Origin of the sequence: Aeromonas finlandensis, assembly GCF_000764645.1 — a bacterium.
Taxonomy (GTDB): Bacteria; Pseudomonadota; Gammaproteobacteria; order Enterobacterales; family Aeromonadaceae; genus Aeromonas; species Aeromonas finlandensis.
This window is the reverse complement of record NZ_JRGK01000026.1, coordinates 1-111,222: the sequence shown is the minus strand read 5'-3', so window position 1 is coordinate 111,222 and position 111,222 is coordinate 1. Positions and strand designations below refer to the sequence as shown.

Here is a 111,222-nt window from a genome sequence, read left to right as displayed (position 1 = left end):
TACCGATCTGCTCGACTATTCGGGCCCGCTACAGGCCGGGTTGCGCGCTCTCTTTGGCTGGAACAGTCCGGCCGATTACTGGTTTCCGGCCATTCGCTCCCTTGGCGGCGCCGCCTGGGTGCTGGCGCTGGTGCTGTTCCCCTATGTCTATCTGCTGACCCGCGCCTCTTTTCTGGAGCAGTCGGTCAGCCTCATTCACTCCAGCCGCCTGCTCGGCTGTACCCCTTGGCAGAGCTTTCGCCGCCTCAGTTTGCCGCTGGCGCGCCCCGCTATCATGGTGGCGGTATCGCTGGTGGCGATGGAGACGTTGGCTGATTTCGCCACCGTCCACTTCTTTGCCATCAACACCCTGACCACGGCGGTTTACGACACCTGGCTCGGTTACGGCAGTCTGGCTACCGCCGCCAAACTCTCCTGCCTGATGCTGTTGGCAGTGGTGCTGCTGATCGCGCTGGAGCGCCGTTCGCGCAGTCGGCAGCAGGTGTTCCAGAAGTCGATGGGCCATGAGCAGCCGCTGCGCTATCCGCTCAGGGGGATTAGCCGCTGGCTGGCCGGTCTCTGGTGCTGGGGGCTGGTGCTGGCCGGTTTCGCTCTGCCGTTCATCATCCTGCTCGATTACGGGGTGCGCTACTTCGAGTTGTCGTGGACGCCGGAGTTTGTCCGCTTCGCTGGCAACAGCTTAGCTATCTCGGCGCTGACCGCCCTGCTGGCGATGGGCATCGCCCTGCTGCTCGGCTTCTTCCGCCGCCTCGATGGCGGGATCAAGAGCCTGCTGCCCCTGCGCATCGCCGCCATGGGTTATGCCATGCCGGGCACCGTGCTGGCCATCGGGGTGCTGGTGCCGCTCACCGCTCTCGATTTTGCCATCAACGATCTGGCCGAGTGGCTGGGGCGTCAGGGGCCGGGCTTGCTGCTGACCGGCACCATTACCGCCATCGTGTTCGGTTATCTGGTGCGCTTTGTGGCCATCGCCATCGGCTCGGTGGAGAGCAGCATGGGCAAGATCTCCCCCAGTCTCGACATGGCGGCCCGCTCCCTGGGGCAGGGGGATGGCGCCATGCTGCGTCGGGTCCATCTGCCGCTGGTGCGCCGCGGTCTGTTTGCCGGCGCCATGCTGGTATTCATCGAATCCATGAAGGAGCTGCCCGCCGCCCTGCTGCTGCGGCCGTTCAACTTCGATACCCTGGCGACCCACGTCTACCAGTTCGTCTCGGACGAGATGCTGGAGCGCGGCGCGCTGGGGGCTATCGTCATCGTGCTGGTGGGGCTGTTGCCGCTGATCTGGGTCAACCGTAGTCTGGACAGCCCGAGCCACTGAGTCGCCCCGTCGGCCAATGAAATTGCATGCGGTGTGCTGATCGAAAGGCAGCGCACCGCCAGAAACTAGAGGAAGTCAGCCTTGTCTTGCTTGCAGGTTGAAAATGTCAGTTGCCGTTACAACGGCCGCAATGTGCTGGAACAGCTCTCCCTGACGGTGGCAGACAACGAGATTGTCTGCCTGCTGGGGGCCAGTGGCTGCGGCAAAACCACGCTGCTCAAGGCTATCGCCGGGCTGCTGCCGTTGGCAGAGGGCACGATTCGCCTTGGCGATACCCTGCTCGATGGGCCGAGTGCCAGCGTGCCGCCCGAGGCGCGCAATATCGGGATGATCTTTCAGGATTACGCCCTCTTCCCCCACCTGACGGTGGCCGACAACGTCGGTTTTGGTCTGACCAAACTCGATCGCCGGGCTCGTCAGCAACAGGTTGAAGAGGCGCTGGCGCTGGTCAATCTGCAGGGGCTGGGGGATCGTTACCCGCATCAGCTCTCCGGTGGTCAGCAGCAGCGGGTGGCCATCGCCCGGGCGCTGGTGTGCAAGCCGCGGCTGATGCTGCTGGATGAGCCCTTCTCCAACATCGACACCCAGGTGCGGATGAAGCTGATCCTCGAGATCCGTGCCCTGCTCAAGCAGCAGGGGATCGGCGCCATCTTCGTCAGTCACAGCAAGGAGGAGGCGTTCGCCTTCGCCGATCGGCTGGCCCTGTTTCGCGCCGGTCACATCGAGCAGGTGGGTCAGCCGGAGCAGCTCTATCGCCGCCCGCAAAACCGCTTCGTGGCGGAGTTTCTCGGCGGGGTCAACTATCTGGCCGCCGAGGTGGTGGACAGCCACTGCGTGCAGACGGCGCTCGGGGTTATCTGTGGCAGCGAGCCCCATGGTCGCGCAGTAGGCGAGCAGTTGCAGCTGATGCTCAGACCCCAGCAACTGTTGCTGGAGAGCGCCGCTGAGGGCGAGCTCAAGGTGGTGGAGCAGCAGTTCCTCGGCCATCACTGCCGGGTGCTGTTCGAGTGTGGTGAGCTGCGGCTGGAGGCGAGCATTGGCGAGCCCCTTGAAGGGATGCGAGCGCAGATCAAGGTTGCCCCCCATACGCTGGTGTTGTTTGACCCGTTACCCTGAACGCGTGATATCGTCGTGAAATCAAAGAACTGGAGCTGCTCTGGTTTATAATCGCGCAACGCTAATAGCCCATAACGCTAACGCCTACTCAGGGGAGAGATATATGAAAGCCCAAGCCGGGATCTGCGCAGAGTCGAATCTGCACGCCCTCTATCTGATGTTCAATCGTACCGGCGATGCCGCCGAACTGGTCGGCCGTCTGGCCAAACTGCCCGCCCTGTGGCAGGCGGTCGCTGCCGATTTTCCCGATGCCGGTTTCAGCGGTCTGGTTGCCGTTGGTGCCGACGCCTGGGATGGTCTCTATCCTGCCGCCCGTCCGCCCCAGTTCCGCAGCTTTATGGCGCAATCCGCCAACGGTCAGGAAGCGCCCAACACCCCGTTTGATCTCTTCGTGCAGTTGCGCGCCGATCGGGTGGATGTGCTGCACCACGCTGGTCACCGCGTGATGGCGCTGCTGGCTGGACTGGTCGAGCTGGCCGAAGAGGTGCGTGGCTTCCGCAATCTGGATTGCCGCGACCTGACCGGTTTCGTCGACGGTACCGAGAACCCGCAGGATGAGCACCGTGCCGAAGTGGCGCTGTTGGCCGATGGCGAGTTTGCCGGTGGCTCCTACATCCACGTCCAGCGCTGGGTCCACGCCATGAGCGACTGGGAGAAGCTGGCACAGAAAGAGCAGGAAGACATTATCGGTCGCACCAAGCCCGACAACATCGAGTATGAGTCTGCCGCCAAGCCGCTGACCGCCCACATCAAGCGGGTCAACCTCAAAACCCCGAAAGGGGAGTCCATGGAGATCCTGCGCCAGAGCATGCCCTGGGGCACCATGACCGAGCAGGGGCTCTACTTCATCTCCTGCTGCCGCACTCCGCAGCACTTCAACGCCATGCTGGCCAGCATGTACAAGGGGGAGGGCAGCCACTTCGACCACCTGCTGCGCTTCACCAAGGCAGTGACCGGCGCCGCCTTCTTCGCCCCATCGGAAGGTTTTTTGATGGCGCAGGGCAAGTAATAGCGGGCGTGACAGAGCCACCTTCCCCCTCGTGCCGCCAAGTGCGCAGAGAGCGCCCGGTTACCAACGAGATCGGGCGGTGGGTGTGGCCTGTTATGGTCTGAGTGCTTCTGACATTGCTGGCTAGATTGTTTCGCTGGTGCAACGAAAATCAATTTTTGCCCGTGATAAGTGCAACAATCTCGATCAACATCGCGAGGATGGGCGCAGAGAGAGGAGGCAGAACAGACTCCCGATCTTGTGGCTCACCAAACAAAAATCCCGGCCTTGGCCGGGATTTTTCGTTCTGGCGTGGCCGCTATGATGCGGCGGCGGCCATTACGGCGTCTGTTCGAACAGCTCGAGGGCGGAGAGGTAGAGCTCTTCGATATCGGTGTCGCTGGTCGGAGTGATGAAGATGGTGTCATCACCGGCGATGGTACCGAGGATCCCCTCTGCCTTGCCGAGAGAGTCGAGCAGGCGGGCGATCAGCTGGGCTGCGCCCGGGCTGGTGTGGATCACCACCAGTGCGCCGTTGTGGTCGACGTCCAGCACCAGATTCTTGAGCGGGCTGGAGGTGGTGGGCACGCCCAGTTCCACCGGCAGGCAGTAGACCATCTCCATCTTGGCGTTGCGAGTGCGAACGGCGCCGAAGCGGCTCAGCATGCGCGATACCTTGGACTGGTTGATGTTCTCGAAGCCCAGCTCTTGCAGGGCGGTGACGATTTCTGCCTGGGAGCCAAAGCGCTCTTCTTTCAGCAAGGCTTTAAAGGCCTTGGCCAGTTTTTCTTGCTTGTCGTTGTGTTTCATCTTGGTCTCACGAATGAGGAGGTGTGGCGGCCTGTGTGACACAGGCGGCAGATACGAACAGCGAGGCCATTTTGCATTCATATGCCGTTTTTTGCAAGGAAGCGGCGCTTGTTCTGCATATTGATTCAAAAATGGCTTGCATCAACCTCTATTAGGGATAGAATCGGGATGAAATTTTGAAAACTTATTCAATTGGGCTGTATGGGTATTGAATTAATAGGTATCGAGAAGTCCTGGCACAAGGTGCCGGTTCTGCAACAGGTCAGCTTTCGGACATCCCCCGGTGAAACCTTGGTGTTGCTGGGCCCGAGCGGTGCTGGCAAGAGTTCCCTGCTACGGATGATGAACCTGCTGGATACCCCGGATGCGGGTGTTCTGCGGATTGGCGAAAGTGAATTTTCTTTCCCGAGCGCCCTCTCTGCTGCCGAATTCAACCGCCAGTCCCAACTGCTGCGTCGCAAGGTGGGGATGGTGTTCCAGCAGTACAATCTCTGGCCACATCTCACTGTGATGGAGAATCTCATCGAAGCGCCGGTCAAGGTGCTGGGCATGAGCAAGGAGGCCGCCATCGAGAAGGGGGCCTACCTGCTGGCCCAGCTGCAACTGGCCGACAAACGCGATGCCTGGCCTGCCCGTCTTTCCGGCGGCCAGCAGCAGCGGGTGGCCATTGCCCGTACCCTGATGATGGACCCGGAAGTGCTGCTGTTTGACGAGCCGACCGCCGCCCTCGATCCCGAGATCACCAAGGAGGTGGCCGAGATCATCCGCAACCTGAGCCAGACCGGTATTACCCAGGTGGTGGTGACCCACGAGGTAGATTTTGCCCGCAAGGTGGCCAGTCAGGTGATTTATCTGGAGAAGGGGCGGATCATCGAATCCGGCACCGCTGCCATTTTCCAATCTCCGCAAACCAGCCGGTTTGCCGAATTCTTGATGCATTGATATTGAATCGATAAGGAAGCTGTCATGAAAAAGAGTCTGTTGTTGGTTGCTGCCATGGGGCTGTTGAGTACCTCCGTCATGGCCAAAGAGATCAAGTTCGCCACCGAGGCCACCTACGCGCCGTTCGAATACTTGGATGACAAGAACGAGTTTCAGGGTTTTGACATCGATCTGGCCCGTGCCATCTGCGAGCAGGCCAAGCTGGAGTGCAGCTTCCACAACCAGGCCTTTGACAGCCTGATCCCCAGTCTGAAATTCCGTCGCTATGATGCCGCCATCGCCGCCATGGACGTGACCCCGGAGCGCTCCGCTCAGGTCGATTTCTCCGACATCTACTACGAGAACTCGGCGGTATTTGTGGCCAAGAAAGATGCCTTCAAAGGGCCGGAAGAGCTGGTGGACAAGACCGTCGGCGTGCAGAACGGCACCTCCCACCAGTCCTATCTGGTGGATAACTGGGTGAGCAAGGGTCTGCTGACCGTGCCGTACGCCAGCTACCAGAGCGCCTTCCTCGACATGATGAATGGCCGTACCGACGGTGTGTTTGCCGATACCGCGGTCGCTGCCGACTGGCTGAAGCAGCACAAGGAGTATGCGGTGGTGGGTACGCCGGTGACCGATGCCAAGTACTTCGGTACCGGCTTTGGCATCGCGGTCGCCAAGGGCAATCAGGAGCTGCTGACCCAGCTGAACAAGGGGCTGGCCGAGATCAAGGCCAACGGCACCTATCAGAAAATTTTCGACAAATACTTCGCGCAGTAAGCCATGTTGAGCCTGTTGTTGGATGCAGCCTGGATGACCCTCGGGCTGGCCTTGGCATCACTGGTCGGGGGCATGGTATTGGCACTGGCGTTCAGTGCCGCCGAGCTCAGCAAGCAGCGTGCGCTGGTGTGGCCGGTGGCCACACTGACCACGCTGATCCGTGGCCTGCCCGAGTTGCTGGTGGTGCTGTTCATCTACTTCGGCTCGACCCAGGTGTTGTTCCTCATCACCGGCGAGTATGTGGAGTTCAGCCCGTTCGCCTGTAGCGTGCTGGCGCTCTCCCTGCTGTTTGCCAGCTATGCGACCCAGACCCTGCGGGCGGCGCTCAATGCGGTGCCTTCAGGTCAACGGCTGGCGGCGCTGGCGTTGGGGTTGAGCAAGAGCCACATCTTCTTTCGCATCGTGTTGCCGCAGGCGTGGCGTCACGCCCTGCCGGGCCTTGGCAACCAGTGGCTGGTATTGCTGAAAGATACCGCGCTGGTGTCGCTTATCGGGGTCAACGAGATGATGCGTCAGGCGCAGATGGCCTCGGCCAGTACCTATGAGCCCTTTACCTGGTATGCCGCCGCCGCCCTCATCTATCTGGCTATCAGTCTGGTGAGTGAATATGGCCTGGGCCTGGCTGCCCGCTACACCCGCCGCTACGGAGGCTAACTGATGCAAGAGTATCTCGTTACGTTGCTGGGCGGTCTGGTCACCACGCTGGAGCTGACTCTGTTCAGTCTGCTGCTGGGGATAGCTCTGGCGGCCCTGATGACCTGGGTGCTGGAGTTGCGCCTGCCGGTGGCGACCCAGCTGGTGCAGCTGTGGGTGCTGATCTTTACCGGTACGCCGCTGCTCATTCAGATCTTCCTGATTTACTACGGGCCGGGTCAGTTCGAGTGGCTGAAAGCCAGCCCGTTCTGGCCGCTGCTCAAGCAGCCCTGGTTCTGCGCCGTGCTGGCGCTCGGTCTCAACACGGCGGCCTACTCCACCCGGTTGTTCAAGGGGGCGCTCGATGCTATCCCGGCCGGTGAGATAGAGGCCTGTCGGGCGCTGGGCTTCTCTGCTGGCCAGACCCTCTGGATGAAGGTGCGTCACGCCGCTCGCCATCTGGTGCCTGCCTACTCCAACGAAGTGATCCTGGTGCTCAAGGGGAGTTCCCTCGCCAGTACCATCACCATCATGGACATCATGGGGCTGGCGCAGGGGTTGAACGCCCAGACCTACGATACCCTGGCGGTGTTCGGGGTGGCTGGCGGGCTTTATCTGGCGATGAACGGATTGTTAACAATTGGTTTTCGCTGGTGTGAAAAACGGGCGTTGGCATTTCAATCCTGAATCCTGTTTATATACCTCTTTATGGGTGGGTGAGGCGCAGAAAAACTGTGCTTCCCCTCCAACTTTTTATATTTCCCTCCAATTTTCGTTCCCGCTTGTCTCTTGGCTCACAGAACCCGTGACTGCAACTGTTATCAGATTGTTTTTTATAGGGGGATCCATTAAGGTTGGGCGCACAACAACAAATAACCTTAAACCTACGCTTAAACATGGAGTTGATCATGAAAGTTGCCGTTCTGGGTGCCGCTGGTGGCATCGGTCAAGCCCTCGCTCTGCTGTTGAAAAATCGTCTGCCGGCCGGTTCCGAACTGAGCCTGTATGACATCGCCCCGGTCACCCCGGGTGTGGCCGTTGACCTCAGTCATATTCCTACCGACGTCGCCATCAAGGGCTTCTGCGGTGAAGATCCGACCCCTGCGCTGGTTGGCGCCGATGTGGTGCTGATCTCTGCCGGTGTGGCACGCAAGCCGGGTATGGATCGTTCCGACCTGTTCAACATCAACGCCGGTATCGTCAAGAATCTGGTGGAGAAGTGCGCGGCCACTTGCCCGAAAGCACTGATCGGCATCATCACCAACCCGGTCAACACCACTGTGGCCATCGCCGCCGAAGTGCTGAAGAAAGCCGGTGTCTATGACAAGCGCCGCCTGTTCGGTGTCACTACCCTGGACGTGATCCGCGCCGAGACCTTCGTGGCTGCCGCCAAAGGGCTGAACGTCGACAAGGTACGCGTCAACGTGATCGGTGGTCACAGTGGCGTCACCATCCTGCCGCTGCTCTCCCAGATTGAAGGTGCCTCCTTCACTGCTGAAGAAGTGGCTGCCATGACCAAGCGCATCCAGAATGCCGGTACCGAAGTGGTGGAAGCCAAAGCCGGTGGCGGTTCTGCCACTCTCTCCATGGGTCAGGCTGCTTGCCGTTTCGGTCTGTCGCTCATCAAGGGTCTGCAGGGCGAAGCCAACGTTGTTGAGTGCGCCTACGTGGAAGGCAACGGCGAGCACGCCACCTTCTTCGCGCAGCCGGTGCGGCTGGGCAAGAACGGCGTTGAAACCGTCCTGGATTACGGCAAGCTGAGCGCCTTCGAGCAAGAGGCGATGGAAGGCATGCTGGCGACCCTGAAAGCCGATATCCAGCTGGGTGTCGATTTCGTCAAGTAAGCGGGTCAACCGTACCAACAAGGGAGCTTCGGCTCCCTTTTGTATTGATGAGATCCGCTCGGCAGGCTAAGGGGATGGGGGTTGGTGCCGATAACAGAGTGCAGCAGGAGATCCTTATGATGAAACCCCTTACCCTTCTCGTTCTTGTCGGTGCATTCACCGCGCCCCTCTATGGGGCCGAGGCAGTATCAGCTGCCGTATCGAGCGATGCGCCAGCGGTAAGTGCATCGATGCCGACCGAAAGCAGTGCTGCGGTGGCAACCGCGCCTGTCTCTGCGGCTGCAGCTGCAGCTACACCCCCTGAGGCAGCCCCCGTCTTGCTCCCGGCAGATCCGGTCACGCCGGTCGCCAGCAGTGGCGAGGGGGCGGCGCCGCTGCCACAACCGGCGGAGCCTGCCGCAGCGGTGGCTCCTCCAGCCCCTCTGGCTGTTGGAGAGCTACAGGCTGTGCCGCTCTATCGTCAGGACGAACTGCTCAACTGGATTGAGCAGGGGCGCCATCTCACCCAGGTGAAGCAGGATCGCTGCCAGTTGACTCAGGATATCGAAGCGCGCGCCTCGGTGATGAAGATCCCGGCCTATCAATTCCTCTGGGGGGATATGCTGGCGTGGGGCGTTTGTACCAAACCCGATGCCGAGCTCGGGGTGCAATACATGTGGGAGGCCGCCAATCAGGGGTTGGCGCCTGCGCTGGAGCAGTTGGGGCGCTACTACTGGAAGGGGACCATGGTGCAGAAGGATCTGGTGCGTGCCGAGACCCTGATGCGCGAAGCGGCCAGCCTCGGTTTTCTGCGGGCCCGCATCGAGTGGGTCGAGATGCTGCTGCAGGGGATGGGTAGTCCGCTCGATTATGAGGATGCCTACCGCTGGCTCCATGGCTCTGTCATCGGTGACAAGGCGCTGCACCAGAAGGCAGCGAGTCTGCTCAGCCGTCTTGGCAACCGGATGCCGGCCAACGTGGTGGCCCGCGCCAAGGCGATGCACTGATCCAAAAAAAGTGACCCACAGATCTGCATCTGTGGGTCCGGTTCCAGCCGCCGTGCCATGACAGGCCGCAACCTCCCTCTGTTATATGGTCGCCTGCGTTTTAGAGATCTTGATGGGGGCCAAAAACTTCGTAATGAAGCTGGCTTGCGGGGATCCCGGCCTCAATCAGCTGTCGTTTCACCTCCTGCATGAAGCCGAGCGGGCCACAGAAGTAGTAGTGGGCCTCTGGCGTGATGCGCTCCTTCACTGCGGTCAGATCCATGGTGCCGGTGAAGTCGTAATCCTCTCCCTGCTTGTCACTCTCTGCGGGCTCCCGATACCAGACCCGACTGACCAGATTGGTGTGCTGGCTGCGCTTGTTCCGGATATCTTCCCGGAAAGCGTGGACACGACCATGTTCGCAGGCGTGCAGCCAGGTGAGGTCGGCCTGATGGCCACTCGCCAGCAGCTGGTTGAGCATGCTCATCATGGGAGTGAGGCCGACCCCGGCGGAGAGCAGCACGACCGGGGTATGGCTGTCGGCTTTCAGGTAGAAATCGCCGGTGGGGGGCATCACTTCGATCTTGTCACCCGCCTGCAGGTGATCGTGCAGCAGGTTGGAGACCTGACCCTTTGGCTCGCGTTTGACGCTGATGCGGTAATCCTGTCCATTGGGTGCATCGGAGAGGGAGTACTGGCGGATTTCGTGATGTTCGAGCTCGGGGTGCACCAGCTTGATGCTGAGGTATTGGCCCGGTTTGAAGGTCAGTACCGGCTTGCCATCTTCCGGCGCCAGCAGGAAGGAGGTGATGAGGGCGCTCTCGGCCCGTTTCTCCTTGATGATGAAGGTGCGGGTACCTTGCCAGCCGCCATCCTGATTGGCCTTTTCCTGATAGATCTCCCGCTCGCGGCCGATGAAGATGTCGGCCAGCACGCCATACGCCTTGCCCCATGCTTCCAGCACTTCGTCGGTGACCGCACTTCCGCCCAATTCTTTGAGCGTGGCCAAGAGATGACTACCTACAATGTGATATTGTTCCGGCTGGATCAGGAATCCGGTATGTTTGTGCGCAATCCGCTCGACTGCACCAGCGAGTGCCCCCAGATTGTCGATATTCTTGGCATAAGCTGCGACCGCATTGAACAGGGCCAGCGGCTGGCCGCCACTGCGTTGATGGGCCAGGTTGAAGATATCTTTCAGCTCCGGGTTATGGCTGAACATCCGTTGATAGAAGTGCTGGGTGAGGGCAGGGCCTGCCGATTCGAGCAGCGGAATGGTGCTTTTGATGACGGCAACTGTGGTTTGATCTAGCATAGGGGCCTCGTTCTAATTGAACATATAAAATGTCATTTAATAAGTGGCATCCTATATGTTTATTTGATTTGAATCAATACTCCACTTTTCGCATCGCGCTAATCAGGTTTTATGAGACTAACCAGTTATACAGATTTCGGATTGAGAGCCCTGCTCTATCTTGCCACCCTGCCGGAAGGGGAGTTGTCGAGCGTTGCCAAGGTATCGGCCCTGTATGGCGTTTCTCGCAACCACATGGTGAAGGTAGTCAATCAGCTGGTGAAGCTGGGCTATCTGCAATCCCAGCGGGGCAAGAATGGCGGTATTCGCATGGCTTGCGATCCCGCCACCATCAATATCGGGCAGGTTATCCGGGCGCTGGAAGGGAATCTGGACGGGATCGACTGCGGCTCACCCGCTTGCCACATCGTCTCTGTCTGTCTGCTCAAGAGTGCGCTGAAAGAGGCGATGGATGCGTTTCTGGCGGTGATGGACAGCTATACGCTGCAAGACCTGCTGGCCAACCGTGACGAGCTACAGAGGGTGTTTGGCGAGTTGATCCCGACGCTGGTGCTGGAGCCGGATGATGAAGATGAACAGTGACGATGAGCAATAGAAAAGGGCTGCCACTGGCAGCCCTTTTTCAATCTTGCGGATCCGACTCCGCCCGGTAAGATGCCGGCATGATCCGCGCCATCTTGACCATGTTGTTCTCCACATCGAGGATTTCGATAGGATAGCCGGCGAGCCGGATCCCGATGTTGGGCTGGGGGATCTCCTCCAGATATTCGAGGATCAGACCGTTGAGGGTGCGCGGGCCGTCGATAGGCAGGTGCCAGTTCATCTCCTTGTTCAGCTCGCGCACGCTGGCCGAGCCTTCCACCAGAAACGTGCCGTCCGGCTGGGGATGGATCTCGTCGCTCGGTGCTGGCGTCATGGAGGTGGTGAAGTCGCCCACGATCTCTTCCAGAATGTCGTCCAGCGTGATCAGCCCCTGAATATCGCCATACTCATCGACAATCAGGCCGATCCGCTCCTTGTTGCGCTGGAATTTGGCCAGCTGCACGTTGAGTGGGGTCCCTTCCGGAATAAAGTAGATCTCGTCTACCTCCCGCAACAGACTCGATTTGTTGAACTGATCCCTGGCCATCAGCCGTAGGGCATCTCGTGCATGCAAAAAGCCGACAACGTCGTCGATATTGTCGCGATAGAGCAGGATCTTGGTGTGGGCGCAGTGGGCCAGCTGGCGCAAAATGGTTTTCCAGTCATCGTTGATGTCGATGGCGTAGATATCGCTGCGCGGCACCATGATGTCTTCGACCAGCATCTTGTCGAGATCCAGAATGCTCAGCAGCATCTCCTGATGACGCTGGGGGATCAGATTACCCGCCTCGTTGACGATGGTGCGCAGCTCCTCGGTGTTGAGGGAGTCATCCTTGTTGGGGTTGATCTTCAGCATCTTGAGCAGGCCGCTGGTGATGCCGTTGATCAGCCAGACCAGTGGCGAGAGCGGTACCATCAGCCCCTTGAGGATCCAGGAGGCGGGATAGGCAATCTTCTCCGGGAACATGGCGGCCAAGGTCTTGGGGGTCACTTCGCCGAACACCAGCACGACCAGCGTCAGGCCGAAAGTGGCGACGGCAACCCCGAGATCACCAAACAGCCGGATACAGACGATGGTGGCGATAGCGGAGGCGAGGATATTGACCAGGTTGTTGCCGATCAGGATCAGCCCCAGCAGTCGATCCGGGCGGGACAGCAGCTTCTCTACCCGACGGGCCGCCTTGTGTTTGGTCTGTGCCAGATGCCGCAGCTTGTAGCGGTTGATGGACATCAGACCGGTTTCTGAACTGGAGAAGAAGGCGGAAAGAAGGATCAAGATAACGAGAACAATCAGTAATGTGCTCGTTGAGATGCTGTCCAAAAAGGGCTCCTGTTGGATGGTATGGCTAAAAGAGTATAAGTGTCAGCTCAACAGCACTTCTTTGACGAAGCGGCTGCCAAAGTAGGCAAGGGTCAGGATGAAGCTGCCGATCAGACTCAGTGTGATGACTTTGCGACCGCGCCAGCCATAGGTGTGATGGCCCCACAGCAGCAGCACGTAGATGCACCATGCCAGGATGGAGAGCACTGCCTTGTGGGATTTGCCCTGGGCGAACATGTCTTCGAGGAAGAAGAGGCCGGAGGCGATGGAGAGGGTCAACAGCAGCACCCCGGCAGAGATGAGCTGGAACAGCCGTTTCTCCACCGTCATCAGTGGCGGCATGGCTGGCAGGCTGCTGATTTTTCTCGATTTAAGTTGCTTGTCCAGACAGGCGAGCTGCAGCGCAAACAGACAGGCGATCATCAATACCGAGTAGGCCATCAGGGCGAGGCCGATGTGCAGCAACAGCTGGGGATGGGCCTCCAGATGGGTGATATAGCGACCCGGGATCAAGGCGCTGGCAGCCAGCAGCAGGGCCGAGAAGCTGTAGACCACCGGCAGCAGGATCCAGCCGTTGAAACGGCGGGTGACGCAGGTCATGAAGCAACTGATGATCAGACTCACCAGCGAGGCGACGTTAAGCATGCTCAGATTCTGGCCGACACTCTGCACTACCTCTGAACCAAGGGCGCTGGCATGGCTGATCAGGGCCAATCCGATACAGGCAAACAGGGAGCGCTGTCCCACCGGCTTGGCGCTCAGTAACAGATGCAGGGAGGCGATGATGGCCAGCAGATAAAACGCCAGGGCCAGAACAGAGATTACGATCATAACCAGGTCGTTGTTGCACAAGCTTTTGAGGGTAAGAGGGGCAGTATACCTTGCACGAGAAGTGCTCGCCAGTTGTGCAACGGCCGATCTGCCCATATATAGGGGTGAGGTCCCTATTGCTGCCGTGCGGTGAATAATCGTCCTCGCGCTCGCTCTGGGTTATAATGCCCCCAATTTATTACGCCAAGAACCGGAATCCGTCATGTTTGAGAATTTGACTGAACGACTCTCGCGCACCTTGCGCAATGTCAGTGGCCGTGGTCGCCTGACCGAAGAGAACATCAAGGAAACCCTGCGCGAAGTCCGCATGGCGCTGCTCGAGGCGGATGTCGCCCTGCCGGTAGTGCGTGATTTCGTGGCGCGCGTCAAAGAGCGTGCAGTCGGGCAGGAAGTGGCCAAATCCCTGAGCCCGGGCCAGGCATTCATCAAGATTGTGCACGGTGAACTGGTCACCGTGATGGGGGAGGCCAACGAGCAGCTCAATCTGGCTGCCCAGCCGCCCGCCATCATCCTGATGGCCGGTCTGCAGGGTGCCGGTAAGACCACCACGGTTGGCAAACTGGCCAAGCTGCTCAAAGAGCGCAGCAAGAAAAAAGTGCTGGTCGTCAGTGCCGACGTCTATCGCCCTGCGGCAATCAAGCAACTGGAGACGCTGGCCAGCGACATCGGCGTCGACTTTTTCCCGAGCGATGCCAGCCAGAAGCCGGTCGATATCGCCACCGCCGCCATCGATCAGGCGCGCAAGAAGTTCTATGACGTAGTGATCGTCGATACCGCCGGTCGTCTGCACGTCGACAGCGAGATGATGGCCGAGATCCAGCATCTGCACGCTACCATCAAGCCGGTCGAAACCCTGTTCGTGGTCGATGCCATGACCGGTCAGGATGCCGCCAACACTGCCAAGGCGTTCAACGAAGCGCTGCCGCTCACCGGTGTGATCCTCACCAAGGCGGACGGTGATGCCCGTGGTGGTGCCGCGCTGTCGGTACGCCACATCACCGGTAAGCCGGTCAAGTTTATCGGTATGGGCGAAAAGACCGATGCGCTGGAGCCGTTCCACCCGGATCGTCTTGCCTCCCGTATCCTCGGTATGGGCGATGTGCTGTCGCTGATCGAGGAAGTGGAGCGCAACGTCGATAAAGAGAAAGCGGCCAAGCTGGCCAGCAAGGTCAAGAGCGGCAAAGGCTTCGATCTGGAAGATTTCCGCGAGCAGCTGGCCCAGATGCGCAACATGGGCGGCATGATGGGGATGCTCGACAAGCTGCCCGGCATGTCGGGTCTGCCGGATAACGTGAAAGATCAGATGGATGACAAGCTCACCGTGCGGATGGAGGCGATCATCAGCTCCATGACGCCGAAAGAGCGCGCTCATCCCGATCTCATCAAGGGTTCCCGCAAGCGCCGTATCGCCGCAGGCTCCGGCATGCAGGTGCAGGACGTGAACAAGCTGCTCAAGCAGTTCACCGAGATGCAGCGCATGATGAAGAAGATGTCCGGCAAGGGCGGCATGCGCAAGATGATGAGCCAGATGAAGAACATGATGCCCCCCGGTTTCGGCGGTGGTCGCGGCCCGTTCTGATCCGGACTGCGTGTTGATGGGGGTCTGCAGCGGCAGGCCCCTTTTCATTGCAGCTCTGCGCAAAAAATGGCTGGCTTGGTTGCAATTATTACGAATCCAAGTAGAATTACGCGGCTTATTTTAAGCTAGGGTCCGCGTGTTTGCGGGCCTTGTTCATTAGATGTTAATGAGGACGATATGGTAACCATTCGTTTACAACGTGGTGGCGCGAAAAAGCGTCCGTTCTACCAGGTAGTAGTTTCTGACAGCCGTTGCGCCCGTGACGGTCGCTTCATCGAGCGCGTTGGTTTCTTCAACCCGGTTGCTGCTGGTAACGCTGAAAAGCTGAACCTGGACCTGGCTCGTATCGAGCATTGGGTTGCTACTGGTGCCGCTGTTTCTGACCGCGTAGCCAAGCTGATCAAAGACGCTAAAAAAGCTGCTTAATCAGCCAAACGGTAAGGAGTTAAGGTGGAAAAACCTGTAGTTCTGGGCACCCTGGGTACCGTTTATGGCATCAAGGGCTGGCTTAAAGTGAACTCCTTCACCGATGTTGCCGAAGCGATTTTCGATTACAACCCCTGGCTGATCAATCAGAACGGGGTGTGGCGTGAACTCAAGGTCTCGGCCTGGAAGCGTCACAACAAGGGTCTGATCTGCAAACTCGATGGTATCGATGTGCGCGAAGATGCCCTGGCATTGACCAATGTCGAGATTGGCGTACCCGCCGATCTGTTGCCTGCGTTGCCTGAAGGTGAGTTCTACTGGCGTGACCTGATTGGTTGTTCCGTGATGACCACCAAGGGATACGACCTGGGCAAGGTGACCGAATTGATGGAAACCGGCTCCAACGATGTGTTGGTGGTTGAGGCCAATGTAAAAGATGCCTTTGGTGCAAAGGAGCGGTTGATTCCGTTCCTGGAAGAGCAGGTGATCAAGCATATTGATCTGACTGCTCGAACAATCGAAGTTGATTGGGATCCTGGTTTCTAGTTTCCCGCGCTAACACGGGTGCCGGAGGTTTCTTATGTGGATTGGGGTCATTAGCCTCTTCCCTGAAATGTTCCGAGCCATTACCGAGCACGGGGTAACGGGTCGGGCCGTCAAGAGTGGCCTGCTGCAGATTGAGTGCTGGAACCCCCGGGAGTTTACCCACGATAAACACCGTACGGTCGATGATCGTCCTTATGGTGGTGGGCCCGGCATGTTAATGATGGTTCAGCCGCTGCGTGACGCGATTCATGCAGCCAAGCAAGCGGCGGGAGACGGGGCGAAAGTCATCTATCTCTCTCCTCAGGGACGCAAGCTGACTCAAGCGGGCGTAACCGAGTTGGCGACGAATCAGAAACTGATTCTGGTAGCCGGTCGATACGAAGGTATCGATGAACGCGTGATACAAACCGAAGTCGACGAAGAGTGGTCTATCGGGGATTACGTGTTAAGTGGTGGCGAGTTGCCTGCCATGACCCTGATCGATGCGGTTTCGCGTCTGGTCCCGGGGGTTTTGGGCGATCAGGCCAGTGCCGAGCAGGACTCCTTTACGGATGGCTTGCTGGATCATCCCCACTATACTCGGCCGGAGGTGTTGGATGGATTGGCGGTGCCCGAGGCGCTGACAAGCGGCAATCACGAAGTGATTCGACGCTGGCGTCTCAAACAGTCGCTCGGACGAACCTGGCAAAGAAGGCCGGAACTTATTAACAACCTAGCTCTGACTGACGAGCAAGAATTACTTCTTGCCGAGTATGTCCGCGAAGTGCGTGACAGCGTTAAGTAGAGTTTTCAGTTTATCCTAGGTAAGGAAAGACAATGAGCAAGATTATTCAGCAGCTTGAACAAGAGCAACTGCGTACCGACATCCCGGCTTTTGCCCAGGGCGACACTGTACGTGTTCAAGTTCGTGTTAAAGAAGGTGGTAAAGAGCGTCTGCAGGCTTTCGAAGGCATCGTTATTGCCAAGCGTAACCGCGGTCTGCACTCTGCTTTCACCGTTCGCAAGATCTCCAACGGCGAAGGTGTTGAGCGTGTATTCCAGACTCACTCTCCGCTGATCCACAGTGTAGAACTGAAGCGTCGTGGTGATGTTCGCCGCGCCAAACTGTACTACCTGCGCAACCTGTCCGGTAAAGCTGCTCGTATCAAAGAGAAGCTCAACTAATTCGATTCGAATTGGTGTCGATATGTCGGCGAAAAGCTCGACAGGTAGTGAAAAGGCTCGCCAATGGCGAGCCTTTTTTGTATCCGTTCTTTAGGTTGAGTTGCTATTGGATGACGCGTACCACCGAGTTGTCGCGCCCGAAGGGGCCTGGCACATAGTCGTCCGCTTCCCAGTCATTCTCGTAGAGGGTTTCCCCTGCCGGTGTGATGAGCTGGTAGCAATATTCGAAGTAACCCGGGCCGTCGGTCGGCAGATTGAGGGTGGCTTTGAACTCGCCGCTCTTCATGCGTTTCAGCTCGACCGGTTGCCACTGAGTGAACTCGCCGATCAGCATCACCTGCTCCGCTCCTGCGGCGGCCTCTTTCTCTACGGCAAAGGTCACCTTGACCTCGGGTTTGGACTTCAGAAACTGCTTGATCAGTGGCATGACGCCTCCTTGTCTGTGAGTTAAAAATGGCTCCTGCCTATTTTTATATCATCATATGACAAAGATGTTGATAAGGCAGATCAAGTCGGCAAGGCAAAATAGCGCTGCAGCAGACTGTGGGTGAAGTCGATCTTGAGATAGAAGCCGCGTGGCAGGGTCATGATGGGTTGACCATCGCGGCCGATGGCGCGAGTCAGCGCCTTGTTGTTGGCAGCCTTGGGCCGCAGTTGCATCACCTGGCCGTGGCGCGCGCTGATCTGCTCCACTTCTCCCAGCACTATCATGTCCATCAGCTCCTCCCAGTCCTGACGCAGTAGCCGATCTTCCTCTTCATTCGGGCTCCACATCAGTGGCATGCCGACCCGCCGCTCGCCAACCGGGATCTCGCGGCTGCCTTCCACCGGGATCCAGAGCACTCGTGACAGCTTGTTGCGCACGTTGGAGTCCTCCCAGCGCTGACCGCTGACGCCGATCAGCGGGGCGACGCAGACGAAGGTGGTTTCCAGCGGTTTGCCTTGAGGATCCACAGGGATCGTCTTGAGTTCGATCCCCAGCTCCGGGAAGTCCTGTTCCGGCTTGCTCCCTGCGCTGGCCCCCAGTTGCAGCTCGATCAACTGACCGACCCACCCCTTGTCACGGCGCAGATCTTTGGGCACCGCGACGCCTGCCTCGGCGGCCAGCTGCGCCAGCGTGAAGCCGGCCATGGCATAGGCGCGGCTCAATAACTCCTGCTCGGATTGGGGATTGCTTGGCATAGTTGGCTCCATCTTGCTCGCCATATTCTAACAGGGGAGGATCCCGAGAAGGATCGCTGTTTTTATAACCGATCCTGAGTGGATAAGGTCAAATGCAGAGAATTTGGGGGCTATCAGCTCATCATGATGATTTTAAAGGGTTTTGTCTGTTTTATCGAGCAGTGTTCCAGGTCTGGTTTGACCTCGAAATAGTTGTCCAAGGGTTTGTGCATGATGTTACACACAGTTATCCACAGAAATCTTGGATAAGTGGATGAAAGTGGGTGGAGTCGCTGATATGTTACAAAAAATTGTGAATGCCACCCCATTTTTACAGGGTAAACGGGGTAGATATTGTGCCACTCCTGTGGATAATTTCGCCGCGGTGGATCTTTGAGCAGTTGAACTTGTTCACAATCAGGATCATGGATCTGGCTCTTTGATTGACATGGATCTAGATCCAGTTGTTTTGATTCAACCATATGTATAATAATGTTTTTTTTGATTTACCATTGTATGGTGGCGCGTAGAGGTGCTTTTCGCGTACAGTTAAAAAGTACTGTATATACCCGTTTGCTAACAGCTTTATGCACAGCCTGGGTGGGCAACTTGGGGGCGCGGATCCTTGGATTTGTTTATAAGTATGTTTGAAATTGAAAGTTATTCATGAAACAGGGGATTCACTCCTTGTTTGCTGCCACGGAGTGAATGTGGAACAATCTCCTTATAGATTCAGCCTTTATAAGGTGATCACGTGATTGATGGCGACGGATTTCGTCCCAATGTCGGTATCGTGATCTGTAACCGTGAAGGACAAGTGTTGTGGGCTAAACGCTATGGGCAGCACTCCTGGCAGTTTCCGCAGGGGGGGGTTGATGATGGTGAAACGCCAGAGCAGGCCATGTATCGAGAGCTGTATGAGGAGATTGGCCTCAAGCCCGAAGATGTGACCATCATGGCCACCAGTCGTAACTGGCTAAAGTACCGTTTACCCAAACGTCTTGTCCGCTGGGACAGTTCACCGGTCTGTATTGGCCAAAAGCAAAAATGGTTCCTGTTACAACTTGGTCCGGGCAGGGAGTCGCGGATCCAGTTCGGCTGTCATGGCCATCCCGAATTTGACGACTGGCGTTGGGTCAGCTTCTGGTACCCGGTGCGTCAGGTCGTCTCGTTCAAGCGGGAGGTTTACCGCCGGGTCATGAAAGAGTTTGCCCCGCTGGCGATGCCGGTGCCGGCAGTGCAGGTCAACAAGAAGGATGGGCGGCGCAATCGCGCTCGTTAAGGAGCACAGATTAGTTGTTAACGGAACTGAGACGTATCGTCGAGAGCATGGCCGAGGCCAATACCCTCGAGCAGGCCTTGCAGGCATTGGTGAGCCAGACCCGGCACGCCATGGCAGTGGACTGCTGCTCTGTCTATGTCTCGGAACCCGAGGTGCGCCGCTATCGCCTGGCGGCTACAGACGGCTTGGCCCCTTCCGCGGTCGGCAAGGTGACCCTGCCCTATGAGCAGGGTATCGTCGGTCTGGTGGGTCAGCGGGAAGAGCTGATCAACCTGGCTGATGCCCCCGCCCACCCCAGTTTCAAATTCCTGCCCGATGTCGCCGAAGAGGCGTTCCGCTCCTTCCTCGGCGCCCCCATCATGCACCAGCGTCAGGTGGTCGGCATTCTGGTGGTGCAACAGAAGGAGAGCCGCCGCTTCGATGAGGGGGAGGAGTCCTTCATGGTCACCCTGGCGGCCCAGCTGGCGGCGCGTATCGCCCAGGCGCAGGCCAAGGGGTGGTTACAGAAGACCGACTGGAGCAAGCCGCTGCGCGGTATTGCCGGTGCCAGCGGCATCGCCATGGCCAAGGCTTGGGTGTGGCGGCCTCGCAAGGCGCTCTCATCCATTACCCCGCGCAAGGATGAAGACCATGCCAGCCAGCTGGAGCGGCTGGAGCTGGCCGTGGAGGAGGTGCGCCACGATTTGGAGAGTCTGGCGCTGCGTTTTCGCGAGAGCTACAGCCAGGATTCGGTGGCGATCTTCGACATCTATCTCCATCTGCTGAACGATCCCGGCTACATCAAGCCCATTCGCAACAAGGTGAGCAAAGAGCACTGGACTGCGGTCTCGGCGGTCAAGCTCATCAGCGATCGCTTGATCGAGCAGTTCAAGGGGATGAAGGATCCCTACCTGCAGGAGCGCTCCACCGACGTGAAGGATATTGCCCAGCGGCTTATCAGCCGACTGGTGCAGAATGAACCGGAACATATCTCCATCGGCGAGCCGGTGGTGCTGGTTGCCGACGAGGTGACCGCCACTATTCTGGCGGAAGTACCTCGCGAGTATTTGACCGGGGTGGTCTCGCTAAAGGGGGGGACCAACTCCCACGCGGCCATTCTGGCCCGTGCCATGGGGGTGGCCGCCATCATGGGGGTCGATCTGCCCCTTGGCGACATCGGCGGTCGCATGCTGGTCGTCGATGGCTACAGCGGCGACCTCTTCATCGAGCCCAATCAGGTGATCCTGACCGAGTATCGTCAGCTGCTGAGCGAAGAGCGGGCGCTCGATACCCTGGTGCGCAGTGTCGATAACCTGCCATCCGAGACGGCAGATGGCACCAAGGTCTCCCTGCTGCTCAACGCCGGGCTGAGTGCCGATACAGAAATATCTCTTAACCAGCTGGCGGACGGGGTCGGGCTCTATCGCACCGAGATCCCCTTCATGTTGCAGGAGAGCTTCCCCTCCGAGTGGGAGCAAACTGCCCGCTATCGCGGCATTCTGGAGACTTACCGCAACCGGCCGGTCTGCATGCGGACGCTGGATGTTGGCGGCGACAAGCCGTTACCCTATTTCCCCATCGTCGAGGAAAACCCCTTCCTTGGCTGGCGGGGGATCCGGATCACCCTGGATCACCCCGAACTGTTTCTGGTGCAGCTCAAGGCGATGCTGCGGGCCAGCGAAGGGCTGGACAATCTGGCCATCATGCTGCCGATGATCAGCAGCGTCAGCGAAATCAAAGCCTCCCGTCGTCTGCTGGATCAGGCGTGGCGAGAAGTGTCGGAAGAGGCGGCGAGCCGCGATGCGGTGATCCGCTACCCCAGCCTCGGGGTGATGATCGAGGTGCCCTCCGCCCTCTTTATCTTGCCGGAGATGGCGCCGCTCATCGACTTCTGGTCGGTGGGCAGCAATGACCTGACCCAATACCTGCTGGCGGTGGATCGCAACAACTCCCGGGTTGCCAACATCTACGACGCCTTCCATCCTGCGGTGATCCGCGCCCTGCAACAGCTGGTTGATGCCTCCCACCGCTACCAGAAGCCGGTGTCGGTCTGTGGCGAGCTGGCCGGTGATCCGGTCGGTGTACTGCTGCTGCTGGCCATGGGCTATCGCCGCTTCAGTATGAACACCCACAACATCGCCCGGATCAAGTACGTGCTGCGTCAATCCACCCTGAGCGAGTTGACCGAACTGATGGCCGATGGCCTCAAACATGACAATCCCCACGTGCTGCGCGGCCTGTTTGCCCGCTATCTGGAGGAGCATGGTTTGGGCGGTTTGCTGCGAGCCGGTCATAAATCGAAACAGAGTGATTGATAATCATGCCTTGTCCCTGCTGACGAATGATCGGAAAATGCGGCTTTTCTTATGACTGGGGCCGCTTATGCAGCACGATGGATATTGGGTTTTCTCGCAGATTGATCCCGTAGCATTCAGTTTGGGACCACTATCGGTACGCTGGTATGGTCTCATGTACCTGTTTGGTTTCGCTTTTGCCATGTGGCTTGCCGGCCGTCGCGCCGATGCACCGAACAGCGGCTGGAGCCGCAACGAGGTGTCGGATCTGCTGTTCTACGGTTTCCTCGGGGTGATCCTCGGCGGCCGTGTCGGTTACGTGCTGTTCTACAACTTCGATCTCTTCCTCGCGGATCCCACCTACCTGTTCAAGATCTGGACCGGCGGTATGTCGTTCCATGGTGGTCTGATCGGGGTGATCACCGCGATGATCTGGTTTGCTCACAAGACCAAGCGCCACTTCTTCACCGTGGCCGACTTTGTGGCACCGCTCATTCCGTTTGGTCTCGGCGTTGGCCGGATCGGCAACTTCCTCAACGGCGAGTTGTGGGGCCGGGTCACCGATGTGCCCTGGGCGATCATCTTCCCGGAGGCCGGCCCCGAGCCGCGTCATCCCTCCCAGCTCTACCAGTTCGCACTGGAGGGGGTGGTGCTGTTCATCATCCTCAACCTGTTCTGGCGCAAGAACCCGCCGCGCGGCGCCATCTCCGGCATGTTCCTGCTGTTCTACGGCCTGTTCCGCTTCCTGGTGGAGTTTGTGCGCCAGCCGGACAGCCAGCTTGGTCTCTACTTCCAGGAGATCAGCATGGGCCAAATCCTCTCCACCCCGATGATTATCGCCGGTGCCCTGATGATTTGGGTTGCCTACAAGCGACCGCAGTTGTTTGGTAATGCCGTCAAGGAGGCGAAATAATGCGAGCTTATCTCGACCTGATGCAGAAGATCCTCGATGAGGGCACTGTCAAGTCAGACCGTACCGGCACCGGTACCGTCTCCCTGTTCGGCCATCAGATGCGATTCAATCTGGCGGAAGGTTTCCCGCTGGTGACCACCAAGAAGTGCCACCTGCGCTCGATCATTCACGAGCTGCTCTGGTTCCTCAATGGCGATACCAATACCGCCTATCTGAAGGAAAACGGCGTCAGTATCTGGGATGAGTGGGCAGACGAGAATGGCGATCTGGGGCCGGTTTACGGCGCTCAGTGGCGCTCCTGGCCTGCGGCCGACGGGTCTGTCATCGACCAGATCCAGAAAGCGGTGGATGACATCAAGCACAACCCGGATTCGCGTCGCATCATCGTCTCCGCCTGGAACGTGGGCGAGCTGGACAAGATGGCGCTGGCCCCCTGCCACGCCTTCTTCCAGTTCTATGTGGCGGACGGCAAGCTCTCCTGCCAGCTCTACCAGCGCAGCTGTGATGTGTTCCTCGGCTTGCCGTTCAACATCGCCAGCTACGCCCTGCTGACCCACATGATGGCCCAGCAGTGCAACCTGGAAGTGGGTGACTTCGTCTGGACCGGCGGTGATGTGCACCTCTACTCCAACCACATGGAGCAGACTGCCCTGCAGCTCTCCCGTGAACCGCGTCCGCTGCCGCAACTGGTGATCAAGCGCAAGCCGGACTCCATCTTCGACTACAAGTTCGAGGATTTCGAGATCGAGGGTTACGACCCCCATCCCGGGATCAAGGCGCCCGTCGCCATCTGATAGCAAGGCGCCTCAGGGCGCCTTTTTTATGCAGCTAAATAATTGAAAATTCACTTTATTGATTAATTAGAGGGTAGCCAGAGACGAGGCGAAAACCTGCTTATAGCAGGTATGTTCTGTTTTGCCTTCGGTTTTTTCGTTGTGTTGAGCAGCAAGAAACGATTTTCCATTGGTTGTTGCAGGATATAGACTCAAATCAAAGCAATACGGTGGAAAATTTAACCATGAGTGACGTAATCAAAAAGTTCCTGAAGCTGGAGGCTGCCTCCGGAATTATTCTGATCATGGCGGCCATGCTGGCAATGATTTTAGCCAATACAGCGCTGGCTGGCGGGTATCAGGCGTTTCTCGACACGCCGGTGCAGGTGCGCATCGCGGCTCTCGACATCAACAAGCCGCTGCTGCTCTGGATCAACGATGGCTTCATGGCGATCTTCTTCCTGCTGGTTGGTCTGGAAGTGAAGCGTGAAATGCTGGAAGGGGCGCTATCCACCCGGGTTCAGGCGACCTTCCCGGCTATTGCGGCGGTGGGCGGCATGCTGGCTCCGGCGTTGATCTATGCCTTTTTCAACTATTCGGATGAAGTAGCGCGCGCTGGCTGGGCCATTCCGGCTGCGACCGATATCGCCTTTGCCCTCGGGGTGATGGCGCTGCTCGGCAAGCGGGTGCCGGTGAGCCTCAAGGTATTCCTGCTGGCGCTGGCCATCATGGATGACCTGGGCGTCATCATCATCATCGCGCTCTTCTATACCCAGCAGTTGTCGCTGGAGGCGCTGGCCATCGGTATTCTGGCAACCCTCACCCTGCTTTGGATGAATCGCCGTGGTGAGGACAGGATCAGCCTCTACATGCTGGTCGGTCTGGTGCTCTGGGTGGCGGTGCTGAAGTCTGGCGTTCATGCGACTCTGGCGGGTGTGGTGGTGGGCTTTATGGTTCCGCTTAACGGCAAGCGTTACGCTTCGCCGCTCAAGTATCTGGAGCATCAGCTGCACCCCTGGAGTGCCTATCTGATCCTGCCGCTGTTTGCCTTTGCCAACGCAGGGGTATCGCTGGAGGGGATTGGTCTCTCCTCCCTGCTGAGTCCGGTACCGATGGGGATCATGCTGGGGCTGTTTATCGGCAAGCCGCTCGGGGTGTTCACCATCAGCTGGCTGTCGGTCAAGCTGGGTATCGCCCAGTTGCCGCCCGGGGTCAACTTCAAGCAGATTTTTGCGGTCAGCATCCTCTGTGGCATCGGGTTTACCATGTCGATGTTTATCGCGTCGCTCGCCTTCGAGCACGGTGGGCTGGATTACGGCAGCTACTCGCGCCTCGGGATTCTGGTGGGGTCCACCATGGCGGCGGTAGTCGGCTATCTGGCCTTGCGCATGGCCCTTCCCAAGGGTGAAGGGGAACAGAGTACGGAGGGACTATGAAGCTACATACAGGGTTGTTGATGCTGTTGCTGAGCCCCGCGGCCTGGGCCGGCGGGCTGGAGGATTGCAAGCAGGACGCCACCTCGGCGAACTGCTCTGCCTATCTGAACGGGGTGGTAGACAGCGCCCTGCTGCTGGGGGACAAGCAGGCCAAGGCGCGATTTGGCGAGACCTTCTCCGAGCGGGCGCTGAGTAGTCGGGCTGGCGAGATGGTCAAGCACTCCAACAAGCGTTATTGCGCTGATCGGATGCCGGACAAGGCACGCCTCAAGGCCAGCCTGATGGAGCAGTTTGGCGCGAACAAGGTTGACTCGGTCAGCGACATGTATGACATTCTGGCGGTTGAACTCAGCTGCTACCGGAGTCCGCGCACAGCGGGAACCCCATCGGATGTCACACCTTAACTACAACCATCTCTACTATTTTTGGATGACTCAGAAGAAGGGCTCCGTTACCCAGGCAGCGGAAGCCCTTTTTTTGACCCCGCAAACGGTCACCGGTCAGATCAAGCTGCTGGAACAGCGCCTCGGTGGCAAGCTGCTCAAACGCAAGGGGCGCTCCCTTGAGGCGACCGAGCTGGGCCAGCTGGTGTTTCGCTATGCCGACAAGATGTTCAGCCTCTCCTACGAGATGCTCGATATTGTCAACTATCGCAAGGAGAGCCAGATCCTGTTCGACGTCGGCATCGCCGATGCCCTCTCCAAGCGCCTTGCCAGCCGCGTGCTGCTCTCCGTCATCCCCAATGATGGCTCCATCCACCTGCGTTGCTTCGAATCGACCCACGAGCTGCTGCTGGAGCAGCTGAGCGAACATAAGCTCGATATGATCCTCTCCGACTGTCCGGTGGACTCCAGCCAGCACGCAGGGCTGCTCTCCAAGCGGCTGGGCGGCTGTGGTGTCAGCTTCTTCTGCAAGGCGCCGCTGCCCGAAAAGCCTTTCCCTGCCTGTCTGGAGGAGCGCAAGCTGCTGATCCCCGGTCGCCGTACCGCCATGGGGCGTCAGCTGACCCAGTGGTTCGAGCAGCAGGGGGTCTCCCCCAGCATTCTTGGCGAGTTTGATGATGCCGCTTTGATGAAGGCGTTTGGCTTCTTCAATCAGGGGATCTTCATGGCTCCCACCATCTATCGGGAGGAGATCCTCGAGGGGGAGGGGGTGATGCTGATCGGGGAGACCCAGGATCTGATGGAGGAGTATTACGTCATCTTCGCCGAGCGGATGATCCAGCATCCGGCGGTGAAGCGGGTCTGCGAGAGCGATTTTACCTTTCTCTTTTCCGGGCAGGAGAACTTCTCCGCCATCCAGCCTGCCACCCTGTCGTTTTAAAACGACCCGTCACCACGTATCATCAACGATGAGTGGCAGAGGAGAGATGTGATGCAACTTGAAGAGATGGAAGCCAATGCGAGTAAAGCGGTGGCCTTGCTCAAGGCGCTGGCCAACGAACGGCGACTGTTTATTCTGTGCCAGTTGCTGGAGCGGGAGCTGTCGGTGGGGGAGCTCAACGAGCGATTGGGATTGAGTCAGTCGGCCTTGTCACAGCATCTGGCGCTGCTGCGGCGGGATGAGCTGGTGACGACGCGCAAAGAGGCCCAGACGGTCTACTATTCGCTGCGCAGCCATGAGGTGCGTGAAATGATCAGTTTGCTGCATCGACTTTATTGCAGCGCAAATAAATAAAAAACCGGCACTAAGGCCGGTTTTTTCAGCTTTTATCAGCAGACGCTGATTAAGCCATAGCTTTGATCTGGGCAGACAGGCGGCTCTTGTGACGAGCAGCTTTGTTCTTGTGGATCAGGCCTTTGGTCGCCATACGATCCATGATCGGCTGAGCAACAGCGAAAGCGGCAGTCGCGGCAGCTTTGTCGCCAGAGGCGATAGCAGCGATGACTTTCTTCAGGTAAGTACGGGTCATGGAACGACGGCTGGCGTTGTGCTGACGGCGTTTTTCTGACTGAAGAGCGCGCTTCTTAGCAGATTTGATGTTAGCCAAGGTAAAACTCCTAAAACTGTCTTAGCGAGTGTATTGAAAAGGCCCGGAAATATGCCCTTCCAACCACATATTGTCAAATGATTTGTGCAAATAAACACCGCCTCCCGGTGGTGTGTCGGTAGGGAGACGGTTAAACTGTCGGCCGATTCTAGCAGCATTCTTTTCATTCTGACAGTTCCAGAGGCCTCGTCTTGAGTAAGAAATTGATCAAATCCGGCATGATAGTGTCCGGAATGACGCTGGCATCCCGCGTAATGGGCTTGGTTCGCGATGTGGTCATCGCCAATCTGCTCGGTGCCGGGGTGGCCGCCGACGTCTTCTTTTTTGCCAATCGCATTCCCAACTTTCTGCGTCGCCTGTTCGCCGAAGGGGCCTTCAACCAGGCCTTTGTTCCCGTGATGACGGAGTACAAGAAAAATGGCGACGAGGGGGACGTGCGTGAATTGCTGGCTGCTGTGGCGGGTACGCTGGGGGGGATAGTGACTGTTGTCACCCTGCTCGGGGTGCTGGGGTCGGGTGTGCTGACCGCGCTGTTTGGCTGGGGTTGGTTCTGGGACTGGCTGCATGGTGGGCCGGCGGCCGAAAAGTTCGAGATGGCGAGCCTGATGCTCAAAATCACCTTCCCTTACCTCTGGTTCATTACCTTTACCGCCATGGCGGGGGCCATTCTCAACACCTTTGGCCGTTTCGGGGTCTCCTCCTTTACGCCGATCTTCCTCAATATCACCATGATCGCCGCCGCCTGGTGGATCTCGCCCTGGCTGGACGATCCCGAACTGGCGCTGGCCATCGGTGTATTCCTTGGTGGTCTGGTACAGTTCCTGTTCCAGTTCCCGTTCCTGCGTCAGATCAACATGCTGGTGTGGCCCAAGTGGGGTTGGCACCATCCGGGGGTGGTGAAGATCCGCACCCTGATGATCCCGGCGCTGTTCGGGGTATCGGTTAGCCAGATCAACCTGTTGGTCAACACCATGCTGGCCTCGTTTCTGGCGACTGGCGCCATCAGCTATCTCTACTACTCGGATCGCCTGCTGGAGTTCCCGCTAGGCATGTTCGGCGTCGCCATCAGTACCGTCATTCTGCCGGCATTGGCCAAGAAGCACGTGGATGCCGATCCGGTCGACTTCTCCCGCACCATGGACTGGGGCGTTCGGATGGTGATGCTGCTCGGCCTGCCCGCCATGGTGGGGATCGCCGTACTGCGTGAGCCCATCCTGCGGGTGCTGTTTATGCGCGGCGAGTTCGGTATGCATGAGGTGACCATGTCAAGCGCCAGCTTGCTGGCATCCACTACCGGTCTGCTGTCGCTGATGCTGATCAAGGTGCTGGCGCCCGGTTACTATGCCCGTCAGGACACCAAGACGCCGGTGCGGATAGGGATGATCTCTATGGCCGCCAACATGGTCTGCAACCTCCTCTTCATCTACCCGCTCGGTTACGTGGGGTTGGCGCTCTCGACCGCCTGTTCGGGCACGCTGAACGCAGCACTGCTGTTCAAGGGACTCCATGAGCAGAGCGTTTATCGGCCTTCCCGCCATACCGGGGTATTTTGCCTCAAGTTGCTGACAGCGAGTCTGCTGATGGGGGGCGTACTCCTCTACCTATCGCCAGATCTGACCCAATGGGGCGCATGGAGCATGGGTAAGGCGAGCATGCAGCTGACCATGTTGCTGGTGCTGGGGGGGGCCATTTATGCCGGTGTTCTGCTGGCACTTGGGATCCGGCCAAGAGATCTGAGAGCTGGCCGTGAAGATTGATCTCTGTTGAGGAGACGAGCTCTGCAGCCCCAATCCGAATGGCATTTCGGCCCTGAGAACTGAAATCGGGGCCGCAACAGGGCTGACCCTGCCTGCTGCCTGTTATATAATCCGCCGATTTCCATGGCAGCAACGCACAAGGCACTGATGGAGCTTATTCGCGGCATTCACAATCTCAAGCCCCGTCACCGGGGATGTGTATTGACCATTGGCAACTTTGATGGGGTTCATCAGGGTCACCATGCGGTATTGGCACGTCTCAAGGAGAAAGCGGCCCAGCTGGGATTGCCCGCCTGCGTCATGCTGTTTGAACCTCAGCCGCTGGAGTTGTTTGCCGGCACGGCGGCGCCCGCCCGGCTGAGCCGGTTGCGGGAGAAGTACGAAGCGCTGCAGGGGCTGCATATCGATCGCATGCTCTGCGTGCGCTTCAGCCACCGCTTTGCCGAGCAAGCGGCCTCGACCTTCATCGAGCAACTGCTGGTGGAGAAGCTCGGGGTGCGCTATCTGGTGGTCGGCGACGATTTTCGCTTCGGCAAGGGGCGGGAAGGGGACTTCCACCTGCTGGAGGAGGCGGGCCATCGCTTCGGTTTCGAGGTGATCAGTACCCAGAGCTTCCAGCTCGAACGGCAGCGGGTCAGCAGCACCCTGGTGCGTGAAGCTCTCAAGGCGGGCCGGATGGCGGAGGTGGAGCTGATGCTTGGTCGCCCCTATACCATCAGCGGTCGGGTGGCCCACGGCGACAAGCTGGGGCGCACCATAGGTTTTCCCACCGCCAATCTGGCCCTCAAGCGCCAGGTGATCCCGGTCGGTGGCGTGTTTGCGGTGGAAGTGATATGTTCCGGCAAGACCTTCCCCGGTGTAGCCAATGTGGGTGTACGGCCGACCTTGAGCGGGACACAAGCCAGATTGGAAGTACATCTGTTTGATTTTTCTGGTGATCTATATGGTCAGCAGGTCAAGGTGCTGCTTCGCCACAAGCTGCGCGAAGAGCAGAAGTTTGCCTCTTTCACTGCCTTGAAAGAGCAGATCGAACGAGATGCCCTGGCGGCCCGAGCCTGGTTCGGGCTGCCACAATTCAATTTACCCAGCACTCTTTTAGAAAAGAAGGGAACCCAGGACTGATGAGCGACTATAAACACACCCTGAATCTTCCGGAAACCGAGTTTCCGATGCGTGGCGATCTGGCCAAGCGCGAACCCAACATGCTGAAACGTTGGTACGATCAGGATCTCTACGGCGCTATTCGCCGCGCCAAAGCGGGCAAGCCTTCTTTCATTCTGCATGATGGCCCCCCCTATGCGAACGGCAACATTCACATCGGTCACTCGGTCAACAAGATCCTCAAAGACATCATCATCAAGTCCAAGGGCCTCTCTGGTTTCGATTCCCCCTATGTGCCGGGTTGGGATTGCCACGGTCTGCCTATCGAGCTGAAAGTGGAAGGCATGGTCGGCAAGCCGGGCGAGAAGGTCTCCGCTGCCGAATTCCGCGCCGAGTGCCGCAAATACGCCAAAACCCAGATCGAAGCACAGAAGACCGACTTCATCCGTCTGGGTGTGCTGGGTGACTGGGAACACCCCTACCTGACCATGGATTTTGGCACCGAAGCCAACATCATCCGCTCCATGGCCAAGATCGTTGAAAACGGCCACCTGCACAAAGGTTCCAAGCCTGTGCACTGGTGTACCGATTGTGGCTCCGCGCTGGCTGAAGCCGAAGTGGAGTACTACGACAAGAACTCCCCCTCCATCGACGTGCGCTTCAAGGCCGTTGACGAGGCGACCGTTGCCGCCAAGTTTGATTGTGCCGAAGGCCACACCGGCAAGGGGCCTATCTCTGCGGTGATCTGGACCACTACCCCGTGGACCTTGCCAGCCAACCGTGGCATCGCCATGCACGCCGACCTCGACTATGCGCTGGTGCAGGTTGAAGGCGAGCACCCCGAGCGTCTGATCCTGGCCGCCGAGCTGGTCAAAGACGTGATGGATCGCGCCGGTATCGAGCAGTTCCACAACCTCGGTTACGCCAAGGGTGCGGCACTCGAGCTGCTGCGCTTCAACCACCCCTTCTACAGCTTCGACGTGCCGGTGGTACTGGGTGACCACGTCACCCTGGATGCCGGTACCGGCGCCGTACACACAGCACCTGGCCACGGTCAGGAAGACTTTGTGGTCGGTCAGAAGTACGGTCTGGAAGTGGCCAACCCGGTTGGCAGCAACGGTGTGTACCTGCCGGATACTGAACTGTTTGCCGGCCAGCATGTGTTCAAGGCCAACTCCTCTGTGGTCGAGGTGCTGACCGAGCGTGGCGCTCTGCTGCATCACAAGGTGTTCAACCACTCCTACCCGCACTGCTGGCGTCACAAGACCCCGATCATCTTCCGTGCTACCCCGCAGTGGTTCATCAGCATGGAACAGAAGGGTCTGCGCAAGCGCGCGCTGGAAGAGATCGAGCGCATCGAGCAAGACGGTATCAAACAGCACGGCCAGAGCGGCTGGGTACCGGCCTGGGGTAAAAACCGTATTCAGGCGATGGTCGAGAACCGTCCTGACTGGTGTATCTCCCGTCAGCGCACCTGGGGTGTGCCTATCTCCCTGTTCGTCCACAAAGAGACTCAGGCGCTGCACCCGGAATCCGTGCGCCTCATGCACGAAGTGGCCAAGCGGGTCGAACAGTCCGGCATCCAGGCCTGGTGGGATCTGGACAAGGCTGAGCTGCTTGGCAGCGATGCCGACATGTACGACAAGGTACCTGACACCCTGGACGTCTGGTTCGACTCAGGTTCAACCCACTCCTCTGTTGTCGATGCCCGTCCCGAGTTCAATGGCAACCCGGCCGACATGTATCTGGAAGGCTCTGACCAGCATCGTGGCTGGTTCATGTCCTCCCTGATGATCGGCGTGGCGATGAAAGACAAGGCTCCGTACAACCAGGTGCTGACTCATGGCTTCACCGTGGATGGTCAGGGCCGCAAGATGTCCAAGTCCATCGGCAACGTGGTCAGCCCGCAGGACGTGATGAACAAGCTGGGTGCTGACATCCTGCGTCTGTGGGTAGCGAGCACTGACTACACCGGCGAGATGACGGTCTCCGACGAGATCCTCAAGCGCTCTGCCGATGCTTATCGCCGTATCCGCAACACTGCCCGCTTCCTGCTGGCCAACCTGAACGGCTTCAATCCGGCGACCGATATGGTTGCGCCTGCCGACATGGTAGTGGTGGATCGCTGGGCTGTGGGTCGTGCCAAAGCGGTACAGGCCGAGATCATGACGGCGTTCGACGAGTACAACTTCCACGGTGTGACCCAGAAGCTGATGCAGTTCTGCTCCATCGAGATGGGCTCCTTCTATCTGGATGTCATCAAGGATCGCCAGTACACCGCTAAGGCTGACAGCCTGGCCCGTCGCTCCTGCCAGACTGCGCTCTATCACATCGCCGAAGCCATGGTGCGCTGGATGGCGCCGATCATGAGCTTCACCGCCGACGAGATCTGGGCACTGCTGCCGGGTGAGCGAGGTGAGTTCGTCTTCACCGAAGAGTGGTACGACGGCCTGTTCGGGCTGGAAGCGGGTGAAACCCTCAACGACGATTTCTGGGCCGAGATCCTCACCGTGCGCGGTGAAGTGAACAAGGCACTGGAAGTGGCTCGTGGCGAGAAGCGTATCGGTGGTTCCCTGCAGGCAGAACTGACCCTGTTCGCCAAGCCGGAGCTGGCCGCTCGTCTGAACGCCCTGGCCGATGAGCTGCGCTTCGTGCTGCTCACCTCCAAGGCCAAGGTGGTGGTGGCGGACACTGCTCCGGAAGGTTCTGTGGCGACCGAGCGTGATGACTTGTGGCTGAGCGTGGCTCAGTCTGCTGCCGCCAAGTGCGACCGCTGCTGGCACCACGTGGAAGACGTGGGCACCATCGCGGGTCACGAAGAGATCTGTGGCCGTTGTGTCACCAACGTCGAGGGTGACGGCGAAACGCGTCAATTTGCCTGATGAACATGACTCAACATAAAAGCGGCCTGCATTGGCTGTGGCTGGCGGTGCTGGCCTTTGTACTGGACCAGGCGAGCAAGCTCGCCGTGGTCAAGTTGCTGCCATTTGGTTACCCGGGGGTGGAGATCACCCCCTTCTTCAATCTGGTTCACGTCTACAACAAGGGCGCAGCCTTCAGCTTTCTGGCTGATCAGGGGGGCTGGCAGCGCTGGTTCTTCGCACTGCTCGCTTTTGCCATTTGTGGATTGCTGATCCACTGGCTGCGCAAGCAGTCGGTGACCCAGCGTTGGAGCGGTATCGCCTATTCGCTCATCATCGGCGGCGCCCTTGGCAACGTCTTTGATCGACTGGTGCTGGGCCATGTGGTCGATTTCCTCGACTTCTACTGGCAGCGAGCTCACTGGCCAGCGTTCAATCTGGCCGACAGCTTTATCTTTATCGGGGCCGCCATGATTGTGCTGGACGGTTTCCGTGGTGAGAAAAAGGGGCAGGCATGAGCCAGCAGATCACCGCTAACAGCAGCGTGCTGTTCCACTTCACCATCAAACTGGAAGATGGTTCGGTTGCCGATAGCACTGCGCTGCACGGCAAACCGGCCCGCCTGCGGATGGGCGATGGTAGCTTGACCCCCACCTTCGAGCAGTGCCTGCTGGGTTTGCTCGAGGGAGAGAGCAAGAGCTTCACGCTGGCGCCGGAGCAGGCGTTCGGCCTCTCCAATCCCGACAACATCTACCATCTGGACAGAGCCAAGTTTGGCGCCGATGTGGAGCCAAAAGTCGGCACCATCATCCTGTTCGATCAACCCAACGGCAGCGAGCTGCCGGGGATCATTCGGGCGGTAGCCGGGATGTCGGTGACGGTCGATTTCAACCACCCGCTGGCCGGTCATACCGTCACCTTCGAGGTGGAGATCCTGGGCGTTGATGATGAGGAGAAGGTGCACTAATGGATATTCTGCTCGCTAACCCTCGCGGTTTTTGCGCTGGAGTTGATCGCGCCATCAGCATTGTCGAGAGCGCGCTGGAGAAGTTCGGTGCTCCCATCTATGTCCGCCACGAAGTGGTGCATAACCGCTATGTGGTGAACAAGCTGAAGGATGCGGGGGCGGTGTTCGTCGAGGAGCTCGATGAGGTGCCGGATGACAGCATCGTCATCTTCTCCGCCCACGGTGTGGCCAAGACGGTGCGCGAGATGGCCAAGTCCCGCGCCCTCAAGGTATTCGATGCCACCTGCCCGCTGGTGACCAAGGTGCACATGGAGGTCCATCGCGCCAGCCGCAAGGGCTCCGAGGCTGTGCTCATCGGGCACGCCGGCCACCCCGAGGTGATCGGGACCATGGGACAGTACGAGAATCGCGAAGGCGGCATGTATCTGGTGGAGACACCGGAAGATGTGGCCAAGCTCAAGGTGAAGAATCCGGATGACCTCTGCTTCGTCACCCAGACCACCCTGAGCGTGGATGAGACTTCTGACGTGATCGATGCGCTGCGCAAACACTTTCCCAAGATCCAGGGGCCGCGCAAGGATGACATCTGCTACGCCACCCAGAACCGTCAGGATGCGGTGCGGGAGATGGCGGGGCTGGTGGACGCCATGCTGGTGGTGGGGTCACGCAACTCTTCCAACTCCAACCGTCTGCGCGAGCTGGCCGAGAAGGTGGGGGCCAGAGCCTATCTTATCGACGATGCATCGATGATCGAGGCGAGCTGGCTGGATGGGGTCAAAGCTATCGGCGTTACTGCCGGTGCCTCTGCCCCCGAGGTGCTGGTGCAATCCGTCATCACTCGCCTGCGCGAGCTGGGCGGCAAGGTGGTAGCCGAGCATCCTGGTCGTGAAGAGAACGTAGTCTTTGAGGTTCCTCCCGAACTTAGAATAATTTGAGTGCAGCCAGGAAGGCTTAAGAATAAAGTGTGTTGATAATGACGCCGGGTTTGTTCTAGAGACAGGCTCGGCGTTAAACTTATAGAGCAGTCAGTCACCAAGGATGGGATATGATTGGATACTTTCGTGGTTTTTCTCTTGTTGAGCTGATGATTGTCGTCGCCATCGTGGCGATTCTCGGCACCATCGCTTACCCCGCCTATCAGCAATATGTGCTGACCAGTCATCGTGTTGACGCAAAAAAAATGTTGCTTGATGCTGCCAATCGGCAGGAAACCTATTTTATGGATTTCAACCGGTATGCCTCTTCAGCAGCAGCACTCAATATTTCAGAGAATTCAGACTCAGGTTTTTATCATCTGGTGATCTCTGCAGCCAATACGACCTATACCTTGTCGGCTACCGCTTCCGGGGCGCAAGGCTCCGATAGAGACTGTATTGTTTTCTCTGTTGATCAAAATGGCACCAAGAGTGCAAAAAATATCAGCAATGCAACCAACAATGATTGCTGGAATTAGTCATGAAACGCTCTACATGCTCTTCCATATCGACCGGTTTCAGCCTGCTTGAGGTGATGATAGCTGCCGTGGTGCTTTCGTTTGGTTTGCTGGGATTGGTCGCCATGCAGGCACAATCAAAGTTTTCCGGCTATGAGGCCAGGCAGCGTACTATCGCGAGCTGGTTGGCAAACGACATGGTCGAACGGATCAAGGTCAATCGGGCTATTTGGGAGTTGCAGGCAAACAATACCTGGATAGTCAGTGCCGGAACATCCTCGTTGCCATCTTGTGCCAATGCAAATGGCACCATGAGTGGGTGTAACGATGCGAATATGCTGGCGCTGGATCTCTATTACTGGCGTCAATCCTTATTGGGCAGTTCGGCATCGGGAGCTGGCACCACCTTGCAGAATCCAACTGGTTGCATCATCAAGGGGGCGAGTAATGCGCTAACCGTTGCTATTTTCTGGGCGGGACGAAAGGACTCTCATGATGGCTCGAGCGCACTAACATCAACTACAACGAATTCGTGTGGTATATCTGGGGTCGATTTGACGAGGCGTCAGTACGTACTGACGACCACGCTATGAAACAACGTGGCTTCACCTTGATTGAATGGCTTATTGCCATGGTTATAGGGGTATTTCTACTCGGTGGAGTGCTGAGTATTTTTGTGGCTTCGCGTAGCACTTCTGAGGACTCGTTTGACCAGAGTGAACTGCAAGAGAATGGCCGCTTGGCAATGCGCCTGATTGCACAAGATCTCAAATGGGCCGGGTTTTGGGGCGATTACACCGGTATGCCGATGCAACTAAATGTCGGGGTGACGGCAACGACCGGGGCGGTTGTTACATCGGCCAAAGATTGTTTGGATGAGCGGGGTGAGGGGAGCCTACCCTCTACTTCGGCACCACTTCGTGGTCTATGGGCTGTTAATGTTGATAGCAATAAGTTAACTACTGGTAATGCATTCAGCTGTATTGCATCGGCAAACAGAGTTGCGAATTCAGATATTATTAGCATCAAGCGGTTGATGGGTTTCCCCTTGGCAGACAGTGCACTCTCTGCAAACCGATTTTATATGGCAACAACACCTCAGTCAGCTATTATATTTCGTGGCAATGAAACTCCTCCTACTAATACAGCGATGCCAAATAGACAGTTATGGGAGTATCAGCACTATATCTATCATATTGCTGATAATAATGGTGTGCCAGAATTACATAAGCGAATGCTGACTGCCAATGATGGTTCATGGGATATTTCTGGTGCGCTTGCACAAGGTATAGAAAAAATAACATTGCTATATGGTGTAGATACCAGCCCGGTTCAGGATGGCCGAATAGATAAATATGTGGCAATCAATTCTGTTGCAAGTAATGAATGGAATGAAGGTCGTGTAATCGCGGCCCGCCTATTTATTCTTGTTCGCTCATTACAGGCATCTAATAAATATGTAAATAACAATACCTATCAGGTCGGAAATATTCAGGTGCCAAGTAATGGTGATGGTTTTCGTCGCTTGCTCTTGGAAACGTCAATCGCGTTGAGAAACCCGGCTGCTGTTGCCGGAGGTGGAAAATGAGAAGAACTAGAGGCGTGGCGTTAATAGTGGCGTTGGTCATTCTGGTGCCACTTACCTTGATTGCTGTTGTGATGATGCAGTCCAGTGGGGTTGATCTCAAAATGGCGGGGGCTGCTGCAAGCTTGCAGCAAGCCGAACATCGAGTCGAAGGAATGATTGAGAGCGCATTATTGCAAGCAGGCCTGTCTAGCAAGATTGCGACTATGGGAGCCAGCTCTGCAATCTCTGTTAATGGTAACACGGTAAATATGGAGCGGCGTGGTGAAAGTGTCTGCAAGCGTAAAGTGGATGCCAGTAGCCAGAATGTTATCCCCTCTTGCCGTTATGTCGAGATGCAGGCTGGGGGAACATACGGCAAGAATAGCCGGGCAATGACTTGGACTGCAGGGGTGGAACAGCCCCTGTTAAAGGCGGAATAGGAGCATAGGATATGCATAAACATGGACGTGCCCTGCTGCTTTGCGGTGCAATTGCAGCCATGCCGGTGTTGGCGAATAGTAGTTATTCTGATGATACCGAGTTGTTTATTTATGACTTCTCTAAGGCTGGTGATTTTAGACCCAAGATTCTGGTGATTTTTGATAACTCAGGGAGTATGAGTGAGACAATGTATGTAGGGGAAGATTATGACCCTAAAAAAAAATATCCAGCGCTCACTAATGATCCTGGTATTGGTAATAATTATATCTATTTTTCTACGGATGGTACAGTTCCATCCATTACCAATAAAAAGAGATTTCAAGACAGTATTAATGCCTGCGCATCGTCCAAGACACCATTATCTACTGTTGGCTATTTTCAGTCTCAAGTGTGGAGCTATCGTCACTCCAGTTATTCAGGAGGCCAACCAAGGCAAGGTGTATGGGAGTCTGTTTCTGGCCGTACCGAGGCTGATTTTTCATTGATAGATTGCAAACAGGATATTCTTGCCAAGAACACCAATAATCCTTATTCGGGGCCGGAATTGATGGTGGAAAGTATGCCCAGTGGTTATCCTGTCAACAAGACATCAAATGGCAGTGGATTATGGTATTATACAACCGACATTAGAGCAGTAGCGGCAGGAAGCAATATTTCGGTGACTTTATATACTGCCAACTATATTCGCTGGTATTATGGCCCGACTAGCCCAAAACTCAAGTCTCGGCTACAAGTGGCAAAAGATGCAGTGAAGGGGCTGATATCTTCAACACCTGGTGTAGACTTTGGCTTGGCGGTATATAACTATAATGACAGTGATGGTTCGAAAAGTGGTGGGCGTATCGTCCGTCGAATTCTGAGTAACGATACCGATATGGGTAATGGTGTTACGGCGGAAAAAAATATATTGTCGACCATAGACAGCTTGGGGGCAGAAACCAATACACCATTGTGTGAAACGCTCTATGAGGCATATCGTTTTTTTGGTGGTCAAAAAGTTTATTTTGGAGATGATGACGATTCACGTACACCAACCCGAGATAAATTGGCTGAATATCCTGTCGATACATATAAAGCGCCTTATGATAAATGCTCAAATAACGGTTATGTAATTTACATTACGGATGGTGAGCCGACACAAGATACAAATGCAAACTCGCTTGTTCAGGGGTTGATCAGCACCTTGAATGCGACTGAAAAGGCTGCGTATGGTACAACCGTTGGTTATGGTACTAGGGGCAGCACCAGTTATCTGGCTGCACTTGCTGGGTATATGAAGAACAAGGATGTGAATCCTGGTTCATCCGGTGTTCAGACTGTGACCACCTTTACTGTCGGGTTCGGAGATGATGCTGTTAGTGGTGCGGGTAACCTGTTAGCCGAAACGGCTCGTCGTGGGGGGGGGGTGTATTATCCCGCGACCAGTGCTGAGGCTTTGAGTCAGGCGTTGAAATCATCTTTACTGGCAATATTACGTATTAATACATCTCTGGTCTCTCCTGCTATTGCAACTAACAATTTTGACCGTACGCGTAGTCTTAACAATATTTACTATGCAATGTTTGAACCTGACACAGGACCTAGATGGAAAGGTAATTTGAAAAAGCTGGTGCTGTCAGACAAGGGCTACGTTGTCGACACAACCAATTTACCTGCTATAAAAAGTGATGGAACCATTCTGGAAAATGCTAAAACCTTCTGGTCATCAGAAGAAGATGGTAATAAAGTGGCAAAAGGTGGTGTCCAGGATATGCTCGCCGACAAAAGCAATCGTAAAATCTATCTAATCAATGACAAGGCATCCCCTAAGCGTCTTGATGATTTCAAGCTTAGCAACGCCCAGACCATGGCGGGAAGTGCCGAGGTGTTGAGCTCTATGATGCAATTATCTGACGTATCTGAACTGGATGAAATGTTCAGCTGGATTACAGGTTCCGATGTCGATAATGAAGATAATGACAGTAGCACGTCAATACGAAAATATATTCTTGGTGATCCACTGCACTCTAGGCCTCTTGTCGTTAACTATGGTTGTACTGTGGAGTCCGGTCAGTCTAGCTGTACACCTGATCTCAGGATCATTATGGGAACTAATGCCGGTTTTCTGCATATGTTCAAGGATCTCGGCAGTTCGGTGGATGAGACTTGGGCAATGATGCCTTATCCACTGTTGGCTAATCAGAAAGTCCTTCGAGGCAATGCTGAATCATCGACTCATGTGTTTGGTGTTGACTCATCACCTGTCGCACTTATCAAGGATGCTAACCAAAATGGTGTAATAAAATCCTTGGAGGGTGATTTTGTATGGATTTTCTTCGGGCTACGTGGCGGTGGGAAAAATTACTATGCCTTGGATATAACGAATCCGGATGCTCCTGCATTAAAGTGGTCTTTGACACCTGACACTACAGGATTTTCTCGACTAGGGCAGACATGGTCGGTGCCAGAGGTGGCGTTTATCCCGGGCGTTACAGACCCTGTGGTGATTTTTGCTGGTGGATATGATCTGAATAAAAGTGCTCTTGGACTTGGTGGTTCGGATGGGAGTGGTGCTGGTATCTATATAGTCAACGCCAGTACCGGAGAGTTAATTTATAGCGTGACGCCTGCAGCTACCAGCGCTACGAATTTACAAGTTAGTACAATGCTGGATAGCATGCCAGGCTCTGTCGCAACTCTAGATAGTGATGGTGATGGCAAGGTCGACCGCATTTATGCGGGGGATACTGGTGGGAATATATGGCGCATGGATTTGCCAAAGGCCCAAAAGGACAGTTGGAGCGTATTCAAATTTGCCAGCTTAGGTTCGGATTCAGTTCTGGGTGATGACAGACGGTTTTTCACGCAGCCAGTTCTGGTCAGAACCATTAATAAAGGCTGGGAGGTTAAAAATAGTCAGTACGTTTATAGCGAGCGTCCCTTTGATGCGGTTCTTATTGGTTCTGGTGATAGAAACCGCCCATCATCTGAGTCAGCGGTCAATAATGCCTATTTCATGTTGCGAGATTATCAAGTCGTTCCAAAATCATACCGTGTGGAGCCGCCACCGGCTGCCATTACGATAGACCAGCTTTATGATGTGACTACCGATCCGTTCCTAGGTAAAAACGATGAGCAGATATTGACGATTAAGAAAAATCTGACCAGCAAGCTGGGTTGGAAATATTGGCTGGAAGAGAATGGAGAGAAGTCGATGGGGGCGGGAGTGGTGTTGCAAGGCAAGCTCTACTTCACCTCTTTCTTGCCTCAGGTGCAGTCATTTGAGGAGTGCACTATCCAGTCGATCGGCGCAATGCGCCAATATATGGTTGATATGCATTATGGTACTTCGTTCCGTTACACGGTCGATCAGGCTGGTAATCAATCTCCGGAGCGCTATGTCGAGGTTAACAATAAGGTTGCCGATGATCTGGTTGTTCATGCCGGTGATGATGCCAAAATTCGCATCATAGGTGGTGCGCCGGGTGAAGAGGTGATTCTCAAGGATGAAGGGAATGGCCAGCCCAAACGTTGTACCGGTGCGGGTGAGTGTTCAGAGGGGGCCGATGAGGCAGAAATGGATATGACACCCAAGAAGATATACCTCTATGAGGATGAACCCCAATGAAAGTGATCTTACTGTTGACAGGCCTGCTGGGCGCTATCAGCGCCCATGCGCTTGAGGATAGAAAGTGCTACGTCGAGTTGGAAAATGGCGAGCATGTTATTTTGCAGGGAACCATTACGGATAGCCAAAAGCCGGAGGTTATCTTCAAGAAGAAGGGGTTTGAAATGGATGGGCAACTCTCCATGGTCAGAAGAGTGCTGGAGTGTCAGCCGAGTGCTCAACCATTCAATCTGGTTGCCGCTCAGAAGCAGGAGAGTCAACAGCCAAGATAACTTGGCAATCAGGGACAAATAGTCGTGGTATCTGTCCTGCTGCTGCGGCCGGAGACAGCAATGACCAGATCAATCTCCGGCTCCTCGCTGACACACACTTTGATGGTCATATTGGTACCCAGACTGGTGCCGTCTGGTGCAAACAAGACACGAGTTCTTGTTGAGCTGATGATGGCATCGGATGCAAATGCCGGAGTTCGTGCGAGCTCGGTTTCGCCGATGTCTAGCCTGGAGTTACTGTTGTCATCAGTAAATACAAGAAATTGGTTGGGATTGGTTGATACGCATTGGTCGTTGCTATTTATCAAACATGCCGTCACGGTTTGTTGATCGCTGATCGCCTGATTACGAGCAAAATGCAGATGTTTCATCAGTCGCTCGCTTTCATATTTGGCGGTGTTCTCTTTGAGCAAATCGCCGAGGGAGGGAATACCAATGCCAAGCAGTATGACCCCCAAAGCTATGGCGATCATCAGCTCTAATAAGGTAAATCCGTGTTGTTTCATAGTGGCCTGAGGCTTGTCGTTCCGTGACTATTTACAGCTTATCCTTCCCGTTGCTTGCTGTCACATGCAAACACCTGTCTTGAACTGGCAGATTGCCCCCCTTTTCTTTATCATTCCCCATCATTTTTGATTTTAAGATGCATCGCCATGGCAAAAGCCCTCTCTCTGATGCTTGCCCAGTTGAATCTGACGGTAGGCGCCATCGAAGATAACACTGACAAAGTGCTCGCTGCGGCTGCTCAAGCCGAACAGCAAGGCGCTGATCTGCTGGTCTGCTCCGAGCTGGCCCTGACCGGCTATCCACCGGAAGATCTGCTGCTGCGTGCCGATTTGATGATCCGGGTCGATGCCGCGCTGGCTCGCGTTGCCGCATGGCAGGGCAACTGTGCCATTTTGGTGGGGCATCCCTGGCGTGACGGGGAGGCGCTCTACAACGCAGCGTCCCTTTATGAGCAGGGCAAGCTGATTGCCCGTTACTTCAAGCAGGACTTGCCCAACTACGGGGTATTCGACGAGAAGCGCTACTTCACTGCTGCCGCTGAGACCTGCGTGGTACCGTTCCGTGGCCACCAGTTGGGGCTGCTCATCTGTGAAGACCTGTGGCAACCTGGTCCGGCGCTGGCCGCCAAGGCAGCAGGCGCCGAGCTGCTGCTCACCATCAATGCGTCGCCTTACGATCAGGAAAAACCCTGGATCCGCCGCGAGCTGATGACAGAGCGCTGTGATCAGACCGGCCTGCCACTGGTCTACCTCAATCAGGTATGCGGTCAGGATGAGCTGATTTTCGACGGCTGCTCCAAGGTGTTCAACAGCCAGGGCGAGTTGACCCACAAACTGGCACCGTTTGCTGAAGAGCTGGCGCTGGTGCGCTTTGCCGATGGTCAACCGGTGAAAGAGCGGGAACCTGCGGCGCCGCTGGCTCCGTTGGCCGAGACCTATCAGGCGCTGGTGCTGGCGGTGCGTGACTATGTCACCAAGAACGGCTTCCACGGGGCTGTACTGGGTCTCTCCGGCGGGATCGACTCGGCACTGACGCTGGCCATCGCGGCCGATGCCATCGGGGCCGACAAGGTGCAGGCGGTGATGATGCCGTTCCGCTACACCGCCCAGATGAGTGTCGAGGATGCCAAAGAGCAGGCCGAGCGGATGGGGGTTGAGTTCAATATCGTCTCCATTGAGCCGATGTTCGAAGGGTTTATGACCCAGCTGGCGCCGCTGTTTGAAGGTACCGCGCGCGATACCACCGAAGAGAACCTGCAGGCGCGCTGCCGCGGTGTGCTGTTGATGGCGCTCTCCAACAAACGTCGTCGCATCGTGCTGACCACTGGCAACAAGAGCGAAATGGCGGTCGGTTATGCCACTCTGTACGGAGACATGGCGGGCGGTTTCGACGTGCTGAAAGATGTGCCCAAGACGCTGGTCTTCAAATTGTGCGAATATCGCAACTCGGTCGACTATGTGATCCCGCAGCGGGTTATCGACCGTCCTCCTTCAGCGGAGCTGGCGCCGGATCAGGTGGATCAGGACAGCCTGCCTCCTTACGACATCCTCGATGCGATCCTTAAGCGCTACGTGGAAGAGGATGCCTCGGTTGCCGACATGGTGGCAGAGGGCTTCGAGGAGGCTGTGGTACGCAAGGTGATCCGGCTGGTGGATCTCAACGAATACAAGCGCCGTCAGGCGGCGGTCGGGCCCCGTATTACGGCTCGCAACTTTGGTAAGGATCGCCGTTACCCCATTACATCCGGGTTCGGCAAACAGAACTGGTAAGGAGTCACCATGAAGAAGATTGAAGCCATCATCAAACCGTTCAAGCTGGACGATGTGCGCGAGGCCCTGGCCGAGATCGGCATCAACGGCATGACTGTTTCCGAAGTCAAAGGCTTCGGCCGCCAGAAGGGCCATACCGAGCTCTATCGCGGCGCCGAATATATGGTCGACTTCCTGCCAAAAGTGAAGGTAGAACTGGTGGTGCAGGACGAGGATCTCGATGCTTGTCTGGAAGCGATCCAGAATACTGCCCGCACCGGCAAGATTGGTGATGGCAAGATCTTCGTCTGCGAGGTGGAGCGTGTCATTCGTATCCGTACCGGCGAAGAGAACGAAGACGCGATCTGACCTTGGCTATCTCTTTACCTGACCAGAGGCGCGAAGCGCGACCTCATTTGATGGGGTGGATGCGCGTTCTGGTGGGTGCCAGCATGTTGGCTAGCCTGACAGCCTGCAGTACCCGCCCACCGGCTCAGCCGGAGAATCTGTGCCAGATCTTTCGTGAGAAGCCGGAGTGGCACAAGGCTGCGCTCAAGATGAACGAGAAGTGGGGGACGCCGATCCATGTGGTGATGGCCATGATGTATCAGGAGTCCTCTTACGTACATGATGCCCAGCCGCCGATGCAGTATTTCCTCTTCATCCCGACCGGGCGGGCCAGTTCAGCTTATGGTTATGCTCAGGTCAAAGATGAAACCTGGGCTGATTACCAGCGGGAAACCGGCAACAGCTGGAGTGACCGCGATGACTTTGCCGACGCCATCGATTTTATGGGTTGGTACACTAACAAAGCCCAGCGGCTCAATGGCACCTCCAAGTGGGATGCCTATGGCCAGTACCTCAACTATCACGAAGGGTGGGGTGGCTACCGGCGTGGCAGCTATCGTAGCAAGGGGTGGTTGATGAAGACCTCTCGCAAGGTGGAAGCTCGCGCCCAGCGCTACGGCGCCCAGTACCGTCAATGCCAGGCTCAGCTCTCCCGTGGGGGTTGGTTCTGGTAACCAAATCAGGAGTCAGAAATGCCGTTATTGGACAGTTTTACCGTTGACCACACCCGTATGGAAGCGCCTGCGGTGCGTGTGGCCAAGACCATGCAGACCCCGAACAAGGACACCATTACCGTGTTCGACCTGCGTTTCTGCGTACCGAACCAGGAGATCCTCTCCGAGCGCGGTATCCATACGCTGGAGCACCTGTTTGCCGGGTTTATGCGTGATCATCTGAATGGCAACGGTGTGGAGATCATCGACATCTCCCCCATGGGTTGCCGTACCGGTTTCTACATGAGCCTGATTGGTGCGCCGGATGAAGCTCGTGTCGGCGCCGCCTGGCAGGCCGCCATGAGCGACGTGCTGACCGTGCAGGAGCAGGGCAAGATCCCCGAGCTGAACGAGTATCAGTGCGGTACCTACAGTATGCATTCGCTGGAAGAGGCCCATGCCATCGCTCGCCATGTGCTGGAGCGCGGCATCGGCGTTAACCACAACGACGAGCTGGCCCTGCCGGAAGAGAAGCTGAAGAGCCTGTGAGGCCGATGAGCTGTCGCTTATCGGATAATCTCTTCAGGGAATGTTAAAAGAGCCGGTCAGCCACGCTGACCGGCTCTTTTTTATCTCGCCCGATCACAATAATGGGGACTACTTGCTCCCCTTGCCGACTCTGATTAGGATGATTTTTGACCTGAATCTGTTGGCGGAGGTGTGACGATGAAAGGGGTATTGCTACGTTGGCTGGCCCGTTACGACGCGTGGTGCGAGGAGTGGGGGCTCACTCAGGAGAACCGGCGCTGCTGCACGCCGGTTCGTTATGATGAAGATCCAGCAAAAGAGCGAGCCTGCACAGAAGAGGCCAAGCTCAATCAAAATTGCGGGTCACGGCACCGGTAACACTGTTGTACTCAAAGCCGAGGCCGTTTTCATAATCTGAATTACTAGGGAAGCGGCCCACAGATTCTTGCAGAATATAACGGCAGTTTGAGTGTTCTAAACCACTTGGTTCAGTTTGGTCATCTGCAGGAATTAGCTTTGAGATATAAACTGTGTTTTCGTCCTTCTTGTCCTCATCAGCCACAGACTGATCAGTATCAAGTATTGCGGCGAAAAGAAGAGCGCAGTCATCCCTGCTGTTAACAGAGATCTCGTTGCTACCTCCACCTGTAGATGGTTCATCTATTCCTTGACCACCTTCTTCCGTGCCTACAGGCCAGCCATAGTGGTTGATATCCAGATCTTTGTTGCCCATCCCACTGAAGTTATACAGTGCGAGATTTTGCCCTTTCACTTTCACCGCCCAGCCAGCATGAGTCAGCTGTACTGCACTGGCAAAGCTGCCTGCGGTCGCCGAGACCGTGCTTTTCAGGGCATCATCCTTGATATTGATAAAGCGGGGCAGGGCGGTGACGGCCAGGATCCCCAGCACTATGATCACCAGCACCAGTTCAATCAGGGTAAAGCCGTTGTTTCTGTTGTTCATCATGTTCAATGACCCATTAAATACCGCAAACAGGTGTGAGTGATATGCAGCTGATAGATACCCATTGCCATCTCGACTTTCCGGTTTTCGACCAGGACCGGGAGGCGCTGCTAGCCCGTTGCCGAGCATTAGGGGTGACGGAGTATATCATTCCTGCCATCGCAGAGGATAACTGGACTCGTGTGATGGCACTGGCAGATCAGCATGCTGACCTCTTTTATGGTCTGGGTATTCATCCCTGGTATGCCGGTGAGCAGCGGGAAGGGGTGATGGAGCGCCTACGGACGTTGGTGATGAGCCAACCTGCCGGGCTGGTGGCCATTGGCGAGTGTGGGCTGGATCTGCGCTCTCACGTGCCGCAGGAGGGGCAGCTTGCGCTGTTTGAGGCTCAGATCCGGCTGGCATGCGAGGCCGGGTTACCCCTGATGATCCACTCGGTGCGTGCCAATGACTCGGTGGCCAAGGTCTTGCGCCGCTTCAAGCCGCCACGTGGCGGGGTGATCCACGCCTTCAGCGGTTCGCTGCAGCAGGCGAAGGCATTCTGGCAACTGGGCTTTCGCCTCGGGGTGGGTGGGGTGATCAGTTTTGAGCGAGCGAACAAAACCCGCGAGGTATTTCGGGCCATGCCGCTCGAGGCCCTGGTGCTGGAAACCGACTCGCCCGATATGCCGTTGCAGGGCGAGCAAGGAGCCAGAAATACCCCGGAATCATTACCAAAAATCGCGGCGCTATTCATGGCGTTTCGGGAAGAATCCTCAGAGCATGTTGCTAATATGTTGTCTGATAATGCTCGGCGTCTTTTCCATCACGGCTAATGTTGTAGAAACATTTTTGCAACATTTGAGCAAGCTGTAAGGAAAAAAAATGAGCGTAAAAATCGTTTGCTGTCTAATTTTGTGGCACTTGGACATTTTGATAACGATAAAATGTGACCAGCATTCTATTTTATCGGCTTTTAATTAGTATAATGCGCTCCCTTTGATACATCGATATCGCTACATTAAATTAACAATTTGGGTGCTGCTCTAAGAGGATGTTTTTATAATGAGTATAATCATGAGTTTGGTGGGGATGGTCACACTCATCCTTATCGCAATATTGTTCTCCAGTAATCGTAAGGCCATCAACAAGCGTACTGTTGTTGGTGCTTTTATAATTCAACTGCTACTCGGTGCGTTTGTTTTGTATGTACCGATTGGCCGTGACATTCTTTATGCAGTGTCTAGTGGTGTGTCAGAAGTATTTTCGTACGGTAAATATGGTATCGACTTCCTATTTGCAGGCCTGGCCAGCGATAAGATGTTTGAACTATTTGGCGGCGGCGGTATGGTATTTGCCATTAGAATTTTGCCGACCATTGTATTTTTCTCTTCTCTGATTGCCGTACTCTATTATCTGGGGATTATGCAGGTTGTTATTAACCTGTTGGGTGGTGGTCTGCAGAAAGTATTGGGAACTTCCCGTACAGAATCCCTCTCTGCTACTGCCAATATCTTTGTCGGTCAGACCGAAGCGCCGCTGTTAGTTCGTCCTTACATTGCCAAGATGACAGATTCCGAGCTGTTTGCCGTCATGTGTGGTGGTCTGGCTTCTGTTGCGGGTGCGGTGATGGTTGGTTACGCCGGCATGGGGGTCAAGATGGAGTACCTGATTGCTGCCTCTTTCATGGCTGCTCCCGGTGGTCTGCTGTTCGCCAAGCTGCTGGTTCCTGAGACTGAAACCCCTAGCTATGATACTAACTCTAACGATGACGAGTTGGATGACAAGCCTGCCAACGTGATCGATGCTGCTGCCGCAGGTGCTGCTGCCGGTATGCAATTAGCGTTGAATGTGGGCGCCATGTTGTTGGCTTTCGTTGCCCTGATCGCCATGATTAACGGCATCTTCTCTGGTGTCGGTGGCTGGTTCGGCTATCCGCAACTCTCTCTGGAGCTGCTGCTGGGCTGGGTCTTCTCCCCGCTGGCCTTCCTGATCGGTGTGCCTTGGAGCGAAGCCGTTGTTGCCGGTTCCTTCATCGGTCAGAAAGTGGTGGTGAACGAGTTCGTTGCTTATTTGAATTTTGCTCCGTACATCAAAAATGAAATGCTGATCAATGGTGTTGCGATGTCTGAGCACACCAAGGCGATCATCTCCTTTGCTTTGTGTGGTTTTGCCAACCTCTCTTCCGTCGCTGTTCTGCTCGGTGGTCTGGGCTCCATGGCACCGAACCGCCGTGGCACCATTGCACGTTTTGGCCTGAAAGCCGTACTGGCTGGCTCTCTGTCAAACCTGATGTCTGCCACTATCGCAGGCTTCTTCCTGGCATTGTCTGCCATGTAATTTGGGTCTGATTGACAGACGTTAAACACCAACGCCACGGCATCAGTCGTGGCGTTGGCATATGGAGCAGTGACAACCGTTTTCCTATCTAAACTAATAATTTAAATAGGACAATTCGGGGGTCGTATGAGTGAAGCACTACTGGCAATGGTTGCTGGTTTTATTGTCGGTTTGTTGTTTTCTTTCCTCAAATTGCCGATCCCGGCACCTCCCGTTCTGTCCGGGGTGATGGGGATCGTCGGGGTCTATCTGGGGGGGCTGGCCTACTCCTGGATCCTGACTCGCTTCTTTTCGTAAGGTTTTTTTGACAGGGATTTGCCAGATGTGAGGTACCTCTGAAATTGGCAAATCCGGCTTGCAAACAGGGGGTATCTCGGCTGAAATAGGCGTTGCCAGCAGGGTGCTGGCAATGACTAATACTCGATGAAATCGGGTGTTGGCGGTCAAATGGAATTGATTGGGAAGTCGGGTCAGATGTTGTCGGCCTTTCTCAAGTCTTCATGGAACCAAGTCCGCACTTTTGTAAGAAAGTGACAGGGCTCTTGCCTTATTTACAGTCGTCATGCCTCCGCATTCGCACTGTAATTCCATTCCCGTATAGCTGGGGATCTACACCTATCCATTCATTTGCTGGATGTTGTGGTGGTGCCCGGTTATCTGGATTAAATCGAGACTTTGGAGAATAGAATGACCGATCTGAAAGTGGCCGCCCAGCGCGCCCTGAACCTGATGGACCTGACCACCCTGAACGATGATGACACCGATCAGAAGGTGATCGACCTGTGCCGCAAGGCCAAGTCACCGGCAGGCCTGACTGCCGCCGTCTGCATCTATCCCCGTTTTATCCCTATCGCTCGCAAGACTCTGCGTGAGATCGGTGCTGCCGATGTGCGCATCGCGACCGTGACCAACTTCCCGCACGGTAACGACGACATCGAGATCGCCGTGGCCGAAACCCGTGCTGCCGTTGCCTATGGTGCCGACGAAGTGGACGTGGTGTTCCCGTACCGCGCCTTCATGGCGGGCAATGAACAGATCGGTTTTGATCTGGTCAAAGCTTGTAAAGAAGCCTGTGGCGCCAACGTGCTGCTGAAAGTGATCATCGAAACCGGTGAATTGAAAGAAGAGGCGCTGATCCGTCGTGCTTCTGAAATCTGTATCGATGCCGGTGCCGATTTCATCAAGACCTCTACCGGCAAGGTACCGGTCAATGCGACTCCGGAAGCGGCGCGCATCATGATGGAAGTGATCAAGGCCAAGAATCCGAAAGTCGGCTTCAAGCCTGCTGGTGGCGTGAAAGACGCAGCCGTTGCCGGTCAATATCTGGCCATGGCCGAAGAGATCCTCGGCAATGACTGGGTCTCCGCCCGCACTTTCCGCTTCGGTGCCTCCAGCCTGCTGGCCAGCTTGCTGGCTACCCTGGGGCACGGCGAGAAGCCGGCCAACACCAGCGGTTACTAATAATAAGTTGATGAGAGGGCGGGACTCTCCCGCCCTGTTAAGCCCCCACCATGAGGTGCGCGGGCAAGGATTCAGGCTTGTTTTACGCCAGCGATGGCGGAGGGAATGAAAGATGTTTTTGCCTCAAGAAATTATTCGCAAGAAGCGCAACGGTGAAGCGCTCAGTACCCAAGAAATTCAATTCTTCGTTCAGGGCATTACCAACAACACCATCGGCGAGGCGCAGATCGCGGCGCTGGCGATGGCGGTCTACTTCAAAGACATGACCATGGATGAGCGGGTTGCCCTGACCTGTGCCATGCGCGACTCCGGCATGGTGCTCTCCTGGGATCATCTGAACCTGGGTGGCCCGATTGTCGACAAACACTCCACCGGTGGTGTGGGTGATGTGGTTTCCCTGATGCTTGGCCCAATGGTTGCCGCGTGCGGCGGTTTCGTGCCGATGATCTCCGGCCGTGGCCTGGGCCACACCGGTGGTACGCTGGACAAGCTGGATGCCATTCCCGGCTACCAGACCTCGGTCGACAACGATCGTTTCCTGAAAGTGGTGAAAGAGGCGGGTGTCGCCATCATCGGTCAGACCGGCGATCTGGCCCCGGCTGACAAGCGCATCTATGCGGTACGGGATATCACTGCGACTGTTGAATCCATCGCCATGATCACCGGCTCCATCCTCTCCAAGAAGCTTGCCTCCGGGCTTGAAGCTCTGGTGATGGACGTCAAGGTGGGATCCGGTGCCTTTATGCCGACCTTCGAGGCCTCCGTAGAGCTGGCCAAGAGCATTGTGGCCGTGGCCAACGGTGCTGGCTGCCGCACCTCCGTCCTGCTGACCGACATGAACCAGGTTCTGGCCTCCAGCGCCGGTAATGCGGTGGAAGTGCGCGAAGCGGTGCGTTACCTGACCGGTGAGTACCGCAACCCGCGCATCCACGCAGTGACCATGGCGCTGGCTTGCGAGATGCTGATCTCTGCCGGTCTGGCCAGCGATGAGCGTGATGCCCGCGCCAAGCTGCAGGCGGTACTGGACAACGGCAAGGCTGCCGAGATCTTCGGCCGCATGGTAACCGGCCTCGGTGGTCCGTCCGACTTTATGGAACGTTATGATCACCACCTGCCGAAGGCTGCCATCGTGCGCCCGGTATTCGCGGCCAACAGCGGTTTCGTGACCGCCATGAATACCCGTGAAGTGGGCTTGGCCGTGGTGGCCATGGGCGGCGGTCGCCGCGCTGCCGGTGACAAACTCGATTATGCGGTCGGTCTGACCGACTTTATCCGCCTGGGTCAACGCGTCGATGCTGACAAGCCGATCGCCATGATCCACGCTCAGACGGAAGAGCAATATGCTCAGGCTGCCAGCATGGTGCAGGCTGCTGTCCAGATTGGTGACGAGCAGCCGGAAGCACTGCCTGAAGTGTACCGCCGCATCACCTTGGCTGATTTGTAACAAGGGGAAGACCCATGAAACGTACTTTTATTCTGATGATGGACTCTTTCGGTATTGGCGCTGCTGCCGACGCCGACAAATTCGGAGATGTGGGCGCCAACACCCTTGGCCATATCGCCAAAGCGTGTGCGGCGGGTGAAATTGAAGGCCGTGGTGCCCTCAATCTGCCAAACCTCAACAAGCTGGGTCTGGGCCACGCCTGCGAGCAGGCGTCCGGCTACTTCCCGGAAGGGCTGAAGAAAGATATCGATGTAGTCGGTGCCTACGGCTTTGCCCAGGAGCTCTCCTCCGGCAAGGACACCCCGTCCGGCCACTGGGAGATCGCCGGTGTGCCCGTGCTGTTCGAGTGGGGCTACTTCAAGGATCATTCCAACAGCTTCCCGCAGGAGCTGCTGGACGCCATCGTGGAGAAGGCTGGCCTGCCGGGTTATCTGGGCAACTGCCACGCCTCCGGTACCCAGGTGCTGGACGATCTCGGTGAAGAGCATATGCGCACCGGCAAGCCGATCCTCTACACCTCTGCCGACTCCGTGTTCCAGATTGCCTGCCACGAAGAGACCTACGGCCTCGAGAAGCTCTATGAGCTGTGCCACATCGTGCGCGAGCTGCTGGAGCCCTACAACATTGGCCGCGTCATCGCGCGTCCGTTCGTGGGCACTGGCAAGGGCAACTTCAAACGTACCGGCAACCGTCACGACTACTCCGTGCTGCCGCCGGCACCGACCGTGCTCGACTACATGAAAGATGCGGGTGGCCAGGTGGTCTCCATCGGCAAGATCGCCGACATCTATGCCGAGCAGGGCATCACCAAGAAGGTGAAGGGTACAGGTCTGGTTGAGTTGTGGGACCGTACTCTGGAAGAGGTGAAAGCGGCCGGTGACAACACCATCGTCTTTACCAACTTCGTCGACTTTGATTCCTCCTACGGCCACCGTCGTGACGTGAAGGGCTACGCCGAGGCGCTGGAGTATTTCGATGCGCGCTTGCCGGAGCTGTTCGCCCTGCTGCAAGATGGCGACGTCGTGGTGCTGACCGCTGACCACGGCTGTGACCCGACCTGGGGTGGCACCGACCACACCCGTGAATACATTCCGGTGCTGTTCTTCGGCAAGCCGGTCAAGGCCGGTTCCGTCGGTCGTCGCGAAACCTTTGCCGATATCGGCCAGAGCATTGCGGCGTACCATGGTCTGCCGAAACTGGAATACGGTAGCAGTTTCCTGTAATTTCCCCGCCCGCCACTTCGGCGGCGGGCAATTTATAAAACAATAAAACTCAACCTGTGTGAAGGAATCAAGAGAATGGCAACTCCCCATATTAATGCGAAAGATGGCGCTTTTGCTGATACCGTGCTGATGCCGGGTGACCCCCTGCGCGCCAAGTACATCGCTGAAACTTTCCTGGAGAACGTCGAACAGATCTGCGACGTGCGCAACATGTTCGGCTTTACCGGTACCTACAAGGGCCGTCGTATCTCCGTCATGGGCCACGGCATGGGTATCCCGTCCTGCTCCATCTACGCAAAAGAGCTGATCACCGATTACGGTGTGAAGACCCTGATCCGCGTGGGCTCCTGCGGTGCCGTGCGTGAAGATGTGAAACTGCGTGACGTGGTGATCGGTATGGGTGCCTGCACCGACTCCAAAGTAAACCGTCTGCGTTTCAAAGATCACGACTTCGCAGCCATCGCCGACTTCGACCTGGTTGCCAATGCCGTGCAAGCTGCCAAGAACAAGGGCACTCCGGTGCGCGTTGGTAACATCTTCTCCGCCGACCTGTTCTACACCCCGGATCCCTCCATGTTCGACGTCATGGAAAAATACGGCATCCTGGGTGTCGAGATGGAAGCCGCCGGTATCTATGGCGTGGCCGCAGAGTACGGTGCCAAGGCACTGACCATCTGTACCGTTTCCGACCATATCCGTACCGGTGAGCAGACCACTGCCGAAGAGCGTCAGCTGACCTTCAACGACATGATCGAGATCGCGCTGGACTCCGTCCTGCTGGGCGACAAGTAATCTGTCGTAGTGGAATGACAAGTGGAATAAAAGCGGCGGCCTGCGGGCCGCCGTTTTGCATTTCTGAGCCAGGAAGTGGAAGGTCAGAGGTCGAGGGAAAAGCGCCCCTTGCCCGCCATCTTGGCCCGATACATGGCCGCGTCGGCGCGGTTCAGCAGCTCGTCGATATGGCAGGGCTGGCCTGAGTGGCAGAGGGCGCCACCGATGCTGCCCGCCAGCGGTAGCTGGTGGCCGGCCACATCCCACGGTTCCGCCATGGCGGCCAGCAGCCGTTCACAGAGGGCAGGGAGCTCCTGCTCCGGGTGGGTCAAGGCTGGCAGAATGATGGTGAACTCGTCGCCAGCGAGGCGGGCCACCATGTCGCCGGGGCGCACTTGGGCGCAAAGCACGTTGGCGAAGCGATGCAGCAGGGCATCCCCTACATGGTGCCCCAGTTGGTCGTTGATCGCCTTGAAACCATCCAGATCGAGAAACAGCAGGCCGATCGCCCCCCCGTCATGGTGTACCCGCGCCAGCTCACGGCTCAGACGCAGGGTGAAGGCTCGGCGGTTAGGCAGGCCGGTGAGCAGGTCATGGGTGGCCTCATGCTCAAGCTGGCTCTGCAGGGCTTTGAACTCGGTAATGTCGGTCCCCAGGATATAGACGCCCGGCTCATCTCCCTGACTCGGGATCATGGTGATCTGCAGATCCCGTGGGCCGATGGGCAGCTCAAAGCGGTTCTCGAAACTCACCTGCTCCCCTGCCTGCGCCCGGGCCAGATGGCTCATGGCCAGTGCATAGGACGCTTCACCGATCACCTCCCGCACGCTCATCTCGAGCATGCGGGTTGGGTCGAGCCCGAAATAGTGGCAATAGGCCTGATTGGCAAACAGGTAGCGCCCTTCGGGAGAGACCATGCTGATGGTGACTGGCAAACCGTCGGTGATAGCGCGCAGCCGGGCGCGGTTGCGCTCGCTCTCTCCCATGGCGCGGTGCAGTTGGTCGACGGTGGCCGACAGTTCGCGGGTGCGATCCCGCACCTGCATCGCCAGCCCTAACTGCAGCTGCAGCAGTTTTTCCTCGGCCTGTTTGCGCTCGGTAAGGTCGGCAAACACGGCGATCAGGTGAGGTGCGGCGGTGCGACTTCTACACAGTGTCACGTTCAGTTGCACCCAGCAGAGGGTGCCGTCGGCCCGAAACATCCGCTTCTCCAGCCGGTAGTGCTGGCGCTGGCCAGCGAGCAGTGCCTGAAAGAGTGGCAGCTCCTGTGCCAGATCCTCGGGGTGGGTCATGGTCTGCCAGGTGCGACCCAGCATCTCCTGTTCGTGATAACCGAGCAGCTGTTGCAACCCCGGATTGGTTTTGAGCCAGACCCCCTCCAGCGAGGAGAGGGCCATGCCGACCGCCGACTGGTTGAAGGTCTGGGTAAAGAGATGTTCCTGATCTTCCAGCACATTGCTGAGGCTGCGCACCTGATGGCGTCGCTCGAGGTCGTGCAGGGTGTTCTCCACCAGCAGGCCGAAGTCATCGAGATCCTGACACTGGAGCTCGTCCAGGTGGCGCGGCTTGCTGTCTACCAGACAGAGGGTGCCGAGTACCACCCCATCCAGCGCCCGCAGGGGGCGGCCAGCGTAGAAGACCACGTGGGGTGGCCCGATCACCAGCGGATTGTCGGCAAAGCGGGGATCGAGGCGGGCATCCGGCACCTGCATGATGCCGGGCTGCAAAATGGCATGACCGCAGAAGGAGATATCCCGGCCAATCTCGCACAGTGGGATGCCGGTGCGGGCCAAAAACCACTGGCGGTCTGCATCGGTCAGGGAGACCAGCGTCACGGGCAGAGCGAAATGGCGGCTGATGAGGCGGGTCAGGCGATCCAGATGGTCGATGGGTTCGCGATCGAGCAGCCCGAGGATCCGCAGCCGTGCCAGCCGACTCTCTTCATCCACGGGCAAAGTAGGGGCAATCATGCAGCTCTCCTGCGGGTTCTACCCTCATGGGTATATACAAGGTGGCAGGGGGATCGACGCCGGTCTACGGCTGATCGGTCGGTTTGCTCTTTTTCTTGTGTTTGCGCACCCGCATGTAGTTACGGCGCACGCCGTAGGAGATGAGCACTCCGGCCAGCAGGGCGACCAGCAGCATCAGCTGCTGCTTCTCCTGCGCCACCTTGAGCCGGGTACTCTTACCCGCCAGCATCTGCTGCTCTTCCAGGGTGATGCGCAGGAAGCCGATGGTCAGCTCGCCATCCCTGATCTCCTGTACGAACTGGACCCGTCCCTTGCCCTGCTCCGGCAGTGACTTGTTACCGCTGCCGATGGGCAGCAGGCTATCCAGCGGCACTGCCTGTTCCGACTGGGCGAGGGGAATGCCGCGCCCGTCATAGAGGGTGGCATCGAGGATCTCCGGCTCTGCCGCCAGATCCCGCGCCAGCCGCTCCAGCTCGCTGCTCTTCTCCTCCTTGATCCAGCGTTTCATATCGCGGGCGGCATAGGCTACCAGTGCCTGCGCCCGGTTACGCGCCTCGCTGTGCAGTGCCGCCTGGCTTTCCCGCTGCATATGGATGAGCACGCCGAGCACCCAGCATCCGAGCAGGATACCGGCAGCCAGGCTGAGAACACGTTTGATGGGGAGATGACGCTGCAAGCGCGAGGCCTCATGGTGACAAGGGGTGGCCGGATCTTGGCGCTTGCCTGTACAAAAAGCAATACGCTACTCTGGGCCAGCATTGTTAACCCCCTGATCACCAAGGAAGGCGTATCCCTTATGTTGTTGTCCCGACTCCCCCCTCTGTTGTCCGATTGGCCCGCGTTGTTGTCCGGCTCGCCCTGTTGGCAACTCAATGTTGATGCGTTGCAACCGGCAGAGATCCCGTTGGCTGGCGGCTGGCTGGTGCTGTTTGGCAAGGGGCTGGGATCGACTTCGCTGACTGCGCTGGCTCCCCTGCTGGCAGAGTATGGGGTGGCGGCGACCCTCTATCCGGCGACCGAGGTGGCGGGCGTACCGCTGCTGCTGCTTGGTTGCGATCGCTTCTCCCCCGAGCTGGTGGCCGTGCTCAAGGGCGGTGAGTGGGAGATCGATCTCTGCCACTTGCCCGCGCTGCCGACCCTGAGCGAGCCCGGCCTGCTGGTGATGGACATGGACTCCACGGCGATCCGCATCGAGTGTATCGACGAGATTGCCCGGCTTGCCGGGGTGGGCGAGCAGGTGGCGGCGGTAACGGCGGCGGCCATGCAGGGCAAGTTGGAGTTCTCCGACAGCCTGCGCAACCGGGTGGCCCTGCTGGCAGGAGCGCCGGTCACCATTCTCGACGAGGTCGCGGCCAATATGCCCTGGATGCCCGGCTTGCAGCTGATGGTCGATACCCTCAAGGGGGCGGGTTGGAAGGTGGCGATCGCCTCGGGGGGATTTACCCGTTTTGCTGGCGAGCTGCAGCAGGCGCTCGGACTCGACGCCATCTTCGCCAACGAGCTGGCGGTGGAGGGGGGGCTGCTGACCGGCAAGGTGAGTGGGCGCATCGTCGATGCCAGCGTCAAGGCCGAGGTGTTGCAGCAGTTGGCGCAGGAGTACGGCATTGCTGCCGCCCAGACCGTGGCCATCGGCGATGGTGCCAACGATCTCAAGATGATGGGGGTGGCGGGCCTTGGCATTGCGATTCACGCCAAACCGCTGGTGCGGGCGCAGGCGGCTGCGACGCTCAACCATCACGATCTGGAAGGAGTTATCTGCCTGCTTGCGGCACGGGCGTGCAGCGAGCGGCGCTGGGATCGCCCCTGATATTGTTTCATGGAGGAAACCAATAAAAATGGAATTGTTGCAGCAATCCCTGTTTATCCCCTGCGGCGCCCATCAACTGCATGTGCGCCACATCAAACCCCGGGTCGCCGTACATGGCGAGCCGATCCTGATGGTGCATGGTGCCATCGAGAATGGCCGGATCTTCTACACCGAGTCTGGCAAGGGGCTGGCCTGCTTTCTGGCCCGCCACGGTTATCAGGTCTATGTGGCTGATTTGCGTGGGCGGGGGCTCAGCACCCCGGCCATTGCCGAGCAGGCCGAACATGGTCAGCACGAACTGATCACCGAGGATCTCCCTGCCCTGCACCGCTGGATGGCCGAGCGCCATCACGGCTTCAAGGTGCACTGGGTGGCCCACTCCTGGGGCGGTGTCATCATGGCGTCGACCCTGGTACGCTTCCCCGAGCTGGCGGATCAGGTGGCCAGTCTGCTGTTCTTTGGCACCAAGCGCGGCGTGTCGGTGCACAATCCCGAGCGTTGGCTGAAGGTGGATCTGATCTGGAACCGGCTGGCCCCCTGGTTGGCGCGCCGCCGCGGTTTTCTGGCAGCTCGCAATCTGAAGATCGGTGCCGATGACGAACCGCTGCGCTATCTGCAGGAGACCATCCCCTGGGTCAAGTGCGGTCCCTGGCGGGATCCTCACGACGGTTTTGCCTATGACGAAGCGGCGGCGCGGGTCAACTGGCCACCGCTCTGGATGATTTCGGCCAAAGCGGACAAGGTGCTGGGGCACCCGACCGACGTGCGCCGTTTCAGCGACGAGATGGGGTCGACCACTCGCCACACCCGATTGGGGCGGGACAACGGCAACCGGCTCGATTACGACCACATCAACATGCTGACTGCTCCGCAGGCGCAGGAGGATCACTTTCCCCGGATCCTCGACTGGCTGCTGGATCCACAGGCTGCATGACAAACAACAGGGCGCATCATGCGCCCTGTGTTCTTTCGGTCTGTGTGGGGAGATTCAGTTCAGCGGCGGCGTGATACCGAGGCGGAACAGGGTGGCCTGGGTGGTGTCGGTCAGCTCGCCAACCCCTACCACGCTCCACAGTTCCTCCTCCAGCTTTTTGGCCTTGTGGATGGCGAACTTGGCGATGTAGTCCAGTTCGTTGGCGATGAAGTTGGTGTCGGGTCGCCCGGTGCGGGAGATGCCGACCAGCACCGAGTAGAACTCTCCCTGTTGCTGCGCCTGCTCGATGAACTGGCGCTTCTCTTTCACGCTGGTGAAGCTGCTGGCAAGGCGGCTGCTGAAGATGGGCAGGCCAGCCTTGGTCTGGATGCTGGCGATGAAGACCTCGTCCTCTTTCGGCTTGTCCTCACGCTCGATGGCGCGCAGTGGCGTCATCAGCAGCTCCTTGAGCAACTCCCCCTGAAACAGCGGATAGAGGTTCTCCTGCTCCGGCTGCTCGGCACAGGCTTGTAGTAGCCGCTGCAGGCTGCGCGGTTTGGGCGACTTGCCGATAGAGGCCGGTTTGGGTGCCCCTTTCAGCTTGTTGACGTAGACCGGCGAGTTGAACAGGTGATGGGTGTAGATGTTGCGCAGCGCCCGTGCCAGCCCGCGGTAGCGGCGCTGCTCCTGCGCGGCCTTGAGCTTGTTCTGGTTGCTCTCGATCAGCAGGCTGAAGAACTGGCGGCCGGTGTGGCGATCCGAATCCCCTTCGATGCAAAGGTGCAACACGGTACGGGTCATGTTGAGACTGACCAGCCGGTAGGCCAGATGTTGCAAGTCCATGCTCTTGGAGAGCTCCTGCAAGCGGGGCAGGGCGATGGTCACCACATCGTTTTTCTCGCCGACAAAGGCCTCTTCCAACTCGATCTGCAGGCCGTGGGTCGAGATGTCACGGGTCCAGCCCAGCCAGGATTTGCCGTTGTGGTGGATGGCGACCGCAGTTTTGTGGATGTAGCGCAACTCCTTGCGCAGCTGGACATAGTGCAGGGTCTCGATCTCGAACGGGGCAGCCCCCTGTTCGTGGCCAAAGCGCTGCAGCTCGTTGGCGTTGTGGCTGACGCCCTCCTGATGGAACTCTTCACGCTGGGACTCCTGGCTAATCTCCTGCAGCAGGCCGCAGTAGCCGATCTGCTTGAGCCGCTCGAGCAGCAGGATATCTTGCAGTTGTGGATTCTCGAGTCCTTGCAGCTGGCCGACATCTGCCTCCAGCAACTCGCACGCCTCCAGCGAGAATTTGTAGACGCGCCAGCTGGGACGGCGGGAGGCCACTTGGAAAAAGAGTGCAGTGAGGCCGCTCTGGCGCAGCTCCTCGGCGGTGGCCGAGAAGAAGTAGATATGGCTGCGCACCGTGTGGGTAAAGCAGTAGATGAGCGTCTCTGTGGTAGCGCCTGGGGTCGGGCAAAGCCGCTTCATTCGCTCGGTGTTGAAGAGGCCCGCCAGCGCGTCGCGGTTTTTCTCGTCGCGCCAGTACTCCAACAGATGCTGGTTGTTCTCGGTACGCAGGGCAATCTCGAGGTTGGGACAGTCGCCGGTACCGAAGAAGAGCGGCATGCCGGTCATCCGTGGCAGGTAGAACTGCTCATACCCTTTGATGATGGCGGCGGAGAGCAGGTAGTCGACGCTGACCCGATAGCGGATCTTGTTGGCGTCGATAAAGTCGCTGAGGAAGGCATCGAATGCCGGTTGTTCGCCAGAGCGTACCAGCCGCAGCCAGTATTTCCCCTCTTTGCTCTCTTCGCCGAGGATCTGGTAGCCGACCGGCTGATGCAGCACTGGATTGGGGGTGTCCCGCTCCAGCCCGGTAAAGAAGACCTCCACCTGAGCGCCGGTGTGATAGTTGGGTAGATAGGGGACCGAGACCCGCATCCCCCCCAGCGAGAGATCGGAACTCTTGGCGAACAGCTTCTCCCCATCCTGAAACTTGATGAGTACCGGCGAGCTGAAGTGCATCCGCTCCTGACGGCGACCGTAGTAGCTGGCAAAGGCGATGGTATTGACATCGTATTGCCGGAAGGGGCTGGCTGGTGGTAACAGCTGGCCGTCCACCTTGGCGTGGTGATGGTTTTTTTGCCACAGTTGCAGCGCCTCATAGACGCCAAGGGTATAGATATCGCGGTAGAGATAGCACTGGGACTGGAACAGACCGATAGCCTCGGTCGGCATGAAGTGGGTGATGCCGTCAAACTCGTGCACCAGGCACTCATCTTCCAGTTCATCGCGCATGTCGATGACCCTGCGGCAGGGGGAGCACTTGCGCTTGAGCTCCATCTTGATCAGAAAACGGCTGTTGCTGTTTTCCTCCTGAGTCATGCGGTTGAAGATCTCATCGAAATCTTTCTCCCGCAGCAATGGGACGAGTTGTTCAATCAGATGTTGCTGGTGTTCTGAATCCATGTGTTCCTGCCACGGAAAGTCACTTTTCCGATTCTGAGTTTGATCTGTCGGTCGCAAACAAGTATATCAAGCAGGAATTCATCCTGTCCCCGAGTTATCAATGGCCAAAAATAAAACTGCTTATGTTTGTTCCGAATGTGGTGCCGACTTCACACGCTGGCAAGGTCAATGCAGCGAGTGCAAGGAGTGGAACACCATCACCGAGGTGCGTCTCGGCTCGGTGACGCCCGCTGGCAAGAGTGCCCGTTACACCGGTTATGCCGGTGCCGTCGGCAGTCAGGTACAGACATTGGCAGAGATCGCCACCACCGAAATTCCCCGTTTTACCTCCGGCTTCAAGGAGCTGGATCGGGTGCTTGGCGGCGGTGTGGTGCCCGGCTCGGCCATTCTGATCGGCGGTAATCCGGGGGCGGGCAAGTCGACCCTGCTGCTGCAGACCATGTGCGGTCTGGCGGAACGGATGAAAACCCTCTATGTCACCGGTGAGGAGTCGCTCCAGCAGGTGGCGATGCGTGCCAACCGTCTTGGTCTGCCTACTGACAAGTTGCGGATGCTCTCCGAGACCAGCGTCGAGCAGATTTGCCTGATTGCCCAGCAGGAGCAGCCACAGATCATGGTGATCGACTCCATTCAGGTGATGCATGTGGCGGATGTGCAATCTTCCCCCGGTTCTGTCTCACAGGTGCGTGAAGCGGCGGCACTGCTGACCCGTTACGCCAAGCAGAACCATGTGGCCATCTTTATGGTGGGTCACGTGACCAAGGATGGCAGTCTGGCGGGCCCCAAGGTGCTGGAGCACTGCATCGACTGCTCGGTGCTGCTCGATGGCGGCCATGACTCCCGTTTCCGGACCCTGCGCTCCCACAAGAACCGCTTCGGTGCGGTTAACGAGCTGGGGGTCTTCGCCATGACCGAGCAGGGGATGCGTGAGGTGAGCAACCCCTCGGCCATCTTCCTCAGTCGGGGCCAGGAGCAGGCGCCCGGTTCCATCGTCATGGTGATCTGGGAGGGCACCCGACCGCTGCTGGTGGAGTTGCAGGCGCTGGTGGACTACTCCCAGCTCTCCAACCCGCGCCGAGTGGCGGTGGGGATGGATCACAACCGGCTCGCCATGCTGCTGGCGGTGCTGCACCGCCACGGCGGCTTGCAGATGGCGGATCAGGATGTCTTCATCAACGTGGTTGGCGGGGTCAAGGTCGAGGAGACCAGTGCGGATCTGGCGCTGCTGCTGGCGATGGTCTCCAGCTTCCGGGATCAGGCATTGCCCAAGGATCTGGTGGTATTCGGCGAAGTGGGCCTCTCCGGCGAAATTCGCCCGGTGCCGTCCGGTCAGGAGCGGTTGCAGGAGGCGGCCAAGCATGGTTTCCGTCGCGCCATCGTGCCGCACGCCAATGCCCCCAAGCACCCTATCGAGGGGATGGAAGTGGTGCCGGTCAAGAAGTTGTCTGATGCGCTTGAGGCGTTGTAATTGCGCGGCAGGGCATGGCATTGAGACAACACAGCAATAAAAAAGAGCGCCTCGGCGCTCTTTTTTTACGGCGTAAAACCAGCCATCAGGGTTGGGTATGTTCCAGATGTTCGCTCAGCAGTTGCTCCAGCTCGCGATGGAGCAGCTCTTCGTCGCCAACGTTGAGCTCGATCATCCGTTTGAGGTGGGTGGCGCTGTCGATATCGATGTGGTGGCAGTAGAAACCCAGTTTCTTGCTGGCTTCGTGGGTCAGCTCGACCTGCATTCTGATTTCGATATCGCTACCGCTCAGGATAAAGCTGAGTTGGTACTCCTTGTTGTCACGGCTCTCCCAGTCGTCGGGTCTGATCAGCAGGGCCCCCTGCAAGGAGACGTCGACAAGTTGAGTCTGCCACTTTCGTTCCCCCTGAGTAAGTTCTGCCATGGTCAAGTAGAGGATCCGTGCAAAACGGCGGCGCTCAGACATGCTCATCTCCTGCTATGCAATAAGTGTGGATGCTAGGTCGTTGCTCTGAGTGTAATCCACCTTGGTTGCCAGTATCTTGAACTTGACCCGAAAATGGCGTTCAGGCTTGCTGGGCACTCAAGGATTCCACCACATGGAGCGCCTTGACCAGGCGATCTTCCTGCTTGAATCGCTCTTCCAGTACCGGGCCAAGCTCGTTGAGATCATCATCGAGTAGCAACAATTGAGCCTCGTCAGCATCACTGTATTTGTCGTTGAACTCGAGGGCAAATTCGGTGCTGGTACGGATATGGGGGTAGATGCGCTTGGCCAGCTCCAGGGTCTCGCCGCTGGCCTGCTCAAAGGCAGTGACCACGTGGTGGTAGATCTCGAAATGGCCCGCGCTCACATAGTCGACCAGTTTGTCGCAAAAGTGCTGCAGCTCTTCCGTTTTGGGCAGGTTGCGCTGCTTGGTGCGTGCCGGGGTGAGGCCTGCCAGCCGCATATACTCGACCAGCAAGGCTTGCCTTGCATCCAGCCAATCGTCGATCGCCTTATGCTTGCCAGCCAGCGCCTGTTTGGTCTGTTCCAGTTTCGTCAACATAATCCCTCCGTGGGGCAAAGGCTGGGCGTTTGATCGGGCTTCCGAGCCATTTGAGCAGTGACACAATCTATAACTAGGGAAAATCTGACCAAGCGTCAATAGGCTTGCGGGGATATTGTTAAGTGAGGAAGAAATAGACAGGTACTTGGCTCTTGCAACAAGCAGGTTTCGGGCCCGGCCACGTTTTTTCACGTATGGAATGTGACTATTTCCGCAGATCTTGATGAAAACCCCAGCGTTTGACGCGTCCGGCTCGATAAAGCCTTTGCTTGAGTGTTTTTTTTTGCATAGAGTGACCCAGCGCTAAATGCCCGATCATAAAGGAAATGTTATGAACAAAGCTCAACTTGTCGATGCGATTGCCGCCAAAGCAGATCTGAGCAAAGCTCAGGCCAAAGTGGCTCTGGAAGAGATCATCAATGGTATCACCCAGAGCTTGAAAGAAGGCGATGCTGTGCAACTGGTCGGTTTTGGCACCTTCAAGGTTACCCACCGCGCAGGTCGCACCGGTCGTAACCCGCAAACTGGTAACGAGATCCAGATTGCTGCTGCCAACGTGCCTTCATTCGTGGCTGGCAAGGCTCTGAAAGACGCCGTCAAGTAAGTCCGAAAGTCTGTTTTTGTCCAATGCCAGTCAGCTTGCTGACTGGCATTGTTTTTATGGGGCATGCCCATTCCTTCCGGCTAGTTTCCCTGAATATTCCCGCTGTTCCTGCGCTCCCGTCTGACAACCTTTCAGGGGAGGAGGCATCATGCCGTCTGCGGGGTGGATGGCAGCGGCCAGATCCGCTCATAGGCCCAGGTAAAGAGCATGATGTAGACGAGGTAGAAGGCGACGAAGCCGAGATCCAGCATCAGGGCATCCCACAGTCCCAGTTTCAGCCAGAACATGACGCAGGGGAGGGAGAGCATCATAAAGCTCGCCTCATAGCCAAACGCGTGCAGGAAGCGGTCGAATGGCCGCTTGTTGGTGCGCCCGCAAAGTTTGAGCAATCCCTTGTCGAACAACAGGTTCCAGCCGTAGGTCCAGGCAGTGGCGACGATGGAGAAGAAGATCGCCAGCGAACCGACCTCGGCGACGCCCTGACCGAACAGCTGGCTGATCAGCGGCGCGACCAGTGCCAGCCCGATGCCTTCGTAGAGAACCAGATAGCGAAGTCGATCCGGGGTGGTGCGCAGTTGGGTACTACTCATGGGTTATGTGCCTCCTGTGGGAGGCGCATTCTAATCAGGGGGTGGTTAAAAGAGAAGCGATGAGATCGCTTCCCTTGCCATGACTGCGGTACTTCAGGCTGTTTGCCCTTCCAGCCAACTTCTGGCGACCTGATCGAGTGGTTCTCCCAGCCGACTGACACGGTGGTCGAGCTGCTCAATGGTGGCATTGTCAAATCTCAGCCCATCGAGATGGCTGATATCTTCGCTGGCCAGCAGATGAAGCCGATCGCTGCGCGCCAGCAGCACTGCCCGATCTACCCCGCCGAGCAGCCCTTTTGGCTCTTTCAGTTCACGGATCCGGTAGGTCGCGTGCAGGAACTGGGGGCGCCACAGGGGGACGACCGCCCAACGCTCTGCTGCGACGGCCCGCTCATATGCCGCGAGGCACTCCTCTTGCGACCCGTTCAAAAAACGGTAACCGGCGGTTTCCAGGCCATATTCCGCCATGATCTGGCGGGAGAAGCGGCTGATTCCCGCCCCCGGGCCAATCCCCTGGATCACCGGTGTCATGCGCGTTCGTACTTCGGGGCGCAGCAGATCCGCCACCTCGGCGACCTGATCGGCGGGCACATAGTCCGGCACTCCCCAGAGGGCATAGGGTTGATAGTGGAGCCCGAGCTCGCGGGTATCGACCTGTTGCTCGACCCGCTCCTTGTAGATGCCGTGGCTGGAGGGCAACCATGCCGATGCCAGCATGTCGATCTCTCCGCTGGCCAGTCGGGCAAAGTTCGCCTCATGGGGTGCATAGCTGCGAGTAACCCGATAACCGCGCAGTTCGAGTGTGGCGGCGACCAACGCCCCGGTCATGCGGTGAAACGATAGATCGGTAATACCAAGCCGGATCATGGGGCCGTCTCCTTTGTGCGATTGCTGAGTGGTGTTCGAGTGCGTCACTGCCCGCGCGGTGAGTGACAGGCTCGTGGCCGCCAGCGTGACGATGGCGGCGCCTCCTTTGATGAAATTGCGTCTGCTGGTCATCTCTTGTCCTCTTGGGATGTGTCATCCAGAAACAGCAGCTCAACCATGACGCCGTTGTTGTCCTGCAAAAACAGTTGCAGCTCGCCCCGCTCCGGGATCAGGCGGCTGACAAAAGGGATATCAAGGCGCAACAGGCGGGCCTGTACCTCGTCAGCACCTTCGGCGCGCAGGGAGATATGGTCGATGCAGCCGCTGCCGTGATCCTCGCCCCGCACGCCGAGATAGCTTGCCAATCCCTCGTCGGTGCCGCTGGCCACCAGATGCAGCAGTGGGCGGCCATCGGCATAGAGCCAGCGGCCAGCGAAGGGGAAGGGAGGGCGACCCCCCTCCTGCAAGCCCACTACCTCGCGATAGAAGGCGACGGTTTGCTCCAGCGCGCGGGTGCGCAGCGTGAAATGGTCGATGGCGCGTATGGTCATCCTGACTCCTGTTAGCCCCCTCTTGGGGGCGATGGTCATGGCGAAAAAGGGTCAGCAAGCCAGGGCTGCGCGGCGGCTACGCTCCTGGCTCAGGATAAACAGCAGTCCCGTCAGCGGAGCCAGTGCGGCAAAGAAGGGCAAGGCGGCCGGGCCGAAGTGGCTGTCGACCACAGTGCCGCCGATGATCCCCCCCAGCGCATTGGCGATGTTGAATGCCGAGATATTGGCCGTGGCGGCCAGCTCGGGAGCTTGCTTGCCATATTTCATGACCCGCATCTGCATGGCGGGCAGGTTGGCAAAGGTGGCAACCCCAAACAGAAAGGCCGCGATCAGGAACAGCAAGGAGTAGTGCTCTACGGCACCGAGCAACAGCAGCGCCAGAATGGTCAGCAGTGGCCATAGCAGCAGAGAACGTTTCAGATTGCGGTCGGCGCTGTGACCACCGATATTGTTGCCCAGCACCAGACCCAGACCGATCACCACCAGCACGCCAGTGATCGCGGAGCGATCGAATCCGGCAACCTCTTCTGCCAAGGGGGCAATGTAGCCGTAGAGCGTCATGAAGCCTGTCCAGCCAAGCACGGTGAAGAGCAGGCTGGCGAGCAAGTTCCAGTTGCGAAACGCAGCCAGTTGACTGGCGATGGAGGTGGGGAGCTCCTTTGGCTGGCGTTCGATGGCGACGGCGATGGCCAGCAGGGCGACCGCCCCCAGAGCGGCCACGGCCAGAAAGGTGGTATGCCAGTCAAAGCTGTTGCCGATCCAGGCGCCAGCGGGAACGCCGAGTACGTTGGCAAGGGTGAGGCCGGCAAACATCTGACCTACCGCTCGCCCGGCCATCTTGTCTTGCACCATGCGCGTGGCAACCACGGCGCCGATGCCGTAGAAAGGCCCCTGTGTGAGACCGGCCAGCACCCGGCTGATGGCCAGGATCAGGTAGTCGTCGCTAAAGGCCGAGAGCAGATTGGCGACGATAAACAGCCCCATCAGGCCCATCAACACCCGTTTTTTATCGAAGCGGGCCAGCCAGAGGGTCAGGATGGGGCCGCCAATGACAATGGCCAGCGCATAGACGGTAATCAGGTTGCCTGCGCCACCTGCGCTGACCCCAAGGCTTTCGGCCACTTGTGGCAGGATGCCTGCTATCACGAATTCGGCGGTGCCAATCGCAAAGGCCGAGAGCGTCAGGATCCAGATCTGGCTCGGTAATCGGTTGGTGTGGTTCATCATGGTTCCCCTGCTGTTCAGTTGATGAGGGCTCCGCCATCGAGATCGATGGTGGCGCCGGTCATAAAGGGGTTGTCGATGGCCAGCAGGTAGCCTGCGGCGATGTCCTGCGCGCGACCGTAGCGACCGGCAGGCAAGGTTGTGGCGGCCCGCTCCAGCATGGCCTGGCGTGACTCGGGGGACATCGCCTGATAGGCGCTGGTGTCGGTCAGGCCCGGGCTGACCACGTTGATCCGCAGGGGGGCCAGCTCGCGCGCCAGGATTTTTGCACTGGCCTCCAGCGCCGCATTCATGGCGGTTTTGACCAGCGTGCCGGGTACCGTTTTGCGGGCCAGAAAGCCAGAGGTCAGCGTAATGCTGCCATTGGGCTTCAAGTGCGGGGCGGCAGCCTTGATGATGGCAAGGGTGCCCCAGAATTTGGTGTCGAAGGCCGATTTGGCGGCGGCGTTGTCGAGGGCCAGAAAATGGCCCCCCGGCGCCTGGGAGCCTGCGGTGATCACCAGATGATCCAGTGGGCCATGGCGCTGGAAGAATGCCTCCAGCGTGGCGGGGTCGGTCACATCGACCCCGTCGCGGCGACTGGCTGCGATCACCCGGCCGGGTCGGTTGCTCAGGGCGGCGACGACCGCCTCACCAATGCCACTGTGACCACCGATCACCACGGAGAGCGTTTGTGCAGTAAATGACATGATCGATTCCTCTCTAAAAAGGTGCAGATAGCCGATCCGGATGAGGGCCATCACGGGTTGGCACGAGATGGAGAGAGGATATATTCGACAGATATTTCTGATAATCTCGCTTAATCTGAATTCATATTTCGGAAATTGCGAGCAATAATGTTGGATAATCTGGCACTTTTCCTGACCATCGTGGAGAAAGGGGGGCTCTCCGCTGCGGGGCGCGAGCTGGGACTCTCCCCGGCTACTGTCTCCGAGCGCCTCGCCGCCCTGGAGCGTCACTATGGGGTTGCCCTGCTGACGCGTACCACGCGTTCCATCAGCCTTACCGAGGAGGGGCGTCTGCTGGTGGAGGAGGGGCGCCGCTTGCTGGCCGACGCAGACGATCTGCTGCGTCGCATCCAGTTGGGCAGTCAAGAGATGGCGGGCCCGATTCGCCTCAGTGCGCCGGTGGATCTGGGGAGTACCCGGCTGGTCCCTTTGCTGGATCAGTTCATGGAGACGCACCCCGGCGTCACCATTGATCTCAACCTGACCGACGGGTATGTGGATCTGGTGGGGCAGGGGATCGACTTCGCCCTGCGTTACGGCACCCTTGCCGACAGTTCGCTGCGTGCCATTTCGCTGGGCGAGACCCGCAGGATGGTGTGCGCCTCCCCGGATTACTTGCGGCGGCGGGGCATCCCCCGTCATCCGGACGAGTTGCAGCGGCACGACTGTCTGGTGATGCGCTTTGGCGATACCCCCGATCGCAGCTGGGGATTCGAGGTTGGGGGTGCCCCCTATCGGGTGCAGGTGGCCGGACGACGGGTGACCAACAACGGTCTGCTGGTACGCCAGTGGTGTCTGCAGGGGCTGGGGCTCTGTTTCAAATCCTGGTGGGATGTGCAGGAGGATCTGGCCAGAGGCGCGCTGCTGGAGGTGCTGGCCCCCTTTTCGACTACCCCTTCCCGCTTGCAGCTGGTCTATCCCTCGAGTCGCAGTCAACCGCGCCGGGTGAGGGCCTTGATGGATGCGATCGCTGACCAGCTGGGTGCCGGGATCCCTCGCTAGCCGGGGTCCCTTGCGAGAGAGTGCGCTCAACAAGCGCCGCCACATGGGGGCGGCGCTTGTTGTGAAGGCGGCGGGGTTAGCGGTGGGTCGGGGTGACCCGGGTCAGCATGGCAAAGCCCTCTTCCACCAGAGTGAGCTGCACCTTGACCTGGCAGAGCTCGGCGAGGGTGGCGACATGGGTGCCGCCACAGGGGATGGTCACCTCCTGGCCTTCCAGCGTGCAGTGCCAGTAACGGGAATCGATGATCGCCTCGCCAGCGCGGCTGCGGCGGATCTCGCCCCCAGCTGCGATCCAGTCGGCCAACTGCTGATTGACCTTCTCTTCAATCAGTGCCAGATCCGCCAGCAGCACTTCGCTGTTGACCCCCTTCTTGCGCAGGCTCTTGCCGATGCGGTACTGCTCGCTCGAACCAGATGGTTCGACCCGTGAACTCTGGATGGCGAGGCGGTCGAAATCGGGTTGGCCCAGTGCATCGCGCTCACTCACCTCCTTGCGCCAGTAGGGGATAAGCGCTCGGTTGAGGGCGAGCGCCGCCAGATGGCAACCGCTGTGGCCCAGACTCAGGGCGTAGCGGGCAGCGCTATCCACCTGTAACTCGACCTGGCTGCCAACAGCCAGCGGGTGGTCACCGATCAGCGGATGGACCACCACGAAATGCCACCCCTCAGCGCCCCGCTTGACCGGAATGGCGCTGTCGACGAACAGCTCACCATCCGGGTTGATGGCCCCCATCCGGCAAGGGCCGATGGCGGCGTCGCCCCCTTCCCAGCGAGCATGGCCCACATCCCCCGGCTGATCGGGCCAGAGGTGGCTTTGGGGATGAAAAGGAGTGAGGTCGGTGACCAGCAGCGTGGTGTCACCGCGCTGGCAGCAGACTACGCTGGCCTGCTCCTGATGATGGCCCAGCACGAAGCTGACTCGGGTATGTTCCATGGCAAGGCTCCCGCAACGAGAAATGAGAAGAGAAAGCGGCAGCATACGCCAAAGTGCGAAGGGGCTCATTAACCAGCGTTAATGAGCCCCTCTTCTCTTGGTTTTACGGTTTGTTAGAGCATTGCGACCAGCAGATAGGCATTGAGGCCAATCACCAGTGCGACGATAAGGCGGCCGATGGCCTGCGTGACTGGGTGGTTGCGATGTTTCCCCATCAGCTCCTGATTGCCAGTCAGCATCAACAGCGGGATCAGGGCCAGCGCGATGCCAAAGCTCAGCACCACCTGACTCAGTACCAGAATTTCTGTGGTGTTGAGCCCCATGGCGATCACCACGAAGGCGGGGATCATGGTGATGGCGCGACGCAGCCAGAGCGGGATGGTAAAGCGCACGAAGCCCTGCATCACCACTTGCCCGGCCAGTGTGCCCACCACGGTAGAGCTGATGCCGGACGCGACCAGTGAGAGGCCAAACAGGGTGGCTGCTGCCTGACCCAGCAGCGGGGTCAGGGTCTGGTAGGCGGACTCCAGCTCTGCGACTTGCTGGTGGCCCGAGCTATGAAAGGCGGCTGCTGCCATCGCCATCATCGCCAGATTGACGAAGCCGGCGATGGTCATGGCAATCGCCACGTCGACCCGGGTGGTGTGCAGCCGTTGGCTGACCGAGCCCTGATCCTGAGTGTGCTGGGTCAGCGCCGAGTGCAGGTAGATGACGTGGGGCATCACGGTGGCACCGAGCACCCCGGCTGCCAGATAGACGGCATCGCTGTTGGGCAGGCCAGGGAAGAGGGCGCCCTCCAGCAGGCTGGGCAGATGGGGGCGGGAGAAGATCAGTTCGACGATGTAGGCCGCCGCGACAAACAGCAACAGGCCACCGACCACGAACTCCAGCGGTTTCTGGCCGCGGGATTGCAACATCAGGATCCCCCAGGTCGCCACGGCGGTGATGCAGGCCCCCTCAAGCAAGGTCACGCCGAGCAGCAGCTTGAAGCCGACTGCGGCGCCAATGAATTCAGCGAGATCGGTGGCCATGGCGATGATCTCCGCCTGTACCCAGTAGGCCCAGACCGCCGGTTTCGGCAGCCGGTCGCGGATGTGCTCCGCCAGATTCTTGCCGGTGACGATGCCGAGTTTGGCCGAGAGAGTCTGCACCACCATGGCCATCAGGTTGGCCCACACCACTACCCAGAGCAGCTGGTAGCCGAAGGTAGAGCCCGCCTGGATATTGGTGGCGAAGTTGCCCGGATCTATGTAGCCGATGGCGGCGATAAAGGCAGGTCCAAGCAGGGTCAGTTTGAATTTGCGGGGCGGAATCGTTGTAGTCAGTGCGGGTTGCATGTCATCACCCTCCATAAGGATATGAAGAGAGAATAGATCTAAATGATAATCATTATCAATTGTTATTTTTGATGATTTCCATCGGTAAAAACATCTGTGGCTGCCAGTTGCAGTGAGGGATGTGATTTCGTACAATACGCCGCCCTAGAAAAGCAGCGACTAAACACCATTACGTTCCTTGCCTCCGAGGTCTGGCTGCACCTGGGCGGAGGCTGAATTAATCCGTAAGGAGCTAAAATGCGTCATTACGAAATCGTCTTCATGGTTCATCCGGACCAGAGCGAGCAAGTACCCGGCATGATCGAGCGTTACACCGGCGCTATCACCACCTCCGGTGGTACCATTCATCGCCTGGAAGATTGGGGCCGTCGTCAGCTGGCTTACCCGATCGACAAACTGCACAAAGCCCACTACGTTCTGATGAACGTAGAAGCAGAGCAAGCCGTTATCGATGAGCTGGAAACCAACTTCCGCTTCAACGATGCCGTTATCCGCAACATGATCATGCGCACCAAGCACGCTGTGACTGAAGTTTCTCCGATGGCCAAGGCCAAGGAAGAGCGTTTTGTCCGTCGTGACGACGAGCGCCGTGAAGAAGCTACTGAAGCTGCTTCCGAAGAGTAATTCTGGATCACTGAATAGAGGATAAAGGCCATGGCACGTTATTTCCGTCGTCGTAAGTTCTGCCGCTTCACTGCCGAGAACGTTACCGAGATCGACTACAAAGATATCGTTACTCTGAAAAACTACGTCACTGAATCTGGCAAGATCGTACCGAGCCGTATCACCGGTACCCGCGCCAAGTATCAGCGTCAGCTGGCACGCGCCATCAAGCGTGCTCGTTACCTGGCTCTGCTGCCGTACACCGATCTGCACAACAAGTAAGAATCGGCCCGGCACTTAAGCCTAACTCAACGAAATTTATAGAGGAAAGGTAATGCAAGTTATCCTGCTCGACAAAATCGCCAAACTGGGCGGTTTGGGTGATCAAGTCGCTGTTAAAGCTGGCTACGCCCGTAACTATCTGATCCCGCAAGGCAAAGCTGTTATGGCCACCAAGGCCAACATCGAAGCTTTCGGTGCTCGTCGCGCTGAGCTGGAAGCCAAACTGGCTGCCAACAAAGCTGCTGCTGAAGAGCGTGCTGCCAAGCTGGCCGAACTGGCTACCGTGGTTATCGCTTCCAAGTCTGGCGACGAAGGCAAGCTGTTCGGTTCCATCGGTACCCGTGACGTGGCTGAAGCCATCACTGCTGCCGGCGTAGCCGTTGCCAAGAGCGAAGTCCGCATGGGCAACGTTCTGCGTAACACCGGTGACTACGAAGTTGCTGTTCAGCTGCACGCTGACGTTAAAGCAACCGTACAGATCCAGGTTGTTGCCCTGTAATAGCGTTTCGCTTTTGCAGAAAAACCCGCGCTCTTGCGCGGGTTTTTTATTTTGGGGCCCGGGGGTAGAGTGAAGGTCTGTTCCGTTGGAGGAGATCTTTATGGCAGCCTGGGTCGAGGGTCGCGTCATCGAACGCATCGAGTGGACACCCACCCTGTTCTCCCTGCGCGTAGCGGCCGATCTGGCCCCCTACAAGGCAGGTCAATTCACCAAGCTGGCCCTCGAGCAGGGTGAGCGGCGCATTCAACGCGCTTACTCCTTCGTCAATCCCCCCTCTGCACCCTGGCACGAATTCTATCTGGTCGAGATCCCGAGCGGCGAACTGACCCCCTCGCTCGGCTCGCTGCAAGCGGGTGACACCCTGCTGGTGCAATCTCAGGCGAGTGGCTTTCTGACGCTGGATGAGGTGCCTGCCGGGCGCGATCTCTGGCTGCTCTCGACCGGCACTGCCATCGGCCCGTTCCTCTCCATGCTGGCCGATGGCGAGGCCTTCAACCGTTTCGAGGATCTGGTGCTGGTACACGGGGTGCGCAAAGGAGAAGAGCTCAGTTATCAGCCGCTCATCGCCAGCTTTGCCGAACAATACGGCAAGCGCTTTCGTTATGTTCCCTTTGTCAGCCGTGAGCCGTGGCCCGATGCGATGGCAGGGCGGATCCCGGCGGCGATTGCCAACGGCCAGTTGCAGGCGCGGGTGGGGTTGGACTTCTCACCCGAACTGAGTCAGGTGCTGATCTGCGGTAACCCGGAGATGGTGAAAGAGACCCAGCAGACCTTGCTGGCACTGGGGTTGGCCAAAAATCTGCGGCGTGCGCCGGGCAATATCAGTGCGGAGAATTACTGGTAACGGTCAATGGAGTCGGGGCCACGGTTGGCCCCTGACCATTACTGGTTGTTGCCCTGAGGGGCTGAGAGCTGGTTGGTGCTGGGAGGCTGGTTGCGGTTCTCTTCATCTTCCAGATTGAATTTGACCGCCTTGCAGTCGGCCGGGGCGGATTCGCCGACCCCCAAGTCGAGGCAGTCGTTCTGGGTCCAGCCGAATTGCTTGTCATCCCAGTCCAGATTGAATTTGAGCTCATCGACGGAGAATTCTGAGCCACTGCTCTCTTGATATTGCTGTGTCGCAGCGGCGCTGCCGGTAACCAGAAGAAGGGAGAGTAGCAAAGTGGTCGTACTGTTCATGATGGCCTCGGATAATTGCAACGGCGGATGAGTGTACAGATCGGGGCTGAACCCGAGCGGAACCGTACCCCATCCCACCATACGATCAAGTCAGGGGGGGATTGTACCGCTTTTCTGCTGCCGATTTATCCGTTTTGGTCGCACTCTGGGCAGCTGGGGGGCAATCTGAAGGAATTCAGTCATTTGCCCTTCTCTGTGCGGGCCTGACGACTATAATCGGCAGCCAACTTTTCCTGCACAGCACACCCCTTCATGATGACCACACAGGACTCCTCCGCACTGCGCTACCCCAAGGGGTGGTTTGCTCTGACGACGGTATACAGTTTCACCGGGCTGGCCATTCTGGCCTCCATCATCTTCTCCCTGCTGCTGTTTCTCTCCATCGATGACAACCCGCTGATGAAGTGGCTGTTTGGCGGGCTGGCCATCATCTTCGAACTGGGCAAGTTTTACGTCTGGTACGAGTACGGTGAGCGCAAGGCGCGGCGGGATTTGAGCGGCGCCTTCTGGTCGCTGCTGTTCTACAGCGTGCTGGCGGCCATCTCCATCGGCGGCAGTATCGGTGGCATCAACAGCGCCACCAACACGGTACTGAGCCAGCAGGCGCGCCACGAGCGGGAGCTTGCCCGCTTCGACGAGCAGATCGCCAGCATCGAGCGGCAGATCCAGCTCAACGAGGAGGCGGCCCGTAAATATATCGAGCTGGAGCGCATCTCCAGCGGCGTCTCCTCCCTGCAGCACGCCAACACCAAGCTGCGTTTGCAGCAGGATGAGCTGCGCCAGCAGCGCGATGCCAAGCCGGTCAACGAACAATCCTCCATGTTGGGGCTGATGAGCAGCTTGGCGGACGGGGTGGGGATGAGCATCAGTCAGGTGCAGTTCCTGCTGGTCTGCTTCCTCTCGGTGCTGCTCGACGTGTTCGGTGCCTTCTTCGTCAGCCTGATCGGCGAGGAGAACCGCTTTCGCCGGATGTGGCGCTGGCAGCAGGAGCGAGCCCGCCTTGAGGCGCAGGAAGCGCTGGCGATGGCGGCGCAGCCCGAGCCCATGATGCCTCCCGAGCCCGCCCCCGAAGTGCTGGCGCAGGTGCGCGGTGCGTTGGTGAGCGGTGAGCTCAAGTGCAGCAAGCGCTCGGTGGCGCAGGCGCTGTCACTCTCGCTGGAGGAGGTGGATCGGGTGTTCCACCATCTGCTGTCGCAGGGGGTACTGGGGCAGGGGAGCAATCGCCACTACTACCTCAATCCGGCGCAGGAGCTGCAACCCGGATGATAAGAAGGCCACCGGAATACGGTGGCCTTTTTCGTTATCGAGTGGCAGTGCACTCAGTGAGTCAGCACCATCATCAGGCTGAGGAAGGCGGCCAGTCCGCCACCGATGCCGATGATCCAGTAAAACCCCTTGGCCCCCTGTTTGAGCGGGATGCGGAAGTAGAGCAGAAACGCCCACCACCCCAGTGCCAGCAACAGAGGAATAAGAAACATTCGAGCCATGGTGTCCTCGCTGTTATTCTGTTGACCCTTGATCAATCAACAGGATGGATTGTGCAATGACGCAACTACAGATTACCGCATTCGGTGACCCCTCGGTACTCAAGCTCAACCCCTCCCTCGATAAGGTGCCAGCCGATGGCGAAGTGCGGGTGCGCATCTGCTTTGCGGGGGTTAACCCCATCGATGCCAAGACCCGCGCTGGTCTTGGCTGGGCGGCGGCCCAGAACAAGGACAATCTGCCCTGGACGCCCGGTTATGACCTCTCCGGCGTGGTGGAGAAGGTGGGCCCCAGTGTGACCTCGCTGGTCGAGGGGGATCGGGTGTGCGGCATGGTCGGTTTTCCCCTGAGTGCTGGTGGCTACGGGGAGTCTGTGGTGGCAAGCGAGAGCGAGCTGGTCAAGCTCGACGGGGTGAGCCTTCAGCAGGGGGCGGCGCTGCCGCTGGCCGGTCTCACCGCCTGGCAGGGATTGCTTGAGCACGGCGGCCTTCAGAGTGGTCAGCGGGTATTGATCCTCGCCGGTGCCGGTGGCGTCGGCCATCTGGCGGTGCAGTTTGCCAGTGCCTATGGCGCCGAAGTGGTGGCCACCGCCAGCCAGGATAACCATGGCTTCCTGCATGGGCTGGGTGCGCGCTGGATGGTGGATTACCACGACGCGAACTGGCCAGCAGAGGTGGTGGCAGAGGCCGGTCAGGTCGATCTGGTGCTGGATCTGGTGGGGGGCGAGAGCGGCAAGGCGGCGCTGGCCTGCGTTAAGCCGGGCGGCCGCCTGGTGACGGTGCCCACCATTACCGCCCAGCGGATCAAGGATGCGGGTGCCGCGGCGGGTATCGAGGTGGTCGGCATGCTGGTGCATCCCGACCAGCAGCAGCTGAGCCAGATGTTGATGCTGCTGCGTCAGGGGGAGGTGAAGGTCACCCTCGCCGGTGAGTTCGCTCTGGCTGAGGGGGCGCTGGCCCACCAGACCATCGAAGGGGGCCATGTGCGCGGCAAGCTGCTGCTGCGCATGCCCGCCGCCGACGGTTATCCTGCATGAGCGGGATGATGGAGATGGGGCATGGTGTGGTTGTTGCTGAGCACCTCGTTTTCTTGCCTGTGTGGCGGGGAAGGGCATCATGAATGAGATGATGGAAATGGGGCTCAGCTGGCTGTTTCTGAGCGCCTTCACCTCCGCCACCCTGCTGCCCGGCAGCTCGGAAGTGCTGCTGGGGGCCATGGCGGCCAAAGGGGAGTGGAGCATGGGGAGCCTGTTGCTGTGGGCCACTCTCGGTAATACTCTCGGCTCCATGACCACCTGGTGGCTCGGCTGGCTTGCCACCTTCAAGAAGAAACCGGAAGATTTTCAAGGCCGTGGGGAACAAAAAGCCTTAGGCTGGCTCAAACAACATGGTCACTGGTGTCTGCTGCTTGCCTGGACGCCAGTGGTCGGTGATGGTCTCTGTCTGCTGGCCGGTTGGCTGCGCCTCTCCTTCTGGCGCTCTCTCATTCTGATCGGGCTCGGCAAATTGTTCCGTTATGCCCTGGTTTTTCTGCTGGCCAGTCACATTTTCTAGCCTGTTTTTGTCACTCACGAGGTTACCGTGAACAAAGTCATACCTTTAACGATTCTGCTGGGTTTCACCCTGCCGGTGCTGGCGGCACCGACCCTGATCGCCGAACAGGGCAAGGAGGAGGGCAAGCTCGCCATCCCCTACCAGATGTACAAGCTGGACAACGGCCTGACCGTGATCCTGGCCCCCGATCGCTCCGATCCGCTGGTGCACCTCGATGTGACCTATCACGTCGGTTCATCCCGCGAGACGGTGGGCAAGTCCGGCTTCGCCCACTTCTTCGAGCACATGATGTTCCAGGGCTCGAAACACGTCGGTGATCAGGAGCATATGCGGATCATCAACGAGGCCGGTGGTGACATGAACGGCACCACCAACAAGGACCGCACCAACTACTACGAGACCGTGCCTGCCAACCAGCTGGAAAAAGTGCTCTGGCTGGAGGCGGACCGGATGGGTTTCCTGCTCGATGCGGTGAGCCAGAAGAAGTTCGAGATCCAGCGCGCCACCGTCAAGAACGAGCGGGCCCAGCGGGTCGACAACCAGCCCTATGGTCTGGTGAGCGAGAAGGTGGGGGAGGCGCTCTATCCGCGTACTCACCCCTACTCCTGGCAGCCTATCGGTTACGTGGAAGATCTCGACCGGGTCGATGTGAACGACCTCAAGCAGTTCTTCCTGCGCTGGTATGGCCCCAACAATGCGACCCTCACTCTGGGTGGTGACTTTGACAGCAAGCAGGCCCTCGCCTGGATCGAGCAGTACTTCGGCTCCATCCCGCGCGGCCCGGACGTGGCCGAGCCGACGCCCAAACCGGTGACCCTGCCCGAGACCCGTTACGTGACATTGCAGGACAAGGTGCACCTGCCGCTGCTCTATATTAGCTACCCGACCGTCTCCCTTGGCGATCCGCAGGAGCCAGCGCTCGACATGTTTGCCGATGTGCTCGGCGGCTCCGCCAGCTCCATGCTCTACCAGTCGCTGGTGAAAACCGGCAAGGCGATCGATGTGGGCGCCTCTCACCATTGTGAAGAGCTGGCCTGTACCCTGACCGTCTACGCCTACCCGAATCCGTCGCAGGATGGCAGCCTCAAGACCCTCAAGGGGGAGGTGGACAAGGTGATCGGCGAGTTCGCCCAGCGTGGCCTCAAGCCGGAAGATCTGGAGAAGGCGATCGCCAAGTACCGCGCCTCCGCCATCTGGGGTCTGGACAGTGTCTCCGGCAAGGTGAGCCAGCTAGCCATGGGGCAGGTGTTTACCCAGGATCCCAATTATGTGTTCAAGACCCTCGATGCCATCGGCAAGGTGACACCGGAGCAGGTGAAAGCCGCCTACGACCAGTTCATCGCGGGCAAGCCGGCGGTGGTGCTGAGCGTGGTGCCCAAGGGCAAGACAGAGTGGCAGGTCGCCACCCCGAACTTTACCCCCGCCAAGCGCGAGCTGCCGGATTACAGCAAGCATGATGAAGCGCTGGCCGAACGACCGGTGAAAGACAGCTTCGATCGCAGCGTGCAGCCCAAGGCGAGCGAGGCGGTGAGCGTCAAGGTGCCCGCCATCTGGCACGGCACGCTCGACAAGAACATCGAGATCATTGGCACCAAGAGTGACGAGATCCCGGCTGTCTCCATCATGATCGCTCTGCCGGGCGGCATTCGTGCCGAAGATAAAGGGCAACTGGGGCTGGCCAATCTGACCGCCGCCATGATGGGGCAGGGCACGGTGCGCCTGACCGAAGCTCAGCTCAGTGACGAGCTGCAAAAGCTGGGGTCTTCCATCGATGTCTCCAGCGCCCAGTACAACAACCTGATCACCGTCAGCTCGCTGGCGGACAAGCTGCCCCAGACGTTGGCGCTGGTGCGCGAGGTGCTGGAGCGCCCGGGTATGCGGGAGGCGGACTTCGAGCGGGTCAAGGCGCAGCTGCTGCAAGGGATGCAACAAGCCCAGCAGCAGCCCGAGTGGCTGGCCGGGCAGGCGTTCCGCGAGCTGGTCTACGGCAAGCAGAATCGCCTCGGTCAACCCTCCGACGGGGTAGCGGCCGATGTGGCCAAGCTGACGCTGGCGGATGTGAAGCACTTCTATCAGGCCTACTACAACCCCACCAACGCCAAAGTGGTGGTGGTCGGTGATGTGGGCCAGAAGCAGATCGAGGAGCAACTGGGCTTCCTGACCGAGTGGAAGGGGGCAACGCCGACCCTGGGGGATCTCAAGCTCAAGGGTGAGCAGGCCAAACCGGGCATCTATCTGGTAGACAAGCCGGGGGCACCCCAGTCGGTGATCCGCATCGGTCGTCGCGCCATGCCGTTCGATACCACGGGGGATTACTTCACCGCCGGGCTGATGAACTTCAACCTGGGTGGCAACTTCAACAGCCGCATCAACCTCAATCTGCGGGAAGACAAGGGCTACACCTACGGCGCCAGCTCAGGTTTCTCCGCCAACCGCGAGGTGGGCACCTTCGCCACCGGCGCCAATGTGCGATCCGATGCGACCGTCGATGCCATTCGTCAGTTCCTCAAGGAGATGGATAACTACCGCGCCAGCGGCCCGACTCCGGTCGAGCTGGCCTATATGCGCAGCGCTGTCTCCCAGCAGGATGCCCTCTCCTACGAGACCTTGGGCCAGAAGGCGGGCTTCCTGCTGCAGATGGTGATGTATGACCTGAAACCGGACTATGTGCAGGCCCAGAACAACCTGATCAAGACGGTGTCGCCCGAGGCGCTGAAGGCCAGTGCCGCCCGTTGGCTCAATCCGGTCGACATGGTGATCGTCGTGGTGGGAGACAAGCAAAAGCTTGAAAAACCCCTGAAGGAGCTTCATCTTCCCATCTATCCGCTGCAGTTGCCGTAACTGACGCTTTATAAAAATCAAGAGCCGCCCCGGATAGGGCGGCCTCACATGAGCCGTGAATATGACTACAACAAGCTTGTCGCTCACCGAGTTGCTGAATGCGTTGGGATCACCGGAGCGCCTCACCGCGCTCAAGGGGATCCGGCGCGGGATCGAGCGTGAATGCCTGCGCATCACGCCAGATGGCCGACTCGCCCAGAGTGACCATCCCCGGGCGCTGGGCTCGGCCCTGACCCATCCCAATATCACCACCGACTACTCGGAGAGCCTGCTGGAGTTCATCACCCCGGCCACCGACTCCATCGACAGCCTGATGGAGCAGCTCGGCGATATCCATCACCATGTGATGCAGCATCTGGGTGACGAGCGGACCTGGCCGCTCTCCATGCCCTGCTTCGTCGGCGGGGAAGAGAGCATCCGGCTGGCCCAGTACGGCAGCTCCAACATCGGCAAGATGAAGACCCTCTACCGTCAGGGCTTGAAGAACCGCTATGGCAGCCTGATGCAGGTGATCGCCGGGGTGCACTTCAACTTCTCCATGCCGGACAGCTTCTGGTGCGAGTGGCAGGAACTGGAGTGCGTCGGCTGCTGCAGCCAGCGCTTTATCTCCGACAAGTACATGGGGCTTATTCGCAACGTCTACCGCTTCGGCTGGCTGGTGCCCTATCTGTTCGGCGCCTCCCCGGCCATCTGCGAATCTTTCCTCAAAGGGCGCAAGAGCAACCTGCCGTTCGAGAAGACCGGCAAGGGGACTCTCTATCTGCCTTATGCCACCGCGCTGCGTCTCTCCGATCTCGGTTACACCAACAGCGCCCAGGCGGGGCTCAAGATCAGCCACGACAATCTGCCGGCCTATGTCAGCAGCCTGCGCCGCGCCATCAACACCCACAATCCCGACTTTGCCAAGATCGGGGTCAAGGTGGATGGGGAGTATCGTCAGCTCAACGACAACGTGCTGCAGCTGGAGAACGAGCTCTACGCGCCGATCCGCCCCAAGCGCACCCCGCGCAGCGGCGAGAAGCCCTCGGATGCGCTGGATCAGCGCGGCATCGAATACATCGAGCTGCGCACCGTGGACGTCAACCCCTTCACCCCGCTGGGGATCGACGCCGATCAAATCCGCTTCTTCGATCTGTTCCTGGTCTGGTGCCTGCTGCGCCCCTCTGCGGTGCTGAGCGAGGAGGAGATCGCCCGCAACCGCCGCAACCAGAACAAGGTGGTGCTGGAAGGGCGTCGTCCAGGTCTTGATCTGGAAGATGAGCAGGGCAATGCCATTGGCCTCAAAGAGTACGGGCTCAAGCTGTTCGAGGAGCTGGCGGAGGTCGCCGAGCTGCTGGATCGTTGCTGCGGCCGCAACCGCTATCGCGAGACGCTGGCGATGCATCGCGAGAAGCTGCTCAACCCCGAGCTCACCTACTCCGCCCGCATGCTCAAGGAGCTGTTGGCCAGCGGCAAAGACAATAGCTGCTATGGCGACAAGCTGGCGACCCGCTATCGCGAGGAGCTGCTGGCAGGGGAGCTGCAGTACTGGGATGAGGCCTACTTTGCCGGTGAGGCGAAGGATTCGCTGGCCAAGCAGCGGGAGCGCGAGCGCAGCGACAGCCTGTCGTTTGACGACTTCCTGGCCGACTACTTCGGCACCAGCACCACCACCACAGCCTGATGGCTGGTTCGTGCCAACAAAAGTGCCAACAAAAAGCCGCTCGAGTGAGCGGCTTTTTTATTGCTTGGAACCTGAGCGATATCAGACGTGGTTATACATGGCCTCGATTTCGCTCTGGTACTTGGCCTCGATGATCTTGCGGCGCAGCTTCATGGTGGGGGTCAGCTCACCCAGCTCCATGGAGAAGGCGCTCGGCAGCAGGGTGAACTTCTTCACCTGCTCGAACTTGGCCAGCTCTTTTTGCAGATCGGCGATGCGTGATTCGAAGAACTCCACCACCCGGGAGTGGCGCAGCAGCTCGCTCTTGCACTGGTACTGCAGGTTGATGGAGCGGGCGTACTCCTCCAGCGATTCGAAGCAGGGGACGATCAGCGCCGAGACGAAGTGGCGGGCATCGGCGACGATGGCGATCTGCTCGATGAAGCGATCCTTGCCGATGGTCCCTTCCACCAGTTGCGGGGCCACGTACTTGCCGTTGGAGGTCTTCATCAGCTCCTTGAGGCGCTCGGTGAAGTAGATGTTGCCCTGGCTGTCGAGCTCGGCGGCATCGCCGGTGCGCAGGAAGCCATCTTCGGTCATCACTTCGGCGGTCGCTTCCGGCTTGTTGTAGTAGCCGCGCATAACGGTGGTGGAGCGTACCAGCAACTCGTTGTTCTCACCCAGTTTCACTTCAATACCGTTCAGCACAGTGCCGATAGAGCCCAGCTTGAACTTGCTCTCTTCGTAGCAGCAGACAGTAGCCGTGGTCTCGGTCATGCCGTAGCCGTATTTCAGGTTGAGTCCCGCCGCCTGGAAGAAGAGGTTCACATCGTCGGCCAGACGGGCGCCCGCTACCGGCAGGAAGCGGGTGCGGCCGCCAAAACGGGTGCGCAGCTTGCGAAACACCAGCCGCTCTGCCAGCCAGAGCTGGGCATAGAGCAGCGGTGAGGCACTCTTGCCAGCCTGACGGGTGGCAACCATCTGTTTACCGACCCGGGTGGCCCAGCCAAACAGGGCGCGACGCAGGGCCGATACCTGGGCAACCTTGGCCTGGATCATGGCGTAGACCTTCTCGTAGAGGCGCGGCACGGCACACATCACGGTCGGCTGTACCTCGCCAATCACATCCATCACTTTCTGCGGATCGCGGATATAGACGTTCTCGCCCCCGCAGTAGAGCACGTAGAAGCTCCAGACCCGCTCAAACACGTGGCTGAGCGGCAGCATACAGAGCGACACATCCTGCTGATTGAGGTCGAGGCGGCTGTTGTGCATCTCGAAACAGGCGGCGATGTTGGCGAAATCGAGCATGACCCCCTTGGGCTCGCCGGTGGTGCCGGAGGTGTAGATCAGGGTCAGCAGGTCGTCCATCCGGTACTGGCTTTCCCGCTCCCGCAGCTCCTGCTCGCTGGGCTGATGATTGCCGGAGACCAGAAAGTCCTGGAAGTGGCTCGCCTGCGGGCAGCCGCGCAGGTTGACGCTGCCATCAAGGGCGACGATCTGGCGGATTTCGCCATCCTTTAACAAGTTGAGCGCCTGATCGAACTGGGGCTGTTCCCCTACGAACAGCAGGCCAATGTTGGCATCGCGCACGATATAGCGCAGCTGATCGAGGGTGCTGGTGGGGTAGATAGGAACACTGACACCACGGGCGGCAAGGATGCCGAGATCGGCCTGGGTCCACTCCGGCATGTTGCGCGAATAGATGCCGACCATTTCGGTTGGCTGGTGGCCGCTGCGGATCAGCGCCTGTGCGCAGTAGTCCATGGCCTGGCCCAGAGTACGCCAGCCGATGGCACGCCACTGGCCATCTTGCTGAACCCGCAGGGCAGCCTTGTTGCCAAGCTGGGCAATACGTTCACGCATCAGTCGAACCAGATGAAGCTTCGGCATCAGTCAAACATCCTTTAATTACAGTTGTACGCCCACGAGGGCAATAAAAATCGGGCTGGAGTTTAAACTCCAATATTACAGCTTACAAGTGTTCGCCGTTTGTTTTGGATCACAAAGGCTGCAAATAGCTCTCCCTTTGCGCGGGCTGGCCGATACTGCAAGGAGGCAGATAGATAGAGGGTTAACAATATGAATCTGTGGGTTAAAGGGGCGTTGGCCGCAGTCGGGCTGATGGTGGTAGGAGGCGCTGCAGTTTGGTTCTTTTTAGGAAAGACATCACAGGGCCCCACCAATCCCTGGTATCAGGGGGCCGAGGGGTATCATAAAGCCCAGCAACAGGCGCTGGCGTTGGGCTATCCGCTGCTCTATGTGCTGGAGACCCCCAAGTGCCGCCGCTGCGGCGATCTGGAGAAGACATTCTGGCAGAGCAAAGAGATGGTTGACCCGCTCGCCCGGCTGGTGAAGGTGCGACTCAACCCGGGCAAGGGGGATGGCAGCGAGCAGATCCTGAGCCGGTTGCCCAAGGTCGTCACACCGCCCGGCATCTATATCCAGCAGCCGGGTCAGCCCCTCAGACCCATCAAGATAGTGGTGGATATCGACCAGATCTGGATGCCGGGAAAAACCTGGCAGCGGGGCTTCTATATGCCGCTCTCCGCCGCCGGATTCGAGGCGGTGGTTCACACCACACTGGCCTTGCAGGATCCTGCGCTGGACAACGCCCCTCTCGAGTGAGGTGGGGCAAGGCGGTTTAGTGCAACGAAAAGGCTGGATCAGCCGAAATCGAACAGTCGCGACATCAGCACGGCATCTTCCCGATCGTTGCCGGTGCCGTAGTAGTCGGCGCGGCGGCAATACTCGGCAAATCCGGCGCTCTCATAGAGGTTGATGGCGGTCTGGTTACCGGCGCGCACCTCAAGAAACCAGGCCTCTGCCCCCGCTTGTTTGCTGCGGGCCAGATAGGCTTGCAGCAGCGCTCGGCCCAGTCCCTTGCCCTGAAATTCCGGGTGTACGCAGATGTTCATCAGCGAGCTGTCACCAGCCACCAGATCCGAGATATAGAAACCCGCCGGGCGACCATCGACCAGCATCAAGCCGTTGAGATAGCGAGGGCCGAAGCAGGAGAGCAGGTTGGCCTGACTCCAGGGCTCCTTATGAGCGGCTTGCTCGATGGGATAGACAAGGTCGAAATCGCTCTCGAGCAGGGGACGAAACTCAGGCATGGGGGCTCCGGATGGCAAGATTTTGGGGGCAAGGGTTGGCAGGGGCTGCGTTTGTAAAATCAGGTAAAAAGAGCAGCATCACAGTGGGACTTGGCGGCATGATGCAGGATCACGCCACGCTGGCCGCAAGGTGTCGGCGCAGCTGTTGCCACAGGGCGCGCTTTTGCGCGGCGCTGGGGGCGAGCGGGCAGACCAGCGCATCCGGCCGTGCAGGGTTGACCTCCGTCAGCCAGAGCAGGGGGGCGGCGTCCGCCCTTTGCAGGGCGGCAGGTGGCAGCTCGCTGAGCAGGGAGACCTCGTCGGGCGTTATGCTGAGCAGCTGGCAGATATCCGCCAGCAGCGTGGTGGCAGGCAGCCTGGGTGCCAGCAGCCAGAGTTTGCCGCTGTGCTGCGGGGCGCTGGTGGCCGTGGCTGTCTGGCCTGCATGTTGCTCAAGCTCGGGAGCGGGGGCTGCGCCCAGCAATGCCGGACGACGCAACTGCCAGCTTTGAATGCCCATACGGGCCAACATGCTCTGACGAACGGGATCTTGCATCAGGTGCGACTCACTCTTGATCTGCATTGGGGGAAAATCGTGTTGCGCAGGGTACACTCGAACCGGTTTTGCTGCACCCTTTGCAACGCATCATCTGGCGCATGCGGGCATGGCGCTCATCACGACACTGGCTACGTATGGGTGCTGCACGCTTTCGATACGGTATCGCACCGCCCTTGCGTTTTTTCCTGCCAGAGTCGGGTATTCTGCTGCAATAGATACCAGAATAAACATCATAACAAGACAAAACCCAAGGTCGAACAGATGGATATCGCACCTTGGGGCATCATCACCCCAGCTTCGGAACAGTCTCTATGTCGTCTTTAGCTCAAGCCCAGAACTCTGCGCGTCTTATCCCTATCCAGGAGCGCCTGCCCCGTCTGCTGGCCGCCCTTGGTGAGGGACTCTATGAACGGCAGGATGCCCTGCGCCTCGGTCTGCTGGCTGCCCTCAGCGGCGAGAGCGTATTTCTGCTGGGGCCGCCCGGTATTGCCAAGAGTCTGATTGCCCGCCGCCTCAAGCTGGCCTTTCACGATGCCCGCCATTTTGAGTACCTGATGACCCGTTTCAGTACGCCGGAGGAGGTGTTTGGCCCCCTCTCCATTCAGGCGCTGAAGGAGGATGGCAAATATCTGCGCCTCACCGCCGGTTATCTGCCGGAGGCCGAAGTGGTCTTTCTCGACGAGATCTGGAAAGCGGGCCCCGCCATCCTCAACACCCTGCTCACCGCCATCAACGAGCGGCAGTTCCGCAACGGTGACAGCCAGCACTCTATCCCGATGCGCTTGCTGGTGACTGCTTCCAACGAGCTGCCAGCGCCGGATGGCGGGCTGGAAGCGCTCTACGACCGGATGCTGGTGCGGATCTGGATGGATCGGGTACAGGAGAAAGCCAACTTTCAATCCATGCTGGCCAGCGATGGGCATGCCCATCAGAACCTGCCGGAATCCTTGCAGATCCGGGGGGATGAGTACGAGCAGTGGCAGAGCCAGATTGAGCAGGTGCGCCTGCCGGATGCCTGTTTCGAGCTCATTTATCAGCTGCGTCAGCAGCTCGACAGCCAGCTGGCCCACCGCTGCTATGTGTCGGATCGCCGCTGGAAGAAGGCGGTACGACTCATCAAGGCGAGCGCCTTCTTCAATGGCCGCGACGAGGTGGCCCCCCTCGACCTGCTGCTGTTCAAGGATTGCCTCTGGCATGACGAGGAGTCCCGCACCGCCCTGCTGGAGATGATGACCGAGTTCTCCCGTCTCTATGGTTATCAGCAACTGGCACTGACCCGCCAACTGCTGGCGCTGCGGGATCAGTTCAAACAGCTGAAACAGAGCGTGGCTCAACGGCTCTGCACAAAGGCCCGCCAACGCAAGCAGTGGTTTGGTCGCCGGGCCCGGGGCATCGAGATCCCGCTCGCCAATGCCAGACCCTTTGGCAAACAGGTGCACTTCCACCTGCTCACCCCGGCGCCGCTGGATGGCAGCGATCCCGAGCGACTCACCCGTACGCTGGTGTTTGATCGCACCCTGCTCTCCCACTGGCGTCCCACCGGCGAAGCGCTGGTCGGCTATCAGTTTGGCAACCCGAAAGAGGGGCACTACGAGCTGGTGCTGGATGATGAGCTGCGGCTTCAGGTGCTCGATATCCAGCGCCAGCAGATCCCGCTGGTATTGATGGAACGTAACGCTATCCCCGAGGTGGTGCTGGAGCCCTGGTTGCAGTCACTCGACGAGCAGCTGGTCCAGGTCGGCAAGGTGATGCAGGAGCTCAAGCAACAGCGCAGCCTGTTCGAGCGTCACCAGCAACACCTCTTTATCGCCCAGCGTTGGTTGCAGCAGGTGGAAGACAGCTTCTTCGTGTTGAACCGGGATCTCGAACTGCTGCGCAGCGAGCTGACCCAGTGGCGCGAGCGGTTGCCAAGGCTGGACGAGTAAGGAGCGCTCATGCTTGAGATCGGCATGCTTGATCTGGGCCTTCTCATCGGGGAGGGGGAGCTGGCGGGAGAGGTGGTGGCGCTGCTGGCTGCCTCGCCCAAGATTTCCGAGTTCATCAAGCGTTCTCCGCTCCAGGGCAAGCTGCTGAAAAAGCGCCTGCAGAGCTGGGGCGAGCAGCTTGGCGAGGAGATCCGCCACAAGCCGGTGCCGGTAGCGCTGGAGCAGGAGTACCTGCTCTATCAGGCGCACCGGCAACTGGCGATGACCGAGCTGATTGGTCGCCTGCCGAGCCTGCTGGAGTCGCTGGAGCAGTACAGCCCCTTCGCCGGTGAGGCCCGATCCTTGGTGCGCCAGCTGATGGCTCATCCCACCGAGAGCATGCGTCAACTCTTTATCGACAAGTGGCGCGCCAGTCTGGTGGGGAGCCTGTTGCAGTTGCAGCAGCAGATCGCCGAGGCGGAGCGGGAGAAGCAGCGTCAGGAGATTGAAGATCAGCTGCTGGCGAGCCGTACTCTGGCCGATGCCCTCGATCCCAACAAAATTTCGGCTGGTGGCCTGTGGGATCTGGCGCAGGGGAGCTGGCACAAGCGCAGTCTGGTGCTGGTCAAGCAGTACGCCCGCATGTTGCAGCGCGAGCCCTTGCTGGCGGAGATTGCCGGTCTGCTTGGCCGCAGCGAGCGGGATCGGCGGGCGCAGGAGCAACCGGTGCCGCCGGTCGAGGTGCTGGAGCTTGAGCCCGCCCCCAGCGACGATGTGCCGGACGATCTGGTGGGCATCCATCAGGCGAGTGATCTGATGCGGTTGCTGCCAAGCGAGGCGGTGATGCTGGGGCTGCCCGAGCTGGAGCTGGAGTTCTATCGCCGCTATCTGGAGCGGCGTCTGCTCAGCTACCAGTCGCGCGGAACGTTGCCGCGCCAGCGCATCATGCTGCGTACCCCGGAGCAGGGGGGGCAGCAGTTGCAGCAACGGGGCCCCTTTATCGTCTGTGTCGATACCTCCGGCTCCATGGGGGGGTATCCCGAGGAGTGTGCCAAGGCGCTGTTTCTGGCCCTGCTCAAGGTGGCGATGGACGAGAAGCGCGGTTGCTACCTGATGCTCTTCTCCACCGAGGTGGCGACCCTCGAGATCACCGCCGATACCGGTCTGGACAAGGCGGAACGCTTCCTCTCCATGAGTTTTCACGGCGGTACCGACCTGGTGCCCTGCCTTGAGAAGGCGCTGGCCAAGCTCGATGATCCCGCCTTTGCCAAGGCGGATGTGCTGGTCATCTCCGACTTTATCGCCCAGAGCTTGCCCCATCCCCTGCTCGATCAGATGAACCGCTATCGTCAGCGCCAGACCCGTTTTCACGCCGTTGCCATGTCACGCCACGCCAAGCAGGCGCTGCTGCGGGTGTTTGACAACAGCTGGCTGCTCGATTGTGGCCTGCGCGGTCGGTTGTTGCGGCGTTTTCAGCATAATTAACTGTCTATTGAGTTATTGGTGGTGCTTGATAACTGTTTTAGTGGTTTATTCTGGTGCGACCAAAGGTCGGTGGAGGGGAAATGTGAAGCTTTATCCGTATTGTGTATTGCTGTTGGCATTGAACTCTATGGCCGAGCCGGTTTCCCCCATTCAGTTGGAGAGTGAGCTCAATACGCTGGAGCAGACTTACCTCTCTGATCGCGAATTGAGCTTGAGAGTTCAGCGATTGAAGCAGGATTTGTCCGCTTACACTCCGGCGCAACAGACGCGGATTGCTCGCTTGGCCTGCAGACTTCAATCGGCAAACGAGACGGCGGAGTATCGTCAGGCGATGCGCTATGCCGATGAGCACCTTCAGCGTGCTACCGCACAAGGTGATCAATTTGCCCGCAGCGATTTTGCCCTTTGCCGTGGCTGGTTTCATCAACTGCTCGGAGAGAACGACAAGGCTCGTCTGGATTATGATCTGGCACTGACACTGGCTCGTGATGCCGGTTCTCTCAGACAACAGGCAACTGCCTTGTCCTACAGAGGTTCCCTCTTTTCCTTCCAGGGTCTTCCTGCCAAGGGACTCAGAGACCTGATGCAGTCTTTGCATATCTACGATGCTCTTGCCCTTTCAAGTTGGTATGGAAAAATTCAGCTGGAAATTGCTGCGACCTACCGTCGTATGGGGTTACTGGGGCCTGCCAATCGCTTGCTCGATGAGCTGGCGATGCAGTTACAGCCAAACAGTGATCCCGATATTTTCTACGAACTTTATCGGCAGAAAGCGATGGTGGCGAATGGCATGGAGCAGTTCCAGAAAGCCATCGATGAGTTGGATAAAGCGACGGCGCAACACAACGTGTTATCCCCTGTCGAAAAAGGATTATTACAGCTGGACAGGGCCGAGGCATTGTTGGGGCTAGCCAGATACCAGGAGGCCATGGTGCAGCTTGAGCAAGCCGGTGTCGTGTTTAAATCAGACCTTGACCCCCTGTTTCATAGTTATTGGCACTTGCTGATGGCTCAGGCAGGGATCATGGCGGGAGAGTATGCCAATGCCCTGCAGCATCTCGCGATGGCTGAGCCGACCCTCTTGCGCGAGGATAACCAGCGTTTTTTGATCAAGGTGACATGGCTGCGCAGTCAGGCGTTCGAGGGGATCGGAAAAACCGGTGAGGCGCTGGCTGAGTTGCATCGCTATGTGGCCCTCAAGCGGGTATTCGAACAGGAAATGCAGGATCAAAGCACGACCTGGGTGCGTGGCGAGTTTGAGCTGGTCCGTCAGGAGGGGGAAAACAAGCGACTGCGAGTCGAGCAGCGGTTGCAGCAGCAGGAGTTGGCGTTAGCCAAAGAGCGTCGTTTCTGGTTGCTGGCAGTACTGCTGCTGTGTGGCGGGTTGGCCTTGCTGACGACGGGGTGGCTGCTGGAACGCAATCGCCGCATGCGCCGGTTGGCCTTTAGCGATGAACTGACCGGTCTCAACAACCGGCGACGGGTATTGTGGCGTGGGAATACACTGTTTGAGCTTGCTCGTCGGCAAGGTGCGCCCTTTAGCTTGCTGGTCTTCGACATCGATTACTTCAAGCAGATCAACGATACGCTCGGCCACCATCAGGGAGACCGGGTTCTGCAGTGGTTCTCGCACGCTGTAGCGAGCCAGTTACGGCCTCGTGATGTATTGGGGCGCACCGGCGGGGAGGAGTTTTTGATCCTGCTGCCGGATACCCGCCTTGAAGAGGCGTGTCGGGTGGCGGAGCGGATCCGTAACATGGTTGCCAACCGGGCGCTGCCCGGGATGTCCTATCCGGTAACGATGAGTATTGGATGCGCCTGTATGCAGGCCGGTGATCAGGATCTGGCGGCCCTGATCCAGCGCGCCGACAGTGCGCTGTACCGTGCGAAGGGGGCTGGGCGCAACCGGGTGGAAACAGACGACTGACGGGCTGGGTATTTTTCACTCGCGCGGGTATAATGTCGCGCAATTTTGCTTTGACTCAGGCGAGAAGACCCATGTAACGCAACCCTCCTCCCTCTCTCCACCAGGTTGGCAAAACGCCAGCTGGCGTGGCTTTCGTTGCGTATACATGTGCCGTGAGCGGCATTCCGGATTTATTCCCACGGTGGCTGATGCCACCGCTCAATAGAAGAACGTTGAATTATGTCAGCTGAATTTCTGAGTGAAGTCTCCAAGAGACGCACTTTTGCGATCATTTCGCACCCGGATGCGGGTAAAACCACCATCACCGAAAAAGTCCTGCTGTTCGGACAGGCCATTCAGCGCGCCGGTACCGTCAAGGGCCGTGGCTCAGGCCAGCACGCCAAATCTGACTGGATGGAGATGGAGAAGCAGCGTGGTATCTCCATCACTACCTCGGTGATGCAGTTCCCCTATGCCGATTGTCTGGTCAACCTGCTCGACACCCCGGGTCACGAGGACTTCTCTGAAGATACCTACCGTACCCTGACGGCGGTCGACTGCTGCCTGATGGTCATCGATGCCGCCAAGGGTGTTGAAGACCGGACCCGCAAGCTGATGGAAGTGACCCGTCTGCGCGATACCCCCATCCTCACCTTCATGAACAAGCTGGACCGCGAAGTGCGCGATCCGATGGAAGTGATGGACGAGGTTGAGCGCGAGCTGAAGATCATGTGCGCCCCCATCACCTGGCCTATCGGTTGCGGCAAATCCTTCAAGGGTGTCTATCACCTCTACAAGGATGAGACCTATCTCTATCAGACTGGTCAGGGCCACACCATCCAGGAAAAGCGGGTGGTCAAGGGGCTGAACAACCCGGATCTGGATGCCGCTATTGGTGAAGATCTGGCCGCCCAGCTGCGCGGTGAGCTGGAGCTGGTGCAGGGCGCCTCGCCCGAGTTCGATCACGATGCCTTTATCGCTGGCGAGATGACCCCGGTCTTCTTCGGTACCGCACTGGGCAACTTCGGTGTTGATCACATGCTGGATGGCCTGACCGACTGGGCACCGTCCCCCATGCCGCGTAAGGCCGAGAGCCGCGAGGTGGAAGCGACCGAAGAGAAGTTCTCCGGCTTCGTGTTCAAGATCCAGGCCAACATGGATCCGAAACACCGTGACCGTATCGCCTTTATGCGTATCGTGTCAGGCACTTACAGCAAGGGCATGAAGATGCGCCACGTGCGTATCGGCAAGGATGTGAACATCTCCGACGCAGTGACCTTTATGGCCGGTGACCGTGAGCAGGCGGAAGACGCCTTCGCCGGTGACATTATCGGTCTGCACAACCACGGTACCATCCAGATCGGTGACACCTTCACCCAGGGTGAAGATCTCAAGTTCACCGGCATCCCGAACTTTGCCCCGGAGCTGTTCCGCCGCATCCGCCTGCGCGATCCGCTCAAGCAGAAGCAGCTGCTCAAGGGGCTGGTGCAGCTCTCCGAAGAGGGCGCCGTGCAGGTGTTCCGTCCGCTGATCAGCAACGATCTCATCGTCGGTGCGGTCGGTGTGCTGCAGTTTGACGTGGTGGTGTCTCGTCTGAAGAGCGAGTACAACGTTGAGGCTCTCTACGAGGCGGTCAACGTCTCCACCGCCCGCTGGGTGGAAGGAACCGACGTCAAGAAGTTCGAAGAGTTCAAGCGCAAGAACGAGGTCAACCTGGCCCTTGATGGCGGTGACAACCTCACCTATATCGCGCCGACCATGGTCAACCTGCGACTGGCACAGGAGCGTCACCCCGACGTGGAGTTCCGCCAGACTCGCGAGCATTGATACTGCTTACCGAATCCCGCCAGATGGCGGGATTTTTTTATGCATCAAGGAGAGGTGATGGCTGAATCGATGAATCCTGCCTGCTCGGCTCTGGTTGAGCGTTATCTGTTATCCCTGCCGGTGGCAGCACGGGCTCGCCATGTTTGCGCGGACTACTTCTGTGCTGATGAACACAACGCCAACCTCTGTGCAGCGCTTGTCGTGGCAGGCCGCAAGCGAGCCACCTGTAGCCTTGCTTACTGGTATCTGGAGCAGGGCGAGAGGATGCCGGAACAGGGTGACCTGCTGGTGGTAACCGACTGGAGTGGTCAGCCCAAGGCGCTGGTTGAAATAGTGTCTGTCACCTTGTGCCCATTCGACGAGATTGATGCTGCGTTTGCTGCCGAGGAGGGGGAGGGTGATGGCTCTCTGGCCTGGTGGCGCAAGGTGCACAGGGCATTCTTCGAACGCGAGATGAAGGCGGAAGGGGGCGAATTTGATGAGCATGCCACGCTGGTGCTGGAGCGATTCCGGGTGGTGGCGCTGCCGCAGTAAACAAGGCGGCAAGCAGGGGATATTCCTGTTTGCCGCCATCCCATCACCTCAGGGCGCCAGCTCTAGCACCATGCAAATTTCGCAATCCCCGTGGCCGGTACAGCCGAGTGGGCCGGGAAGATGTGCAAAGCCCAGTGATTCATAGAGGCTGGTGGCTTCGCGCAGCACTTCGGTGGTCTCCAGATAGCAGCGGTGATAGCCCAGGTCACGAGCGGCATCCAGCGCCTGCAACACCAGCCGCTTGCCAAGGCCCAGTCCGCGCAGGGTGGGCATAAAGTACATCTTCTGCAGCTCGCAGACCCCCTCTTCTCCAGTCAATGGCGCGATACCACCTCCGCCGAGGATGGAACCGTCCGGCCCTTCGATAACCCAGTAGCGGCTCTTCTCCCCCTGATAGCTCTGGGAGAGGGTGTCGAGATTGGGATCGGAGACCCCGTACCCCTTGTCGGCAGTGAGACCATACTCGGCCGATACGGCGCGGATCACCATGGCGATCTGGGGATTGTCCGCCGCCGTGATGGGGCGGATTTGGTAACCCTGCTGGCGGCGGGCGCGGGAGAGGGCGCCGCGATAGAGCCGCAACCCTTGCCACAGCTGCTCCCGCTCGGGCAGGCTCAACTGCGCCAGCATCTCCTCCATCGCTGCGTCCATCTCCCGGTGCAACTCCAGCAGCATCCCTTGACCGCTGATGGTGAGGCGGGCCTCCTTGCTGCGCCCGTCGGAGGGATGGGGGTGCCAGCTGATCAGCTCACGCTCGGCGAGACGTGCCAGCGGGCGGCTGGCATTGGATTTGTCGATGTGCAGTTTTTCCGCCAGTTGCTGGTTGGTCGCCGGGCCGTTTTCCAGCTCGATCAGCAGGTGAGCTTCAATGGGGGTGAGCGCCAGCTGGCCGCACTGTTGGGAGAGCATGCCGAGCTCGCGAACCAGATCGCGCGATAGCGCGCGCAGGGGACGGGGATCCATGTTGTAGCGTCCTTTTTAGTTGTGCATTACAACTAAAATAGCTTAAAGGTTGTAATGCGCAACCTTTTTATCTGTCATCTTTGGCTGGGGGCGCGGGTCAGGCTAACCCTGTGTCATGGCACAGGGTTAGCTGCCGTGATGACCTGCGATCAACCTTTGGCGGCCGGAATGCCCCATTCGTTCAATCTGACTTGCCACTGTTGGCGCCCTGCATTGATCCGAAAAGGACCGAGCTGCCATGACGTTGGCATGGCCTGCCCCAGCGTGCGGGCCAGCAGCTGTTTGGCCCAGCCTGATTGGTCGACCCCCTGCCAGCTGCCACCCTGTAACTGCAGCATGGATATGACCTGACGCAGTTCGTGCAATCTGCCGATACTCTGCTCTTGCTTGAGCTGGTGCGCCTTTGCCTGAGCGGGCAGTAACCAGCCCAGCAAGCGGGCCGTGCGGCTGGGTGCGGGTTGCCGCAGAGCCTGAATGCCATCGTCCAGCACCTTGACGTAGGGCTGGGTGAGCGTGATGCCCAGCATGTCGAGGGTATGAGGGGAAAACCGATCTGCATCGGCGTTGGTCGGCAGATGCCGGGTATGAGCCTCGACCTGTTGCAGGTAGCGGTTGTTCTCCTCTCTCAGCTGGGCCGACAGCTCGCGAACCTGCGGTAGAGCGAGATGTGCCAGGGTCGTCAGGTCGATACGGGTTGCCGGGATCGGGTCGGCAGGGGGCAGGTGCTGCCCATCCAGCTCGACTTGCAGGTTGGCGGCCGCTCTGGTCAGTTTTGCCAGTGTCTGATAGACCGGCCGGTTGGCCAGCTGGCGGGTGATCTCCTGCTCCAGTTTGAGATGCTCCAGCGCCTCCTGCTGTCGTTGCTGTGCCGCCTTCTGCAGTTCGAGCGTTGGATCTGGCACATCATCGCTCGGTGCCGGAGAGGGGGGGACAACGGCTGCTGGCGGCAGCGGTTCGGCTCGCACCGCGAAGCTGAACTCCAGCCTGCCTTCGAGTTTGAAGTGACGGCCCAGAATGCCTTCCCGCCCGCTCTCTTGGGCGAAGGCGTGATAGAGCGTGCCACGGCCATGACCGGCCAGCAGGCGGTTCATCAAGTTTGCAATCTCCTCCTTGCGGGAGGGCAGGGCGTTGATCTTGACCTGTGCGCCGTTGGGGGTGTCGAGCAAGCCAAGATAGCGGCCGATCTCGGGTTGCTGCAGGTAGTCTCGCAGATACGCGGTGTGGCGCTCACTCTTGGCCGGGTCGGCGTCCAGATAGTGCTGCAGTACCTGTTTCAGCTCCAGCGCCAGTTGTAGCAGGTCGGGTTCGCTCAAGGATCTGGGCGGAAGTGGCTGGCCGCGTAGCTGACAGGATTTGCTGCCAAAGGTGCCCTTGAGGGTGATATAGCGCCCGATTTCACCGGCAGGATCCTTGACCAGCGCGTGGGTGAGCGCCTTGCCATCCGGCAGTTTTTTCAGCTGGTTGAGCAGGGTGACCAGATAGGGCAGGGGGGCTGCGGTCGCCAACGTCGGCTTGCCGAGTTCATTGCGCATCTGTCCGGCGCTCAGCAGTTCATCCAGCGCGCTCTGCTGTTCGGGATGCTGTGCCAGATAGCTCGAGATCCCCTTGCGCAGTTCGCGGTTCAGCAACTGCTGGCTATCTGGCGTCAGGGCTGGCGGGGTCGGCAGTGTCAGTTCAGCCCGTTCGGCGGCGGGAGCGGTCAGGTTGCGAAACTGGCTCACAAAGCGCCCGATGGGACTGCCCTGGGGACGAGTGGGTGTTGCGATAGTGGCGAGTGGGGCGGCTTGTTCGATTTTCATGGTGAGCTCCTTGCTGACTACTGCGCTGCGTAGAGTCGGGGTGTGAGGTCGTGAGCCAGTTCGGCAAGCTGGCCCATCAGGTTGTCGAGCAGGGGTTCATCGCAGTGGGCGAGCAAAATCTGGGCGTAGAGGGTGAGGGTTGGCACATCGCCCTCCAGCCCGAGCCAGGCACCACCCATCCGGTTGACCTCGCTATTGAGGCTCAGCCAGTGCTGCAGGTTGGCGGGTGTGAGGCTGTTGGCATCCAGCGGGCCTGTCATCGGGGTGGTGATGAGCAGCACGCTCTCATCGGGAGCGACCTCCAGCCACCACTCTCTATCCTGCTGATCCAGCAAGAGAAACATCCGGTTTTTCCCATCCGGAGCAGCATGGTCCTGCGCGCCGGAGAGGCGTGCTATCCAGTGATAAATATTGTGGTGTGACATGGCGGGCTCTCCCCTTGGCAACGTGTTGGGGCGAGTATTCCATGGTGAGGCGGGGCTATCTGTCAGTGCTGGCCGCGATTATGGCGGGAAAGGACGAACGGCAGCCCCGTGGGCGGGGCTGCCGCAGGCAAGGTGGTCGTCAGGCGGCGGCTCTGATCCCCAGTTCAGGGCGGCGGGAGAAGCAGCGGGCGAGCAGCAGCATGGTGGCAACGCCTATGGTGCCCAGCACCAGCCAGGGGAGGGCCGGTTGTCCCTGTTGCAGCGAGAAGTCATAGAGGGAGCCACCGCCCACGTAGCCGGTCATGCCTCCCAGCGCCAGCCCGAGACGGCTGAAGCCCATGTAGCTGCCACGGGCTGTGGGATTGGCAAGCCGGGTCATCAGGGTCTCCCGGGCCGGTTCACAGATAATGATCCCCAGATAGAAGCAGGCCAGCAGCACGAAGATACCGGAGAGGGTGCTGACGAAGGCGACCAGTCCGATCCCCACCGTCATCAGCAGGATACCCGCCATCAGTCGGCTCTCCAGCTTGTAGCGCCGCTCGCTGAAGCGGGCGATGGGGTAGAGCAGCGCCAGCGATAGCGCCGTTTCTAGGCTGTACATCCAGCCCACCGCCGTGGTGGAGCCTGCCAGTTGCTTGACCAGGATCGGGAAGATCAGCATCACCTGTACCCACAGCATGTAGTAGCCGCTCAGGATCAGCACCAGCCGACAGAAGGCGCGATCCGCCAGCACCTGCCCCAACCCTTCCCGCATCGGAGTCGGTTTCACCGAGATGCGGTAGGCGGGTAGCAGGATCCAGTTGCACAGGGCGGCCAGGATGAAGAGCCCCGCGCCCAGCAGGCAGACATAGGTGAAGTCAAAGCGCAGCAGCCAGCTGCCGAGCAGGGCACCGGTCACGGCCCCCGCGCTCTCCAGCATCATCAGCAGGGAGATGAAGCGGCCCCGCTCATGGGGGCGGGTAAATTTGATCACCAGCGCAGCCCGTGGCGGGTCAAACAGGCAGCCACCTAGACCGGACAAGAAGCAGGAGAAGATCAGCATGGCGCCGCTGTCGGCCCAGGCCAGGGTGGCGAAGCCCAACGCCCGCAACAGCATGCCGGTGACGATGAGCGGACGGGCCCCGAAGCGGTCGGCCAGCGAACCACCAAAGACCCCCAACCCCTGCTGGGTCAGCTGGCGCAGACCGAGGGCCAGCCCCACCAGACCCGCCGCCCAGCCTAGCTGATCGACGAAGCGCAGGCTGATCATCGGCATCACCACAAAGAAACCCAGGATCACCAATGTGGTATCCAACGCCACAAACCAGCGTCCCCAAAACCTCGCCCTATCGACCATAACGCCCTCTCATTCATAGATACCTTCATTCTGGAGAGGGTTTAGATATAGTGGTAGACGACGACTACCTATATTTCATATCAGGATTATTTATGTCTATGGATCTGGATGATCTGCAATTGCTGCTGGATGTCGCCGAGCTGGGCAGCTTCAGTCAGGCGGCGGCCATCCGTGGCTGGTCACAGCCGCTGGTGAGTCAGCGCATTGCCCAGCTGGAGGAGAGCCTCGGGGCACCGCTGTTTCAGCGTCATCGGCGCGGGGTGACGCCGACCCGCGCCTGCGAGCAGTTTCTGCCCTCTGCCCGCTCGGCCCTGGCGACCCTGAGCGAAGGGCGGCTGGCTTTGCAGGGGGCGCCGGCGCTGCCCTGCATCCGTCTCTCCAGCCTGCCATCCCTCACCTCGGTGGTGTTTGGCTCACTGCTGATGGAGCTGGTGGACGAGCCGTTCGAGATCCGCTGCGCCACGGATCACTCCGGCGAGATCATGCAGTCGCTGCTGACCGGGGAGGCCGATATCGGCTTTGTGCTCAAGCGCCCGCCCGTCGCTGGCCTGCAGATGGAGCTGCTCTGCTGCTCCCCCATCATCGCCATTGCGTCGCCGCTGCATCCGCTGGCCGGTTGTCACGGCCTCACTCTGGAGGATATTGCCGACCAGCGGCTGGCGCCTCAGGTGTGGGGGCCGGGCTGTGACGCCTTTATCCAGCAGTTGCGGCGGCTGCGGCGGGCGGCCAGCCCCCTGCATGCGGTGCAGCCCGCCAGTGCGGCTCGCGATCTGGCGCTGGAACACGGTTTTATCACCCTGATGCCTGAGCTGGCCATCAAGCGGGATCTGGAGGTGGGGCGGCTGGTCAGGCTCGATGTGCGCAATCTGCCGCAGGAGCATTGGGATGTGATGATGGCGTGGCGTGGGGGCAAGCGCCCCAATCCGGCCCGGGAAACGGTATTGGCCACCGCCCGCACGCTGGCAAAGCGTTGGCGCCACGAGGGGTGAATCCGAAGGTGGCTGGTGGTGTGCAAAAGGGTTGGCGCGACCAGTAGCGATTGGCTACATTGGGTGGCTGGTTCGCTATTTGCTCACTGATTTGAAAGGAGAATCCCATGTTTTCATGGCAGTTGGACGATGAGCTTGCGCTGCTCTTCTTGCAGCCCGATATGGCGAGCGAACTGTTTGCCCTTTGCCATGACAACCGGGAGTACCTCTCCCAGTGGCTGCCCTGGCCGCCTCTTATGCAGCGGCCTGCTGATTACTCCCTGTTCATTCGCAGTGCCATCGAGAAGTTCGCCCGCGGCGAGGGGCTCACCACCGCCATCGAGTATCAGGGGGAGGTGGTGGGCGTTATCAGTTACAACCGCATCGACCAAGATCTTGGCAAGGTGGTCATCGGTTACTGGCTGGCGGAGCGCTGGCAGGGCAACGGCATCATCACCCGGGCCTGCCAGGCCCTGATCCATCACGCTTTCGAGGAGATGGGGATGGAGAAGGTGGAGATCAGTGCTGCGACTGACAATGAACCCAGCAGAGCCGTCTGTGAACGGCTCGGAATGCAGCTGGAGGGGGTGACCCGGCGGGCAGAGCGGCTGGGCAACCGGATTGTGGACCATGCCCACTACAGCCTGCTGCGTGACGAGTGGCTAAGACAGAGGGAGGCCTGATGGCACTGCCACATATCAAGACGGCCCGTACCCACCTGACCATACTGTCACCGGATCAGGCCCCCATGATGCTCGACTTCTACCGGCGCAACCGCGCCCATCTCGCCCCCTGGGAGCCGCTGCGGGACGATCACTTCTACACCCTCTCTTACTGGCATGCCCGGCTGCAGGACAGTTACAGCCAGTTCTTCAATGGCACCGGCGTCAATCTGGTGGCCCTCGATCCGGCTGGCGAGCGGGTGATCGCCACCTGCAACTTCAGCAATATCCTGATGGGGATCTTCAAGGCGTGTCATCTCGGGTACGCCATCGACCAGCAGCATCAGGGGCAGGGGGTGATGGGAGAGGTGCTGTCAGCCGCCATCGACTACCTGTTTCGGGAGCATGATCTGCATCGCATCATGGCCTGCTATATGCCTGCCAACCAGCGCAGTGGCGCCCTGCTGGAGCGGCTCGGTTTCGAGCGGGAGGGGTTCGCGCGGGCGTATCTGATGATCAATGGCCGTTGGGAGGATCACATCCTCACCTCGCTGATTAATCCGGCGCCCTGAGCGATAGATAAAAAAACGGGCCCGAAGTTGCCTTCGGACCCGTCTTCGAATGAGGTGCAGGCTTAGTTGGCCTTGGCATCGCTCACTGCAGCTTCAACCTTGGTGGCAGCTTCGTCAGCCGCTTTTTCTACGGTTGCAGTCGCTTCGGAAGCGGCTTTTTCTACAGTTGCAGCAACTTCGGCGGCCGGAGCAGCAGCAGGCGCGGCAGCTTTTTCTTCTTTCTGACCGCAAGCGGTCAACATCAGACCCAGGATACCGGCTACCAGTACTTTGTTCATGTGCATACCCTCAAAAAAAGATGGAGAGATGGTCTGTGCAACCATCACAGCGCCCGCTGTGGCCCGGTATTGAAACAAGAGGCCGGGAGGCAGAGAGCGCGCGAAATATAGCCCCATTAGTTGCCGATGAAAACGGATATCACAATGACATTTTTTCGTGCCGTAGATAAAAAGCACCACTGCAACGACTGATATCAATACAAGATGCCGTCAAGATGGCGAAAATGCACAATAAACCACCACTTTATGGCTTCCGGTTAGCACGTTGACTGAATTTTGCTCCCGGCGGAGTGGTGAGAGTAAGGGCTTTAGTCAGACAGCTTCTGACAGGGCAGCCGTTTTCCCTCAAGGTGGCTCTGACGGGCCAGATCCAGCAGCGCCATCACCGCCAGCGCTTCGCATGCTGGCACCGGGTTGCTCCCTTCTCCCTTGATGGCGGCACAGATACCGCGATAGTAGGCGCCATAATCCCCCGCCTCGCCGACCACGCTCTGCTGCTGCAACTGACCCTCCGCAATGCGGCTGAGCTGACCGGGTTCACTATCCACGCCCCAATCCGCGGCCGGTGGCCGCTTGCCCTGCTTGAGCTGATCTTCCTGCACATCCATACCGAATTTCACGAAAGAACCACTGCTGCCGTGGATAACGAAGCGCGGCATGGTGGCCGAGACCAGACAGCTGCCGTGCAGAATGACCCGCAGCTGTTCACCATAGCCCAGCACCACGTGGAAGTAGTCGTCCGCCAGTGCGGCGGGGCGCTGCTCGGCGAGATCGGCCTGCAGCCAGTCCGGCTGCCCGAACAGCTGCAGCGCCTGATCCAGCACGTGAGGGCCGAGATCGAACCAGAGGCCGGAACCGGGGCCACCCGCTTCGCGCCAGCGTTGACGCACCTCGGGGCGATAGCGATCGAAGTGCGACTCGAACTGGGCGATCTGCCCCAGCGCCCCTTCTGCCAGCAGACGGCGCACGGTAAGAAAATCCCCGTCCCAGCGGCGGTTGTGGAAGATGCTGAGTAGTCGCTGCTGTTTTTCGGCCAGCTCGACCAGCGCTTGCGCTTCGGCCAGATCCAGTGCAAAGGGCTTGTCGATCACCACATGTTTGCCTGCCAGCAGTGCCTGGCGGGCCAGCGGAGCGTGGGTATCGTTGGGGGTGGCGATCACCACCAGATCGACGCTGTCATCGCTCAGCACCTCCTCCAGTGAACCGACCCGGCAGCCGGGCAGGTCGGCCTGCACCTTGGCGGCATCGCGGCTCACCACCCAGCCGAGGGACAAGCCCGGCGTGGTGGAGAGGAAGGGGGCGTGGAAGGTCTTGCCTGCAAAGCCATAGCCCACCAGGGCTGCGTTGAGAGTGTGGCTCATCGGGAGTTCTCCGCTGACATCGAGTGAGTGGGGTTGCCATCGCAGGTGAGCTGCCGGATGGCCATATGCTGTAAAGGTGATACAAACGAGAAGGGGGCCGATGGCCCCCTGAGTGTGCCCATCAGAGCACAGGATTTATTGCAAACACAAGCTGCGGCCGCGGCGGGTCATCAGCATCACCAAGGGTGGCAGCAGCAGCCACATATGCAGCGCCAGCTGACTGAGCGGGTCGTGCATCAGGGCGCCGGTCAGGCCAACCAAGGCGCCGGATCCACTCATCTGGAACAGGCCGAGCAAGGCGGCGGCGGTACCGGCGCAGTGGCCGAACGGTGCCAGCGCCATCCCGGCGGCAGAGCCCAGAATCATGGCAAAGCCGATGCTGGAGAGGAATACCGGTCCCATCATCGCCAGCGGATGTTCGATGTGCATCGCCAGGGTCAGGGCGATGGCCGAGAGCATCAACACCAGCAGGCCGATGCGCAGGGTGCGTCTTGGCCCCACTTTGGCGATAAAGCGCGGCGCCATGAAGCAGGCCAGAATGTTGAGCGCGGCGTTGGCGGTAAACCAGTAGCTAAAGCCGCTCATATCCAGCCCCAGCTTCACCATCAGTTGCACCGGTGCGGCGGTGACGTAGGCGAGGATCACCGCCATCGCCAGCATGCACAGCGCCGCGTTGAACAGGAAGCTGGGGGAGCGCAGCACCGGGCTGTAGCGGGACCAGCTGATGAGGGCCCCTTCGCTGCGGGTCTCCTCCGGGCGGGTCTCCGGCATCCGCCACAGCAGCCAGCTGCCGACGATGACCGCATAACCGGCCATAAACCAGAAGTTGGCAGACCAGCCCGCCTGGGCGGTGAGCCAGCCACCGAGCAGGGGGGCCAGCGCCGGAATAAAGCAGATGGCGCCATTGAGATAGGAGATCATCTGGCCGCTCTTTTTCGGGCCGTAGCTGTCACGCACCACCGAGAAGGCGGCCACCGAGGTGGCGCAGGCACCGAAGCCCTGTAACACCCGGGCCAGCATCAGCTCGCCGAGGCTGGCGGCAAAACCGGCCCCCAGCGCGCTCAGACCATAGAGCAGCACACCACCCAGGGCGATGGGCTTGCGACCGTAGCGATCGGCCAGCGGCCCGACCAGCAGTTGCCCCAGCCCCATGCTGAACAGGAACCAGGTGATGGTGCCCTGCATCAGCGTCACTTCGGCACCCAGCTGCTCGGCCATCTGCGGAATGGCGGGCAGGTAGATGTCGATCGCCAGCGGACTGAACAGCACCAGTAGTACGAGTAAAAGTATCAATGGCATCTGTCACCTCTTTCATCAGCCAGGTTAATGAATTGGGGCGCGAGTCTACTGACTCACAGTAATGAATAGAAATGGTATTTAATCACTTTGGTTATTCCATTATGGAAACGTGTATTAAAAGCGGATTATTCCCTGGCGTCGAATCACCCGTAACCCCATCACAGCGGGTGTAATTGGCGCTTTTACTAAACGCTTGTGCCGCATAGAATGCGCAGATTATTTTTGCGGAGGTGCTCGATGAACAAGCTTGTCCTGGCAACAGGTAACCAGAAAAAGGTGAAGGAATTGGCCGCCATGCTCGCCGAGATGAAAATCCAGGTGATTCCGCAGAGCGAGTTTGCAGTCTCCGATGCCGACGAAACCGGCACCACCTTCGTCGAGAATGCCATCATCAAGGCTCGCCACGCCGCTCGTATTACCGGTCTGCCCGCCGTTGCCGATGACTCCGGTCTGGAAGTCGACCTGTTGCAAGGGCGCCCCGGCGTCTACTCCGCCCGTTTTGCCGGTGCGGGGGCCAGTGACAAGGCCAACATCGAGAAGCTGCTCGGCGAGTTGCAAGGTGCCCCCGAGTACCTGAAGAGCGCCCGTTTCTGGTGCGTGCTGGTCTATATGCGCCACGCCGACGATCCCACCCCCATCATCTGTCAGGCCAGCTGGGAGGGGATGATTATCGACGAGCCGCGCGGTCAGCACGGTTTCGGCTACGACCCCGTCTTCTTCGTGCCGGATCACGACTGCACTGCCGCCCAGATGCCAAGCGAGCTGAAGAACCAGCTCAGCCATCGCGGTCAGGCGCTGGCCAAGCTCAAAGCGGCGCTGGCCGCGGCGCACTGAGTCATTTCGCCACCTCGTCGATCACGCATTGTCATCTACAATGGGGGCCTTGAGCCCCCGTTTTATTGGAAGCCCCATGCTGCAACTGCCGCCGCTCTCTCTCTATATTCATGTGCCCTGGTGCGTCCAGAAGTGCCCCTACTGTGACTTCAACTCCCATGCCCAGAAGGGGGATCTGCCTCACCTCGAATATGTCGCCGCCCTGCTGGAGGATCTGGATCAGGATCTGAAGTGGGCGCAGGGGCGGCCGCTCTCCTCCATCTTTATCGGCGGTGGCACCCCCAGCCTGTTGACGGTGGAGGCGATGCAAACCTTGCTGGATGGGGTGCGGGCCCGTATTCCGCTCACGGCAGATTGCGAGATCACCATGGAGGCCAACCCGGGCACGGTGGAGGCGGACAAGTTCGCCGGCTTCCAACGGGCCGGTATCAACCGCATCTCCATCGGGGTGCAGAGCTTCCAGCAGGAGAAGCTGACCCGCCTCGGCCGTATTCACGGCCCGGAAGAGGCGCGCAAGGCGGCCGCACTGGCCCACGCCATTGCGCTGCCGACCTTCAATCTGGATCTGATGCACGGTCTGCCGGATCAGAGTCTGGATGATGCCCTTTATGATCTGCAGCAGGCCATCGACTGCGCCCCGCCGCACCTCTCCTGGTATCAGCTCACCATAGAGCCGAACACGGCGTTTGCCTCCAAACCGCCCAAACTGCCGGAAGATGACACCCTGTGGGACATCTACGAGCAGGGCCACGCCATGCTCACCGCCAGCGGTTATCGCCAGTACGAGATCTCGGCTTACGCCAAAGAGGGTTACCAGTGCCATCACAACCTCAACTACTGGCGCTTCGGCGACTATCTGGGGATTGGCTGTGGCGCCCACGGCAAGATGACCGATCTCGCCTCTGGCCAGATCCTGCGCACCGCCAAGGTGAAGCATCCGAAAGGGTATCTGGACAAGAGTCGCCCCTATCTGGACGAGCAGTGGCAGGTGACGGCAGACGATCTGCCGCTCGAGTACTTTATGAACCGCTTCCGGCTGTTCGAACCGGCCCCCAAGGCGGAGTTCGAGGCCTATACCGGCTTGCCGCTGGAGCGGGTGGAGACGGTGCTCACCATCGCCCAGAGCAAGGAGCTGATCGAGGACTTGGGGGAGAGCTGGCAGCTTACCTCCCTCGGCCACCGCTACCTCAATGTGTTGCTCGAACTCTTTATGGATGAGTGAAAACGGGTTCACGATCTTGCTGCGAAGCCGTGATCAAGGCTCCTGCGCTGCTCTTCACCTTGCTGACAGCTTCTCGCGACAGGTCGCGAACCAGTTTTGGCGAACCGTGTTTCGAGATAACAATCAGGGCGCCATTGGCGCCCTGATTGTTGATGGTCGGTAGAAACCCGCTCAGCAGCAGACGCTGATCATCTGCTGTTGGCCGGGCTCCCACCGCTTGCCAAATTTGGCCTTGCGCTGGTAACTCCCCTTGCCCTTCTTGTTGCGCTCGACCCGGCTGCGAAACAGCGGATCACAGAGCAGGGCGTGCAGATGGTTATCCTTTATCTCGCCGCGCTGATGGGCATAGTTGCCCCCTTGCGCATGCTCCTCACGGGGGAGGGCGGGTTGGTCGACCCGAGTTTTGGCCATGATTGCTCCTCTTCTTTTCTCTTGGTGTACTGACTCTGGTTTCAGGATGGCGGTTTTCACTGCGGGCGCCTGTTCAGGTGAACGCCCGGCAACCGGATGCACTGGCACCGGTTAAAAACGCGGCGATTTTGTCACCAAATCGCCGCCGGAGCAATGAGTCGGGCGCGCCGAGTCAGCCGCACTGAGTCAGGCTGGTCAGGCACATAGTGTCAGCCGTGAACGTGGTCATGCTCGTCGTGGCTGTGATGCTCGTGATGGGCCGGGGCGCCAGATTCCAGCGTCTCGAGGATGGCGCAGTGCTCCGCCGAGCGAGGGCCGCCGCAGCAGATATTGGAGAGCTCGCGCAGGTTGTCGCGAAAGCGGGTCAGCTCGATGATCTTCTGCTCTACCTGGGCCAGCTTGGTGTCGGCCACCGCTTTCACCTCCTGACAGGTCACCTTGGCCTTGTGGGTATCGAGGTCGAGCAGCTCGCCGATGTCGGCCAGCGAGAATCCCACCGACTTGGCGCGAATGATGAACTCCAGCCGCCGCTTGTCCTGTTCGCTGTAGAGGCGGTAGCCGGATTCGTTGCGGATCCCCGGTGAGATAAGCCCATTCTTCTCGTAAAAACGCAGAGTATCTGCCTTGACCCCGCACGCCTTGGCCAGTTCACCGATCCGATACATGCTCTCTCCCCTTGGATGTATGCCGCAACAAAAACCGGAATCCACTATCGCCCCTTTGCCAATCGATTGCCAGCCAAGGGCATAAAAGGGGCAGATAAACGTCACCTTCCTGCCCTTTTTCCCATAAAACACTGAAAGTGCAAACGTTTCGAAAAAATCAAGTGGAAAACGTTTAACGCCGCGCCAGATAAGGCTTTGCAGTTTTAAAAAATCCACCACAGGTCACATTTTTTGTGTAGAATACGCGCCCATAACAGAGCGCTGCGTCAAGCGGGCATTTCTTAAAACACGTTTGCCTTTGGATGACTATCCGGGTGAGAGTGGTTTGCGAAATCCCCCACTTCCATTTATTTGGGGACTCTCTGTGTTGAGCCTCGCCTCCCATGGAACGGTCCCCGTTATGTTGAGGACGATAGTGTGATGGAACAAGCTCGACCCATTCGCCGTGCACTGCTGAGTGTGTCTGACAAAACTGGCATTCTGGAATTTGCCAAGGCACTCAACGAGCGTGGTGTTGCCCTGCTCTCCACGGGCGGTACCGCCAAGCTGCTTGGCGAGGCGGGTCTGCCGGTGACCGAGGTCTCCGACTACACGGGTTTCCCTGAAATGATGGATGGCCGGGTCAAGACCCTGCATCCCAAGGTTCATGGCGGCATCCTCGGCCGTCGGGATCAGGATGATGCCATCATGGCCCAGCACGCTATCTCCCCCATCGACATGGTTGTCGTCAACCTCTACCCCTTTGCTGCTACCGTTGCCAAAGCGGGTTGCACCCTGGCCGATGCGGTCGAGAACATCGACATCGGCGGCCCGACCATGGTTCGCTCTGCGGCTAAAAACCACAAAGATGTTGCCATCGTCGTCAACGCTGCCGACTACGATCGGGTTATTCGCGAAATGGATGGCAACGGCAACAGCCTGAAACTGGCGACCCGTTTCGATCTGGCCATCGCCGCCTTCGAGCACACCGCCGCCTACGACGGCATGATCGCCAACTACTTCGGTACCATGGTGCCCTCTTATGGCGACAACAAGGAGGGTGACGAGGAGTCCCGCTTCCCGCGCACCTTCAACAGCCAGTTCATCAAGAAGCAGGACATGCGCTACGGCGAAAACAGCCATCAGGCTGCCGCTTTCTACGCCGAAGAGCATGCCGCGCCGGGTTCCGTCTCCAGCGCTACCCAGCTGCAGGGCAAGGCGCTCTCCTACAACAACATCGCCGACACCGACGCGGCGCTGGAGTGCGTGAAGGAGTTCAGTGAGCCAGCCTGCGTCATCGTCAAGCATGCCAACCCTTGCGGCGTGGCCATCGGTGACGACCTGCTGAGTGCCTACGATCGCGCCTACCAGACCGACCCCACCTCGGCCTTCGGCGGCATCATCGCCTTCAACCGCGAGTTGGATGGCGCCACTGCGGCAGCCATCGTGGCCCGCCAGTTTGTCGAAGTGATCATCGCCCCGACGGTGAGCCAGGAGGCCCGCGACGCGGTCGCCGCCAAGCAGAACGTGCGCCTGCTGGAGTGCGGTCAGTGGACGGCACCGGCGCAAGGGTTTGACCTCAAGCGCGTCAACAGCGGCCTGCTGGTGCAGGAGCGGGATCTCGGCATGGTGACTCTGGGTGACCTGACCGTGGTCAGCAAGCGCCAGCCGACCGAGGCTGAGCTGCAAGATCTGCTGTTCTGCTGGAAAGTGGCCAAGTTCGTCAAATCCAATGCCATTGTCTACGCCAAAGATGGTCAGACCATCGGCGTCGGTGCGGGCCAGATGAGCCGCGTCTACTCCGCCAAAATCGCCGGTATCAAGGCGGCGGATGAAGGGCTGACCGTGGCGGGCTCTGTCATGGCGTCCGATGCCTTCTTCCCGTTCCGCGACGGTATCGATGCTGCCGCGCAGGCCGGTATCTCCTGCGTGATCCAGCCGGGTGGCTCGATGCGCGATCAGGAGGTGATCGACGCCGCCGACGAGCACGGCATGTGCATGGTGTTCACCAACATGCGCCATTTCCGTCATTGATGGGTCAGGGGCTGCCGATGGCGGCCCTTTTGTTGTCTCTTTTCAACTGACTATTTCCACTGGCTGACGGCCCGGGTGGCCGTCCAGTGACCCCAAATAGAAGCGAGCGATACGATGAAAGTACTGATCATTGGCAACGGTGGCCGCGAACACGCCCTGGCCTGGAAGGCCAAACACTCTCCACTGGTACGTCACGTCTTCGTGGCGCCGGGCAATGCGGGCACCCAGCTTGAGCCAGGTGTCGAAAACGTTGCCATCGAGGCGACCGATATCGAAGGGCTGCTGGCCTTTGCCAAAGAGAAGCGGGTCGGCCTCACCATCGTCGGGCCGGAAGCACCGCTGGTGAAAGGGGTGGTGGATGCCTTCCGCGCTGCCGGTCAGCCCATCTTCGGTCCGACCGCTGCCGCTGCCCAGCTGGAGGGCTCCAAGGCCTTCACCAAGGATTTCCTAGCTCGTCACGCTATCCCGACTGCCGAGTACCAGAACTTCACCGAGGTGGAGCCTGCGCTCGCCTACCTGCGCGAGAAGGGCGCCCCCATCGTCATCAAGGCCGATGGTCTGGCGGCGGGCAAGGGGGTGATTGTCGCCATGACCTTGCAGGAAGCGGAAGACGCGGTGCGCGACATGCTCTCCGGCAATGCCTTTGGCGAAGCGGGCTCCCGGGTGGTGATCGAGGAGTTTCTGGATGGCGAAGAGGCGAGCTTCATCGTCATGGTTGATGGCGAGCACGTGCTGCCGATGGCCACCAGTCAGGATCACAAGCGGGTTGGCGATGGTGATACAGGCCTCAACACCGGCGGTATGGGGGCTTACTCCCCGGCACCGGTAGTGACCGCCGAGGTGCACCGGAAGGTGATGGAGCAGGTGATCATGCCGACCGTGCGCGGTATGGCGGCCGAAGGCAACGTCTACACCGGTTTCCTCTACGCCGGTCTGATGATCGACGGCGCAGGCAATCCCAAGGTGATCGAGTTCAACTGCCGCTTTGGCGATCCCGAGACCCAGCCCATCATGCTGCGGATGCAGTCCGATCTGGTGGAGCTCTGTCTGGCCGCTTGCGAGGGCAAGCTGGATCAGAAAGAGGCCATCTATGATCCCCGTGCCGCCATCGGCGTGGTACTGGCGGCAGGGGGCTATCCCGGCGATTACAGCAGCAATCACCCCATCAGCGGCCTGCCGGTGGATGAGGTGGCGGGCGAGAAGGTGTTCCATGCCGGTACCCGGCTGGAGGGCGATACCAGCCTGACCCAGGGTGGCCGTGTGCTGTGTGCCACCGCCCTTGGTCACACTGTTGCCGAAGCCCAGCTGCGTGCCTATCAGCTTGCTGGCCGCATCAAGTGGGATGGCGTCTTCTACCGCAAGGATATCGGCTGGCGCGCCATCGCTCGCGAACAGGAGTAACTGGCGCAAGCCATTGGCCACCTGACTCAGACCCCGCTACGGCGGGGTTTTTTGTCTACTCTGCATCACTCATCATCTTGCCGTGTGCCGCTGGCGTTCAATCAGTTACCAAGTGCAAACAAACACGGCATATCTGTCACTATTTGCCACATAAAACAGCATTTTTCACAAACGTTTCACTATGAGTCATGGCATTATGCTGAGAATGAACTCCTGTGTGGATTCATAATTAGCCCTCACAATTCGAGCATGTCGTTATATAAGGAAATCCCATGTTGAAAACTGTTCGCCCCCTGCTGCTGCCCCTGATGTTTGGCCTGATGACCCTGCCTGCCATGGCGGGAGATCTGGAGCAGCCGATGAAGAAGATTGGCTTCAACTACAAGCAGGCCGTCAAGGCTGATGATGCGGCCACCATGGAGAAGTACATCAACGAGATGAAGGCCCAGCTGGATGTGGCCAAGCAGAAGAACATGCCTGCCGCCAAGAAAGAGAAGTTCCTCGAAGGGATGAACGAGGTACAGACCGAGCTGGATGCCAGTCTGGCGGCACTCAAGGCCGGTGACGAAGCCAAGGCGCGCGAGCATCTGGCCAAGGTCACCGACCTGAAGAAGGAGTACCACAAATATGCCAAGCAGAAAGGGTGAGCCTTTTCGCTGGGACGCGCTGGTTCGCCTGACCCACTGGGGGGTTGCTGCTGTTTGCATCAGCAATCTCTGGGTTAACGAAGCGGGGGAGGAGTGGCATGAGTGGCTGGGTTACAGCGCGATTGCCCTGATCACCCTGCGGCTGTTGTGGGGCCTGACCTTTGCCAAAGAGGATGCCCGTCTGGGCGCCCTTATTCCCAATGGGGATGATTTTCGCCAGCAGGTACGGGATATGCGCGAGCGGCATCCCCCGGCGCCGGGCCATCACGGCAGCGGCAAACTGGCTGTGTGGGCGTTCTGGCTGGTCGTACTGGCCACCGCGGGCAGCGGCTGGTTTCAAAATACCGAGATGGGTTTTGAACTGGGGGCTGACGAGTGGCATGAGTGGTGCGTGGTGGCGTTGCAGGGGCTGATTGGCCTGCATCTGCTGGCCATCGTGCTCACCTCCTGGCGTCAGCGTAGCAATCTGGTCACCCGGATGCTGCCTGCCATCGGGCGTCGCGCATCCATCCAGAGCGGTAGCAACGAGCAACCCTGAGGCTCAGCATTAGGCTCCTTGTCTCTGCGTGAGGCGCCTGATCCGGACCCTGCCCAGACCCGCCCATGGCGGGTCTTTTTTTACTGACATCCGCAGCCGTTGTCTCGGCGGTTGGTGCGGATAGGTCAGGCGCAGGCGTCGCAGTCGAGTCAACGGCAGCTTGTCATGCTCAGTTATCGGGCCTAAGGTAGGCCGTTTTCATCGCCTCATTGAAGGAGCCTCCCATGTCCACCCTCTATCCCCGCGTCGGTGTCGGCGTCATTCTGACCAACGTTCATGGCCAGGTACTGCTTGGCAAACGCAAGGGGAGCCACGCCCCCTACTGGTCCATTCCGGGCGGTCACCTTGAATTGGGGGAGAGCTTCGAGTCGGCGGCGATCCGCGAGGTGGCCGAAGAGACCGGGCTGGCGATCAGCGCGCCCGAGGTGGTGGCGGTGACCAATAATCTGGAGACCTGGCGCGAGAGCGGGCTGCACTATATCTCGGTCACCCTGCTGGCGCAGACCGATGGCGAGCCGCAACTGCTGGAGCCGGAGAAGTGCGAAGGCTGGGTCTGGTGCGATCCGCGCGCGCTGCCCGAGCCCCACTTCGATGCCAGCCGCCAGTCCATCGCCTGCTGGCTGGCGGGACGCTGCTACTTGCCGAGTGATGTGCCAGTGGTGTCGGGCGGATCAGCCTGATTGTCATAAAACGATCATCGCGCTGTCATATTATCCCCCCTCCATCGGTGGGAGAGGGATGAGGGGGAAGGGAGTGGGACAGGTATTTCTGCAGTTTTTGTGGCTGGGCTGTGTCAGTTTTGGCGGCCCGGCCGCCCATATCGGGTATTTCCAGCGCACGTTTGTCCAGCGGCTCGGCTGGCTGAGTCAGGCCGACTTTGCCCGCTTGCTGGCGCTCTGCCAGTTGCTGCCGGGGCCTGCCTCCAGCCAGCTCGGCTTTGCCATCGGTCGCCATCGCGCCGGTCTGGGCGGGGCGCTGGCCGCCTTTGTCGGCTTCACGCTTCCCTCATTTTTTCTGCTGCTGGCGGCCGCGATCGGCATCGGCCAGCTGGGCAGCAATCTGTGGCTCGATGCGGCCCTGCACGGCCTCAAGCTGCTGGCGCTCATTGTGGTGGCCGATGCGGTGCTCACCATGAGCCGCCAGTTCTGCGCCACGCTACTGACCCAGGGGATCATGGTGGCGACAGCTGCGGCGCTCTGGTGGCAACCCGGCCTGCTGACCCAGCTGCTGATGCTGGCGGGGGCAGCGCTGATCTGTGCCCGCAGCCAGCGCGGGGCAGGCAGTGTACCAGCCACCGCCGAGTCGCCTTCAACCACCACCAGCCAGCCAAACTGGCTGCTTCTGCTGCTCTTTGCCGCCCTCTTTGTCGGCCTGCCGCTGCTCGGTAGTCCGATTGGCCAGCTGGTGGCCGACTTTTACCGCGCCGGAGCGCTGGTATTTGGCGGCGGTCATGTGGTGCTGCCGCTGCTGGCCGAGAGCGTGGGCCACACCCTCAGCGAGCAGCAGTTTCTGACCGGTTACAGTCTGGCCCAGTTGGTGCCGGGCCCCATGTTTACCCTCGCTACCTACCTTGGCGCTCAGTTGCTGCCCGAGATGCCACTGATCGGGGCCTTGTCGGCGACGTTTGCGCTCTTTGCGCCCGGCTTTCTGCTGCTCTGGGCGGTCGGCCCTTGCTGGCAACAGTGGTTGGCCCGGCCCCGTCTGGCGGGCGCCGTCACCGGCATCAACGCCGCCGTGGTGGGACTCTTGCTGGCCGCGCTCTATCAGCCGGTGTGGCAGAGCGCGGTGCTGGCGCCGACCGATCTGGCGCTGGCCGCCATCGGTTTTTATCTGCTGCGGGTGGTGAAGCTGCCGATACTGGCCATCGCGGCCCTGCTGGTGATGGCGGTCCTGCTGCAAGGCTGATGGGCAACCTTTCTCTGCGGATCTGCTTCTCTGGCGATTGTTTCGAGATCGGAGGGGGGCAGTGGGGGCTGTTGAGGGGGGGATGTGGGG

General features: G+C 58.8%; 113 protein-coding genes (1 of these 113 only partly in view). 78 read left to right on the top strand and 35 right to left on the bottom strand.

Annotation, left to right across the window (positions count from 1 at the left end):
- The 3 genes from LD28_RS0102970 to LD28_RS0102960 all read left to right on the top strand — a co-directional run.
- On the top strand, window positions 1-1,318 hold the 3' portion of the coding sequence (locus LD28_RS0102970) for an ABC transporter permease (RefSeq protein WP_033135526.1). It extends 308 nt beyond the left edge of the window; the window shows 1,318 of its 1,626 coding nt (coding positions 309-1,626); its start codon lies beyond the left edge, outside the window; the stop codon is at window positions 1,316-1,318.
- An 81-nt stretch (window positions 1,319-1,399) separates the two neighbouring features.
- Window positions 1,400-2,434 carry an ABC transporter ATP-binding protein gene (locus LD28_RS0102965; RefSeq protein WP_033135525.1) on the top strand — a complete coding sequence of 345 codons (1,035 nt, stop codon included), beginning with the start codon at window positions 1,400-1,402 and terminating at the stop codon, window positions 2,432-2,434.
- Window positions 2,435-2,537: 103 nt separating this feature from the next.
- Window positions 2,538-3,443 carry a Dyp-type peroxidase gene (locus LD28_RS0102960; RefSeq protein ID WP_033135524.1) on the top strand — a complete coding sequence of 302 codons (906 nt, stop codon included), beginning with the start codon at window positions 2,538-2,540 and terminating at the stop codon, window positions 3,441-3,443.
- Between the two features lie 318 nt (window positions 3,444-3,761).
- Here the strand turns inward: LD28_RS0102960 and argR are convergent, their stop codons facing one another.
- A complete protein-coding gene (gene argR, locus LD28_RS0102955; RefSeq protein ID WP_005340378.1) occupies window positions 3,762-4,232 on the bottom strand; it encodes a transcriptional regulator ArgR in 471 nt (156 codons plus the stop codon).
- Window positions 4,233-4,433: 201 nt separating this feature from the next.
- On the opposite strand from argR, the gene LD28_RS0102950 reads away from it, so the two are divergent.
- The 6 genes from LD28_RS0102950 (at window position 4,434) to LD28_RS0102925 (ending at window position 9,399) form a co-directional block, all read left to right on the top strand.
- Window positions 4,434-5,174, top strand: coding sequence for an ATP-binding cassette domain-containing protein (locus tag LD28_RS0102950; protein WP_033135523.1), 741 nt, complete (start codon window positions 4,434-4,436; stop codon window positions 5,172-5,174).
- Between the two features lie 24 nt (window positions 5,175-5,198).
- The gene (locus LD28_RS0102945) at window positions 5,199-5,936 is read left to right on the top strand and encodes a transporter substrate-binding domain-containing protein (RefSeq protein ID WP_033135522.1); all 738 of its coding nucleotides are present in this window, start codon (window positions 5,199-5,201) and stop codon (window positions 5,934-5,936) included.
- A 3-nt stretch (window positions 5,937-5,939) separates the two neighbouring features.
- Window positions 5,940-6,590, top strand: a complete 651-nt coding sequence (artQ, locus tag LD28_RS0102940; RefSeq protein WP_033135521.1) for an arginine ABC transporter permease ArtQ — start codon at window positions 5,940-5,942, stop codon at window positions 6,588-6,590.
- A 3-nt stretch (window positions 6,591-6,593) separates the two neighbouring features.
- Entirely contained in the window at window positions 6,594-7,256 is a 663-nt protein-coding gene (artM, locus tag LD28_RS0102935) for an arginine ABC transporter permease ArtM (RefSeq protein WP_033135520.1), read from the top strand.
- 221 nt (window positions 7,257-7,477) lie between these two features.
- Complete coding sequence (mdh, locus tag LD28_RS0102930; protein ID WP_033135519.1) at window positions 7,478-8,413, top strand: malate dehydrogenase; 936 nt, start codon at window positions 7,478-7,480, stop codon at window positions 8,411-8,413.
- Window positions 8,414-8,787: 374 nt separating this feature from the next.
- The gene (locus tag LD28_RS0102925) at window positions 8,788-9,399 is read left to right on the top strand and encodes a tetratricopeptide repeat protein (RefSeq protein ID WP_050514246.1); all 612 of its coding nucleotides are present in this window, start codon (window positions 8,788-8,790) and stop codon (window positions 9,397-9,399) included.
- Between the two features lie 100 nt (window positions 9,400-9,499).
- Here LD28_RS0102925 and hmpA read toward each other — a convergent pair whose 3' ends face one another.
- Window positions 9,500-10,693 carry an NO-inducible flavohemoprotein gene (hmpA, locus tag LD28_RS0102920; RefSeq protein WP_033135518.1) on the bottom strand — a complete coding sequence of 398 codons (1,194 nt, stop codon included), beginning with the start codon at window positions 10,691-10,693 and terminating at the stop codon, window positions 9,500-9,502.
- Window positions 10,694-10,804: 111 nt separating this feature from the next.
- Between hmpA and LD28_RS0102915 the strand changes: the two genes are divergently transcribed.
- Window positions 10,805-11,275, top strand: a complete 471-nt coding sequence (locus LD28_RS0102915) for an Rrf2 family transcriptional regulator (protein ID WP_005340388.1) — start codon at window positions 10,805-10,807, stop codon at window positions 11,273-11,275.
- A 40-nt stretch (window positions 11,276-11,315) separates the two neighbouring features.
- On the opposite strand, the gene LD28_RS0102910 is transcribed toward LD28_RS0102915, so the two are convergent.
- Both LD28_RS0102910 and LD28_RS0102905 read right to left on the bottom strand, forming a co-directional pair.
- Window positions 11,316-12,596: an HlyC/CorC family transporter gene (locus LD28_RS0102910; protein ID WP_033135517.1), complete on the bottom strand. Its 1,281-nt coding sequence runs from the start codon at window positions 12,594-12,596 to the stop codon at window positions 11,316-11,318.
- A 42-nt stretch (window positions 12,597-12,638) separates the two neighbouring features.
- Complete coding sequence (locus LD28_RS0102905; RefSeq protein ID WP_033135563.1) at window positions 12,639-13,427, bottom strand: cytochrome C assembly family protein; 789 nt, start codon at window positions 13,425-13,427, stop codon at window positions 12,639-12,641.
- Window positions 13,428-13,629: 202 nt separating this feature from the next.
- Between LD28_RS0102905 and ffh the strand changes: the two genes are divergently transcribed.
- From ffh to rplS, 5 genes are all read left to right on the top strand, one after another.
- Window positions 13,630-15,006 (top strand): signal recognition particle protein, encoded by a 1,377-nt coding sequence (gene ffh / locus LD28_RS0102900; RefSeq protein WP_033135516.1) that lies wholly within the window; start codon window positions 13,630-13,632, stop codon window positions 15,004-15,006.
- Window positions 15,007-15,183: 177 nt separating this feature from the next.
- Window positions 15,184-15,432, top strand: coding sequence for a 30S ribosomal protein S16 (gene rpsP / locus LD28_RS0102895; RefSeq protein WP_025325696.1), 249 nt, complete (start codon window positions 15,184-15,186; stop codon window positions 15,430-15,432).
- 24 nt (window positions 15,433-15,456) lie between these two features.
- Window positions 15,457-15,978, top strand: coding sequence for a ribosome maturation factor RimM (rimM, locus tag LD28_RS0102890; protein WP_033135515.1), 522 nt, complete (start codon window positions 15,457-15,459; stop codon window positions 15,976-15,978).
- Window positions 15,979-16,012: 34 nt separating this feature from the next.
- On the top strand, window positions 16,013-16,762 hold the full coding sequence (trmD, locus tag LD28_RS0102885) for a tRNA (guanosine(37)-N1)-methyltransferase TrmD (RefSeq protein ID WP_033135514.1): 750 nt from the start codon (window positions 16,013-16,015) through the stop codon (window positions 16,760-16,762).
- 32 nt (window positions 16,763-16,794) lie between these two features.
- The gene (rplS, locus tag LD28_RS0102880) at window positions 16,795-17,142 is read left to right on the top strand and encodes a 50S ribosomal protein L19 (RefSeq protein WP_005313505.1); all 348 of its coding nucleotides are present in this window, start codon (window positions 16,795-16,797) and stop codon (window positions 17,140-17,142) included.
- Between the two features lie 103 nt (window positions 17,143-17,245).
- Here rplS and LD28_RS0102875 read toward each other — a convergent pair whose 3' ends face one another.
- On the bottom strand, window positions 17,246-17,569 hold the full coding sequence (locus LD28_RS0102875; protein ID WP_033135513.1) for an isoamylase early set domain-containing protein: 324 nt from the start codon (window positions 17,567-17,569) through the stop codon (window positions 17,246-17,248).
- An 80-nt stretch (window positions 17,570-17,649) separates the two neighbouring features.
- Window positions 17,650-18,324 (bottom strand): DNA mismatch repair endonuclease MutH, encoded by a 675-nt coding sequence (gene mutH / locus LD28_RS0102870; protein WP_033135512.1) that lies wholly within the window; start codon window positions 18,322-18,324, stop codon window positions 17,650-17,652.
- A gap of 733 nt (window positions 18,325-19,057) precedes the next feature.
- Between mutH and rppH the strand changes: the two genes are divergently transcribed.
- From rppH to LD28_RS0102830, 8 genes are all read left to right on the top strand, one after another.
- A complete protein-coding gene (gene rppH, locus LD28_RS0102865; protein WP_033135511.1) occupies window positions 19,058-19,585 on the top strand; it encodes an RNA pyrophosphohydrolase in 528 nt (175 codons plus the stop codon).
- A gap of 14 nt (window positions 19,586-19,599) precedes the next feature.
- Window positions 19,600-21,879 carry a phosphoenolpyruvate--protein phosphotransferase gene (gene ptsP / locus LD28_RS0102860; RefSeq protein WP_033135510.1) on the top strand — a complete coding sequence of 760 codons (2,280 nt, stop codon included), beginning with the start codon at window positions 19,600-19,602 and terminating at the stop codon, window positions 21,877-21,879.
- Between the two features lie 67 nt (window positions 21,880-21,946).
- A complete protein-coding gene (lgt, locus tag LD28_RS0102855) occupies window positions 21,947-22,771 on the top strand; it encodes a prolipoprotein diacylglyceryl transferase (protein ID WP_033135509.1) in 825 nt (274 codons plus the stop codon).
- Entirely contained in the window at window positions 22,771-23,565 is a 795-nt protein-coding gene (gene thyA, locus LD28_RS0102850; RefSeq protein ID WP_033135508.1) for a thymidylate synthase, read from the top strand. Before lgt ends, thyA begins: the two co-directional genes overlap by 1 nt.
- A gap of 224 nt (window positions 23,566-23,789) precedes the next feature.
- Window positions 23,790-24,980, top strand: coding sequence for a Na+/H+ antiporter NhaA (gene nhaA, locus LD28_RS0102845; RefSeq protein ID WP_005348917.1), 1,191 nt, complete (start codon window positions 23,790-23,792; stop codon window positions 24,978-24,980).
- Complete coding sequence (locus LD28_RS0102840) at window positions 24,977-25,384, top strand: Rossmann-fold NAD(P)-binding domain-containing protein (protein WP_033135507.1); 408 nt, start codon at window positions 24,977-24,979, stop codon at window positions 25,382-25,384. Before nhaA ends, LD28_RS0102840 begins: the two co-directional genes overlap by 4 nt.
- The gene (nhaR, locus tag LD28_RS0102835) at window positions 25,371-26,303 is read left to right on the top strand and encodes a transcriptional activator NhaR (protein WP_005340434.1); all 933 of its coding nucleotides are present in this window, start codon (window positions 25,371-25,373) and stop codon (window positions 26,301-26,303) included. The genes LD28_RS0102840 and nhaR overlap by 14 nt, the downstream gene beginning before the upstream one ends.
- A 51-nt stretch (window positions 26,304-26,354) precedes the next feature.
- Entirely contained in the window at window positions 26,355-26,657 is a 303-nt protein-coding gene (locus LD28_RS0102830) for an ArsR/SmtB family transcription factor (protein ID WP_033135506.1), read from the top strand.
- 49 nt (window positions 26,658-26,706) lie between these two features.
- On the opposite strand, the gene rpsT is transcribed toward LD28_RS0102830, so the two are convergent.
- Entirely contained in the window at window positions 26,707-26,970 is a 264-nt protein-coding gene (rpsT, locus tag LD28_RS0102825; RefSeq protein WP_005308808.1) for a 30S ribosomal protein S20, read from the bottom strand.
- A gap of 191 nt (window positions 26,971-27,161) precedes the next feature.
- Here rpsT and murJ point away from each other — a divergent pair, with 191 nt between their 5' ends.
- The 12 genes from murJ (at window position 27,162) to tapY2 (ending at window position 40,975) form a co-directional block, all read left to right on the top strand.
- The gene (gene murJ / locus LD28_RS0102820) at window positions 27,162-28,727 is read left to right on the top strand and encodes a murein biosynthesis integral membrane protein MurJ (RefSeq protein WP_033135505.1); all 1,566 of its coding nucleotides are present in this window, start codon (window positions 27,162-27,164) and stop codon (window positions 28,725-28,727) included.
- Window positions 28,728-28,874: 147 nt separating this feature from the next.
- Window positions 28,875-29,849, top strand: coding sequence for a bifunctional riboflavin kinase/FAD synthetase (gene ribF / locus LD28_RS0102815; RefSeq protein ID WP_019445579.1), 975 nt, complete (start codon window positions 28,875-28,877; stop codon window positions 29,847-29,849).
- Complete coding sequence (gene ileS, locus LD28_RS0102810) at window positions 29,849-32,710, top strand: isoleucine--tRNA ligase (protein ID WP_033135504.1); 2,862 nt, start codon at window positions 29,849-29,851, stop codon at window positions 32,708-32,710. The genes ribF and ileS overlap by 1 nt, the downstream gene beginning before the upstream one ends.
- On the top strand, window positions 32,710-33,207 hold the full coding sequence (gene lspA / locus LD28_RS0102805; RefSeq protein ID WP_033135503.1) for a signal peptidase II: 498 nt from the start codon (window positions 32,710-32,712) through the stop codon (window positions 33,205-33,207). Before ileS ends, lspA begins: the two co-directional genes overlap by 1 nt.
- Complete coding sequence (gene fkpB, locus LD28_RS0102800) at window positions 33,204-33,656, top strand: FKBP-type peptidyl-prolyl cis-trans isomerase (RefSeq protein WP_033135502.1); 453 nt, start codon at window positions 33,204-33,206, stop codon at window positions 33,654-33,656. The genes lspA and fkpB overlap by 4 nt, the downstream gene beginning before the upstream one ends.
- On the top strand, window positions 33,656-34,591 hold the full coding sequence (gene ispH, locus LD28_RS0102795; RefSeq protein WP_033135501.1) for a 4-hydroxy-3-methylbut-2-enyl diphosphate reductase: 936 nt from the start codon (window positions 33,656-33,658) through the stop codon (window positions 34,589-34,591). The genes fkpB and ispH overlap by 1 nt, the downstream gene beginning before the upstream one ends.
- A 110-nt stretch (window positions 34,592-34,701) precedes the next feature.
- Entirely contained in the window at window positions 34,702-35,109 is a 408-nt protein-coding gene (gene tppA, locus LD28_RS0102790; RefSeq protein WP_033135500.1) for a type IVa pilus pseudopilin TppA, read from the top strand.
- Between the two features lie 2 nt (window positions 35,110-35,111).
- Entirely contained in the window at window positions 35,112-35,681 is a 570-nt protein-coding gene (gene pilV / locus LD28_RS0102785) for a type IV pilus modification protein PilV (RefSeq protein WP_033135499.1), read from the top strand.
- Window positions 35,678-36,676 (top strand): PilW family protein, encoded by a 999-nt coding sequence (locus tag LD28_RS22080; RefSeq protein ID WP_081959401.1) that lies wholly within the window; start codon window positions 35,678-35,680, stop codon window positions 36,674-36,676. Before pilV ends, LD28_RS22080 begins: the two co-directional genes overlap by 4 nt.
- The gene (locus LD28_RS0102780; RefSeq protein WP_033135498.1) at window positions 36,673-37,095 is read left to right on the top strand and encodes a pilus assembly PilX family protein; all 423 of its coding nucleotides are present in this window, start codon (window positions 36,673-36,675) and stop codon (window positions 37,093-37,095) included. The genes LD28_RS22080 and LD28_RS0102780 overlap by 4 nt, the downstream gene beginning before the upstream one ends.
- Window positions 37,096-37,106: 11 nt before the next feature.
- A complete protein-coding gene (locus tag LD28_RS0102775; RefSeq protein WP_033135497.1) occupies window positions 37,107-40,703 on the top strand; it encodes a pilus assembly protein in 3,597 nt (1,198 codons plus the stop codon).
- Window positions 40,700-40,975, top strand: a complete 276-nt coding sequence (gene tapY2 / locus LD28_RS0102770) for a type IVa secretion system protein TapY2 (RefSeq protein ID WP_033135496.1) — start codon at window positions 40,700-40,702, stop codon at window positions 40,973-40,975. Before LD28_RS0102775 ends, tapY2 begins: the two co-directional genes overlap by 4 nt.
- 8 nt (window positions 40,976-40,983) lie before the next feature.
- Here tapY2 and tppE read toward each other — a convergent pair whose 3' ends face one another.
- Complete coding sequence (gene tppE, locus LD28_RS0102765) at window positions 40,984-41,481, bottom strand: type IVa pilus pseudopilin TppE (RefSeq protein ID WP_033135495.1); 498 nt, start codon at window positions 41,479-41,481, stop codon at window positions 40,984-40,986.
- 147 nt (window positions 41,482-41,628) lie between these two features.
- Here tppE and LD28_RS0102760 point away from each other — a divergent pair, with 147 nt between their 5' ends.
- The 5 genes from LD28_RS0102760 (at window position 41,629) to LD28_RS23335 (ending at window position 45,137) form a co-directional block, all read left to right on the top strand.
- On the top strand, window positions 41,629-43,251 hold the full coding sequence (locus tag LD28_RS0102760) for an NAD+ synthase (protein ID WP_033135494.1): 1,623 nt from the start codon (window positions 41,629-41,631) through the stop codon (window positions 43,249-43,251).
- A 9-nt stretch (window positions 43,252-43,260) separates the two neighbouring features.
- The gene (glnB, locus tag LD28_RS0102755; RefSeq protein WP_005308848.1) at window positions 43,261-43,599 is read left to right on the top strand and encodes a nitrogen regulatory protein P-II; all 339 of its coding nucleotides are present in this window, start codon (window positions 43,261-43,263) and stop codon (window positions 43,597-43,599) included.
- Window positions 43,600-43,658: 59 nt separating this feature from the next.
- Window positions 43,659-44,252 (top strand): transglycosylase SLT domain-containing protein, encoded by a 594-nt coding sequence (locus LD28_RS0102750; RefSeq protein ID WP_277619813.1) that lies wholly within the window; start codon window positions 43,659-43,661, stop codon window positions 44,250-44,252.
- An 18-nt stretch (window positions 44,253-44,270) separates the two neighbouring features.
- On the top strand, window positions 44,271-44,780 hold the full coding sequence (gene luxS, locus LD28_RS0102745) for an S-ribosylhomocysteine lyase (RefSeq protein ID WP_033135492.1): 510 nt from the start codon (window positions 44,271-44,273) through the stop codon (window positions 44,778-44,780).
- Window positions 44,781-44,957: 177 nt separating this feature from the next.
- On the top strand, window positions 44,958-45,137 hold the full coding sequence (locus tag LD28_RS23335) for a DUF5363 family protein (protein ID WP_081959399.1): 180 nt from the start codon (window positions 44,958-44,960) through the stop codon (window positions 45,135-45,137).
- On the opposite strand, the gene LD28_RS0102740 is transcribed toward LD28_RS23335, so the two are convergent.
- On the bottom strand, window positions 45,106-45,726 hold the full coding sequence (locus LD28_RS0102740; protein WP_033135491.1) for a type II secretion system protein: 621 nt from the start codon (window positions 45,724-45,726) through the stop codon (window positions 45,106-45,108). The two genes, LD28_RS23335 and LD28_RS0102740, sit on opposite strands and share 32 nt — an antisense overlap.
- Window positions 45,727-45,767: 41 nt before the next feature.
- On the opposite strand from LD28_RS0102740, the gene LD28_RS0102735 reads away from it, so the two are divergent.
- The 7 genes from LD28_RS0102735 to deoD all read left to right on the top strand — a co-directional run bounded on the left by LD28_RS0102735 (window position 45,768) and on the right by deoD (window position 52,962).
- Window positions 45,768-46,538, top strand: a complete 771-nt coding sequence (locus LD28_RS0102735; RefSeq protein ID WP_033135490.1) for a TatD family hydrolase — start codon at window positions 45,768-45,770, stop codon at window positions 46,536-46,538.
- A 229-nt stretch (window positions 46,539-46,767) separates the two neighbouring features.
- Complete coding sequence (locus LD28_RS0102730; RefSeq protein ID WP_033135489.1) at window positions 46,768-48,042, top strand: NupC/NupG family nucleoside CNT transporter; 1,275 nt, start codon at window positions 46,768-46,770, stop codon at window positions 48,040-48,042.
- 126 nt (window positions 48,043-48,168) lie between these two features.
- Entirely contained in the window at window positions 48,169-48,339 is a 171-nt protein-coding gene (locus tag LD28_RS0102725) for a XapX domain-containing protein (RefSeq protein ID WP_033135488.1), read from the top strand.
- 390 nt (window positions 48,340-48,729) lie between these two features.
- The gene (gene deoC / locus LD28_RS0102720; RefSeq protein ID WP_033135487.1) at window positions 48,730-49,503 is read left to right on the top strand and encodes a deoxyribose-phosphate aldolase; all 774 of its coding nucleotides are present in this window, start codon (window positions 48,730-48,732) and stop codon (window positions 49,501-49,503) included.
- A 112-nt stretch (window positions 49,504-49,615) separates the two neighbouring features.
- Window positions 49,616-50,947, top strand: coding sequence for a thymidine phosphorylase (gene deoA / locus LD28_RS0102715; protein ID WP_033135486.1), 1,332 nt, complete (start codon window positions 49,616-49,618; stop codon window positions 50,945-50,947).
- Between the two features lie 14 nt (window positions 50,948-50,961).
- Window positions 50,962-52,170 (top strand): phosphopentomutase, encoded by a 1,209-nt coding sequence (locus tag LD28_RS0102710; protein ID WP_033135485.1) that lies wholly within the window; start codon window positions 50,962-50,964, stop codon window positions 52,168-52,170.
- A gap of 75 nt (window positions 52,171-52,245) precedes the next feature.
- The gene (deoD, locus tag LD28_RS0102705) at window positions 52,246-52,962 is read left to right on the top strand and encodes a purine-nucleoside phosphorylase (protein ID WP_033135484.1); all 717 of its coding nucleotides are present in this window, start codon (window positions 52,246-52,248) and stop codon (window positions 52,960-52,962) included.
- Between the two features lie 83 nt (window positions 52,963-53,045).
- Here the strand turns inward: deoD and LD28_RS0102700 are convergent, their stop codons facing one another.
- Window positions 53,046-54,911: a bifunctional diguanylate cyclase/phosphodiesterase gene (locus tag LD28_RS0102700; protein ID WP_033135483.1), complete on the bottom strand. Its 1,866-nt coding sequence runs from the start codon at window positions 54,909-54,911 to the stop codon at window positions 53,046-53,048.
- 64 nt (window positions 54,912-54,975) lie between these two features.
- Window positions 54,976-55,587: an AhpA/YtjB family protein gene (locus LD28_RS0102695; protein WP_033135482.1), complete on the bottom strand. Its 612-nt coding sequence runs from the start codon at window positions 55,585-55,587 to the stop codon at window positions 54,976-54,978.
- Between the two features lie 120 nt (window positions 55,588-55,707).
- On the opposite strand from LD28_RS0102695, the gene serB reads away from it, so the two are divergent.
- Window positions 55,708-56,718, top strand: coding sequence for a phosphoserine phosphatase SerB (gene serB / locus LD28_RS0102690; protein ID WP_033135481.1), 1,011 nt, complete (start codon window positions 55,708-55,710; stop codon window positions 56,716-56,718).
- Between the two features lie 28 nt (window positions 56,719-56,746).
- On the top strand, window positions 56,747-57,652 hold the full coding sequence (locus LD28_RS0102685; protein ID WP_033135480.1) for an alpha/beta hydrolase family protein: 906 nt from the start codon (window positions 56,747-56,749) through the stop codon (window positions 57,650-57,652).
- A gap of 54 nt (window positions 57,653-57,706) precedes the next feature.
- Here the strand turns inward: LD28_RS0102685 and LD28_RS0102680 are convergent, their stop codons facing one another.
- A complete protein-coding gene (locus LD28_RS0102680; RefSeq protein ID WP_033135479.1) occupies window positions 57,707-60,085 on the bottom strand; it encodes a PilZ domain-containing protein in 2,379 nt (792 codons plus the stop codon).
- A 100-nt stretch (window positions 60,086-60,185) separates the two neighbouring features.
- On the opposite strand from LD28_RS0102680, the gene radA reads away from it, so the two are divergent.
- On the top strand, window positions 60,186-61,553 hold the full coding sequence (gene radA / locus LD28_RS0102675) for a DNA repair protein RadA (RefSeq protein ID WP_033135478.1): 1,368 nt from the start codon (window positions 60,186-60,188) through the stop codon (window positions 61,551-61,553).
- Window positions 61,554-61,638: 85 nt separating this feature from the next.
- On the opposite strand, the gene LD28_RS0102670 is transcribed toward radA, so the two are convergent.
- Both LD28_RS0102670 and LD28_RS0102665 read right to left on the bottom strand, forming a co-directional pair.
- Entirely contained in the window at window positions 61,639-62,019 is a 381-nt protein-coding gene (locus LD28_RS0102670) for a PilZ domain-containing protein (protein ID WP_033135477.1), read from the bottom strand.
- Between the two features lie 100 nt (window positions 62,020-62,119).
- A complete protein-coding gene (locus LD28_RS0102665) occupies window positions 62,120-62,602 on the bottom strand; it encodes an Rsd/AlgQ family anti-sigma factor (RefSeq protein WP_033135476.1) in 483 nt (160 codons plus the stop codon).
- Between the two features lie 331 nt (window positions 62,603-62,933).
- Between LD28_RS0102665 and LD28_RS0102660 the strand changes: the two genes are divergently transcribed.
- Entirely contained in the window at window positions 62,934-63,206 is a 273-nt protein-coding gene (locus LD28_RS0102660) for an HU family DNA-binding protein (RefSeq protein ID WP_033135475.1), read from the top strand.
- Between the two features lie 146 nt (window positions 63,207-63,352).
- Here LD28_RS0102660 and LD28_RS0102655 read toward each other — a convergent pair whose 3' ends face one another.
- The 5 genes from LD28_RS0102655 to LD28_RS0102635 form a co-directional block, all read right to left on the bottom strand.
- Complete coding sequence (locus LD28_RS0102655; RefSeq protein WP_050514244.1) at window positions 63,353-63,796, bottom strand: PACE efflux transporter; 444 nt, start codon at window positions 63,794-63,796, stop codon at window positions 63,353-63,355.
- A 93-nt stretch (window positions 63,797-63,889) separates the two neighbouring features.
- Window positions 63,890-64,795: a glycine betaine ABC transporter substrate-binding protein gene (locus LD28_RS0102650; protein WP_081959395.1), complete on the bottom strand. Its 906-nt coding sequence runs from the start codon at window positions 64,793-64,795 to the stop codon at window positions 63,890-63,892.
- A complete protein-coding gene (locus tag LD28_RS0102645; protein WP_033135474.1) occupies window positions 64,792-65,214 on the bottom strand; it encodes a VOC family protein in 423 nt (140 codons plus the stop codon). The genes LD28_RS0102650 and LD28_RS0102645 overlap by 4 nt, the downstream gene beginning before the upstream one ends.
- Before the next feature lie 51 nt (window positions 65,215-65,265).
- The gene (locus LD28_RS0102640) at window positions 65,266-66,441 is read right to left on the bottom strand and encodes an MFS transporter (RefSeq protein ID WP_241462250.1); all 1,176 of its coding nucleotides are present in this window, start codon (window positions 66,439-66,441) and stop codon (window positions 65,266-65,268) included.
- A gap of 14 nt (window positions 66,442-66,455) precedes the next feature.
- Window positions 66,456-67,127 carry an SDR family oxidoreductase gene (locus LD28_RS0102635; RefSeq protein ID WP_033135473.1) on the bottom strand — a complete coding sequence of 224 codons (672 nt, stop codon included), beginning with the start codon at window positions 67,125-67,127 and terminating at the stop codon, window positions 66,456-66,458.
- 147 nt (window positions 67,128-67,274) lie between these two features.
- Between LD28_RS0102635 and LD28_RS0102630 the strand changes: the two genes are divergently transcribed.
- Complete coding sequence (locus LD28_RS0102630) at window positions 67,275-68,168, top strand: LysR family transcriptional regulator (RefSeq protein WP_033135472.1); 894 nt, start codon at window positions 67,275-67,277, stop codon at window positions 68,166-68,168.
- Window positions 68,169-68,244: 76 nt separating this feature from the next.
- Here the strand turns inward: LD28_RS0102630 and LD28_RS0102625 are convergent, their stop codons facing one another.
- Both LD28_RS0102625 and LD28_RS0102620 read right to left on the bottom strand, forming a co-directional pair.
- Window positions 68,245-69,102, bottom strand: a complete 858-nt coding sequence (locus tag LD28_RS0102625; RefSeq protein ID WP_033135471.1) for an alanyl-tRNA editing protein — start codon at window positions 69,100-69,102, stop codon at window positions 68,245-68,247.
- A 113-nt stretch (window positions 69,103-69,215) separates the two neighbouring features.
- The gene (locus LD28_RS0102620) at window positions 69,216-70,439 is read right to left on the bottom strand and encodes an Nramp family divalent metal transporter (RefSeq protein WP_033135559.1); all 1,224 of its coding nucleotides are present in this window, start codon (window positions 70,437-70,439) and stop codon (window positions 69,216-69,218) included.
- 237 nt (window positions 70,440-70,676) lie between these two features.
- Here LD28_RS0102620 and rpsF point away from each other — a divergent pair, with 237 nt between their 5' ends.
- From rpsF to LD28_RS0102600, 4 genes are all read left to right on the top strand, one after another.
- On the top strand, window positions 70,677-71,063 hold the full coding sequence (gene rpsF / locus LD28_RS0102615; protein WP_033135470.1) for a 30S ribosomal protein S6: 387 nt from the start codon (window positions 70,677-70,679) through the stop codon (window positions 71,061-71,063).
- A gap of 30 nt (window positions 71,064-71,093) precedes the next feature.
- The gene (gene rpsR, locus LD28_RS0102610; RefSeq protein WP_005313392.1) at window positions 71,094-71,324 is read left to right on the top strand and encodes a 30S ribosomal protein S18; all 231 of its coding nucleotides are present in this window, start codon (window positions 71,094-71,096) and stop codon (window positions 71,322-71,324) included.
- Between the two features lie 52 nt (window positions 71,325-71,376).
- Complete coding sequence (rplI, locus tag LD28_RS0102605) at window positions 71,377-71,823, top strand: 50S ribosomal protein L9 (RefSeq protein ID WP_033135469.1); 447 nt, start codon at window positions 71,377-71,379, stop codon at window positions 71,821-71,823.
- 100 nt (window positions 71,824-71,923) lie between these two features.
- Window positions 71,924-72,667, top strand: coding sequence for a ferredoxin--NADP reductase (locus LD28_RS0102600; RefSeq protein ID WP_033135468.1), 744 nt, complete (start codon window positions 71,924-71,926; stop codon window positions 72,665-72,667).
- A gap of 38 nt (window positions 72,668-72,705) precedes the next feature.
- Here the strand turns inward: LD28_RS0102600 and LD28_RS0102595 are convergent, their stop codons facing one another.
- Window positions 72,706-73,002: a hypothetical protein gene (locus tag LD28_RS0102595; RefSeq protein ID WP_033135558.1), complete on the bottom strand. Its 297-nt coding sequence runs from the start codon at window positions 73,000-73,002 to the stop codon at window positions 72,706-72,708.
- A gap of 255 nt (window positions 73,003-73,257) precedes the next feature.
- On the opposite strand from LD28_RS0102595, the gene LD28_RS0102590 reads away from it, so the two are divergent.
- A complete protein-coding gene (locus LD28_RS0102590) occupies window positions 73,258-74,268 on the top strand; it encodes a hypothetical protein (RefSeq protein WP_033135557.1) in 1,011 nt (336 codons plus the stop codon).
- A 53-nt stretch (window positions 74,269-74,321) separates the two neighbouring features.
- On the opposite strand, the gene LD28_RS22820 is transcribed toward LD28_RS0102590, so the two are convergent.
- Window positions 74,322-74,489: a hypothetical protein gene (locus LD28_RS22820; protein WP_005308905.1), complete on the bottom strand. Its 168-nt coding sequence runs from the start codon at window positions 74,487-74,489 to the stop codon at window positions 74,322-74,324.
- A 56-nt stretch (window positions 74,490-74,545) separates the two neighbouring features.
- On the opposite strand from LD28_RS22820, the gene LD28_RS0102585 reads away from it, so the two are divergent.
- The 4 genes from LD28_RS0102585 to gshA all read left to right on the top strand — a co-directional run bounded on the left by LD28_RS0102585 (window position 74,546) and on the right by gshA (window position 80,544).
- Window positions 74,546-75,523 (top strand): NADP-dependent oxidoreductase, encoded by a 978-nt coding sequence (locus LD28_RS0102585; protein ID WP_050514243.1) that lies wholly within the window; start codon window positions 74,546-74,548, stop codon window positions 75,521-75,523.
- A gap of 79 nt (window positions 75,524-75,602) precedes the next feature.
- On the top strand, window positions 75,603-76,040 hold the full coding sequence (locus LD28_RS0102580; RefSeq protein ID WP_033135466.1) for a YqaA family protein: 438 nt from the start codon (window positions 75,603-75,605) through the stop codon (window positions 76,038-76,040).
- Between the two features lie 27 nt (window positions 76,041-76,067).
- Entirely contained in the window at window positions 76,068-78,881 is a 2,814-nt protein-coding gene (locus tag LD28_RS0102575) for a M16 family metallopeptidase (protein WP_033135465.1), read from the top strand.
- A 61-nt stretch (window positions 78,882-78,942) separates the two neighbouring features.
- The gene (gene gshA / locus LD28_RS0102570) at window positions 78,943-80,544 is read left to right on the top strand and encodes a glutamate--cysteine ligase (RefSeq protein WP_033135464.1); all 1,602 of its coding nucleotides are present in this window, start codon (window positions 78,943-78,945) and stop codon (window positions 80,542-80,544) included.
- Between the two features lie 81 nt (window positions 80,545-80,625).
- On the opposite strand, the gene LD28_RS0102565 is transcribed toward gshA, so the two are convergent.
- Window positions 80,626-82,416 carry an AMP-dependent synthetase/ligase gene (locus tag LD28_RS0102565; RefSeq protein ID WP_033135463.1) on the bottom strand — a complete coding sequence of 597 codons (1,791 nt, stop codon included), beginning with the start codon at window positions 82,414-82,416 and terminating at the stop codon, window positions 80,626-80,628.
- 189 nt (window positions 82,417-82,605) lie between these two features.
- On the opposite strand from LD28_RS0102565, the gene LD28_RS0102560 reads away from it, so the two are divergent.
- Window positions 82,606-83,151: a hypothetical protein gene (locus LD28_RS0102560; RefSeq protein ID WP_033135462.1), complete on the top strand. Its 546-nt coding sequence runs from the start codon at window positions 82,606-82,608 to the stop codon at window positions 83,149-83,151.
- 38 nt (window positions 83,152-83,189) lie between these two features.
- Here the strand turns inward: LD28_RS0102560 and rimI are convergent, their stop codons facing one another.
- Window positions 83,190-83,639, bottom strand: a complete 450-nt coding sequence (gene rimI, locus LD28_RS0102555; protein WP_033135461.1) for a ribosomal protein S18-alanine N-acetyltransferase — start codon at window positions 83,637-83,639, stop codon at window positions 83,190-83,192.
- Window positions 83,640-83,748: 109 nt separating this feature from the next.
- Window positions 83,749-84,174 carry a DNA polymerase III subunit psi gene (locus tag LD28_RS0102550; RefSeq protein WP_033135556.1) on the bottom strand — a complete coding sequence of 142 codons (426 nt, stop codon included), beginning with the start codon at window positions 84,172-84,174 and terminating at the stop codon, window positions 83,749-83,751.
- A 314-nt stretch (window positions 84,175-84,488) separates the two neighbouring features.
- On the opposite strand from LD28_RS0102550, the gene LD28_RS0102545 reads away from it, so the two are divergent.
- The 5 genes from LD28_RS0102545 (at window position 84,489) to LD28_RS0102525 (ending at window position 91,833) form a co-directional block, all read left to right on the top strand.
- Window positions 84,489-86,102 carry an ATPase RavA domain-containing protein gene (locus LD28_RS0102545; protein ID WP_033135460.1) on the top strand — a complete coding sequence of 538 codons (1,614 nt, stop codon included), beginning with the start codon at window positions 84,489-84,491 and terminating at the stop codon, window positions 86,100-86,102.
- 9 nt (window positions 86,103-86,111) lie between these two features.
- A complete protein-coding gene (viaA, locus tag LD28_RS0102540) occupies window positions 86,112-87,566 on the top strand; it encodes an ATPase RavA stimulator ViaA (RefSeq protein ID WP_033135459.1) in 1,455 nt (484 codons plus the stop codon).
- An 82-nt stretch (window positions 87,567-87,648) separates the two neighbouring features.
- Window positions 87,649-89,493 (top strand): GGDEF domain-containing protein, encoded by a 1,845-nt coding sequence (locus LD28_RS0102535; RefSeq protein WP_033135458.1) that lies wholly within the window; start codon window positions 87,649-87,651, stop codon window positions 89,491-89,493.
- A 216-nt stretch (window positions 89,494-89,709) separates the two neighbouring features.
- A complete protein-coding gene (prfC, locus tag LD28_RS0102530; RefSeq protein WP_156120083.1) occupies window positions 89,710-91,299 on the top strand; it encodes a peptide chain release factor 3 in 1,590 nt (529 codons plus the stop codon).
- A gap of 57 nt (window positions 91,300-91,356) precedes the next feature.
- A complete protein-coding gene (locus LD28_RS0102525; protein ID WP_081959393.1) occupies window positions 91,357-91,833 on the top strand; it encodes an ASCH domain-containing protein in 477 nt (158 codons plus the stop codon).
- 48 nt (window positions 91,834-91,881) lie between these two features.
- Here LD28_RS0102525 and LD28_RS22070 read toward each other — a convergent pair whose 3' ends face one another.
- The 4 genes from LD28_RS22070 to mdtH form a co-directional block, all read right to left on the bottom strand.
- Window positions 91,882-92,796: a bifunctional helix-turn-helix transcriptional regulator/GNAT family N-acetyltransferase gene (locus LD28_RS22070; protein WP_033135456.1), complete on the bottom strand. Its 915-nt coding sequence runs from the start codon at window positions 92,794-92,796 to the stop codon at window positions 91,882-91,884.
- 149 nt (window positions 92,797-92,945) lie between these two features.
- Window positions 92,946-94,595, bottom strand: a complete 1,650-nt coding sequence (locus LD28_RS0102515; protein WP_033135455.1) for a hypothetical protein — start codon at window positions 94,593-94,595, stop codon at window positions 92,946-92,948.
- Window positions 94,596-94,612: 17 nt separating this feature from the next.
- Window positions 94,613-95,020: a type III secretion system chaperone gene (locus tag LD28_RS0102510; RefSeq protein ID WP_081959391.1), complete on the bottom strand. Its 408-nt coding sequence runs from the start codon at window positions 95,018-95,020 to the stop codon at window positions 94,613-94,615.
- Between the two features lie 139 nt (window positions 95,021-95,159).
- Window positions 95,160-96,356 (bottom strand): multidrug efflux MFS transporter MdtH, encoded by a 1,197-nt coding sequence (gene mdtH, locus LD28_RS0102505; RefSeq protein WP_033135453.1) that lies wholly within the window; start codon window positions 96,354-96,356, stop codon window positions 95,160-95,162.
- A gap of 92 nt (window positions 96,357-96,448) precedes the next feature.
- Between mdtH and LD28_RS0102500 the strand changes: the two genes are divergently transcribed.
- The 3 genes from LD28_RS0102500 to rimJ all read left to right on the top strand — a co-directional run bounded on the left by LD28_RS0102500 (window position 96,449) and on the right by rimJ (window position 98,558).
- Window positions 96,449-97,345, top strand: coding sequence for a LysR family transcriptional regulator (locus LD28_RS0102500; protein WP_033135452.1), 897 nt, complete (start codon window positions 96,449-96,451; stop codon window positions 97,343-97,345).
- Window positions 97,346-97,452: 107 nt separating this feature from the next.
- Complete coding sequence (locus tag LD28_RS0102495; protein WP_033135451.1) at window positions 97,453-98,007, top strand: GNAT family N-acetyltransferase; 555 nt, start codon at window positions 97,453-97,455, stop codon at window positions 98,005-98,007.
- Window positions 98,007-98,558: a ribosomal protein S5-alanine N-acetyltransferase gene (gene rimJ / locus LD28_RS0102490; protein ID WP_033135450.1), complete on the top strand. Its 552-nt coding sequence runs from the start codon at window positions 98,007-98,009 to the stop codon at window positions 98,556-98,558. The genes LD28_RS0102495 and rimJ overlap by 1 nt, the downstream gene beginning before the upstream one ends.
- Before the next feature lie 62 nt (window positions 98,559-98,620).
- Here the strand turns inward: rimJ and LD28_RS0102485 are convergent, their stop codons facing one another.
- From LD28_RS0102485 to LD28_RS0102475, 3 genes are all read right to left on the bottom strand, one after another.
- Window positions 98,621-98,836 (bottom strand): hypothetical protein, encoded by a 216-nt coding sequence (locus LD28_RS0102485; RefSeq protein WP_033135449.1) that lies wholly within the window; start codon window positions 98,834-98,836, stop codon window positions 98,621-98,623.
- A 308-nt stretch (window positions 98,837-99,144) separates the two neighbouring features.
- The gene (locus LD28_RS0102480) at window positions 99,145-100,197 is read right to left on the bottom strand and encodes an oxidoreductase (RefSeq protein ID WP_033135448.1); all 1,053 of its coding nucleotides are present in this window, start codon (window positions 100,195-100,197) and stop codon (window positions 99,145-99,147) included.
- Between the two features lie 135 nt (window positions 100,198-100,332).
- A complete protein-coding gene (locus LD28_RS0102475; protein ID WP_033135447.1) occupies window positions 100,333-101,496 on the bottom strand; it encodes a multidrug effflux MFS transporter in 1,164 nt (387 codons plus the stop codon).
- A 237-nt stretch (window positions 101,497-101,733) separates the two neighbouring features.
- Here LD28_RS0102475 and rdgB point away from each other — a divergent pair, with 237 nt between their 5' ends.
- A complete protein-coding gene (gene rdgB, locus LD28_RS0102470) occupies window positions 101,734-102,330 on the top strand; it encodes an RdgB/HAM1 family non-canonical purine NTP pyrophosphatase (RefSeq protein WP_033135446.1) in 597 nt (198 codons plus the stop codon).
- A 76-nt stretch (window positions 102,331-102,406) separates the two neighbouring features.
- Window positions 102,407-103,552 carry a radical SAM family heme chaperone HemW gene (gene hemW / locus LD28_RS0102465; protein WP_033135445.1) on the top strand — a complete coding sequence of 382 codons (1,146 nt, stop codon included), beginning with the start codon at window positions 102,407-102,409 and terminating at the stop codon, window positions 103,550-103,552.
- Window positions 103,553-103,723: 171 nt separating this feature from the next.
- Here the strand turns inward: hemW and LD28_RS0102460 are convergent, their stop codons facing one another.
- Window positions 103,724-103,963: an alternative ribosome-rescue factor A gene (locus LD28_RS0102460; RefSeq protein ID WP_033135444.1), complete on the bottom strand. Its 240-nt coding sequence runs from the start codon at window positions 103,961-103,963 to the stop codon at window positions 103,724-103,726.
- A 209-nt stretch (window positions 103,964-104,172) separates the two neighbouring features.
- Complete coding sequence (gene zntR, locus LD28_RS0102455) at window positions 104,173-104,628, bottom strand: Zn(2+)-responsive transcriptional regulator (protein ID WP_033135443.1); 456 nt, start codon at window positions 104,626-104,628, stop codon at window positions 104,173-104,175.
- A gap of 420 nt (window positions 104,629-105,048) precedes the next feature.
- Here zntR and purH point away from each other — a divergent pair, with 420 nt between their 5' ends.
- The 6 genes from purH (at window position 105,049) to chrA (ending at window position 111,132) form a co-directional block, all read left to right on the top strand.
- The gene (gene purH / locus LD28_RS0102450; protein WP_033135442.1) at window positions 105,049-106,641 is read left to right on the top strand and encodes a bifunctional phosphoribosylaminoimidazolecarboxamide formyltransferase/IMP cyclohydrolase; all 1,593 of its coding nucleotides are present in this window, start codon (window positions 105,049-105,051) and stop codon (window positions 106,639-106,641) included.
- A 114-nt stretch (window positions 106,642-106,755) separates the two neighbouring features.
- Window positions 106,756-108,042, top strand: coding sequence for a phosphoribosylamine--glycine ligase (gene purD / locus LD28_RS0102445; RefSeq protein ID WP_033135441.1), 1,287 nt, complete (start codon window positions 106,756-106,758; stop codon window positions 108,040-108,042).
- Window positions 108,043-108,314: 272 nt separating this feature from the next.
- Window positions 108,315-108,689, top strand: coding sequence for a cytochrome b562 (locus tag LD28_RS0102440; protein WP_033135440.1), 375 nt, complete (start codon window positions 108,315-108,317; stop codon window positions 108,687-108,689).
- Window positions 108,670-109,227 carry a cytochrome b/b6 domain-containing protein gene (locus tag LD28_RS0102435; RefSeq protein WP_033135439.1) on the top strand — a complete coding sequence of 186 codons (558 nt, stop codon included), beginning with the start codon at window positions 108,670-108,672 and terminating at the stop codon, window positions 109,225-109,227. The genes LD28_RS0102440 and LD28_RS0102435 overlap by 20 nt, the downstream gene beginning before the upstream one ends.
- Window positions 109,228-109,451: 224 nt before the next feature.
- Window positions 109,452-109,907, top strand: coding sequence for a nucleotide triphosphate diphosphatase NUDT15 (locus LD28_RS0102430; protein WP_033135438.1), 456 nt, complete (start codon window positions 109,452-109,454; stop codon window positions 109,905-109,907).
- A gap of 73 nt (window positions 109,908-109,980) precedes the next feature.
- Complete coding sequence (gene chrA, locus LD28_RS0102425) at window positions 109,981-111,132, top strand: chromate efflux transporter (protein ID WP_156120082.1); 1,152 nt, start codon at window positions 109,981-109,983, stop codon at window positions 111,130-111,132.
- Window positions 111,133-111,222 lie beyond the last annotated feature (90 nt).

Bases quoted from the DNA above. Each gene is read 5' to 3' on its own strand.
- LD28_RS0102960 (WP_033135524.1), top strand. From the start codon at position 2,538: ATGAAAGCCCAAGCCGGGATCTGCGCAGAGTCGAATCTGCACGCCCTC.
- argR (WP_005340378.1), bottom strand. From the start codon at position 4,232: ATGAAACACAACGACAAGCAAGAAAAACTGGCCAAGGCCTTTAAAGCC.
- LD28_RS0102950 (WP_033135523.1), top strand. From the start codon at position 4,434: ATGGGTATTGAATTAATAGGTATCGAGAAGTCCTGGCACAAGGTGCCG.
- LD28_RS0102945 (WP_033135522.1), top strand. From the start codon at position 5,199: ATGAAAAAGAGTCTGTTGTTGGTTGCTGCCATGGGGCTGTTGAGTACC.
- artQ (WP_033135521.1), top strand. From the start codon at position 5,940: ATGTTGAGCCTGTTGTTGGATGCAGCCTGGATGACCCTCGGGCTGGCC.
- artM (WP_033135520.1), top strand. From the start codon at position 6,594: ATGCAAGAGTATCTCGTTACGTTGCTGGGCGGTCTGGTCACCACGCTG.
- mdh (WP_033135519.1), top strand. From the start codon at position 7,478: ATGAAAGTTGCCGTTCTGGGTGCCGCTGGTGGCATCGGTCAAGCCCTC.
- hmpA (WP_033135518.1), bottom strand. From the start codon at position 10,693: ATGCTAGATCAAACCACAGTTGCCGTCATCAAAAGCACCATTCCGCTG.
- LD28_RS0102915 (WP_005340388.1), top strand. From the start codon at position 10,805: ATGAGACTAACCAGTTATACAGATTTCGGATTGAGAGCCCTGCTCTAT.
- LD28_RS0102905 (WP_033135563.1), bottom strand. From the start codon at position 13,427: ATGATCGTAATCTCTGTTCTGGCCCTGGCGTTTTATCTGCTGGCCATC.
- ffh (WP_033135516.1), top strand. From the start codon at position 13,630: ATGTTTGAGAATTTGACTGAACGACTCTCGCGCACCTTGCGCAATGTC.
- rpsP (WP_025325696.1), top strand. From the start codon at position 15,184: ATGGTAACCATTCGTTTACAACGTGGTGGCGCGAAAAAGCGTCCGTTC.
- trmD (WP_033135514.1), top strand. From the start codon at position 16,013: ATGTGGATTGGGGTCATTAGCCTCTTCCCTGAAATGTTCCGAGCCATT.
- rplS (WP_005313505.1), top strand. From the start codon at position 16,795: ATGAGCAAGATTATTCAGCAGCTTGAACAAGAGCAACTGCGTACCGAC.
- LD28_RS0102875 (WP_033135513.1), bottom strand. From the start codon at position 17,569: ATGCCACTGATCAAGCAGTTTCTGAAGTCCAAACCCGAGGTCAAGGTG.
- mutH (WP_033135512.1), bottom strand. From the start codon at position 18,324: ATGCCAAGCAATCCCCAATCCGAGCAGGAGTTATTGAGCCGCGCCTAT.
- lgt (WP_033135509.1), top strand. From the start codon at position 21,947: ATGCAGCACGATGGATATTGGGTTTTCTCGCAGATTGATCCCGTAGCA.
- thyA (WP_033135508.1), top strand. From the start codon at position 22,771: ATGCGAGCTTATCTCGACCTGATGCAGAAGATCCTCGATGAGGGCACT.
- nhaA (WP_005348917.1), top strand. From the start codon at position 23,790: ATGAGTGACGTAATCAAAAAGTTCCTGAAGCTGGAGGCTGCCTCCGGA.
- LD28_RS0102840 (WP_033135507.1), top strand. From the start codon at position 24,977: ATGAAGCTACATACAGGGTTGTTGATGCTGTTGCTGAGCCCCGCGGCC.
- nhaR (WP_005340434.1), top strand. From the start codon at position 25,371: ATGTCACACCTTAACTACAACCATCTCTACTATTTTTGGATGACTCAG.
- LD28_RS0102830 (WP_033135506.1), top strand. From the start codon at position 26,355: ATGCAACTTGAAGAGATGGAAGCCAATGCGAGTAAAGCGGTGGCCTTG.
- ribF (WP_019445579.1), top strand. From the start codon at position 28,875: ATGGAGCTTATTCGCGGCATTCACAATCTCAAGCCCCGTCACCGGGGA.
- ileS (WP_033135504.1), top strand. From the start codon at position 29,849: ATGAGCGACTATAAACACACCCTGAATCTTCCGGAAACCGAGTTTCCG.
- lspA (WP_033135503.1), top strand. From the start codon at position 32,710: ATGAACATGACTCAACATAAAAGCGGCCTGCATTGGCTGTGGCTGGCG.
- fkpB (WP_033135502.1), top strand. From the start codon at position 33,204: ATGAGCCAGCAGATCACCGCTAACAGCAGCGTGCTGTTCCACTTCACC.
- ispH (WP_033135501.1), top strand. From the start codon at position 33,656: ATGGATATTCTGCTCGCTAACCCTCGCGGTTTTTGCGCTGGAGTTGAT.
- tppA (WP_033135500.1), top strand. From the start codon at position 34,702: ATGATTGGATACTTTCGTGGTTTTTCTCTTGTTGAGCTGATGATTGTC.
- pilV (WP_033135499.1), top strand. From the start codon at position 35,112: ATGAAACGCTCTACATGCTCTTCCATATCGACCGGTTTCAGCCTGCTT.
- LD28_RS22080 (WP_081959401.1), top strand. From the start codon at position 35,678: ATGAAACAACGTGGCTTCACCTTGATTGAATGGCTTATTGCCATGGTT.
- LD28_RS0102780 (WP_033135498.1), top strand. From the start codon at position 36,673: ATGAGAAGAACTAGAGGCGTGGCGTTAATAGTGGCGTTGGTCATTCTG.
- LD28_RS0102775 (WP_033135497.1), top strand. From the start codon at position 37,107: ATGCATAAACATGGACGTGCCCTGCTGCTTTGCGGTGCAATTGCAGCC.
- tapY2 (WP_033135496.1), top strand. From the start codon at position 40,700: ATGAAAGTGATCTTACTGTTGACAGGCCTGCTGGGCGCTATCAGCGCC.
- tppE (WP_033135495.1), bottom strand. From the start codon at position 41,481: ATGAAACAACACGGATTTACCTTATTAGAGCTGATGATCGCCATAGCT.
- LD28_RS0102760 (WP_033135494.1), top strand. From the start codon at position 41,629: ATGGCAAAAGCCCTCTCTCTGATGCTTGCCCAGTTGAATCTGACGGTA.
- glnB (WP_005308848.1), top strand. From the start codon at position 43,261: ATGAAGAAGATTGAAGCCATCATCAAACCGTTCAAGCTGGACGATGTG.
- LD28_RS0102750 (WP_277619813.1), top strand. From the start codon at position 43,659: ATGCGCGTTCTGGTGGGTGCCAGCATGTTGGCTAGCCTGACAGCCTGC.
- luxS (WP_033135492.1), top strand. From the start codon at position 44,271: ATGCCGTTATTGGACAGTTTTACCGTTGACCACACCCGTATGGAAGCG.
- LD28_RS23335 (WP_081959399.1), top strand. From the start codon at position 44,958: ATGAAAGGGGTATTGCTACGTTGGCTGGCCCGTTACGACGCGTGGTGC.
- LD28_RS0102740 (WP_033135491.1), bottom strand. From the start codon at position 45,726: ATGATGAACAACAGAAACAACGGCTTTACCCTGATTGAACTGGTGCTG.
- LD28_RS0102735 (WP_033135490.1), top strand. From the start codon at position 45,768: ATGCAGCTGATAGATACCCATTGCCATCTCGACTTTCCGGTTTTCGAC.
- LD28_RS0102730 (WP_033135489.1), top strand. From the start codon at position 46,768: ATGAGTATAATCATGAGTTTGGTGGGGATGGTCACACTCATCCTTATC.
- LD28_RS0102725 (WP_033135488.1), top strand. From the start codon at position 48,169: ATGAGTGAAGCACTACTGGCAATGGTTGCTGGTTTTATTGTCGGTTTG.
- deoC (WP_033135487.1), top strand. From the start codon at position 48,730: ATGACCGATCTGAAAGTGGCCGCCCAGCGCGCCCTGAACCTGATGGAC.
- deoA (WP_033135486.1), top strand. From the start codon at position 49,616: ATGTTTTTGCCTCAAGAAATTATTCGCAAGAAGCGCAACGGTGAAGCG.
- LD28_RS0102710 (WP_033135485.1), top strand. From the start codon at position 50,962: ATGAAACGTACTTTTATTCTGATGATGGACTCTTTCGGTATTGGCGCT.
- deoD (WP_033135484.1), top strand. From the start codon at position 52,246: ATGGCAACTCCCCATATTAATGCGAAAGATGGCGCTTTTGCTGATACC.
- LD28_RS0102700 (WP_033135483.1), bottom strand. From the start codon at position 54,911: ATGATTGCCCCTACTTTGCCCGTGGATGAAGAGAGTCGGCTGGCACGG.
- serB (WP_033135481.1), top strand. From the start codon at position 55,708: ATGTTGTTGTCCCGACTCCCCCCTCTGTTGTCCGATTGGCCCGCGTTG.
- LD28_RS0102685 (WP_033135480.1), top strand. From the start codon at position 56,747: ATGGAATTGTTGCAGCAATCCCTGTTTATCCCCTGCGGCGCCCATCAA.
- LD28_RS0102680 (WP_033135479.1), bottom strand. From the start codon at position 60,085: ATGGATTCAGAACACCAGCAACATCTGATTGAACAACTCGTCCCATTG.
- radA (WP_033135478.1), top strand. From the start codon at position 60,186: ATGGCCAAAAATAAAACTGCTTATGTTTGTTCCGAATGTGGTGCCGAC.
- LD28_RS0102670 (WP_033135477.1), bottom strand. From the start codon at position 62,019: ATGTCTGAGCGCCGCCGTTTTGCACGGATCCTCTACTTGACCATGGCA.
- LD28_RS0102665 (WP_033135476.1), bottom strand. From the start codon at position 62,602: ATGTTGACGAAACTGGAACAGACCAAACAGGCGCTGGCTGGCAAGCAT.
- LD28_RS0102660 (WP_033135475.1), top strand. From the start codon at position 62,934: ATGAACAAAGCTCAACTTGTCGATGCGATTGCCGCCAAAGCAGATCTG.
- LD28_RS0102655 (WP_050514244.1), bottom strand. From the start codon at position 63,796: ATGAGTAGTACCCAACTGCGCACCACCCCGGATCGACTTCGCTATCTG.
- LD28_RS0102650 (WP_081959395.1), bottom strand. From the start codon at position 64,795: ATGACCAGCAGACGCAATTTCATCAAAGGAGGCGCCGCCATCGTCACG.
- LD28_RS0102645 (WP_033135474.1), bottom strand. From the start codon at position 65,214: ATGACCATACGCGCCATCGACCATTTCACGCTGCGCACCCGCGCGCTG.
- LD28_RS0102640 (WP_241462250.1), bottom strand. From the start codon at position 66,441: ATGATGAACCACACCAACCGATTACCGAGCCAGATCTGGATCCTGACG.
- LD28_RS0102635 (WP_033135473.1), bottom strand. From the start codon at position 67,127: ATGTCATTTACTGCACAAACGCTCTCCGTGGTGATCGGTGGTCACAGT.
- LD28_RS0102630 (WP_033135472.1), top strand. From the start codon at position 67,275: ATGTTGGATAATCTGGCACTTTTCCTGACCATCGTGGAGAAAGGGGGG.
- LD28_RS0102625 (WP_033135471.1), bottom strand. From the start codon at position 69,102: ATGGAACATACCCGAGTCAGCTTCGTGCTGGGCCATCATCAGGAGCAG.
- LD28_RS0102620 (WP_033135559.1), bottom strand. From the start codon at position 70,439: ATGCAACCCGCACTGACTACAACGATTCCGCCCCGCAAATTCAAACTG.
- rpsF (WP_033135470.1), top strand. From the start codon at position 70,677: ATGCGTCATTACGAAATCGTCTTCATGGTTCATCCGGACCAGAGCGAG.
- rpsR (WP_005313392.1), top strand. From the start codon at position 71,094: ATGGCACGTTATTTCCGTCGTCGTAAGTTCTGCCGCTTCACTGCCGAG.
- rplI (WP_033135469.1), top strand. From the start codon at position 71,377: ATGCAAGTTATCCTGCTCGACAAAATCGCCAAACTGGGCGGTTTGGGT.
- LD28_RS0102600 (WP_033135468.1), top strand. From the start codon at position 71,924: ATGGCAGCCTGGGTCGAGGGTCGCGTCATCGAACGCATCGAGTGGACA.
- LD28_RS0102595 (WP_033135558.1), bottom strand. From the start codon at position 73,002: ATGAACAGTACGACCACTTTGCTACTCTCCCTTCTTCTGGTTACCGGC.
- LD28_RS0102590 (WP_033135557.1), top strand. From the start codon at position 73,258: ATGACCACACAGGACTCCTCCGCACTGCGCTACCCCAAGGGGTGGTTT.
- LD28_RS22820 (WP_005308905.1), bottom strand. From the start codon at position 74,489: ATGGCTCGAATGTTTCTTATTCCTCTGTTGCTGGCACTGGGGTGGTGG.
- LD28_RS0102585 (WP_050514243.1), top strand. From the start codon at position 74,546: ATGACGCAACTACAGATTACCGCATTCGGTGACCCCTCGGTACTCAAG.
- LD28_RS0102580 (WP_033135466.1), top strand. From the start codon at position 75,603: ATGAATGAGATGATGGAAATGGGGCTCAGCTGGCTGTTTCTGAGCGCC.
- gshA (WP_033135464.1), top strand. From the start codon at position 78,943: ATGACTACAACAAGCTTGTCGCTCACCGAGTTGCTGAATGCGTTGGGA.
- LD28_RS0102565 (WP_033135463.1), bottom strand. From the start codon at position 82,416: ATGCCGAAGCTTCATCTGGTTCGACTGATGCGTGAACGTATTGCCCAG.
- LD28_RS0102560 (WP_033135462.1), top strand. From the start codon at position 82,606: ATGAATCTGTGGGTTAAAGGGGCGTTGGCCGCAGTCGGGCTGATGGTG.
- rimI (WP_033135461.1), bottom strand. From the start codon at position 83,639: ATGCCTGAGTTTCGTCCCCTGCTCGAGAGCGATTTCGACCTTGTCTAT.
- LD28_RS0102550 (WP_033135556.1), bottom strand. From the start codon at position 84,174: ATGCAAGATCCCGTTCGTCAGAGCATGTTGGCCCGTATGGGCATTCAA.
- LD28_RS0102545 (WP_033135460.1), top strand. From the start codon at position 84,489: ATGTCGTCTTTAGCTCAAGCCCAGAACTCTGCGCGTCTTATCCCTATC.
- viaA (WP_033135459.1), top strand. From the start codon at position 86,112: ATGCTTGAGATCGGCATGCTTGATCTGGGCCTTCTCATCGGGGAGGGG.
- LD28_RS0102525 (WP_081959393.1), top strand. From the start codon at position 91,357: ATGGCTGAATCGATGAATCCTGCCTGCTCGGCTCTGGTTGAGCGTTAT.
- LD28_RS22070 (WP_033135456.1), bottom strand. From the start codon at position 92,796: ATGGATCCCCGTCCCCTGCGCGCGCTATCGCGCGATCTGGTTCGCGAG.
- LD28_RS0102515 (WP_033135455.1), bottom strand. From the start codon at position 94,595: ATGAAAATCGAACAAGCCGCCCCACTCGCCACTATCGCAACACCCACT.
- LD28_RS0102510 (WP_081959391.1), bottom strand. From the start codon at position 95,020: ATGTCACACCACAATATTTATCACTGGATAGCACGCCTCTCCGGCGCG.
- mdtH (WP_033135453.1), bottom strand. From the start codon at position 96,356: ATGGTCGATAGGGCGAGGTTTTGGGGACGCTGGTTTGTGGCGTTGGAT.
- LD28_RS0102500 (WP_033135452.1), top strand. From the start codon at position 96,449: ATGTCTATGGATCTGGATGATCTGCAATTGCTGCTGGATGTCGCCGAG.
- LD28_RS0102495 (WP_033135451.1), top strand. From the start codon at position 97,453: ATGTTTTCATGGCAGTTGGACGATGAGCTTGCGCTGCTCTTCTTGCAG.
- rimJ (WP_033135450.1), top strand. From the start codon at position 98,007: ATGGCACTGCCACATATCAAGACGGCCCGTACCCACCTGACCATACTG.
- LD28_RS0102485 (WP_033135449.1), bottom strand. From the start codon at position 98,836: ATGAACAAAGTACTGGTAGCCGGTATCCTGGGTCTGATGTTGACCGCT.
- LD28_RS0102480 (WP_033135448.1), bottom strand. From the start codon at position 100,197: ATGAGCCACACTCTCAACGCAGCCCTGGTGGGCTATGGCTTTGCAGGC.
- LD28_RS0102475 (WP_033135447.1), bottom strand. From the start codon at position 101,496: ATGCCATTGATACTTTTACTCGTACTACTGGTGCTGTTCAGTCCGCTG.
- rdgB (WP_033135446.1), top strand. From the start codon at position 101,734: ATGAACAAGCTTGTCCTGGCAACAGGTAACCAGAAAAAGGTGAAGGAA.
- hemW (WP_033135445.1), top strand. From the start codon at position 102,407: ATGCTGCAACTGCCGCCGCTCTCTCTCTATATTCATGTGCCCTGGTGC.
- LD28_RS0102460 (WP_033135444.1), bottom strand. From the start codon at position 103,963: ATGGCCAAAACTCGGGTCGACCAACCCGCCCTCCCCCGTGAGGAGCAT.
- zntR (WP_033135443.1), bottom strand. From the start codon at position 104,628: ATGTATCGGATCGGTGAACTGGCCAAGGCGTGCGGGGTCAAGGCAGAT.
- purH (WP_033135442.1), top strand. From the start codon at position 105,049: ATGGAACAAGCTCGACCCATTCGCCGTGCACTGCTGAGTGTGTCTGAC.
- purD (WP_033135441.1), top strand. From the start codon at position 106,756: ATGAAAGTACTGATCATTGGCAACGGTGGCCGCGAACACGCCCTGGCC.
- LD28_RS0102440 (WP_033135440.1), top strand. From the start codon at position 108,315: ATGTTGAAAACTGTTCGCCCCCTGCTGCTGCCCCTGATGTTTGGCCTG.
- LD28_RS0102435 (WP_033135439.1), top strand. From the start codon at position 108,670: ATGCCAAGCAGAAAGGGTGAGCCTTTTCGCTGGGACGCGCTGGTTCGC.
- LD28_RS0102430 (WP_033135438.1), top strand. From the start codon at position 109,452: ATGTCCACCCTCTATCCCCGCGTCGGTGTCGGCGTCATTCTGACCAAC.